The sequence below is a fragment of the Streptomyces sp. SD31 genome (assembly GCF_052068475.1).
Classification (GTDB): Bacteria; Actinomycetota; Actinomycetes; order Streptomycetales; family Streptomycetaceae; genus Streptomyces.
The window spans coordinates 342,915-456,765 of record NZ_JBQHCX010000003.1 but is presented as its reverse complement, the minus strand read 5'-3'; the positions used below and the strand labels follow the sequence as shown (position 1 = coordinate 456,765).

Here is a 113,851-nt window from a genome sequence, read left to right as displayed (position 1 = left end):
ACGCCCGCCGTGGTGCCCGAGCCGCTGTTGTTCAGCACCCGGACCGCCACGATCTTCGCGTTCTTGGCGACGCCGTAGGTCGAACCCGCGATCGTGGTGGCCACGTGGGTGCCGTGCCCGTTGCCGTCCTGGGCGACGTTGTCACCGTCGACGGCGTCGTAGCCGTTGGTGGCCCGGCCGGCGATCTGCTGGTGCGTGATGCGGACGCCGGTGTCGATGACGTACACGGTCACGCCGCTGCCCGCGGTGTCCGGGTAGGTGTAGGTGCCGGAGAGCGGAAGCGAGGTCTGGTCGATGCGGTCCAGGCCCCAGGGGGCGCTGGACTGCGTGGCGTCCATCGTGACGCGCTGGTTCTGCTCGACCGCGGCCACCGCCGGGTCGGCGGCGAGTCTCTTGGCCTCGGTCGCGGAGAGGGTGGCGGCATAGCCGTTCAGCGCGGTGCCGAACGTCTTGTTCACCGAGCCGCCGTACTCCTTGATCAGGCTCTTGCCCGCGCTCGAGGCGGCCTTGAGGCCGGCGCTCTTCTTGAGCGTGACGATGTAGCTGTCCTTGATCGCCGTGGGGGAGCCGGCGGCCAGGACCTTCCCCTCGGCCGGGGCGGCCTGGGCGGGGAGGGACGTGAGTCCGCCGACGAGGGCGGCGGTCGCCAGGCTGGTTATCGCGGCGAACCGGAACTTCTTGCTACGCAGTTGTGCCATTACGAGGGAGTCCTCCTCCTGGCGGCGCGCATGGGTGGTGCGCGCACATGTGGGGGGTGCGCGCGTCCTCGCACGCACGGCCCGGAACGGCGCGTTCCTGTTCCGGGCCGAGGTAAAGGATCTGTGCTCCCGGTATGGAGGACAAGGGAGTTGACGATCTGTCAACAATCCTGTCATGAACACGAAATCAAACCCATGGGCAACTCACAGGTGGCGACCCGTGATGACCGGAAAAGTCTTGGCATGGACACTTCCCGTCAACACGCGTAGTTGGTACGACGGTTACGGCAGAGATCCTGCTATAGGGAGGTTCCATGAGACGTTCCCGATTTACCGCATACGTCGCCTCACTCCTCCTCGCCGTCAGTGCCGCCCTCACCGGGACCGCCACCGCGCAGGCCGCCGACACCGCTGCCACCGGCGGCTATGTGGCCCTCGGCGACTCCTACTCCTCCGGCCTCGGCGCGGGCAGCTACATCAGCTCCAGCGGCGACTGCAAGCGCAGCACGAAGGCGTACCCGTACCTGTGGGCCGCCGCGAACTCACCCTCGTCGTTCGACTTCACCGCCTGCTCCGGCGCTCGTACGAGTGATGTCATGGCCGGTCAGCTCGGCCCGCTCAACTCCGCCACCGCACTCGTGTCCATCACGATCGGCGGCAACGACGCGGGCTTCGCCGACATCATGACGACCTGTGTGCTCCAGTCCGACAGCGCCTGCGTCTCACGGATCAACACCGCGAAGGCGTTCGTCGACTCGACGCTGCCCGGCCGGCTCGACACCGTCTACACGGCCATTCGGACCAGGGCCCCGTCCGCCCATGTGGTCGTACTCGGCTACCCCCGCTTCTACAAGCTGGGCGCGTCGGGGTGCCTCGGTCTGTCCGAGACCAAGCGCAGGGCGCTCAACGACGCGGCCGACTACATCGACGCCGCGACCGAGAAGCGAGCCCTGGACCACGGATTCACCTTCGGTGATGTGCGGCCCGCCTTCACCGGGCATGAGATCTGCTCCGGCAGCTCGTGGATGCACGCCGTGAACTGGCTCAACATCCCGGAGTCGTACCACCCGACGGCCGCGGGCCAGTCGGGTGGTTATCTGCCGGTGCTGAACAGCGCGGCCTGAACCCCCGCACAGCCGGCTCTCCTACGAGCTCGGCGACTCGCTGGGCGTTGGCGAGACCCCGTCCGTCGGGGTCTCCGTCACGCAGGTCACCGAGAACGGCACCGAGTCGGACTTCGTCTCCACCGGGTCGCGGACCTCGACGCTGATCTCGTTCTCGAACGTCCCGCTCTCGTCGTACGTCGTCACGAACGCCCTGTCCTGCTTGGTCCGTTCGCCGCCCTCCGGGAACGACAGGGTCTTCCAGCCCGAATCCATGACCTCCCCGTCCTCGGACACCCAGCGATAGCTGACCTCGGCCGGCAGCCGCCCCACCGTGAACGTGGCCGTGAAGGACGGCGCCTCGCCGCTCGGCGGCGGACAGGACCCGGAGTACTCCGTCTCGGCCCCCGTCAGCGTCACCTTCACGGACTGCGGCGCCGGAGCGGTCGGACGGCTGCTGCTCGGGCTCGGTGTCGGGCTCTCGGCCTCGCCGGAGGTGTTCTCGTCCCCGGTCTCGGTCGGCGCGGTCGCGTCGCTCTCCTGGCTGGTGGTGTCGCCGCCCGCCTCCTCGCCGTCGCCCCCGCGGTTGAGGAGGGCGTACGTCAGCCCCGCCAGAGCCAGTGCGAGGGCGGTGAGGCCCGCGATCAGGGCGACGACGGCGCGGCGGTTGCGGTCGGGACGGTCCGAACCGTCGTGTCTCGTGGCGGAGGCAGGGGTGCCGGTGAAGGGCCGGGTCGGCGTGGGTGGGGGGACCGGGGCCGTCGGGGCGGTCCGTCCCGGTGCGGGGAAGGCCGCGACGGTCGGCGCGTAGGGGCCTGACCCCGCGGTGTCCGCGCGAGGTGTGCCGCCCGCCCCGATGATCCGCAGGTCCTGTTCGGCGAGGTCGGCCGGCAGCCGTTCGGCCGGGTCCTTGCGCAGCAGTCCCTCGATGACGGGGGTGAGCGGGCCGGCCCGGCGGGGCGGCGGCAGCTCCTCGTCGACGATCGCGCGCAGGGTGCTCAGCGGGGTGTCCTGGCGGAACGGGGAGTTGCCCTCCACGGCCGCGTAGAGGAGTACGCCGAGCGACCACAGGTCGGACTCCGGTCCGGGGGTGCGGCCCAGCGCCCGCTCCGGGGCCAGGAACTCGGGGGAGCCGATGACCTCGCCGGTCATCGTCAGTGCGGAGCTGCCCTCGACCATGGCGATGCCGAAGTCCGTCAGGACGACCCGGCCGTCGTTCGACAGCAGCACGTTGGCCGGCTTCACGTCCCGGTGCAGCACCCCCGCCTCGTGCGCGGCCCGCAGCGCGGCCAGCACCTCGGCGCCGATGTGCGCGGCGCGCTGCGGGCTCAGCGGGCCCTCGGCGTCCAGCAGCTCGGCCAGCGAGATACCGCGGACCAGTTCCATCACGATCCAGGGTCTGCCGTCCTGGGTGGCCACGTCGTACACCGTGACGACATTGCGGTTGGCGACCCGCGCCGCCGCCCACGCCTCGCGCTCCAGCCGGGCGTACATCCGCTCGACCTCCGGCAGCGGCAGCCCGTGCGGGGCGCGCACCTCCTTGACGGCGACCTCGCGGTGCAGCAGCTCGTCGCGGGCCCGCCACACGGTGCCCATGCCGCCCTCGCCGAGCGGGGACAGGAGGCGGTAGCGGCCCGCGATCAGACGTTCACTGCCCGATTCTTCGGACACGGGCGTCCCCCATTCGCATCCGTGCGCATTCTCCACAAAAGTAGCTCAGTTGAGTGCGGATGCCGCCCCCTGGAGAACCAATCCGGCTCCGATCAGTACGACGAGCACCGCGGATCCCAGAGGTGCGGTCCTGCGGACGAAGACCGTCAGGGGGTGGCCCATCCAACGGGGCCGGCTGTCCAGCACCCGCGTCACTCCCGTACCCAGCCTCACGACGGCGAACCCGGCCGCGGTGAGGGTGAGCGCGAGTCCGACGCCGTACGCGACGACGAGCAGCAGCCCGAACCACGCCTTCCCGAGCGCCGCCGCACCCACGAGCACGACGACCGCGGAGGGACTGGGCACGAGCCCGCCGGCGAAGCCGAGGAGGATCGTGCCGCGGAGGGTGGGGGCGGTGGAGTGGGTGTGGGTGAAGCCGTTGTGGGTGTGGGTGAGGAGGCCGCGGGAGCCGGTGGGGGTGTGGTCGTGCTCGTGGTGGCTGTGGTGGTGTGCGGGAGCGTGCTCCGGCGTGGGTGCGGGGGCCTCCGCTGAGGAGGGGGCGTGCGCGGCCACCAGGACCGGTTGGCGCTCGTGGGCGTGGTCGTGGCGGTGGGCATGGTCGTGATCGTGATCGTGAGTGTGCCCGTGCGGGTGCCCGTGCCCGTGCCCGTGTTTCCGGACGTGCCAAGCCCGCCGTACGAGGGTCGCGCCCGCCGCGATCACCAGGGCGCCGCTCGCGATGCCCAGCCAGGTGATCACCGAGGGGGCCGCCGCCGAGCCGGCCGTGACCAGGACGCCCAGGGCGACCACGCCCAGGGTGTGCGTGACCGTCACCGAGGCGGCCAGGGGCAGCACGTCCTTCATACGGGCCCGGCCGCCACGGGCCGCCGCCACCGCGGCCATCAGGGTCTTGCCGTGGCCCGGGGCGAGCGCGTGCATCGCGCCGAGGAAGACCGCGATGACCAGGGCGAGGGCGGCGAAGCCGACGGTGAGGTCCTGGCGGGAGACCAGGCCGTCCAGGGCGCGCGTCCAGCGGTCGGCGCCGCGCGGCAGGACGGAGGAGGCGGGGGTGTCCTGCTCCGCCTCGGCCAGGGCCGGTCCGCCGGGAAGTACGCGTACGGACGCGGTGTCGGTGTCGGCCGGGGAGGACAGCAACTCCTCGGGGTACGCGGTCAGTTCGCGGGAGACCGACTCCTTCGGCACGTCCGAGGCGGCGAGTGTCATCCGGTCGCCGCGCGCCGTGATCTCCCGCCAGCCGGGGCCGGCTTCCGCGCCCGCGCCGCGGAAGCCGAGGGCGACCGAGGCGTCCTCGGGAAGCGGTGCCGTCAGACGGCACTCCACGCGGAGGGTGTCAAGGCCCGCCTGGCCGGGCCGCACACGCGCGTGGCTGCTGTTCAGCTTCAGAGCGACCGTACGGCCGTCCACGGTGACCTCGCTGCCCTGCGCGGCCTTCGCGCACCGCTGCCGGGCCCACGCCGTCATGCCGCCCGCCTTCTCGATGTCCGGCTTCGCCTGCGTCGCCGGGATCTCGGCGAGGTCCTCGACGTGGTGGACACGCAGTTCGCCGGGGGCGGCGACGAGGCCGTCGTAGCGGTTGACGGTGAAGTTGCCGAGGGGGTGCGCGCTCGCGGGGGCGGAGGGGAGCAGGGCGAGCGCGCAGGCCGTCGTGAGGACGGCGGTGGAGGATGCGAACAGACGACGAGGGGTCACTTGGCCGCCTCCAGGCCCTTGAGTGCCGTACGGGCTTCTCGGGCGCCCAGCGGTGAGAAGCCGGGGTTCAGCTTCAGCGCGGCCCGGAGGTGCTCGCGGGCGTCCTCGGTGTGTCCCGTGGCGCGCTCGATGATCCCGCGGTGGTGGAGGAACGCGGCGTTGCGGTAGCCGGTGGCCGTGGCCCTGCGGGCGTACGGGAGGGCTTCCTCGTCCTTGCCGTTGACGTGCAGTGCCCAGGCGAGGGCATCCGCCGTGTGCACGGTCTGGCGGCGCTTCCACTCGGCGCGGGCGGCGCGCAGGGCCGAGGCCTTGTCGCCGTGGTCGGCGGCCGCGAGGGCGGTGTCGAGGTCGGCGTTGACGCCGTTGGCACGGGCGAGGGCCGTCCAGGCGTCGACCAGGGCGTACTGGTCGTCGGCCTTGACCTTGTCACCGGTCGCCTCGTACAGCTCGCCGAGTTCGACGAGCGGTCCGGGGAGGGGGTGGCGGGAGACGACGTCCTTCAGGCCCTTGAGCGCGCCGGTCCTGTCGCCGCTCGCCGCCTGTGCGCGGGCGCGGCCTTCGAGGGCGGGGACATAGTTCTCGTCGGCGGCCAGGGCGCGGGCGTAGTGAGTGAGGGCCGTGTCGTAGTCGCCCTGGTTCCAGGCGAGTTGGCCGAGCTGGGTGGCGACGTACGCGATGTCGCCGGGTGTGACGGCGGAGGAGAGCGCCTGTTCGAGGACGCGCTCGGCGGTCCGTACGTCGCCGTGCAGTTCGCGTACGTAGGCGTAGCGCGTGAAGACGGGGATGCCCGGGCGGCGGTCGTCGGCGGTGTCGGCGGCCTTGGCGGCGTCGGGGTAGCGGCCGAGTTCGACCAGGGCGTCGACTCGGGTGCACAGGGCGCGTTCGCTGTACGGGTTCTCCTTCAGGGCCCGGTCGGCGTAGTTCAGGGCGTCCTCGAAGTCGTGCCGGGCCGCGGCGAGGGCGGCGCGGCCGGCGAGGGCCTGGTCGTTGTCGGGTTCGAGGGAGAGGGAGCGCTGGAAGGCCTGGTCGGCCTGGGGGTAGCGGGAGGGGTCGCCCTTGGTGCGGGCCTGTTCGACGTAGGCGAGGCCGAGGGTGGACCAGCCGGTGAAGTCCCTTGGCTGGGTGCGGAGGTGGGCCTGGAGGGTGGTGATGCCGGCGTCCAGGTCGCCGCTGGTGAGTAGGCCCGGTGATACGGCGGCGGATGTGGTTTCGACGCTTTGGGTGGGCTTGTCGCGTGCGGCGCCGAGCGCTATGGAGCCGGCGGTGAGGGCGATGGCGAGGAGGGCGGCGCAGCCGGTGAGGTGCAGGGTGCGGCTGTGGCGGGCGGCGGCGATGCGTTGGGCGTGGCTTTTCTCGCCCCCGCCGCCCCTACCCGTCCCATCCCTGGGGGCTGCCGCCCCCAGACCCCCGCTTCGGCCCTGAACGGGCCTTGTCCTCAAACGCCGGACGGGCTGGGATGCATCCGCACCGGTGGCCTTGCTGTTCTCCATGCCCTCTCCTGGGTCGTTGTCGCGTGCGGCGGCGCGGCCCGCGCCGTGGGGGATGAGTGCTGCGCGGGCCGCGCCAGTTGGGGGGCCGGTTCGGCAACGCCCCCTAAGGGGCGCGGGGAACTGCGCGACCAGCCACGATGGCGCCGCAGACGACCGACGAGACATCGCGGCACTTAAAATCGCGGCACTTCAAGCGGAGCGCCTAGTACGCCCGGTCCCGCATCCGGCGCCACCACATCAAGGCCCCGCCGATCAGCAGGATCCCCAGCGCGCCGGCGCCGGCCGAACCGGCGATCAGGGCCGTGTCGTCCAGGCCGCCGGAGGCGCCCGTCGGCTGGAGGGCGTCGCCGAGCTGGCTGCGGACGTCGGTCTCGCCGTCCGTGCCCTTGGCGAGCGGGCCGCGGGAACCCTCGGTGGGCAGGGCGACGTACGGGAAGGCCTTCTCGAAGTCCTTGTCGTTCTTGTCGACCGCGTCGCCCAAGTCGTTCTTGGCGCCGAGCAGTTCACCCTCGACGACCTGGAGCGAGGCGTCGATCACGTCGTCGGTGAGGCGTCGGCCGTTCGGGAAGCCCGCGGTGTCGCCGTCGAGGACGCCGAGCCGCTTGGGTTCGGCGGCCGGCTTGATCGAGGTGTTCAGGCGCAGCATCTCCGACGGTGTCACGTGCGGCGGCTGGTTGAGGTCCTTCACGCCCTTGAGGAAGACGTCGACCAGGTCGTTGCGCGGCTCGTCCGGTGCCGGGATCTTGTAGATCGCCTCGATGAGCTTCGGCAGCTCGGGGTTGGTGACGTTCTTCAGGAACTGGGCGTCGTCCCAGGGCGCGGACGCGTTGAACTTGTCCTTGTCCTTGAGGGGGTTCACGACCTCGTTCACCAGCGGGTTGCCGAGGCGCGAGACCTGCTCGAAGTAGCCCTTGGCGTTCTTGCGCTGGGTCGTCGACCAGATGCCGACGATCGGCTGGTCCGACGATTCCGCGATCATGTGCGTCGGGACCTGCAGGGCGATGGAGTTGACGTTGTAGCCCTTGAGCGTGTCGTTGCCGACCTCGGAGAGGTTCCCGCCGTAGAGGAGGTCGAAGACCCGCAGGTCGAGGAAGAACGGGTCGTCGGCCTGTCCGGCGAACGACGTCGCGTCCCCGGCCAGCTTGTGGACGGCCTGTTCGCGCAGCTTGGCGTAGTCCGGCATGGACGCCTTGCCGACGTTCGAGGGCGCCACCGGTACGTCGTTGGCGACCTTCGTCTTCGACACCAGGTGCTGGTCCTTGAGCTTGAGCAGCTCGATGTCGTACGTCTGCGTGATGTTGAGGTCCTTGTCGTCGAGGCTCTCGACCGGACCGGTGTTGTACAGGAACGTCTTCTTGTTCTTGATGTGCGTGTCGAAGGTGAAGCGGTAGAGCAAGTCGCCTTGCGCGTCACCGTTGTTGTCGATGTGGAGGTCGTACTGGGCGTCCTCGGCGAACGTGAAGAAGTTCGGGCCCCCGGCCGGCTCCTCGAACGGGATCCAGTTCGCGATGATCGTCGTCGTGTCCGGCTTGTCCGGGCTGACGAACGCGTAGACGTCCGTGTTGTCGTACTGCGGCGTCCCCGAGATCAGTGGGGCCTCCCGGTGGCTGGAGGCGTAGGCCGCCCCCGGCTCCAGCGCGGCGACGCCGGCGGCTGCGAGCCCCCCGGCGGCCAGCGCACCACATACGAGGGTCGCGAGACCCTTGCGTCCCGCACCGCTCCTGGAAATAGGTGTCATGCCGTCCGTCCTCAGTGCCAACTTGCCTGACGAACCCGATTCGGAGCCGTCGCCAGGGTGGATTGGTCGAATCCCAAGCGTTCTTACGGCGGAACTGGAAAGTTGTTTCATCCGCGGGCGACCCGCGTTTTCGGCGCGCTGATCCGTAACCCCATCCGGAGGTGGGTTCGTTGCGAATGCCTCGTGGGACGAGACGGCCGCGCTGCGGTCTGGCCGGAGGGGGAGACGAGTTGGAGGCGGACGAGCTGCTGGTGCTCGTGGCTGGCGGCGACCAAAAGGCGTTCGAGGAGCTGTACGGGCTGGTCTCCGGGCCGGTGTACGGGCTGGTGCGGCGTGTGGTGCGCGATCCCGCGCAGTCCGAGGAGGTGAGCCAGGAAGTGCTGCTCGAACTGTGGCGGTCCGCCGCGAAGTTCGACCCCGGCCGGGGCAGCGCCATGTCCTGGATCCTCACCCTCGCCCACCGCCGCGCGGTCGACCGGGTGCGCAGCGCCCGAGCTGCGGGTGAGCGCGAGCAGCGCGAGGCGATGCGCGCCAACCACCCCGCCTTCGACCATGTCGCCGAGGAGGTCGAGGCCGGACTCGAACGGGAGTGGGTGCGCCGCTGCCTGGACCGGCTCACCGCCTTACAGCGCCAGTCCGTCACCCTCGCCTACTACGACGGCTACACGTACCGTGAAGTGGCCGAGCGGCTCTCCCTGCCGCTGGGCACGGTCAAGACCCGAATGCGCGACGGACTCACCCAGCTGCGCAAGTGCCTGGGAGGTTTCGCGTGAGCTTCGCCGACCGACTGCTGCGGCGTGAGGACCTGCACTCCCTCGCAGCCCCCTACGCTCTCGACGCCCTGGAACCCGCCGAGCGCCTCCGCTTCGAGAAGCACCTCAAGACCTGCGAGACCTGCGCCGCCGAGGTGCGGGCCCTGTCCGAGGACGCCGTCCGCCTCGCCTGGTCGACGGCCGCCCCGCCGCCGGCCGCGCTGCGCGACCGGGTCCTGGCCGCCGTACGTACGACTCCGCAGGAGTCCGCCGGGTGGGAGTCGGCACGCGCGCGTGCGCCCCAGCTGCCGCCGCATGTGTGGGGTGCCCAGCCTCCGCCGCGCACCCGTGCGCCCAGGACGCGCCTCTTGCTGGTGCCGTTCGCCACCGCTACGGCCGCCGCGGCCCTCGTCGTCGCCTCCCTCTTCGCCGTCCAGGCGAACAAGACGCAGGACCAGCTGGACGCCCAGCGGGCTCGGGCAAGTGAGATCGCTAACGTTCTCGCGGCTCCCGACGCCCGAGCCGCCGCCGGCGAGGACGCGCGGGGGCGGACAATCGGAGTGGTCGCCTCCGCATCCAAGGGGCGTGCCGTCGTCACTCTGAGCGGATACGGCGAGCTGCCGAGCGGCCGGGTGCACCAGCTCTGGCTGATGCGCCCCGATGTACAACCCCGCTCCCTGGGGCTCTTCGACGGCGACACGCCCTTGGTCGCGGCCGGTCTCGACAAGTCTGCGACGTCACTGGCTGTAACCGTGGAACCTGACGGCGGCTCACTGCAACCCACCAGCCAGCCGGTTGTCCAACTCGCCCTGAAATCGGTTGGATTCGGAGAGTAATCAGGGATGCGTTGTCAACACCCTTACGGGGAAGGTGAATCCTGTGACCGCGATACACGCGTGCCCCACCGGGGCGATAGGGTTAACCTGCCCGGGCCGGGTGGACTCGTACGGGTGGGGAGTGACATGGATCAGATAACAGTGCGCAGCAGGGCGAGGGTCCCTGCGATCACCTGCGGGAGCAGCGCGACCAGTTCGCGCCTCGACCGCCATCTCTCGGTGCTGGCGGGTCCCGCCGTGCCGCAGACGGAGGCGGCCGAAGCGACCTCGCTGATGCGTGAACTGACCACTCGTGACAAGACGCATGAGCGCAGCGACCGGGGCGCGCGGGTCCGTCGCGTCTCGCTCTTCGCCCCGCTGCGTCGGCTGCGCCGTTCGCTGTTCGGCGGGCGCTGAGTCACACCGGCGTTCCCGGCGAACGTCTTCCAGGGCCCGCGCTCGACATGCCGCACCGTCCCGGCGCCGTACCGCGTTGCCGCCGTCCGTCATCCCCACGGCGCGCGGCGGCGCCCCGGCGGGCCGGCCGAGCGCGGGCGTAACTCCCCAACCCCCCGCTCAGTCTTCCGGCTTCATCGTCACCGCTCGCCGTGCGCGTACCTGCGCACGGCGAGCGGCGCGAACACCGCGATCAGTACGGCGCACCAGGCGAGCGACCCGGCTACGGGATGGGCGACCGGCCACGCGGCACCATCCGGTACGGGCGCGTTGCCGAAGAGGTCCCGCAGGGCCGTCGTGACCGCGCTGATCGGATTCCACTCGGCGAGCGTGCGCAGCCAGCCCGGCAGACCGTCGGTCGGAATGTAGGCGTTGGACAGCAGCGGCAGGACGAACGTCGCCCCGCCCAGCTGGCCGGCGGCCTCCTCGTTCCGAGTGAGCAGGCCGAGGAAGATCCCGATCCACGTCATCGCGAACCGGAACAGCAGCAACAGCCCCACCGCGCCCGCCGCTTCGAGCGCCGACCCCTCGATCCGCCAGCCCACCGCGACCCCGACCAGCAGGAACGGCACGGTCCCGGCAGCCGTCACCACGAGATCCGCGGCCGCCTGTCCCAGCGGCACCGCGGCCCGGCTCATGGGCAGCGTCCGGAACCGGTCCATCACGCCGCGGTGCGTGTCCTGGGCGGCCTGGAACATGCCGGTCATGAGCCCGTTGGCCGCGGTCGCCACCAGCAGACCGGGCACCAGGAAGGACCGGTACTGCTCGCCCGGCATCGCCAGCGCGCTGCCGAAGACATAGCCGAAGAACAGCAGCATGGTGATCGGCATGGTCTGGGTCAGGATGAGCAGCCCCGGGTTGTTCCGGATCCGCCGCAGCTGCCGGCTCAGCATCGCGCCGCCGTCGTACGCCAGGGTGCTCATGCCGCACGCTCCTCTTCCTGGGCTTCCTGGGCTTCCTGGGTGAGTCGCAGGAACACGTCGTCGAGAGTCGGTGGTTTGAGGCTCGCGTCGAGCAACGGCACTCCTGCCGCGTCGAGTTCGCGCACCAGACGCGGGAGCGTGAGCGTGCTGTCCCGGGTGACCGCGACGACGGCTTGCCGCTCGTGGTCGAACGACGGCTCGGCGCCGGTGAGTTGATCCAGTACGGCCGCCGCCTTCACCATGACGTCGGCGTCGGTGACGACGACCTCGACGTGCGCGCCGATCAGCGCCTTGAACTGGGCCGGTGAGTCCGTGTGCGCGACCCGGCCGCGGTCCACGAGGGCGATGTCGTCGGCGAGCCGGTCGGCCTCCTCCAGGTACTGCGTGGTGAGCAGCACGGTCGTGCCGTCGGCGGTCAGCTCGCGCACCGCGTCCCAGATCTGGTTGCGGCTGGCGGGGTCGAGCCCCGTCGTCGGCTCGTCGAGGAAGAGGACGTCCGGGCGGCGGACGAGACTCGCCGCCAGGTCCAGGCGGCGCCGCATCCCGCCCGAGTACGTGGACACCTGCCGGTCGGCCGCCTCGGCCAGCCCGAAGCGGTCCAGGAGCTCGCCGGCCCGCCCGGCCGGCCCGCGCACCCGGTGCAGCCGGGCGAACAGCTGGAGGTTCTGGCGGCCGGTGAGGTCCCCGTCGACCGAGGCGTACTGCCCGGTGACGCCGATCCGGCGCCGTACGGCCGCCGCCTCCCGCACCAGGTCGTGCCCGGCGATGCGCGCCGAGCCCGCGTCCGGGCGCAGCAGCGTCGTCAGCAGCCGTACGGCCGTCGTCTTGCCCGCGCCGTTCGGCCCGAGGACCCCGCAGATCGTCCCCTCCGCGACCGCGAGGTCCAGTCCGCGCAGGGCGTGCACCTCGCCGAACCGCCGCTCCAGACCTTCACTAAGTACAGCGTACGTAGAAGTCATGGCTCGACCATAGCGCACTACGTACGCTGTACGTAACTAGGATGGTGGCCGAGGTGATGATCGATGGCGGGCAAGGCTGCCGAACCCGGAGTGATCTGGGCCCGGCCCGAACGGACGGGGCGCGGGCCGAAACCGGCGTACACCCGTGCCGACATCGCGGCGGCGGCGGTGCGGATCGCCGACGCCGAGGGGCTGGACGCGGTGTCGATGCGGCGGGTGGCCGGCGAGCTGGGGTGCGGCACGATGTCGCTGTACAACTACGTCCCCCGCAAGGAGGACCTGCACGAGCTGATGGTCGACGCGATCAGCGCGGAGCACGAGCTGTGGGAGCCGGGCGGGGACTGGCGGGCGGAGATGCGCCGCGTCGCCCACCAGACCCGGGCGCTGATGCACCGGCACCCGTGGCTGACGCGCCTGATGTCACCGGTCTACGGCTTCAGTCCGAACGCCCTGCGCTATCTGGAGCACTGTCTGGCCTGCCTGGATCCGCTGGATGCGCCCTACGGCATGAAGATGCAGCTCGTCGGGATGCTGAACGGCTGTGTGACGGCGTACGTCGCGACGGAACTGGCCGGCGCCGAGCGCACGCGGTCGCTGCCGTGGTCGGAGGAGCAGGAGAACGCGGTCCGGATCGCCTACCTGGGGAGTCAGGTGGCCACGGGGGCCTACCCGAGGCTGGCTGCGGCGTTCACGGAGGATTCGGGCCCGATCGACCTGGAAGGTGCCTTCGAGTTGATGCTGAATCGGATGCTGGACGCCTTCGAGCCCAGGACCTGAGCCCGGGCACTAGAGCAACGCGAATTGGCCCTCCGGGCCTTCCTCGTGGTGGTCCAGGACCGATGCCGGGCGGCGTGCCGTCTCCGGCGCCGGGAGCACGCCCGCCTTCCTCAGCTCGGCTGCCGTGATCGGATCCGTCACCGTCAACTCCTCGCGCCGCGGCTCCAGTTCCGCGAGCAGCGCCAGTACCGTGATCAGCTCCAGGAGTTCCGACGTCCATGTCTGGGGCCAGGTCGTCGGCCGGATCGCCGTCAGCGTGCCCGGTTCCGGCTCGGTGGTGCGGGCGTTGAACCATTCCTGAAGGACCCGCACCCCGCTCACCTCGAAGTCCCAGGCCTCCGGCGGCACGGGGGAGATGCGGCCGTCGTCGAGGTGGAGGGCCTCCTCGTCGCGGTCGTAGTGGAGGGTGAGTGGGCGGGACGGCAGTGGGGCGCGTACGTACGGGCGGCGGCCGCCGGGGAGTTTCGGGCGATCACCGTCGCGGCGCATGAGCCACAGCAGCCGGTGGCCCAACTCGACGCCACTCGACCAGAGTTCGGGGTCCTCGGTGAGAGGGACGGTGAGGTCGGGGCGGGCGGCGGCCAGGATCCAGGCCAGGACGTCCACCGGGGTGGGGGAGTGGCCGAGTCGGGACGTCAGGTGCGTCAGCAGGCCCGGGACCAGATTGGGTTCCTCGCCGCCGGGACGGCGGTAGAGGGGGTGGACGCGGCCGGGGCGGAGCAGCGGGAGCAGCGAGGTCGCCAGCAAGGCGGAGTCGGGCGGCTGAAGGACGAAGACCTGGTGCTCGTCCGCGACCCGCCACAGCTCGGGGCGGGCCGCGTCGATCAGACGGTGGTCGGGGATCAGCCACTGCTCGTCGAAGGGGGCGTGCAGCACGCGTACCGGCTCGGCGCACGGGCCCGCCGCGCGGATCAGCTTCTCCGTGCCGGTGGATTGGCCCGGCAGCTGGCCGACCGCCGAGTGCAGGCTGCGAGAGCGCGTCGGCTCCAGCAGGGCTTCCCGGTCCGGGCCCTCGGCCTTCACGAAGGCGTCCCAGCGGGCCTTCAGGGACGCCGCGTCAGGGCCCGTCGGCCACCCCCGGCCGAGCCGCGGCGGTGCGACGGACCACGGCATGAGGTCCGCCAGCAGCGGAGCGTCGTCGTGCGTCACGCTGGGCATCGTACGACTTGGTTCCGACACGCGGGCGAGGGCCGCGCTCCGTGAGGGGCGCGGGGCTGTCTCGATATGCGGCTCCGCCGCGCGGGTGCGATCAGCCTTCCACCGGCTCGCGGATTCATGACGATGCTTCCAGCGGAGCGCTTACGTGGCTTCCAGGGTCACCGTGAAGGAGAAGCGGTCGCCGCGGTAGTGGATGACCGCCGCGTCCAGCACCTGCCCGTCCTTGTCGTACGTCACGCCCGTGTAGTGCAGGATCGGGCTGAGCAGCGGCACTTGGAGCAGCCGGGCCGTCTCCGGGTCGGCCAGGCGGGCCTCGACCGTGTCCGTGATACGGCTGATGTCCGCTCCCACGACATCCCGCAGCACCTTGGTCATCGGCCAGCGGACCAGGTCGTCGAGGCCGATGCGCGCGGCCAGTTCGGGGCGGACGTAGTTGCGGGCGTGGTTGGTCGGCTCGCCGGTCTTCTCGTCGCTGCGCAGGCGGTGGTACGTCGCCACCTCGTCGACGTCCGGGAAGTACTCGGCGAGTTCGGCCGGCACCGGTGCCTTGCCGTGTTCCAGCAGCTCGGTCGCCATCCCGGACTGCTGGGCCACGATCGCGTCCACCGAGCCGAGCAGCCGCACGGGGGTGCCCCGGCGGACGTCCGGCTCGATGAAGGTGCCGCGTCTGCGGTGGCGCGTGATCAGGCCCTCGTCCTCCAGCTCCTTCAGTGCCTGCCGCATGGTCAGCACGCTCACGCCGTAGTGCTCCGCCAACTGCTCCTCGGTGGGCAGGCGCAACGGGTCCTGAGGCCTGCGGCCCAGTATCGAGGCGCGCAGCGACTGCGACACCTGGTACCAGAGCGGCAGCTTGCGGTTCAGGACGATGGAGTCCGGGGCGAAGGAGGTCACGGGGCCATCCGTACCGGTCGGGGATCTTCAGTGCAAGGGGCGGAAATGGCGCTCCAGGCCCTGCCAGACGTCGTCGTAGCGCTGTTGCAGGTGCTCTGCCCCCGCCGCCTGCGGGGTGAGCGTCACCGGCCACCGCGTCTCGAACATGAACGCAAGTCCGTCGTCGATCTTCTGCGGCTTCAGCTCGGCCGCGCTCGCGCGGTCGAACGTCTCCCGGTCCGGGCCGTGTGCCGACATCATGTTGTGCAGCGAGCCGCCCCCGGGCACGAAGCCCTCCGCCTTCGCGTCGTAGGCGCCCTCGATGAGGCCCATGTACTCGCTCATCACGTTCCGGTGGAAGTACGGCGGCCGGAAGGTGTCCTCGCCCACCAGCCAGCGCGGCGCGAAGACCACGAAGTCGACGCCGGCCAGGCCCGGGGTGTCCGACGGGGACGTCAGCACCGTGAAGATCGACGGGTCGGGGTGGTCGTACGAGATGGTGCCGATCACATTGAAACGGCGCAGGTCATAGATGTACGGCACATGGTTGCCGTGCCAGGCGACCACATCGAGGGGTGAGTGGTCGTAGGTGGCCGTCCAGAGGTTGCCGCAGAACTTGTTCACCACCTCCACCGGGCCCTCGGTGTCCTCGTAGGCGGCGACCGGCGCCTGGAAGTCGCGGGCGTTCGCCAGGCCGTTGGCACCGATCGGGCCGAGGTCGGGGAGGTGGAAGGACGCCCCATAGTTCTCGCACACATAACCCCGGGCGGTCGGGCTCTGCCCGCCGTCGGACGCGGTGTCCAGTAGCTCCACACGGAAGCGCACCCCACGTGGAACCAGCGCCACATGTCCCGGCTCCACATGCAGCAGCCCGAACTCCGTGCGCAGCAGCAGTCCGCCGCGCTCCGGCACGATCAGCAGCTCGCCGTCGGCGTCGCTGAAGACGCGGTCCATCGAGGAGTTGGCGTGATACAGGTGTACGGCCATGCCGGTGCGCTGGGTCACGTCGCCGTTGCCGCCCAGGGTCCACAGTCCGGCCAGGAAGTCGGTCCCCGGCTCGGGCTCGGGCAGGGGGTTCCAGCGCAGCCGGTTCGGGTCCGGCACGGACTGCGTGAAGGGGGCCGTACGGATCGCGCCGTTGTCCGCGCGGGTGAACGCTGGGTGCGCGGCCGACGGACGGATGCGGTACAGCCACGAGCGGCGGTTGTGCGCCCTCGGCTCGGTGAACGCCGAACCGCTCAGCTGCTCGGCGTACAGGCCCAGCGGGGCTCGCTGGGGTGAGTTGCGGCCCTCGGGAAGGGCGCCGGGCACCGCCTCCGAGCTGTGCTCATTGCCAAAACCGGAGAGGTAGGTCAGCCCTTCCGCCGTCTTCCGCGCGTCCCCGCTCATGATCGCTCCCTTGAGATCTGATTCCTATGCTTCACCGTAGGATTGCGGTTTCACGAGCGCAAGGGATCCGCTGATCCTCCTCAGGAGGTACGACCAGAACCGGACGCCGACCAGACCTCAGGGGGATCCGGCTGTCGGACCGGTGTTCTAGTCTCCCGGCATGTCGTGGACACGGACCCCGCTCGCCGTGCTCGCGGTCTGTGTCCTGCTGCTGACCGGATCCGCGGGCTGCGGCACCAGCGATGCCCGGGAGCCGGGGGAGAGCGGCGCGTCGCCCTCCCCGGTGGGTCAGGTTCTCGGCGACACCGACGGTGACGGGCGGCACTACCGGGAGGTGGACGAGGACGACGCGCCGGAGGTCGGCATCGAGGTGCAGCCGGACCCGGACAGCGGCGACGGCGGTTGGGACGTACGGCTGACCGTCCGTGGCTTCCGCTTCTCGCCCGCCGGTGCGAAGGCGCAGGCGGTGGCCGGCCGTGGGCTCGCGTACCTCTTCGTGGACGGCCGTCTCGTCACCAGGCTCCGCACCCCGGAGTACCGCCTGTCGGCCGCCCTCGTCCCGCGCGGCACGCACAAGGTCACCGCCCGCCTGTACGCCGACGACGGCACGGTGTGGGCGGTGGACGGCGCCCCCGTGGAGAGCGCGGCCGACATCACCGCATCGCAGACGGAGCGACCGTGACGCCGACGTCGGCTCCGTCCACCGCGGCACTGAGTGCATCGGGCACCCGTCTCCGTACAGGGGGTCGAGGTTCACCGGACCGAGGCGGAAAGGCATCATGAAGACCGTGCCCCACCCAGAGATGCTTCGCCGGGCGCCCGTGCAGCGGCGCAGTGCCGAACGGCTCACCAGGATCCTCGACGCCTGCGCCGACCTCCTCGACGAGGTCGGCTACGACGACCTGAGCACGCGGGCCGTCGCCCAGCGCGCGGGCGTTCCCATCGGCTCGGTCTACCGCTTCTTCGGCAACAAACGCCAGATGGCCGATGCCCTCGCCCAGCGCAACCTCGAGCGCTACACCGCCCGTGTCGCCGAGCGCCTGAAGGGCGCCGGGGACGGAGGCTGGCGCGCCGCCATGGATGCCGTGCTCGACGAGTACCTCGCCATGAAGCGGACCGCGCCCGGCTTCTCCCTCGTCGACTTCGGCAACCAGATCCCCGTCGGCACCCGCGGCGAGCCCAACCACCGCGTCGCCGACCGCCTCACCGACCTGCTCTCCGGCTTCCTCGACCGCGAACCGGACGAAGACCTGCGCCGCGTCTTCCTCATCGCCGTCGAGACCGCCGACACCCTGGTCCACCTGGCCTTCCGGGTGGCGCCGGAGGGTGACGAGCGGATCATCGAGGAGGCACGGGAGATGCTGCGGGCTTATCTGGCGCGGGTGCTGGACGCTCCGCCGGGAGGGCCGCGATAGGCCGTCGTTTGTGGCGGGTGACGGCTCGCGAATCTTCGACCTCACCGCCGCGAGGTCTCCCCACCGTCCGTACCGGTCGGTATGCTCGGCGTCGAATCGTGCGTCACCGTCGCCGCCACCTCGGGAGGACCCGTGTCCCGCACCGCACTGCGCATCTGCCCCCTGTGCGAGGCCACCTGCGGCCTGACGCTCACCATCGAGGGGACGAAGGTCACCGGTGCCCGCGGTGACCGCGACGACGTGTTCAGCCAGGGGTTCATCTGCCCCAAGGGCGCCTCCTTCGGCGCCGTCGACGGCGACCCCGACCGGCTGCGCACCCCGCTGGTGCGCAAGGACGGCGAGCTGTGCGAGGCCACCTGGGACGAGGCCTTCGACGCGGTCGCCGCCGGTATCCGCCCGGTCATCGAGCGGTACGGCCCGAACGCGGTGGGCGTCGTGCTCGGCAACCCCAACGTGCACACCATGGCCGGCGCCCTCTACCCGCCGGTGCTGCTCGCCGGTCTGCGCACCCGCAGCCTCTTCACCGCGTCCACGGTCGACCAGATGCCCAAGCACGTCTCCAGCGGTCTGCTCTACGGCGACGCCCACGCGATCCCCGTACCGGACCTGGACCACACCGACCATCTGCTCCTCATCGGCGCCAACCCCCTGGAGTCCAACGGCAGCCTGTGCACCGCCCCCGACTTCCCCGGCAAGCTGAAGGCGCTCAAGGCCCGCGGCGGCACCCTCGCCGTCATCGACCCGCGCCGCACCCGCACCGCCAAACTCGCCGACCGGCACATCGCGATCCGGCCCGGCACGGACGCGCTGCTGCTCGCCGCGATGGCGTACGCGCTCTTCGAAGAAGGCCTCGCCGATCCGCGGGAGTTGACCCCGCACCTCCAGGGCCTCGACGAACTCCGGGACGCCGTACGGGGCTTCACCCCCGAAGCCGTCGCCGACGCCTGCGACGTGGACGCCGGCACGATCCGCACCCTCGCCCGCGAACTCGCCGCCGCACCCACCGCCGCCGTCTACGGCCGTATCGGCAGCTGCACCGTCCCGCACGGCACGCTGGCCAGCTGGCTGGTCGACGTACTGAACATCCTCACCGGCAACCTCGACCGCCCCGGCGGCGCCCTCTTCCCGCAGGCGGCCACCGACAAGACGCCCCGCCCCGCAGGTCCCGGCCGCGGCTTCGCGCTCGGGCGCTGGCGCTCCCGGGTCGGTCAACACCCCGAGGCGAAGGGGGAGTTGCCGCTCTCCGTGCTCGCCGAGGAGATCGACACCGCCACCGCGGAGGGGGAGCCGATCCGGGCGCTCATCGCCGTCGCCGCCAACCCCGTCCTGTCCGCCCCCGACGGCGACCGCCTCGACAAGGCCCTCGGCTCGCTCGACTTCATGGTCAGCGTCGACCCGTACCTCAACGAGACCTCGCGCCACGCCCACGTCGTGCTGCCCCCGCCCCCGCCGTCGCAGAGCCCGCACCACGACTTCGCCTTCAATACCCTCGCCGTCCGCAACCAGGTCCGCTACACCCGCCCCGCCGTGCCGCTGGAGCCCGGCCGCATGGCCGAAAGCGAGATCCTCGCCCGGCTCGTCCTGGCCGCGACCGGCATGCACGGCGCCGATCCGTCCGCGGTCGACGACCTGGTCATCGGCCAGACCCTCGGCAAGGCCGTCGAGGAAGCGCACTCGCCCGTCCACGGGCGTGACCCCCAGGCACTCGCCGCCCAGCTCACCGGAGTCAACGGTCCCGAGCGGCGCCTCGACATGATGCTGCGCCTCGGCCCGTACGGCGACGGCTTCGGCGCCCGCCCCGACGGCCTGACCCTGCAGAAGCTGCTGGACCACCCGCACGGCATCGACCTCGGTCCGCTCCGGCCCCGCCTGCCGCAGCCGCTGAAGACCGTCAGCGGCAAGGTCGAGCTGCTGCCCGGGCCCATCGCCGACGACCTGCCCCGGCTGCGTGAGGCGCTGCGGGACCGCCCCGACGGGCTCGTCCTCGTCGGCCGCCGTCATCTGCGCTCCAACAACAGCTGGATGCACAACGTGCCCGCCCTGACCGGCGGCACCAACCGCTGCACCCTGCACATCCACCCCGAGGACGCCGAGCGGCTCGGTGTACGCGACGGGGCGGCCGTACGTCTCAAGGGCGCCGGGGGAGAGGTGACCGCCCCCGCCGAGGTCACCGACGGCGTGCGTCCCGGCGTGGTGAGCCTGCCGCACGGCTGGGGGCACGACCGCCCCGGCACCCGCCTCAGCCACGCCGCCGCGGACCCCGGCGTCAACGTCAACCAGCTCCTCGACGGCAGCCTGCTCGACCCGCTGTCGGGCAACGCGGTGCTCAACGGGGTGCCGGTCGAAGTGGTCCCGGTGGCCGAAAAGATCACGCCTCTGACCTGAGCAAAGCTCTGACCTGGAGTTTTGCGCTTATTGCTCGCATGTCAACGTCTTGTTAACGCTGTTTGAAGGGACCTAACGTCGTCCCACCGCCGGCCCTGGTGGGTCGTTCAAGGGCGAACGTTAGGTATCCACTCATGCTGACCATCCTTGGCTTCGCCATGATCGCGACCTTCCTGGTCCTGATCATGATGAAGAAGATGTCGCCGATCGCGGCGCTCGTGCTGATTCCGGCACTGTTCTGCGTCTTCGTCGGGAAGGGCGCCAAGCTCGGTGACTACGTCATCGAAGGCGTCACCAGCCTCGCCCCGACCGCGGCGATGCTCATGTTCGCGATTGTCTACTTCGGTGTGATGATCGATGTCGGGCTCTTCGACCCGATCGTTCGGGGGATCCTGAAGTTCGCCAAGGCCGACCCGATGCGGATCGTCGTCGGTACGGCGATCCTCGCCGCGATCGTCTCGCTCGACGGCGACGGCTCGACCACCTTCATGATCACGGTCTCGGCGATGTACCCGCTGTACAAGCGCCTGAAGATGAGCCTGGTCGTGATGACCGGTGTCGCCGCCATGGCCAACGGCGTGATGAACACCCTGCCGTGGGGCGGCCCGACCGCCCGCGCCGCCACCGCGCTCAAGCTCGACGCCAGCGACATCTTCGTCCCGATGATCCCGGCCCTGCTCGTCGGCCTGCTGGGCGTGTTCGTCCTCTCGTACTTCCTGGGTCTGCGCGAGCGCAAGCGGCTCGGCGTGCTCACGCTGGACGAGGTCCTGGTCGAGGAGAAGGCCGAGGAGAAGGAGACCGAGACGGTTCTCGTGGGTGGCGGCTCCGGTTCCGGTGACGCCAGGACTCCCGTGACCTCCGGCGGCTCCGGCTCCGGCACCGACGCCGAGGACGAGGACGACGACGAGGAGCGCTTCACGGTCCTCGACCCCAACCGCGCCACCCTGCGCCCCAAGCTCTACTGGTTCAACGCGCTGGTCACGGTCACCCTGCTCACCGCCATGATCATGGAGTGGCTGCCGATCCCGGTGCTGTTCCTGCTCGGCGCCGCGCTCGTGCTCACCGTGAACTTCCCGCACATCCCCGACCAGAAGGCCCGCCTCGCCGCCCACGCCGACAACGTCCTGAACGTGTCCGGCATGGTCTTCGCCGCCGCCGTCTTCACCGGCGTCCTCCAGGGCACCGGCATGGTCGACCACATGGCCCGCTGGATGGTGGACGTCATCCCCGAGGGCATGGGCCCGCACATGGCCCTGGTCACCGGCCTGCTGAGCCTTCCGCTCACGTACTTCATGTCGAACGACGGCTTCTACTTCGGCGTCCTCCCGGTCCTCGCCGAGGCCGGCGCGGCCCACGGCGTCTCCCCGCTGGAGATGGCCCGCGCCTCCCTGGTCGGCCAGCCGCTGCACATGTCGAGCCCGCTCGTCCCGGCCGTGTACGTCCTGGTCGGCATGGCCAAGGTGGAGTTCGGCGACCACACGAAGTTCGTCGTGAAGTGGGCGGCGCTCACCTGCCTGATCATCCTCGCGGCGGGAATGCTCTTCGGCATCATCTGAACCGTCCGATCCGCAAGTACCTCTCCAGGAGGACCTGTTCATGGCGCCCGGTGGGAACCGCGGCTGGCTGCTCCGCCTCGTCATCGCCTTCAGCTTCGCGCAGGGGGCGGTGTCGATGGCGCGGCCCGCCGTCTCCTACCGGGCGCTGGCGTTGGGCGCGGACGAGCGGGCGATCGGTGTGATCGCGGGTGTGTACGCCCTGCTCCCGCTGTTCGCCGCCGTTCCCCTGGGCCGCCGCACCGATCACGGCCGCTGCGCGCCGCTGCTGCCCGTCGGCGTCGTGCTCATCTCGGGCGGTTGCGCGATGAGCGGCCTCGCGAACTCCCTCTGGGCGATGGCGGTCTGGAGCGGGGTGATGGGCCTCGGCCACCTCTGCTTCGTGATCGGCGCCCAGTCGCTCGTCGCCCGCCAGTCCGCGCCGCACGAACAGGACCGCAACTTCGGGCACTTCACCATCGGCGCCTCCCTCGGCCAGCTGGTCGGCCCGATCGCCGCGGGTGCGCTGATCGGCGGCCGGGACATGGCGGGCACCAGCGCCCTCGCCCTGCTGGTGGCGGGCGCGGGCGGCGCGGTCGCGCTCACCTCGCTGTGGCGCATAGAGAGCCGTACGACGGCCAAGTCCCGCAAGGAACAAGGCGAACGCGTCCCCGTGCAGCGCATCCTGCGCGCCCGGGGTGTGCCCGCCGGCATCTTCATCAGCCTCGCCGTGCTGTCCGCGACCGACATCCTCACCGCCTACCTCCCGGTGGTCGGCGAGCACCGGGGCATCGCGCCGTCGGCGATCGGTCTGCTGCTGAGCCTGCGCGCGGCGGCCACCATCGCGTGCCGTCTGGTCCTGACGCCCCTGCTGCGGCTGCTCGGCCGCACCGTGCTGCTGACCGTGACCTGTCTGCTGGCGGCCCTGCTGTGCGCCGGGATCGCGCTGCCGGTGCCGGTGTGGGCGCTGGCCCTGATGCTGGCGGTGCTGGGCTTCTGCCTCGGTGTCGGCCAGCCGCTGTCCATGACGACGGTCGTCCAGGCGGCCCCCGACGGGGCCCGCTCCACCGCCCTCGCCCTGCGGCTGACCGGCAACCGCCTCGGCCAGGTGGCCGCACCGGCGTCGGCCGGCCTGGTCGCCGGTCTAGCGGGGGTGGCGGCGCCGTTCGTGATGCTGGGGGCGCTGTTGCTGCTGTCGGCGGGGGTCGCACTGCGCGCGCCGGGACGGCCGGAGGGGCCCGGAGCGGCCGTGCGGAAGCGGCCGAAGCGCTCGCGATTGGGCCGGACGAGCGATATTTGACGACGCGCCGGGCGTCGTGCGGCGAGTCGCCGTGCACGTGAAGGAGAGTCAGGCGAAAGAGCGATTTGTATGAAAATCGTCTGAATCTGAGGAGCGTGTATGCCCACCCTGACACCCTCACGAAGCTTCCGCGCCCGTGCGGGCGCCACTGTCGTCCTCACCGCCCTTGCCGCGGCGGGCGCGTCGTGGGTGGCGGCGCCGACGGCGTCGGCCCAGGCGAACGGCGACATCAGGATCCACAGCGAGGGCATGCCCATTGGGACCCCGGATGACGAGGCGGTGGTCTGCAGGTTCTACCTCGACGCCGTCAACTTCGACACTCTCCCCTCGATCGAGTACACCATCACGCCGCAGCCTCCGCTGCCCAGCGCCGCCACCGTCACCGGCACCATCCAGCTCGCAGGGGGCGCCGGTCACACCGACACGCTGGGGCTGGCGGACGGGCAGTACATGATCACCTGGACCGTGGACGTCACCAACACCAAGAGAAAGCTCTTCCGCGTCAACTGCGACGACAAGCGGGAGGGAAGGGGCGGTCCGCACGGGCGCATCGAGGACCGCCACGACAACAACGAGGGATGGGGGCGCGGCGACCACGGCCCGAAGGGCGGTGTGCACGCGGGCGGCGGCGGCCTCGTCGACACCGCGGCCGCGTACGCACCGGTGACGGCCGCGGCAGTCGTGGGCCTGGTCGCCGTCGGCGGCACCGCGTACGTCCGCAGGACCCGCCGGCGGCCCGATGGTGCCGCGTAGGCGCAGACGCAGGCCCTGGCACCGGACCCGCGCCTACCGCCTTGCCAGGACGGCCATGCTCACGGTCGTCCTGGTGCTGGTGGTGGTGCGCTGCGACGGACATGGCACGCCGACCGCGCCGGACGGCGCCCACGGCTCCGGCACCCTGGCGGCCGCAGGCCCGGCCCACGCCGCCGCATCCGCCGAGCCGACGCCCCCGCCCCGCCCCTTGCCGCGGTCGAGGCCGACGTCCCTGCGCATCCCGGCCCTGGGCATCAACGCCCCGATCATGGGCCTCGGGCTCGACGCGAACCGGGAGTTGGAGACCCCGCCCATCGACCATCCGAACATCGTCGGCTGGTACAAGGGCGGCCCCACACCGGGCGAGCCCGGCACCGCCATCGCCGTCGGCCACCGCGACACCACGACCGGTTCCGCCGTGTTCGCCGGGCTCGCCTCGGTGAAGCGCGGCAAGCAGATCGAGGCGCGGCGCGCGGACGGCCGTACCGCCGTCTACACCGTGGACCGCGTGAAGGTGTACGACAAGGCGGGCTTCCCCGACAAGGAGGTCTACGGCCCGACCCGGCGCCCGGAACTCCGCGTGATCACCTGTGGTGGCCTCTTCAGCCGACGGACGGGTTACACGAGCAACGTGGTGGTCTTCGCCCACCTGACCGCCACGAAGTGACGGGGCCCTTCCCCGACCGGGCACATTCCGTTAACTTCCGTGACTCACGGGCCCGTACGACCCGCACGAGGCCTTCGGACACACGGAGCAGCGGCGCTCCGGACAGCCCCCGGGGGCGGCAACGTCATGACACGCGCCATCTCTCTGCACGACGTGAGCAAGACCTACACGCGAGGCGTCCGCGTGGTGGACCGGCTCTCGCTGGACATCGAGCCCGGCGAGTTCCTCGTCCTCCTCGGGCCCTCCGGCTGCGGCAAGTCCACCGTGCTCAGGATGATCGCCGGTCTGGAGGAGATCGACGAGGGCGAGTTGCTGCTGGACGGCGAGTACGCCAACGACCTGCTGCCCGCCGCCCGGCAGATGGCCATGGTCTTCCAGAACTTCGCCCTCTACCCGAGCATGACCAGCCGCGACAACATCGGCTTCCCGCTGCGCATCGAGGCACCCGGCGCGGACCCGCGCCCCCGCGTGGACGCCACCGCCCGCATGCTGGGCATCGAGGACCTCCTCGACCGCTTCCCCGCCCAGCTCTCCGGCGGCGAACGCCAGCGCGTCGCCATGGGCCGGGCCATCGCCCGCCACCCCACCGCGTTCCTGATGGACGAGCCGCTGTCCAACCTCGACGCCAAGCTCCGGGGCCACCTGCGCGCCGAAATCTCGGGCCTCACCCGGAAGCTGGGCGTCACCACGGTGTACGTCACCCACGACCAGGCCGAGGCGATGTCGCTCGGCGACCGGGTCGCCGTCCTGCGCGGCGGCGTCCTCCAGCAGGTCGACACCCCGCGCTCGGTGTACGCCCTGCCCCGCAACGTCTTCGTCGCCGCCTTCATCGGCACCCCGCGCATCAACCTGCTGCGTGGCGTCGTACGCGCCCCGCTGGACGGCGCGATGACCATCAGCCTCGGCAAGCAGTACCTCCGCCTGCCCGAACCCCTGTCCCCGGACCACCAGTTGCTCCGGGTCCAGCAGGGCCGCGAGGTCATCGTGGGCCTGCGCTCGGAGGCGGTCCGCATCGCCGAGCGCGCCGCCGCCCGCCCCGGTGAGGTGCACATCACCGGACTGGTCGAGCATGTGGAGTTCCAGGGGCACGAGGTCCTCGTCCACTTCAACACCGGCTCCCACCCCGCGCTCGTACCCGACCTGGAGGCTCCACGCCCCGTCCCCCCGGTCCGGCGCCGCCGCCGTGACACCGGCACCGTGCTGAACCGGCTCCGCGGCCGGGCGGGCGCGCTGCGCGCGGGGCCGGTGGTGACGCTGGAGCATCCGGCCGACACCCCGCCCGACTCCACGCCGCCCGACGGCCGTCTTCCCGGCGACCTCATCGTGCGGACCACCCCCGACCTCGAACTACGGCCCGGCATGCAGGTCCCGCTCCTCGTCGACCTCGCCCACTTGTTCGTCTTCGACCAGCACGGCGAACGCATCTGCCCGGCTCCGGCGCGGCTGCCTGACCTGGACGACGACGCTCCGCTGGGAGGGCTGTGATGGGGTAGTGCCGGGGTAGGTCGTTTTTCGGGTGCGGCGCCGTTGGGGCTGGTCGCGCGGTTCCCCGCGCCCCTATGGGGCGCTGCCCGGCCGCACGTGCTTTTGATCTCATGGTGGCGTCTGGCGCACAAAAACTATCGCCGCTAGTTTGTGAGCCGGACCAGCATGACCGGACGACGAGGCGGCCCGCCGGGAGGCAGCACCATGAAGGCACACGACGGCATGTACATCGACGGCGATTGGCGCGCGGCCGCCGACCGGGACGTGATCGAGGTGGTGAACCCGGCCGACGAGCAGGTCATCGGTCGGGTCCCGGCCGGTACCGCCCTCGACATCGACGCCGCCGTACGGGCCGCCCGTACCGCCCTCCCGGCCTGGGCCGCGACCGCACCGGCCGAGCGGGCCGCGCGCCTGGCCGCCCTGCGGGACGTCCTGGAGGCCCGCAAGGACGAGATCGCCGAGACGGTCACCGCCGAGCTCGGCTCGCCCCTGAAGTTCTCCGAAGCGGTCCACGCGGGCGTGCCGATCGCGGTCGCCGGCTCGTACGCCGAACTCGCGGCGACGTACGCCTTCGAGGAGAAGGTCGGCAACTCGACCGTCCACCACGAGCCCATCGGCGTGGTCGGCGCCATCACGCCCTGGAACTATCCGCTCCACCAGATCGTCGCCAAGGTCGCCCCGGCGCTGGCGGCGGGCTGCACGGTGGTGCTCAAGCCCGCCGAGGACACCCCGCTCGTCGCCCAGCTCTTCGCCGAGGCGGTGCACGAGGCCGGTGTCCCCGCGGGCGTCTTCAACCTGGTCACCGGCCTCGGCCCGGTCGCGGGCCAGGCGCTCGCCGAGCACCCGGGCGTCGACCTGGTCTCCTTCACCGGTTCCACCGCCGTCGGCCGGCAGATCGCCGCGGTGGCCGGCGCGGCGATCAAGAAGGTCGCCCTGGAGCTGGGCGGCAAGTCCGCCAACGTCATCCTGCCGAGCGCCGACCTGGCCAAGGCGGTCAACGTCGGCGTCGCCAACGTCATGTCCAACTCCGGGCAGACGTGCAGCGCCTGGACGCGGATGCTGGTGCACCGGGACCAGTACGAGGAGGCGGTGGAGCTGGCCGCGGCCGCTGCCGCAAAGTACGGCGAGCGCATCGGCCCGGTGGTGAGCGCCAAGCAGCAGGAGCGGGTGCTCGGCTACATCGAGAAGGGCGTCGCCGAAGGGGCGCGGCTGGTCGCGGGCGGTACCGAAGCACCGGGCGAGCAGGGCTACTTCGTCAGCCCGACCGTCTTCGCCGATGTGACGCCCGAGATGACCATCGCGCAGGAGGAGATCTTCGGCCCGGTCCTGTCGATCCTGCGCTACGAGGACGAGGCGGACGCGCTGCGGATCGCCAACGGCACGGTCTACGGCCTCGCGGGCGCCGTCTGGGCGGGTGAGGAGGCGGAGGCGGTGGCCTTCGCACGCCGTATGGACACCGGGCAGGTCGACATCAACGGCGGCCGCTTCAACCCGCTCGCTCCCTTCGGCGGCTACAAGCAGTCGGGTGTGGGCCGGGAACTCGGCGCGCACGGCCTGGCCGAGTACCTCCAGACCAAGTCCCTCCAGTTCTGAGGCCCGTGCCCAGTTTCCAAGGTTCAAGATCCCAAGGTTCCCAGGGAGTCGCTCCTCATGGCCGTCCGTGCCGCCGTCCTGCCCGCCATCGGTGCCCCGCTCGAAGTCACCGAGATCGATCTGCCCGACCCCGGCCCCGGCCAGGTCCGCGTCCGTCTCGCCGCCGCCGGCGTCTGTCACTCCGACCTGTCCCTGTCCAACGGCACCATGCGCGTCCCGGTCCCCGCGGTCCTCGGGCACGAGGGCGCCGGCACGGTCGTGGCCGTGGGCGAGGGCGTCACCCACGTCGCGCCGGGTGACGGAGTGGTCCTCAACTGGGCGCCGTCCTGCGGCGGTTGCCACGCCTGCTCGCTCGGCGAGGTCTGGCTGTGCGCCAACGCGCTGAACGGCGCCGCCGACGTCTACGCCCGTACCGCGGCGGGCACCGACCTCCACCCCGGCCTGAACGTCGCCGCCTTCGCCGAGGAGACGGTCGTCTCGGCGGGCTGCCTCCTGCCCCTCCCGGACGGCGTCCCGCTCACCGACGCCGCCCTGCTGGGCTGCGCCGTCCTCACCGGCTACGGCGCCGTGCACCACTCGGCCCGGGTCCAGCCGGGGGAGACGGTCGCGGTGTACGGCGTCGGGGGAGTGGGCCTCGCCGCCCTGCAGGCCGCCCGGATCGCGGGCGCGGCGAAGATCGTCGCGGTCGACGTCTCCCCGGAGAAGGAGGAGCTGGCCCGGGCGGCGGGCGCCACGGACTACGTCGTCGCCTCCGAGGACACGGCTCGCGAGATCCGCGCCCTCACCGGCAAGCAGGGCGTCGATGTGGCCGTCGAATGCGTGGGCCGCGCGACGACGATCCGCACGGCCTGGGACTCCACCCGCCGCGGCGGCCGCACCACGGTCGTCGGCATCGGCGGCAAGGACCAGCAGGTCACCTTCAACGCCCTGGAGATCTTCCACTGGGGCCGAACCCTCTCCGGCTGCGTCTACGGCAACTCCGACCCGGCCCGTGACCTGCCGGTCCTGGCCGAGCACGTCCGCGCGGGCCGCCTGGACCTGGGCGCGCTGGTGACGGAACGAATCGCCCTGGAGGGCATCCCGGCGGCGTTCGAGAACATGCTTGCGGGCAAGGGCGGCCGGGCGCTGGTGGTCTTCTAGCGCCCCCGCTCGGCGCACCCCGGCCTCCGCGCGAGGCCGGGGCCCGAGGCATGTCCGGACTCCGCTCTGTATGCCACCTACAGGTAAAAGTCCTGGTGTTCGACCCGTTGACGCCCATACCGTCCGGTCAGTACGTTCCCCGGAACCCGAACCACCCCCCGCTCCGTCCCCGCACCCACCCGGAGTGTGCAGCATGGACACGGCCCCTTCCGCCGAGCCGCTCACCACCACCGCTCCCGCCGCAGGCAATCGTCGCCGCGTAGCCACCGCGGCCGCCCTCGCCTCAGCCGTCGAGTGGTACGACTACTTCGTCTTCGGTATCGCCGCCGCTCTCGTCCTCGGCGATCTGTACTTCCCGTCCGGCAGCCCCACCGCGGGAGTACTCGCCTCCTTCGCCACCTTCGCCGTCGGCTTCCTGGCCCGCCCCCTGGGCGGCATCGTCGCCGGCCACCTAGGCGACAAGCGCGGCCGCAAGCCGATGCTGGTCCTCGCGCTCACCCTCATGGGCCTCGCCACCACCGGCATCGGCCTGCTCCCGACCTACGACACGATCGGCGTCGCCGCCCCGATCCTGCTGGTTCTCTTCCGCGTGCTGCAGGGCATCGCCGTCGGCGCCCAGTGGGGCGGCGCGATGCTGATGGCCACCGAGTACGCCCCCGAGGGCAAGCGCGGCATCTACGGCAGCTTCGTCCAACTCGGTGTCCCCATCGGCGTGGTGACCGCCAACACCGTGTTCCTGCTGGCCGGAGCGTTCACGACCGACGCGGAGTTCGCGGCCTGGGCTTGGCGTGTGCCGTTCCTCGTCGGCCTGTTCGTCCTCGTGCTCGCCTGGTACATCCACACGCGGGTCGAGGAGACCCCGGAATTCCGGGAGGCGGAGAAGAAGCTGGCCGAGCAGGAGAAGGCCGAGCAGTCCTCCCCGCTGCGCACGATCCTGCGCGGCCACCTCGGCACGGTGCTGCTCGCCGGCGGCTCCTTCGCCGTGAACACCGCGACCTTCTACATCATCATCACCGGCGTGCTCGACTACACCACCCGCGAGCTCGGCATGAAGAAGAGCGCCGTCCTCACCGTGTCGCTGTGCATCAGCCTCACCCAGCTGGTGCTGATCCCGGCCGCCGCCGCGCTCTCCGACAAGATCGGCCGTATCCGCATCTACGCGATCGGCGCGGCCGGCATCGGCCTGTGGGCCGTACCGCTGTTCCTGCTGATCGACACCGGCTCGCTGCTGTGGCTGGCGGTCGGCACGTTCGTCGCCAGCTGCTTCCTCAGCATCATGTACGGCCCTCAGGCGGCCCTGTTCGCCGAGCTGTTCACGCCCGAGATGCGCTACACGGGTGCCTCCCTCGGCTACCAGATCGCGGCCGTGCTCGGCGGCGGCCTCGCCCCGTTCGTCATGGTGCTGCTGCTGGAGGCCACCGGCACCTCGATGGCGGTGTCCGGCTACATCATCGGCCTCTCGGTGATCGCCCTGCTGTCCATCAAGGTCCTTGCGGACAGGGCGCGTTCCGCTGATTCACGCTGATTCGCGGCTCTGCTCGGGTTGCGGCGCGACCGCCACGACCCGAGCGGACCGCGTCCGGGACCGTGACACGGCGACCCCCGCCAGACACAGCGCCCCACCCGCCAGGGTGAGCAGCCCCGGCACCTCGCCCAGCGCCAGCCAGGACATCAGCACGACAAGGGCGGGCACCGCGTACGTGGTCGCGCCCATGCGGCTGGCGGTCGTACGCGCCAGGGCGTACGCCCAGGTCGTGAACGCGAGCGCCAGTGAGAAGACGCCCAGATAGACCAGGTTGAGGGTCGCGGACACGGAGGCGTCGGCCGCGTCGCCGATGAGCTGCCCGCTGAACGGCAGGCAGAGGACCGCGCCGACCAGACAACCGAACGTCGTCACCTGGAGCGGGCTCGCATGACCCAGGGCCGGCTTCTGTGCCACCACCCCGCCCGCGTATCCGACCGCGGCGAGCAGACACAGCACCACCCCGAGCACCGAGGATCCGCCCCCGCCCGACATCGACAGACCCACGGTCACCGCACCGGCGAACGCCACCGCCATCCCCGCCAGCAGCCGCGGCGGCATCGGGTCGCCGAGCAGCCGGGCGCCCAGCAGCGCGATGAGGATGGGCCCGATGTTCACTACGAGAGCCGCCGTACCGGCGTCCACCTGCTGTTCGCCCCAGTTCAGTACGACGCTGTAGAACCCGAACCACAGCAGCCCCGATATCGCGATCCCGGGCCAGGCCGCCCGGGGCGGCAACCCCTCCCGCCGGACGAGACAGATGACCCCCAGCACCAGAGCACCGACGAGCAGCCGCCCCAGCGCGAGCGCGCCCGGTGAGTACTCCTCACCCGCGCTGCGGATGGAGACGAAGGCGGAGGCCCAGAGGACGACGGTGACGGTGGCCGCACCGGCTGCGAGAAGCTCGGTGCGGCGGGCGGGGGAGACGTTCATCATGCTCCAGAGGCTAGGAGGGGAGAGGGACCGAGGGCTTGCGGATTTCGGGCGGGGCGGTGGGCCGTGCGGCTCTGAGAGGCGCGGCACCGGTCAAAGCGGCGTCTGCTGCCGCCAACCAGGGGCGCGGGGAACTGCGCGACCAGCTCCCACACAGCCGCACCCGGCACACCACAAGGCCCCCACCCCCTTAGCCGCCCAGCTCACCGCAATGCCACCGCTTCGATGCCAAGCAGCTCCCGAAGTGCCCGCTCCCCCGACGGAGTCACCTTCACTGCTCGCTCGGAACCGATCCGCACGCACCACCCCGCGTCCAGCACATGGCGGCACAGGGCGGCACCTGCGACCCCCGCCAGATGCGGTCGGCGTTCGGTCCAGTCCAGGCAGGCGCGGGCCAGCGGGCGGCGACTCGAAGAGTCGAGGCGGATACCCGCGGAGTCGAACCAGCCGAGCCCCGCGTCCGTCAGCGCGAACCCGGTGTCCTGCCTGAGCAGCCCGCGCGCGGTCAGCGCGTCCGTGACCGCGATGCCGAGCCGCCCGGCGAGATGGTCGTAGCAGGTGCGGCCCCGCGCCATCGCGGACCCGGCGCTGGACTCCCGCAGATTCCGCGGACGCGCCCCGGCATCCGGCGATACCTGCGCGGCCAGGTCCTCCACCAGCTGCGCCACCCGCGCGTCGGCCAGGCGGACGTACCGATGCCGCCCCTGCCGCTCCTCGGCGAGCAGCCCGCCCGCGACGAGCTTGCTCAGATGCTCGCTCAGCGTCGACGCGGCGACCCCGGCGTGCCGCGCCAGCTCACCGGCGGTCCACGCCCGCCCGTCGAGCAGCGCCAGCAGACAGGCGGCGCGCGTCTCGTCGGCGATGAGCGCGGCGAGCCGGGCCAGCTGGGGCGCCTGGGGATCCCTGGTGGTCATGGACCCCAGGATGCGGCACAGACACTTCGGCTGCCGCCGAAGTGTGGCTAGCCGACGCGCCCGACCTGCTCGTACTGCCGCGCCAACCCGTCCAGCAGCGCCGCGAGGCCCGTCTCGAAGGCCCGCTCGTCGATCTTCTCCTGCTGCTCGGCGAGGAGGTGGGCCTGTCCGAGGTGGGGATAGTCGGCGGGGTCGTACGCGCTCGCGTCGTCCACGAAGCCGCCGGCGAACGAGCCGAGCGCCGAGCCCATGATGAAGTACCGCATCAGCGCGCCGATGGAGGTGGCCTGGGCCGGCGGCCAGCCCGCGGCGACCATCGCGCCGTAGACGGCGTCGGCGAGGCGCAGCCCGGCGGGGCGGCGGCCGGGGCCCTGGGCGAGGACCGGGACGATGTTCGGATGGTCGCGCAGGGCGGCCCGGTAGGAGACGGCCCAGTCGTGCAGTGCGGTCCGCCAGTCCCGGCCGTCCTCGAACATCGACAGATCGACCTGGGCGCTGACCGAGTCGGCGACCGCCTCCAGGATCTCGTCCTTCGTGCGGAAGTGGTTGTAGAGGGACGGCCCGCTCACCCCCAGCTCGGCGGCGAGGCGGCGCGTGGAGACGGCCGACAGGCCCTCCGCGTCCACGAGTTCGCGAGCCGTCTCGACGATCCGGTCGTAGCTGAGGAGGGGCTTGCGCGGTCGGGCCATGGCGCACATAGTAGGGCTGCCGAATGGAAACTAGCAGTGCTAATTTAAATGTACGGCTTTCAATGTACGGCTTCCCGCGGCCACCGCCCGCCGGGATGGCCACCGTCTGTGGGGTGACTCGGCATGAACCTGGAGCTCAGCGAGGAGCAGACCGCCGTCCGGCAACTCGCGAGGGACTTCGTGGACCGCGAGATCGCCCCGCACGTGGTCGAGTGGGACCGCGCCGAGGAGGTGGACCGTTCGATCGTCAAGAAGCTCGGCGAGGTCGGCTTCCTGGGCCTGACGATCGACGAGGAGTACGGCGGCTCCGGCGGCGACCACCTCGCGTACTGCCTGGTCACGGAGGAGCTGGGCCGGGGTGACTCCTCCGTGCGCGGCATCGTGTCGGTCTCCCTCGGCCTGGTCGCCAAGACCATCGCCGCCTGGGGGAGCGAGGAGCACAGGCGCCGCTGGCTGCCGGGGCTCACGTCAGGCGAGTTTGTCGGCTGCTTCGGCCTCACCGAGCCGGGCACCGGCTCCGACGCGGGCAACCTCGCCACGCGGGCGGTGCGGGACGGCGACGACTACGTGATCAACGGCACCAAGATGTTCATCACGAACGGCACCTGGGCCGACGTCGTCCTGCTCTTCGCCCGCTCCACCGACGCGCCGGGCCACAAGGGCGTCTCGGCCTTCCTGGTCCCCACCGACACCCCCGGCCTGACCCGCCGCACCATCCACGGCAAGCTCGGCCTGCGCGGCCAGGCCACCGCGGAACTGGTGCTTCAGGACGTACGGGTGCCTGCCGCCGCCCTGCTGGGGGAGGAGGGCAAGGGCTTCTCGGTCGCGATGTCGGCCCTGGCCAAGGGGCGGATGTCGGTCGCGGCGGGGTGCGTCGGCATAGCCCAGGCCGCGCTCGACGCGGCCGTCCGGTACGCCGGCGAGCGCGAACAGTTCGGCAAGTCCATCGCCCGTCACCAGCTGGTCCAGGAGCTGATCAGTGACATCGCCGTGGACGTGGACGCGGCCCGGCTGCTCACCTGGCGGGTCGCCGATCTCATCGACCGCGGGCAGCCCTTCGCCGTCGAGTCCTCCAAGGCCAAGCTCTTCGCCTCCGAGGCCGCCGTACGCGCCGCCAACAACGCCCTTCAGGTCTTCGGCGGTTACGGGTACATCGACGAGTACCCGGCGGGCAAACTCCTGCGCGACGCCCGCGTGATGACCCTCTACGAGGGCACGAGCCAGATCCAGAAGCTGGTCATCGGGCGGGCGCTGACCGGGGTTTCGGCCTTCTGAGCGGGCGGGCTGAGTACGCGGCTGAGTACTTCAGCGGATGTGCCCGGCGCCACGACCGCCGACCCTGTTCCCCATGAGTGACACACCGGTCAAGCAGCAGAGTACGGCCGCCTTCTACGGCCAGTCCGTCGCGTCCTTCGCGATCGCCATGGCCGCCACCGGCATCGGCATCTACCAGCTCAGCGCCGACGCCTGGGTGCGGGGCTTTCTCGCGATCGCGGTCCTCTACCTGGTGACCTCGGCGTTCACGCTGGCCAAGGTGATCCGGGACCGTCAGGAGGCCGGGCAGATCGTCAGCCGGGTCGACCAGGCACGGCTGGAGAAACTGCTCGCCGAGCACGACCCCTTCGAGAAGATCTGAGCCCGCGACACGCCCAGGCCGGAAGTTGGGGCCGGCCCCTCCGGGCCGGACGCCCTAAGCGCCCGCTCAGTATCGGCGGTATGGTGGTTCCTCTGTCAGCGAGAGGGGCGAGTGAGCGATGAGTACGGCGGAGGAGACGGCCGGCGGCGACCCGTCGGCGTGGGGTGAGGTCACGCCCGACGCGGCACGGCGGCTGCTGATCGCTGCCGTGGAGGCCTTCGCCGAGCGCGGCTATCACGCCACCACGACCCGTGACATCGCGGGCCGCGCCGGCATGAGCCCGGCCGCGCTCTACATCCACTACAAGACCAAGGAAGAGCTGCTCCACCGCATCAGCAGGATCGGCCACGAAAAGGCACTGGAGATCCTGCGGACGGCGGCCCGCCGCGAGGGCACGGCGGCCGAGCGGCTCGCCGACGCGGTGAGCTCCTTCGTCCGCTGGCACGCCGGCGGGCGCACGACCGCCCGGGTCGTGCAGTACGAGCTGGACTCGCTCGGCCCGGACGCCCGCGCCGAGATCCTCGCGCTGCGCCGGCAGTGTGACGCCGAGGTGCGCGCGATCATCCAGGACGGTGTGGCGGCCGGCGAGTTCGACGTGCTGGACGTGAAGGGCACGACCCTCGCCGTGCTCTCCCTGTGCATCGACGTGGCCCGCTGGTTCAACGTCGACGGCCCCTGGACGCCCGACGAGGTCGGCGCGCTCTACGCCGACCTCGTGCTGCGGATGGTGGGAGCGAAGTAGGGCTACAGGTAGTACCGCGCGACGGACTCGGCGACGCACACGGGCTTGTCCCCGCCCTCGCGCTCCACGCTGAACGCGACGGTGACCTGGACGCCGCCCGCCACATCGTCCACGCCGGTGATGGTGGCGGTGGCACGCAGCCGCGAGCCGACCGGCACCGGGGCGGGGAAACGCACCTTGTTCGTCCCGTAGTTGACGCCCATCTTCATGCCTTCGACCTTGATGAGCTGGGGTCCGAAGAGCGGCAGCAGCGACAGCGTGAGATAGCCGTGGGCGATGGTGGTCCCGAAGGGCCCGGCGGCGGCCTTCTCCGGATCGATGTGGATCCACTGGTGGTCACCGGTGGCCTCCGCGAACAGATCGATCCGCTTCTGGTCGACCTCCAGCCAGTCCGTGTATCCCAGCTGCTCGCCCACCGCCGCCTTCAGGTCGTCGGCGGAGGTGAAGATCCTCGGCTCTGCCATGTCCAGGCCTCTCGCGTCGCGTATTTCGGATGCCAATACCTAAGCAACTGCTTAGCATGCTAGGCCGTGAAGCCCCTGTCAACGGAATCGGGCGATGACGCGATAGGTAGGTTTGAGAGGTGCCCCAGATCCCCGAGAAGATCCACGAGCTCACGGTCGGCCAACTCGCCTCCCGTAGCGGCGCCGCCGTCTCCGCCTTGCACTTCTACGAGTCCAAGGGTCTGATCAGCAGCCGCCGCACCTCCGGCAACCAGCGCCGCTACACCCGTGACACCCTCCGCCGGGTCGCCTTCGTCCGGGCCGCGCAACGCGTCGGCATTCCGCTGGCCACGATCCGCGAGGCCCTCGCCCAACTCCCAGAGGAGCGGACGCCCACCAACGAGGACTGGGCGCGACTGTCGGAGGCCTGGCGCTCGGAACTGGACGAACGCATCAAGCAACTGAACCGGCTGCGCGACCACTTGACCGACTGCATCGGCTGCGGCTGCCTCTCCCTCGACACATGCGTCCTGTCCAACCCGGACGACGTCTTCGGCGAACGACTGACGGGGTCGCGCCTGCTGGCGGAGCCGGGGGGTCGACAGAAGGGGGGACCGGGCAGGGCCGAGAGGCGGGAGCAGGGGGCCGGGGACCGCTGCTGACGCGCTGCGCCGGCGGGCCGGGTTGGTTCGCCCATGAGCTCGGGGCTTTGGCTCGTGGGGCGGCTGCGGGTTGTGGTTGGCTGGTCGCGCAGTTCCCCGCGCCCCTTGGTCGGCTGCGGGCCGTTGGCTGCTTCTGCTGAGCCCCGCAGCCGACCTGGCCTGCGGGCAGTCGTGCCGCTGGGGCGGCGCCTGTCCCAAAGACGGCGGCACCCGGTCGCTCCCGGAGGGATGGGTTCCCGGCCCGGTCGCCGACGCGCATCTCGCCCACCGCGCCGACATCTGGCTGTACGACCTGCTGTCCGACGACTCCCCCTTCTCCTGGTGGTACCACGACACCGTGGACGCCGGAGTCACGGATCTGAGCGCCTGGCTCTCCGGCCCGGGCGCCGCACGCCTGCACGCGGCGGGCGAGTGCGACCTCGCGACCCGCGCGGAACTCCTCGGCCTCCCTCACGGCGAGCGCTGGGACCACCACCCGTAGTGGACCAGCCCCGCCGCCACCAACTGCCCGTTCGACTCGGCCCGTTCCCCGTCCGGCAGGACCAGTGTGTCCTCAAGGCCGATGCGCGTCGCCAGCCCCAGCCGCCCCGCCAGTCGCAGCACCGGCCACGCCCCCGCGTCCTCCCCGTGCAGCAGCACCGGACGGCCGAACGCCGAGCCCAGGTCGGTCAGCAGCGCTCGGGCGGTCTCCTCGGCCGACTCCGCGGACCTGTCCGTCACCTCCGCCAGCACCCGCAGCACTCTCGGCCCCAGTGGTGAGGCGGCGAACCGTGCCGCCCCGTCGGTGCCGGACCAGATGCCGGCCTCGACCCCCACGCCTCGCTCGATCAGGGCGGCGGCCACCTCCTCGGCGCCGTCTTCATGCCAGTTCACCGAGGCGTGGTCCGGCAGCACCGTCCAGCTCCGGATGCGCTCCAGCCGTGCTTCGGGATCCGGTTCCGCCCATGCGCCCGTCGTCACGCCGACCGGCACCGGAACCCGGGCCCGTATCGCCTCCAGCGTGGGCGCGAGCACCCGCGGCGACAGACTGTCCTGCCCGCAGGGGGTCTTGGGGTGGACATGGATGTCCGTGGCCCCGGCCGCGACGGCCTCGGCCGCGGAGTCGGCCAGCGCCTCCGGCGAGAGAGGCACCACCGCCCCGTCAACCGCCCCTCGGGGCCCGTTCAGACACACCTGGATCATGTCTCGATCGTGCCAGTCACCACTGACAGCGGCAGACGGGAAGAAGGGGGAGACGTCGAACCGTCCGCCGACAAGAGGGGGTGCGGCATCCCCAGCGCACCCCCGTCGTACTAGGCGGACACCAGCAGCCGCCGTTCGCGCCGCGACGCCGCCAGCGCTTCCGGCGTGAGGACCGGACGCGGCACCACGATTCCGCAGTCCGTGCAGACCGGGCCCGACGACGGTTCATGGGCCAGGTCGTACTTCCAGATCAGCCGCTCCCCACCGCACACCGGGCACTCCGAGCCCGGTTCCCGCTCCAGTGCGGAGATCAGCCGGCGCAGCACCACGGCCAGCGGTTCCTGCGGGTGGACCTCTGGGTCGTCGCACCAGGCGACCCCGAAACCGCCCCAGGTCAGCCGGTGCCAGTCGTCCACGGTGCCCGGCCTGCGCAGCCCGTCGTGCTTCTCCTTCTTGCGCCGCTCGGCGAACTCGACCTCATAGGCGAGCCAGACCGAACGCGCTTCCTCCAGTTCGTCCAACGCGGCCACGAGCCGCGCCGGATCGGGGGACCGGTCCTCCGGACCGAACCCTGCCCGGGAGCACAAGTGGTCCCAGGTCGCCCTGTGCCCGTAAGGGGCGAACCGCTCAAGGCACTTACGCAGCGAGTAGCGCCGCAGCGCCAGATCGCACCGCGGGTCTCGCACCTGTCTCGCCAGACTCCGGAAACCGGCCATCGCCCTGCACCTCCGTCACACCTGCACCTGTACTTCGGTCACTTCGGCGTCGCCGCACGGACTTCGCGCGACGTTGACGAATAGACGTATCGACAAGCGATTCGGCTCCATTCGTTTTCCGATGACCTCCATAGCGAGCCCTGGTGACTCCAAAAAGTGACGCATGTTCATCTTCAATCCCGGGGATACCGCCGGTAACATCCGGCCCACCCTCGTCGGTAGGAGCTGCCATGCCACGGCGTACCCCACGCAACGCCCCAGACAGAGTGAGAACTCCCGACCGATTCTCCGGGTTCCTGAAGACGGCATCCATATGCGCCCTGATTGCCGGTCTTTTATCGCCACTTTCCCAAGCCGCCACCGCGCCCGAGGCGTCGGCGGCCGAGGCCACGGCCGTCGATCACTGCGGGAACCAGTGCTCCGACATCCTGCCGCCGGGCCAGAACGGCAACGCCACCCTCGCCCAGATCCTCGTCAACCAGGCCTTCGGCACCCTGCCCGAACACGCCTCGGACCAGCTGGGCCCCTACGCCAACCTGGCCAAGGGCTACTCCGGCCTCACCAACGCGACGATCAACAACTTCTTCAACGACGCCTCGTTCGGCGTCCCGTCCGATCAAGTCGCCTCCACCGTCAATCCCGCCGGGCGCGGCGACGTGACGATCGTCCGTGACAAGAAGACGGGCGTACCGCACATCACCGGTACCACCAGATACGGCACGGAGTTCGGCGCCGGCTATGCGGCCGCCCAGGACCGGCTGTGGCTGATGGACGTCTTCCGGCACGTCGGGCGCGGTCAGTTGACCTCGTTCGCCGGCGGCGCGCCGTCCAACCAGGGCCTTGAGCAGGAGTTCTACCGTCACGCGCCGTACACCGAGGCTGATCTGCAGGCCCAGATCGACAACGCCGTCGCCGCGGCCGGCGACCGGGGCGAGCAGGCCCTCGCCGACGTGAACGCCTACATCGACGGCATCAACGCCTACATCGACGCCTCCGACAGCGGCCGTTACTTCCCCGGCGAGTACGTCCTGACCGGTCACAAGGACTCAGTCACCAACGCCGGCACTATCGAGCACTTCAAACCCACCGACCTGGTCGCGCTGGCGTCCGTGATCGGCGCCCTGTTCGGCTCCGGAGGTGGCGGCGAGGTCAACAACGCCCTCTCCCTGCTGGCCGCCCAGGAGAAGTACGGCGTGGCCGAGGGCACCAAGCTCTGGGAGTCGTTCCGCGAACGCAACGACCCCGAGGCCGTCGTCACCGTCCACGACAAGAGCTTCCCGTACGCCACCAAGCCCGACGACCCGCAGGGCGAGGCCCTGCCCGACGCCGGCTCGGTGACCGAGGAGCAGCTCGTCCACGACCGTACGGGCAGCGCGTCCGGCTCCGCCGCGAGCACCGCCTCCACCACGGCGGCCCGGACCGCCATGACCTCGGCCAAGCGGGGCATGTCCAACGCCCTCGTGGTGAGCGGCGAGCACACCGCGAGCGGCCACCCGGTCGCCGTCTTCGGCCCGCAGACCGGCTACTTCGCCCCCCAGCTGCTGCTGCTCCAGGAGATCCAGGGCCCGGGCATCAGTGCCCGTGGCGCCTCCTTCGCCGGGCTGAGCATGTACGTCGAACTCGGCCGCGGCCAGGACTACTCGTGGAGCGCGACGACCTCCGGCCAGGACATCATCGACACCTACGCCGTCGAGCTGTGCCAGGACGACTACCACTACCTGTACCGCGGCACCTGCACGGCGATGGAGAAGATCGAGCAGAAGAACGCCTGGAAGCCGACGACCGCCGACGGGACCGCCGCGGGGTCGTACACGATGCGGGTCTGGCGCACGAAGTACGGACCCGTCACACACCGCGCGACCGTCGGCGGCAAGAAGGTCGCCTACACCACCCTGCGCTCGTCCTTCATGCACGAGGCCGACTCGATCATCGGCTTCCAGATGCTGAACGACCCCGACTACGTCAAGGGCCCGGAGGACTTCCAGAAGGCGGTGCAGCACATCAACTACACCTTCAACTGGTTCTACGTCGACTCCGAGCACACCGCCTACTACAACAGCGGCGACAACCCGGTCCGGGCGACCGGCGTCGACGCGGAGTTCCCGGTGTGGGCGCGGTCGGCCTACGAGTGGCGGGGCTGGGACCCGGCGACGAACACGGCCCAGTACACCCCGCCGTCGGCCCACCCCCACTCCATCGACCAGGACTACTACATCTCCTGGAACAACAAGCAGGCCAAGGACTACACGACCGCTCCCTGGGGCGACGGCTCGGTGCACCGCGGGAACCTCCTGGAGAACCGGGTGAAGAAGCTGGTCGACGCGGGCGGCGTGACCCGGGCCTCGCTGGTGAAGGCCATGGCGGATGCGGGTCTTGCCGACCTGCGGGCGGAGGACGTGTTGCCGGACCTGCTCAAGGTCGTGGGCAGCTCCCCGGTGACCGACTCCACGGCCGCGGCGGCGGTCAGCAAGCTCCAGGCCTGGGTCTCCGCGGGCGCCAAGCGCACCGAGACGTCGGCCGGCTCGAAGACGTACGCCAACGCCGACGCGATCCGCATCCTGGACGCATGGTGGCCGCTGCTGGTGAAGGCCCAGTTCGAACCCGGCCTCGGGAGCGAGCTGTACGCCGCCATGACCGACAACCTGCCCATCGACGAGTCCCCGTCCGCCGCGCACGGCCCGACCGGCTCGCACGCCGGAAGCTCCTTCCAGTACGGCTGGTGGAGCTATGTCGACAAGGACATCCGGTCCGTGCTCGGTGAGTCGGTGCAGGGCCCGCTCGACCGGAAGTACTGCGGCGGCGGCAGCCTCAGCGCCTGCCGGGACATCCTGATCAGCACCCTGAAGGAGGCGGCCGGCAAGACCGCGGCCCAGGTCTACCCCGGCGACGACCAGTGCTCGGCGGGCGACCAGTGGTGCGCCGACTCGATCGTCCAGCGCACCCTGGGCGGCATCAAGCACTCCAAGATCAGCTGGCAGAACCGGCCGACGTATCAGCAGGTCGTGGAGTTCACGTCACACAGGTGACGATCAGTGGTCGGCGGCGGGCCGGTCGATGCGGCCCGCCGCCACCACCACCTGCGCAAGCTCCCGGTGCACGATGTCGCTGTGCGCTCCCGCCGGCGGTCCACCACGTCTGACGACGGACGCCGCGTCGATGTTCACGCATCCCGAAGTGGGCAGCTCCGCCTTCAGCGCGTCGGCCAGCTTCAACGACCGCGTCCCCGGCACCGCCTGCACCCCGTCGTGTCCCATCGCCCCCCACTTGTCCCCCAGCATCCGACCGATGTCCAACGCCGCGATCCCTCGCGCGTCCCCCGCCACGCGGGAGGCCAGCGGATACATCGTGGACAGGGCCGAGTCGTGCCGCGAGTAGCAGCACACCAGCGGTCCGTCGATACGGTTGTGCTGGCCCTGCAACACCCCACCCGCCCGCGTGTCATGCGGCAGCCGGGACGCGAACGCGTAGTGCGAGAAGGCGCCTTGGAGCAGCGTCACGGACTTCACCGACCGCACGCCCTTCGGCAGCCCGCGCAGCGCGAACGACACCAGCCGCGCGCCGAAGCTGTGCCCGACGAGATGCACGCGCACCTCGGGCGAGCGCGCCGCCAACTGCCCGATCACCCGGCCGAGCCCGCGCTCACCGACCGTCCCCGCCCGCCGTTTCATGGCGTAGTACGTCGCCTGCCGCAGCAACTCGTGGGCTCCCTCCCACGGGTTCGGCAACGAGAAGGCGGCCGCACCCTCCGGCGCTCCGCCCGACGCCTCCAGATGCGCCAGCGCCTGCGCGAACTCCTCGCACACGGCGGCGGTGGACGCCGCGAACATGTCCGGCGAGCCCTGTGGCACCCCCTCCGCCAGCGTGTCCGCGGAGAACAGCACCTGCGGCCCCGGCGGCACGATGTCCACCAGCATCCGCACCAGCCGCCCGAACTCCTCCAACTCGGCTTCCTCACGCGGCTGTTGCTCCAGCAGCCGCGCGATCTGGTCGATCACGGTCGCTCGACCCGGGAACGTCTCCAGCAGCGCGTGCCGCGTGTCCTTGTCGAGCACCGGGCGGCGAGGCATCTCCGCCGCCACGGCCCGCGGAAAGTCCGGAATCGGCTCGTCCGAGAACCGCATCGACGGCCAGACCACACCCACGTACCCGATCCTCGCCGCCGGCGCGAGCCGCGGGATCGGCGCGAAGAAGCGGTCGTAGAGCCGGGTCGCCCCCGAGCGGTCGCTGTTCCAGCCGTGCGCGAAGACGATCAGATCCCGGACGTGGTGCTGCGCCACCCCGGCCAGCAGCCGGTCCCGCTTGCCCGCCTCCGGATCCCCGTCCGCGTCGAAGGCCAGCTCCCAGTAGGGATGCACGCTCATTGCCGGATTCGCCATCACAGGCCCCCTCGTCCCCCGTAGTGGTGCGACACGGGCGCATCGTCCTGCTGCCGGGCGCGAATGGCCATACGTCGTCACTCATCCGGGGCACATAAGGGGGGCGCTCATTTGTACAGCAGGTACTCCCGGCGCACCCGCCGGAACGCCGCCAGCTCCTGCTGCCAGCCCGCCACCACCTCATCGGTGCCCGCGCCCGCGTCGATCATCGTGCGCACCCGTGGGGAACCGGTGAGCTTGTCGATCCAGTTGTCGGGGCGCCAACCGAAGCCGCTCCAGGCCTTCTTCACGGTCACGAGCAGGGCGATCCCGGTGCGGACGGGGTCGTACGCGGCCCGGTCGTGCACATGGATCTGTACGCCGCCGATGGTCTTGCCCTGGAACTTGGAGAACGTGGGGGCGAAGTACGCCTCCCTGAAGTGCACGCCGGGCAGGTCGAGTTCGCTCACGGCGGCCGCCCAGCGTCCGTCGATGCCCTCCGCGCCGAGCAGTTCGAACGGCCGTGTCGTCCCGCGGCCCTCCGACAGGTTCGTGCCCTCGAAGAGGCAGGTCCCCGAGTACACCAGCGCGGTGTCCGGGGTGGGCATGTTCGGGCTCGGCGGCACCCAGGGCAGGCCCCAGGCGTCGTAGAACTCGGACCGCCGCCAGCCCGTCATCCGTACGGTCTCCAGCGGCACCGGCGTGGTCAGGAACTCCCCGTTGAACAGCAGCGCCAGCTCCGCGACCGTCATGCCGTGTGCCTGGGAGATGGGTTGGCGGCCCACGAAGGTGGCGAATTCCTTGTGCAGCACCGGGCCTTGGGCCGCCCGTCCGGTCACCGGGTTCGGGCGGTCGAGTACGACGAAGCGTTTGCCGGCGAGCTGGGCCGCCTCCATGCAGTCGTAGAGCGTCCAGATGTACGTGTAGAAGCGGGCGCCCACGTCCTGGATGTCGAAGACGATCGTGTCCACGCCGGACGCGGTGAAGATGTCGGCGAGGGGGCGGCCGCTCTTGAGGTACGTGTCGTAGACCGGGAGGCCGGTCGCGGGGTCGTCGTAGCGGCCCTCGGAGCCGCCTGCCTGGGCGGTGCCGCGGAAGCCGTGTTCGGGGCCGAAGACGGCCCCCAGGTTCACCCTTTCGTCGGCGTGCATGACGTCTACGATGTGGCGGGCGTCGCGGGTCACGCCGGTGGGGTTGGTGACGATGCCGATGCGCCGGCCGCTGAGCTGGGCGTAGGCGTTGGCTTTGAGGTTCTCGAAGCCTGTGCGTACGTGCCTGCGGCGCTCGGCCCCGGAGGCCTCGGAGGCCGTCGTGAGTGAAGCTGCTGCCGTTGTCGCTGCGAGTAGGGCTCGTCTGGATAGGCGCATGGGGGGCACGGTATTGCTCCCGCAGGTTGGGGGGAAGGTGCCGGTAAGTCGTGGCTTGTCGCGCCCACGCGGTGGAGCCGCATATCGATACAGCCCCGCGCCCCTGAGGGCGTGACGACCCCCTTCCTTGAAACATACCGACCGGTTAGTCTGGCCATGCTTGAGAGCCGCAGTCGAAGGAGACCGATGGTGGAAGCCGTTCAGGGTGCCGGAGTCGTCGTTACCGGGGCTGGGGGTGGCATCGGGGCCGCGCTGGCCCGGCGCTTCGCCGCCGAAGGGGCCCGGGTCGTGGTCAATGACCTGGATGCCGGGAAGGCGGAAGCGGTCGCCGACGAGATCGGGGGCATCGCAGTCCCCGGTGACGCCTCCGCCATCGTCACCGACGCACGGGACGCACTCGGCGGCACGGTCGACGTCTACTGCGCCAACGCCGGCGTCGCCTTCGAGGGCGGGAAGGCCGGATCGCTCGACGAGAAGGCCTGGTCGCTGTCCTGGGACGTCAACGTCATGGCCCACGTCCGCGCCGCCGACGAACTCCTCCCGGACTGGCTGGAGCGGGGCAGCGGCCGCTTCGTCTCCACCGTCTCCGCCGCCGGGCTGCTCACCATGATCGGCGCCGCGCCCTACGCCGTCACCAAGCACGGGGCGTACGCCTTCGCCGAGTACCTGTCGCTGACGTACCGGCACCGTGGGGTCAAGGTCCACGCCATCTGTCCGCAGGGTGTGCGTACCGACATGCTGGACGCCACCGGCAGTGCGGGGGACCTGGTGCTCAAGCCCACCGCCATCGCGCCGGAGGATGTGGCGGACGCCCTGTTCAAGGGCATGGCGGAGGACCGGTTCCTGATCCTGCCGCACCCCGAGGTCGCCGGGTACTACGAGGCGCGGGCCGCCGCGCCCGACCGCTGGCTGGCGAACATGAACCACATCCAGCAGAAGTGGGAGGAGGCCAGGTGACCGAGTCCCGTTACGCCGCCAAGCCCTGGCTGGCCCTGCTCAGCGACGCCCAGCGCGCCCCGATCGACCCGGCCGACACCCTCGTGCACGCCCTGCGCCGGGTGGTCGCCGAGACCCCGGAGCGCACCTTCCTCGCCTACTTCGACGGCCGGCTGACCTACCGCGAGGTCGACGAGCTCAGCGACTCCGTCGCCGGGTATCTCGCCGCCCGCGGCCTGGAGCGCGGCGACCGGGTGGCGATCCTGCTGCAGAACTCCCCGCACTTCGTGCTCGCGCTGCTCGGCGCCTGGAAGGCGGGGGCGGTCGTGGTGCCCGTCAACCCGATGTACAAGTCGGGCGAGGTCGGCCACGTCCTGCGGGACGGCGACGTGGCCGCGCTGATCTGTTCCGACCGGGCCTGGGAGTCGTATCTGCGCGAGACGGCCGCCGGGTCGCCGGTACGGATCGCACTCACCGGCTGCGAGTTGGATTTCCAAACCCGCGACGACGCGCGCGTGCTGTCCTTCGAACGGCTGCCGCAGGCCGACGACGCCGAGGACCTCGCGACCGTCGCACGCGCCGGGCACAAGGCGCCGGAGGGCCGTGACCTCGGGCCGTCCGACATCGCGCTGATCAGCTACACCTCGGGCACCAGCGGCACCCCCAAGGGCGCCACCAACACGCACGGCAACATCATGTACAACGCCGAGCGGCAGCGGACCGGACTGGAACTGCCCGAGGCGCCCGTCTACTTCGCGCTGGCGCCCCTCTTCCACATCACCGGGATGGTCTGCCAGCTCGGCGCCTGTCTCGACAGCGCGGGGACGCTCGTGCTGGCGTACCGCTTCGAGGCCGGGGTCGTGCTCGACGCGTTCGCCGAGCACGGGCCGCACTACACCGTCGGTCCGTCGACCGCGTTCATGGCGCTGGCCGCCCACCCGGCGGTCACCCGGGACCACTTCGCCTCCTTCCGGATGATCTCCTCCGGCGGCGCCCCGCTGCCGCCCGCGCTGGTGGAGAAGTTCCGGGCGGGCCTCGGGCCGTACATCCGCAACGGCTACGGCCTCACCGAGTGCACCGCCCCCTGCGCCTCCGTCCCGCCCGGCCGGGAGGCCCCCGTGGACCCGGTCTCCGGCACGCTCGCCGTGGGCCTGCCGGGGCCCGAGACGGTCGTACGGATCGTCGACGACGCCAGCCAGGAGGTTCCCTTCGGCGAACAGGGCGAGATCCTCGTACGCGGCCCGCAGGTCGTGCCCGGCTACTGGCGGCGCCCCGACGCCACCGCCGAGACCTTCCCGGACGGCGAGCTGCGCACCGGCGACATCGGCTTCATGGACGCCGACGGCTGGCTGTACGTCGTCGACCGCAAGAAGGACATGATCAACGCGTCCGGCTTCAAGGTGTGGCCGCGCGAGGTCGAGGACGTGCTCTACACCCACCCGGCGGTGCGCGAGGCGGCCGTCGTCGGGGTGCCCGACGGATACCGCGGGGAGACCGTCAAGGCCTACATCAGCCTCCGTCCGGGTGCGGAAACGGACCCCGACGCACTCGCGGCGTACTGCAGGGAGAGACTGGCCGCCTACAAATATCCGCGGCAGGTGGAGATCCTGCCCGACTTGCCCAAGACGGCAAGTGGGAAGATCCTCCGTCGGGAACTCCGTTCCCGCGCGAACGACGGCTAGACGGCAAGACTGCTGTAGAGCAGGCAGACATCTCGGAAAGGCAGGTGGCGGCACAGTGGCCAGGACGACGGACGGTGACGGTACGCCCGTCCCGCAGCGGCTGCTCGCCGCCGCCACCCGGCTCTTCGCCGAGCAGGGTTACGACCGCACCTCGGTGCAGGAGATCGTCGAGGCGGCCGGCGTCACCAAGGGGGCGCTGTACCACTACTTCGGCTCCAAGGACGACCTCCTGCACGAGGTGTACGCGCGCGTGCTGCGCGTTCAGCAGGAGCGGCTGGACGCGTTCGCGGGCGCCGATGAGCCCATCGAGAAGCGGCTCAGAGGGGCGGCCGCCGACGTCGTCGTCACGACGATCGAGCACCTCGACGACGCCATGATCTTCTGGCGCTCCATGCACCACCTGAGCCCGGAGAAGAACAAGCAGGTGCGCGCCGAGCGCCGGCGCTACCACGAACGCTTCCGCGCGCTCGTCGAGGAGGGCCAGGAGGCGGGCGTCTTCTCGAAGGCGACCCCCGCCGACCTGGTCGTGGACTACCACTTCGGGTCCGTCCACCATCTGTCGACCTGGTACCGACCCGACGGCCCGATGAGCCCCCAGGAGGTCGCCGACCACTTGGCGGACCTGCTGCTGCGGGCGCTGCGACCGTAGACGACGCAGAGCTTCTTCCGCCCCCGCCGCCCCCAGACCCCAGCTTTCGGCCCTGAACGGGCCTCGACGGGTAGGGGCGGCGGGGGCGAAAACCTCCCGCCACCGCGCCGCGTCACAGGTACTTCTTCAACTCCCGCCGCGCCAGCGACCGCTGGTGCACCTCGTCCGGCCCGTCCGCGATCATCAGCGTCCGCGCCCCGGCGTACAGCTCGGCCAACGGGAAGTCCTGGCTGACACCACCCGCGCCGTGCAACTGGATCGCCCGGTCGATGATGTCGACGACCGCCCGCGGCGTGGCGATCTTGATGGCCTGGATCTCCGTGTGGGCACCTCGGTTGCCGACGGTGTCCATCAGCCAGGCCGTCTTCAGCACCAGCAGCCGCAACTGCTCGACCGTCACACGCGCGTCGGCGATCCAGTTGTGCACCACGCCCTGCTGGGCCAGCGCCTTGCCGAACGCCGTACGGGACACGGCCCGGCGGCACATCAGCTCGATCGCCCGCTCCGCCATGCCGATCAGCCGCATGCAGTGGTGGATACGGCCCGGCCCGAGCCGCGCCTGGGCGATGGCGAAGCCGCCGCCCTCCTCGCCGATCAGGTTGGACACCGGCACGCGCGCGTGGTCGAAGATCACCTCGGCGTGGCCGCCGTGGTAGTGGTCCTCGTAGCCGAAGACCTGCATCGCGCGCTTGACGGTGACACCAGGGGTGTCGCGCGGGACCAGGACCATGGACTGCTGACGGCGGATGTCCTCGCCGTCCGGATCCGTCTTGCCCATCACGATGAAGATCTTGCAGTCCGGGTTCATCGCCCCGGAGATGTACCACTTGCGGCCGGTGATGACGTACTCGTCGCCGTCCCGCTCGATGTACGTGGTGATGTTGGTGGCGTCGGACGAGGCCACCTCCGGCTCGGTCATCGCGAACGCCGAGCGGATCTCACCGGCCAGCAGCGGCTCCAGCCACTGCTTCTTCTGCTGCTCGTCGCCGAACTGCGACAGCACCTCCATGTTCCCGGTGTCCGGCGCCGCGCAGTTCAGCGCGGTGGGCGCGAGCTGCGGGGAGCGGCCGGTGATCTCGGCGAGCGGGGCGTACTGGAGGTTGGTCAGCCCGGCACCGTACTCGGCGTCGGGGAGGAAGAGGTTCCACAGGCCCTGGCGGCGTGCCTCGGCCTTCAGCTCCTCGACCACGGCAGGGGTGTCCCAGGGGGAGGCCAGCGCGGCCCGCTGCTCCTCCGCCACGGCCTCGGCCGGATAGACGTGCTCGTCCATGAAGGCCAGCAGCTTGCCGCGCAGTTCCTCGGTGCGTGCGTCGAACGCGAATTCCATGCGCGTCAGCCTTCCTGAAGAGTGGTCAGACCGTGCTCGATGAAGACGGGAACTAGGTCGCCGATGCGGTCGAAGCCGCGGCCGACCGTCTGGCCCAGCGTGTAGCGGTAGTGGATGCCCTCAAGGATCACGGCGAGCTTGAACCAGGCGAACGCCGTGTACCAGGAGACCGCGGAGACATCGCGCCCCGAGCGCGCGGCGTACCGCTCGATCAGCTCACCGGGCGTGGGATGTCCGGGTGCCTCGGCGGTCGTGGAGACCGGGGAGTCCGCCATGCCCAGCGGCATGCTGTACATCACCAGCAGGCCCAGGTCGGTCAGCGGATCGCCGAGCGTGGACATCTCCCAGTCCAGGATCGCCTTGATCCGGTCGTCGTCACCGATGAGCACGTTGTCGAGCCGGTAGTCGCCGTGCACGACGGCCGGGGCGGGGGAGACGGGCAGCCGCCGGCCGAGGGTCGCGTGCAGCTCGTCGATGCCGGCCAGGTCGCGGTTGCGGGAGGCGTCCAACTGCTTGCCCCAGCGGCGCAGTTGCCGGTCCAGGAAACCCTCGGGGCGGCCGAAGTCCGCGAGCCCGGCCTCCGCCGGATCCACCGCGTGCAGCTCGACGAGCGTGTCCACCAGGGACAGCACCGCGCCCCGGGTGCGCTCAGGGCCGAGCGGGGCCAGCTGGTCGGCGGTGCGGTACGGGGTGCCCTCGACGAACTCCATGACGTAGAACGGCGCCCCGACCACCTCCTCGTCCTCGCACAGCAGCACCGGCCGCGGCACCGGCACGTTCGTCGGGTACAGCCCGCTGATGACCCGGTGCTCGCGCTTCATGTCGTGCGCGGTGGCGAGGACATGGCCGAGCGGGGGGCGTCGTACGACCCACTTCGAGGTGCCATCGGTGACCGCGTAGGTGAGGTTCGACCGTCCGCCTTCGATCAGCCGGCCGGTCAGCGGGCCCTGCGCCAGGCCGGGCCGCTCGCGCTCGAGCAGGCCGCGCAGCCGGTCGAGATCGAGACCGGGCGGATGGTCGGGGCTCATACATCGCTCCTGAAGGCAGGTGAACGGGACTGGACTCATGATGCCGACCAGTCGGTATGTAGTCCAGTACGGAAGCCGAACGTGATCGGGGCCACGATAGGCCGACAGCTCCCCGCGCGGTGCGCCGGGGAGCTGTCGGTGGTGTTTTCTCGGCCAGTACGGCTTTCGTGGGCCTTCGGGTGGGCTCAGTGGTCGTCCCAGTGGCCCTCGTGGGCGGCGTGCCGGTGGCCGTCGTGGAGATAGTCGACGTGGTCACCGTGCAGGATGCTGTCGTGTCCGCAGTCGGCGCCGTGCTGGTGGGTGTGGCCCTCGTGTGCGACGTGCCCGTCCTTCTCGCACTCGTCCCAGTGGCCGCCGTGCTCGCGATGGAGGTGGCCGTCGTGCGCGTAGTCGGTGTGGTCGCCGTGCGGCACCGCGGTGTGTCCGCAGTCGGGGCCGTGGGCGTGCGTGTGGGCGGGGTGTTCCACATGAAGGGTGGTCATGGTGCTCGCCTTCGGAGGTGCGGGTTGTGACGACGGACAGGCTGCCACGCGAACGGCGCATATCAGGTCATTCGGGCTTGCGTGGCGTCCTGTGACCACAGAGGGTCGAACCCATGAAGGGCATCAGCTACACACGCTACGGCGGCCCCGAGGTGCTCGCATACGGAGAGGTGCGCGACCCGAAGGTCGGCCCCGACTCGGTGCTGGTCAAGGTGCGGGCGGCGGCGGTCAATCCGGTCGACTGGAAGTGCCGCGAGGGCCATATGGACCGGATGCTCGAGCCGGCCTTCCCGGTGGTCCCGGGGTGGGACGTGTCGGGTGTCGTGGTCCAACCGGGCGTGTCCGTCGCGGAGTTCGGCGTCGGCGACGAGGTCATCGGCTACGTACGTGAGGACCTGCTCTCCCGCGGCACCTTCGCCGAGTACGTCGCGGCCCCGCTCCGCACCCTCGCGCGCAAGCCCCGCAACCTCACCTGGGAGGAGGCCGCCGGTCTGCCCCTGGTGGGGCTGACGGCGTATCAGGTGCTGAGCAAGGTGCTCCGGGTCAGGCGCGGCGAGACCGTCCTCGTGCATGCCGCGGCCGGCGGGGTGGGCTCCATCGCCGTCCAGCTCGCCCGCCGCCTGGGCGCCCGGGTCATCGGCACGGCGAGCGGGCACAACCACGATTTCGTACGCGGCCTCGGCGGCGAGCCGGTCGAGTACGGCGACGGCCTCACCGAACGAGTGCGAGGGCTCGCGCCCGAAGGCGTGGACGCGGCCTTCGACACGGTCGGCGGCGAGGCACTGAAGGCCTCGGCCAACCTCCTGGCCCCGGAAGGCCGCCTGGTGTCGATCGCCGACCCGGACGTCTTCGACTACGGCGGCCGCTACTACTTCGTCCGCCCCGACGCGGAGGACCTGCTGCGGCTGTCCGAGCTGGCGGAGGAGGGGGTGGTGTCCGTGCATGTCTCGCAGACGTTCCCGCTGGAGCAGGCGGCGGACGCACACCGGCTCAGCCAGGAGGGCCGTACGCGCGGCAAGATCGTGGTGACGGTGAACTGGGAGACGGAGGAGGCGGTGGCGCCGGAGGGGCTGTGGCAGGCGGCGGACTAGGTGTGCCGTCCGGGGCGTCCGGAGGGAGCCGGCTCAGAGGACGAGGGCGGCGCCGCACACGGCCAGGGCCACGGTGAACAGGACCGTGGCCGCGGCATGCCGGGGGGCGAGTGCCGCCGGTTCGGCCGACGAGGCCAGGACGCGGATGCGGCGGTGGGCGAGAGCCAGGAAGCCCAGCCACAGCCCGAAACACAGGGCGCAGACGACTACGCCGACCACCGAGAGCCGACCGTGCAGCGCGGTCTTCGCGGCGAGTACGGCCGCCACGGTGCCGGACAGCGTCGTACGGCGCCACGCCAGGCGCGTCCGCTCGGGCTGCAGCCCGGGATCGCGCACCGGCTCCGCTTCCGCCACGGTGCTCACCCTTCCCACCCCACGAGCACCACGACGACCATCGCGACGGCCACGACCGCGACGACGATGCTCAGCACCGCCGGGAACCGGGACACCGGCAGGTCCTCGCCCCGGCGCATCGCCCGCTCGCAGCGCACCCAGTGATTGACCGCGCGCAACGAACACAGCACGCCCGCCGCGAGCAGCGCCAGCGCCAGCCCGACGCGCCAGCCCCAGCGCAGGTCCGGCAGGAACTGGTCCACGGCGAAGCCGCCGCCGATGAGCGCGAGCGCGGTACGCAACCAGGCCAGGAAGGTGCGCTCGTTCGCCAGCGAGAACCGGTAGTCGGGGGTGCCGCCCTCCTGCCGGATCTGCTGCGGCGCGAACCACAGCCGGACGTTTCGTACGAACTCGATCACATGCACGACCCTATCCGGGCAGCCGCCAAGGGGCGTTGTCGATCAGCCGGTCGCCGCGGCCACCGGTCAGCCGACCGCTTTGCCGTTCGCCCGGTAGGTCCTGAGCCGCTCGTAGGCGGCCAGCCCGTCCGGCACCCACGCCCACTCCGTCAGTCGCCGCTCCACCTCGGCCTCGGGCAGGAAGTCGTGCCAGGCGACCTCCTCCACCTGCGGGCTCACGGGCAGCTCGCAGCGCACCTCGTACACCGCCGACCACCAGGTCTGTCCGGCGCCGTCGTCGTACAGGAACTTGAACAGGAACGCCGGTCGGGCCAGGCCGCTGACGCCGAGCTCCTCCTCGGCCTCGCGCAGGGCGGCTTCGTCGTAGGACTCACCCGCGCCGACGACTCCGCCGACGAACATGTCGTACCGCGAGGGGAAGACCAGCTTGGTGGGTGTACGGCGGTGCACGAAGAGGCGGCCCTGCGCGTCCCGGGCCTCGATGAAGACGGCGCGATGGCGCAGCCCCTTGGCGTAGGCCTCGCCGCGTGGGGACTGGCCGATGACCTGGTCGTGTTCGTCGACGATGTCGAGAATCTCGTCAGCAGCACTCATGGGCCCATCCAAGCAGGGGCCACGAGTCCAAGCAGGGGGCAACTGCAGTCGGCCCGCCGGCACCGACCCACAGCTGCGTCGCCGCGGCGCCCCGTCAGCTCGCCGTCTGCAGGACCGCCGCCCGCTCCGGGTGCTTCACCCCGCACGGCATCGCCGAGTGCGTTCCCAGCAGGATGATGCCGACCACGATCCCGGCGAGCCCGGCCGCCTCCCACGCCAGCGCCCCGGCGTCGGTGCGGAGCCGGTCACCGAGGAAGCCGACGCCGCAGGCGATGCCGGCCAGGGGCTGGGCCGCGGTCAGGGCGGGCAGGGACATGCGCAGGGACGCCGTCTCGAACGCGCTCTGGACCAGGATCAGCCCGGTGAGGCCGAGCGCCACCACGGCGTACGGCTGCCAGCCGGTCAGGACCTCCGCCATGCCGCCCTCGGCGAAACGCTGGCCGGTCACGCGGGTCAGGGCGTCCTGGACGCCGTACAGCAGACCGGCGGCGGTCGCCAGCAGTGCCGGACCCGAGCTGAGCCGCGAGCGCTTGGCGTAGGCCGTGAGCAGCAGGGCGACTCCGATCATGACGCCGATGATCAGCCAGTGCCGGAGCGGGTCGCTGGTCGCCGTTCCGCCGTGTGGCTGTCCGGCGACGATGAACGCCGTCACTCCGCCCGCGAGCAGGGCGAGGCCCGCCCAGCCCTGGCGGCCCAGTGGCTGCTTGGTCTGGCGGCGCGAGAGCATGAGCGCGAACAGCAGGTTCGTCGCCAGCAGGGGCTCCACCAGGGAGATCTCGCCCTGGCCCAGCGCCATCGCGCCCAGCGCCATGCCGACCACCATGAGCCCGATGCCGCCGAGCCAGCGCGGCACCTTCATCAGGTCGAGCAGGATCCGGGGGGAGAGGAAGTCGCTCAGTGGCGCCTTCTGTGCCGCGTTCTGCTGCAGTACAAAGCCGAAGCCCAGGCAGCACGCAGCGCTCACGGCGAGGATCAGAATCTGAAGCGACACGCTGCGTACCTCGAATCCTGCCGGGCGGACGGGGCGCGTAAGGGCCGACTGTCGCGGCCCAGAGCCCGGCATGCGCGTCCCGCAATCCTCCGATGCCGATGGGCAGCCACGCCATGACGTACGCCACACAGTCCGAACAAATCGGTCATTAGGGATGGCGTTCGAGTCACAACTGCCTCATCGGTCACGGGAGTTGACGCGTGTAACGCGGCAGCGGCCCTTGACGCGAAGCGTTGGGTGCGGATTTGCTGTGTGTGATCGGTTGATGACTGTCCACACTCTCCCCCCAACAGAACTCAAAACGGTGCCCCCACCCCCGCCACCCCTCGGCCGCGGTCGAAAGCGCGCAGCCCACGCCTTCGACGCGGCCCTCGACGACGCCGAGCTCGCCGCGGCCCGCACCGCACTGGCCCAGGGCAGGTGGCAGACGGCCCGCTCGCTGCTCGCCCGGACCGGCGACGACTGGGATCACAGAGGCCACCGCGTCACCGTCCTCGCTCAGGAGCCGTACTGTGCCCCCTGGACCCGCGACTGGCTCCTCGCCGAACCCGACTCCGCCGACGCCGCCGTCCTGCTCGCCCTCGCCCAGGTGCAGCGCGCCCTGCGCGGCAAGGAGAAACCGGTCCGCGCCCGCGAGTCCTGCCACGCCGCCGCCGCGCTCGCACCCGCCGACCCCACTCCCTGGCTGGGGTTGCTCATGCTGGAGTGCGCCCTCGGCGCCGAGGAGGAGGTGCGCCACCACTTCGCCGAGGTCCGCGCCCGGTACGCCGACCACCACCACGCCCACCACCTGATGGTCGCCCGTCTCGCCGAGCGCCGCCCCGGTGTCGGCCCCGACCCGCTCCACGAGGTCTACGACTTCGCCAACGCCGCCGCCGAGCAGGCCCCCGCCGACTCCCCGCTCGCCATCCTCCCGGTCATCGCTCACACCGAGCGCTACCGCGTCATCGCCGCGGCGGGGCACGAGCCCCGTGACACGGCCGCCTCCGGGCACTGGACCGGCCGTCGGGCCCGGCAGGTGATGCGGGCCGCCTTCGACTGGTGGCTGGAGTGGGAGCAGGAAGGCCACCCGCGTCGCCTCATCGACCTGAACTTCCTCGCCCACGCCAAGGTCTGCGAGGGCCGCAGCGCCGAGGCGGCCGCCCTGTTCCACCGCATTGGTGAGCACGTCACGCCGTCGCCCTGGTCGTACCCGGACCGCGATCCGTATCCCACCTTCCGTGCCGCACGGGCCACCGCGCTCGGTATGACGTAACGGCACCGATCCGACGTGACGGGAGGATCTGACGTGACGGCATCGCCCGGACGCGACGGCATCGAATCAACGTGACAGGAGCGACGTGACGGTATCGACTCGACGCGACGGTACCGACTCGACGTGACGGTACCGACCCGACGCGACCGCACCGTCGCAACGCAACAGCACCGACCCGCACCCCCAACCCGCACCCGCACCCGCACCCCCAATTCCCCCCCCACCCGACCCGACCCGACGAAGGACGGTCTCTCCATGACGACGGGCACTTCCAGCACGAGCAGCGCCACCGCGGACGGCGGCGGCATCAGTACGTTCAAGGGGCAGGACCGCGCCCTGCGCGCCGACCGGCTGGGCACGACGGGGCTGCTGCTGTCCGTGCTCGCCGCAACGGCACCCCTCATGGTGGTCGCAGGTGTCATGCCCACGACCTTCGGAGTGATGGGCGTGCTCGGCCAGCCCCTGCTCTTCGTGATCCTCGGCCTCGTCCTCGCCCTCTTCAGCGTCGGGTACGCCGAGATGAGCCGGCACGTGCACAATGCCGGCGCCTTCTACGCGTACATCTCCCGAGGTCTCGGCGGCACGGCCGGCGCCGGCGCCGCGATGGTCGCGCTCGTCTCCTACAACGCCCTCCAGGTCGGCATCTACGGCATCTTCGGCTTCGAGGTCTCCGGGCTGTTCGCCACCTACCTCGACACCGAGGTCGCCTGGTGGATACCGGCGCTCCTGGCCGTACTCCTCGTCGGCGCGCTCGGCTGGCTGAAGATCGACCTCAACGCGCGCGTGCTCGGCGTACTGCTGGTCATCGAGGTCGCCCTGGTCGTCATCTTCGACGTCGCCGCGCTCGCCGACCCCGGCAAGGAGGGGCTGTCGCTGCACGCCTTCGACCCGGACACGCTCACCGGCGCCGGCATCGGCACCGCCCTGTGCTTCTGCGTCGCCGCCTTCCTCGGCTTCGAGCAGGCGCCCGTCTACGCCGAGGAGACCAGGCGCCCGCACGTCCTCGTGCCCCGCGTGATGTTCCTGGCCATCGGCGGCATCGCCGTCTTCTACACGATCAGCTGCTGGGCGTACACCGTCGCCGCCGGTCCCTCGGCGATCGTCGGCACTGCGCAGGAACAGAGCGCCGGCCTGCTGTTCTTCCTCACCGAGGACCTGCTCGGGCCCGCCTTCACCGACGTCCTGCACGTGCTGTTCGTGACCGGCATGTTCGCGGCGATGCTCAGCTTCCACAACGTCGTCGCGCGCTACGCCTTCGCCATGGGGCGTGAGGGCCTGCTGCCCGCGGTCTTCGGCCGCACCAGCGGCGCGAGCGGCGCCCCCGGCACGGGTTCGCTGCTGCAGACCGTGATCTCGCTGGTGGTCGTCGCCGTGTTCGCGTTCACCGACGACAAGCCGGTCGGCGACCCGACCGCGCCGGTCCTGCACCTGTTCACCTGGATGGGCAGCCTCGGCGCGCTGGGCGTCGCCGCGCTGATGGCCGCCGCCTCGGCCTCGGTGATCGTCTTCTTCCTGCGACGGGGCGCCGGCGCCGCCCAGTTCTGGCGGCTGGCCGCATCCGGGCTGGCGGTTCTCGCACTGCTCTTCATCGTCGTCTGGACCGTCAAGGACTTCGACGTCCTGATCGGGGCCGGCCCGGGTTCGTCCCTGAGCTGGGCCCTTCCCGCCGTCATCGCCCTCGCCCTGGCCCTCGGCCTGGCACAGGGCCTGCTCCTGCGCTCCCGCGCCCCCGAACAGCACGCCCGCATCGGGCTCGGCAACGAGGCGTTCCAGCTGGAGAAGGCCGCCCGCGGCGACTGATGAGAGTCGGGTGAGAGGTGGTTACGGAAATCTGACGGGTACCCGCGATCCCTGGTCCAGCGGGGAACGCGGGTGTTCGATGAGTACGTGAACTCCGAACAACCCGAAGAGCAGCGGGGCAAACCCATCGGCCGCCGCGTCCTCCTCGGCACCCTGGGCCTGGGCGCCCTCGGCGTGGTCACCGCGCCGACCCTGCAACGCGGCCTGGAGTCATTCCTGGCGGGCGCCTCCGACAAGGACCCCACCGGCCTGACCGACCTGCTCCCCAACGGCGGCGGCTTCCGCTACTACTCGGTCGCCTCCTCCGTACCCCGCAAGAACGCCACGACCTACCGCCTCACGGTCGACGGCCTGGTCGACCACCCCCGGACCTACACACTCGCCGACCTGCGCGCCCTGCCGCAGACCCGGATGGTGCGCGACGTCCAGTGCGTCACCGGCTGGCGGGTACCCGAGACACCGTTCGAAGGCGTGCGCCTGTCCCGGCTGCTCGACGCCGCGGGAGTGCGCGAGGGGGCTGGGGCGGTGCGCTTCACCTGCTTCGACGGCACCTACACCGAGAGCCTCACCCTCGACCAGGCCCGCCGCGCGGACGTCCTGGTCGCCCTGCGCATGCAGGACAAGGACCTGGGCCACAGCCACGGCGGCCCGGTCCGCCTCTATGTGGCCCCCATGTACTTCTACAAGTCCGCCAAGTGGCTCTCCGGCATCACCGTCACCAAGGACGTGCGGCCCGGCTACTGGGAGGAACGGGGCTACGACGTAGACGCCTGGGTCGGCCGCTCGAACGGACGCGACGATGAGCCTACGACTTGACGCGCCCCGCCGGACCACCGATGTCCGGCGCTTCAGCCGGGCCGAACGCTGGGTGCACCGAACGACGGCCGCGCTGATGGGCGTGTGCGTGGTGACGGCGGCCTGCCTGTACGTCCCGCAGCTCGCCGAACTGGTCGGGCGCCGCGAGCTGGTGGTCCGCATCCACGAGTGGGCCGGCCTCGCCCTGCCCGTGCCGGTCCTGGCCGGCCTCGCCTCCCGCGCCTTCCGCACCGACCTGGGTCTCCTCAACCGCTTCGGCTCGCACGACCGCGTGTGGCTGCGCGCCGCGTTCCGCCGTGACAAGCGGGCGGCGTCCCGCCCTGCGGGCAAGTTCAACGCCGGGCAGAAGATCTACGCGGCCTGGATCGCCGGCGCGACGCTGGTGATGCTCGGCACGGGGCTGTTGATGTGGTTCACCCACCTCACCCCCCTGGTATGGCGCACCAGCGCGACGTTCGTCCACGACTGGCTGGCCCTGACCATCGGCATCGTCCTCGCCGGGCACATCGGCATGGCGCTAGGGGATCCGGAGGCCCGCCGGGGCATGCGGACCGGCAGGGTGGGCCGGGAGTGGGCCGAGCGGGAGCATTCCCTGTGGCGGCCTTGAGGCGGTGAGGGCTGGGGGCGATCCGGTCAGGAACTCCGCCGGATCGCCGGTGGACAGCACCCCCGCACCGAGCGGCGACACCGGACCGCCGGGTGCCTCGGGCCCCATGTCCGGCTCCGTGACCACCTCGGCAGCGGCCACCCTGAAGGCCGCTGGCCGGCGCACCTCGGTTCCGGCATACCGGACCGTCACCTCGACGGAGCCCGGCTCCAGCACAGGTACGACGACGGACAGCACCAGCCGATCGCCCGACTCGGACCTCAGCACGGGAACCCCGGGCACCTGCTGCCCTGCGACGCTCACGCCCACGTTCGGCAGTAGTTCGGCATGGTCCACGTACGTGTCCGCCAGCTCGATCCCGATCGCCTCGCCGGGCCGCGCCTCGCCGTCACCTCCCGTGTCCACCCCGGCGATCCGATAACCGCAGGCTGCGGGTGTACCGCTCGCCGACGGCTGCAACCGCACGACGGCGCCGGGATGCCGACGGTGGAAGTCGAGCAGAGAGCCCAGAACGGTGTACGCGGCACGGCCCTTGCAGGTGTCGGCCTGGTCCGCCAGGGCGGCATGGTCCCGGGCCGCCTGCTCCCAGTCGCCGCCCTGGCCCTGCACGGCCAGACAGGCGGTGGCCAGGCCGCGCAGCAGCGTCCACTCCACCTCGGTCCGCGTCCGGGGAATCACCTGCAGCGCGGCCCGGCACTCGGCGGGGGAGCGCAGCAGGTCGTACACGCTCGCCGGGTCCGGCGTGCCGTCGACGTCCGGTGAGTCGGGGCCGGGCGGGAGCCAGGCGGGGACTTCGAGGAGCTTTTTGCTCATGGAGGGGCTGGGGGAGGAGGGGCTCGGACGCTCGCTCACCGTTCCGCCCCGGGACGCGCCGGGCGTGCTCGTGACCGCGGGTACGCCGAAGTGGCCGTCCGGCGACTGCCGTGCCGGAGGAGGGGAGCTGCTCGGCGGACCGGTCGGCAGCTTCCGCGTGCCGTCGGAGGGCCCCGCGGTGACGATCGTGCCCCCACCGCCCCTGCCGTCCGCAGTGAAACCCCCCTCACTCGTGAAGGCCGCGGCGGCAACCGCCACCGCTCCTACGACGAGCAGCCCCGAGATACGCATCCCGAGGGAAACCGCCATGACGCCCCCCGAAGTTCCCGCCCCCGAACGCTGTGGCAGCCACCAGGGGTCACCTCATCATCGGGCCGAAAGTGCCCCTGCGGAAGCCGCTTCATGTGATCGTCGGCGTGAGTTCAGGTACAGAGCCGCGCGGAAGTTCATTCCCCGAAGTCCAGCAGCACCTTGCACGACCGACTCCGGTCCGCCGCGAGCGCGAACGCCGACTCGGCCTCCCGCACCGGCACCACCGAGCTGACCAGCCCGTCGAACGAGGCCTCCGCGGCGAGCAGTTCCAGCGCCTCGTCGAACTCCCCGTCGAAGCGGAACGCCCCCCGCAGCTCGATCTCCCGGCTCACGACGAGGTTCCCCGCGAACCGACTCAGCCCCGGCGGCAGCATCCCGAGCTGCACCACGGCACCCCCGCGCCGCACCAGCCGCAGACACGTGTCCAGCCCCGCGGCGACCCCCGACGCCTCGATCGCCACGTCCACCTCGGAAGGCCACCCTGCATCGTCCGGATCATCGGCCCGTACGAGGCTGTCGGCGCCGGCGACCCGCGCGTACTCCAAAGCCGTCGGCAGCAGGTCCGTCACCGTCACGTGCGCCGCCCCGGCCGCCTTGGCCGCCGCGACCACCAGACAGCCGATGGGCCCGGCACCGGTGACGAGGACATGCCTCCCGGCCACCTCTCCGGCCCGCCGCACCGCGTGCAGTGCGACCGACAGCGGCTCGGCGAGCGCCGCCCGCCGCAGGTCGAGCCCGGCCGGGAGCGGCCTCAACTGATGTGCGGGGACGACCACTTGGGCGGCGAATCCGCCCTGCACATGCGGAAAGCGGGCCGCGCTGCCGAGGTAGCGGGTGTCCCGGCAGACGTTGCGCCGCCCGTCCGCGCACTCGGGGCAGGCCGCGCAGGGAGTGGCCGGGTGGACCGCGACGGCCGTACCGGCGAGCGGACCTGATGCCCCGTCGCCGTACGACACGACCGTCCCGACCACCTCGTGCCCGAGCACCATCGGCTCCTTGAGCCGGAAGTCGCCGACCCCGCCGTGCCGCCAGTAGTGCAGGTCGGAACCACAGACCCCGCCGTACCGCACGGCCACCAGCGCCTGTCCGGGCCCGGGGACCGGCACCGGCAGCTCCTCGACCCGCAGGTCACCCTCACCATGGATCACACAACCGAGCATCCCCGCAGCCTCCTTCACAGCACGCTCGTCATGCCGCCGTCGACATACAGCACCTGCCCGCTGACGAAGTCCGCCGCAGCAGAGGCGAGGAACAGCACCCCGCCCACCAGGTCCTCCGTACGCCCCCAGCGCCCGGCCGGGGTGCGTCGCCGCACCCACGCGCTGAACTCCTCGTCCTCGACGAGGGGCTGGGTGAGCTCGGTCTCGATGTAGCCGGGACCGAGGCCGTTGACCTGGACGCCGTGCGGGCCCCAGTCCGCGCACATGCCCTTGGTGAGCATCTTCAGCGCGCCCTTGGTGGCGGCGTAGGGGGCGATGCCGGGACGGACGACCTCGCTCTGCAGCGAGCAGATGTTGATGATCTTTCCGTGGCCGCGCTCCGTCATCCGCCGGGCGGCCTCCCGCCCGACCAGGAACGCGCTGGTGAGGTTGGTGTTCAGGATCCGGTGCCAGTCGGAGTCCGTGAACTCCAGCAAGGGCGCGCGCAGTTGCATGCCCGCGTTGTTGACCAGGATGTCGAGCGGGGCCACCCGCTCCTCGACATCCGCGATCCCGGCGGCCACCGACGGACCGTCGGTCACGTCGAACACGGCCGTGTGGACGTCGCCGGGCAGTTCCCCGGCGGCCTTGGCGAGGCGTTCGCCGTCCCGCCCGTTGAGGACCACCGTGCAGCCGGCCTCCGCCAGGCCGCGGGCGAGCGCGAGGCCGATGCCCCGGCTGGAGCCGGTGACCAGGGCCGTGCGGCCGCCGATGTCGAAGAGGGGGTGAGCCGTCATCGTCGTACCCCTAAATGATCAGCGAGAGCAGCAGGACCACACCACCGGCGACCACCGAGATGATCGTCTCCATGACGGACCAGGTCTTGATGGTCTGCCCGACGTTCAGGCCGAAGTACTCCTTCACCAGCCAGAATCCGGCGTCGTTCACATGGCTGAAGAAGAGCGAGCCGGCACCGATGGCCAGGACCAGCAGGGCCGCGTGCGTGGTCGACATGTCGGCGGCCAGCGGGGCGACAAGCCCGGCCGCCGAGACCGTCGCCACCGTCGCCGAACCCGTCGCGAGACGGATGGCCACCGCGATCAGCCAGGCCAGCAGCAGCGCCGGGATCGACCAGTCCTCGGAGATGTCCAGGACCATCTGGCCCACACCGGTGTCGATCAGCGTCTGCTTGAAGCCGCCGCCCGCGCCGACGATGAGCAGGATGCCCGCGATGGGTGCGAGGCCCTTCTCGACCAGCGGCGAGAGGCGCTCCTTGCCGAACCCGGCGGGCGCGAGCAGCGTGAAGATGCCCAGGAGTACGGCGGCGAGCAGCGCGATCATCGGGGAGCCGATGACGTCGAAGACACGCTGGACGGTGTTGGCCGGGTCGTCGATCACGATGTCCACCAGTGCCTTGGAGAGCATCAGGACGACCGGGAGGAGGATCGTGACCAGCGTGGGCCCGAAGCCGGGGAGCTTGCGCTTGCCCACTTCCCCGGATTCACCGGATTCCTCGGAGACACGCTGCGGGAGCATCCGGTCCGGGGCCGGGACATCCACCCAGCGGGCCGCGTACCGCGAGAACAGCGGACCGGCGATGATCACGGTCGGTATGGCGACGAGGACGCCGAGCGCCAGCGTGACACCCAGGTCGGCGCCGACCGCGTCGATCGCGACCAGCGGGCCGGGGTGCGGCGGGACCAGGCCGTGCATCACGGACAGACCGGCCAGGGCGGGGATGCCGATGCGCATCAGCGAGTAGTTGCCGCGCTTGGCGACCATCAGCACGACCGGGATCAGCAGCACGACGCCGACCTCGAAGAACAGCGGCAGACCGATCACGGAGGCGATCAGCACCATGGCCCACGGCATCGAACGGCCGCCCGCCCTGGTGAGGATCGTGTCGACGATCTGGTCGGCGCCGCCGGAGTCGGCGAGCATCTTGCCGAGGATCGCGCCGAGCGCGATCAGCACGCCCACGCCGGCCACCGTGGTGCCGAGGCCGGTGGTGAAGCTGGCGATGGCCTTGTCGAGAGGTGCCCCGGCGATCGCGCCGAGCACGAGCGTTCCGAGGGTCAGTGACAGGAACGCGTGGAGCTTGAACTTGGTGATGAGCAGGACGATGACGGCGATGCCCGCCAGGACGGCGATGCCCAGCTGAGCGTGGCCGGCCGAGGTGATGGGCTCGACGGTGTCCGCTGCCAGCATCTCGACGCTGAGTCTGGTCACGGGGGTTCCCTTGCAGGTACGGGGATGGGGGACGCGTGGGGGGTGCTACCGGCGCTTGCCGGTGGTGCTACGGCGTTCACCGGTGGGTGCTACCGGTGTTCGCCGGTGTCAGTCGGGAAGTTCGCTCAGCGCGTTCGAGGCACGCTCGGCGATCTCCTCCGGGCTCCCGGCGACGTCCACGGCGACTCCGGCCTCGTCGGCCTGGAGCGGCTGGAGCGTGGCGAACTGGGAGTCGAGCAGCGCGGTCGGCATGAAGTGCCCCTGCCGATGCGCCATCCGGTCCTCGATGACCTCCCGGTCGCCCGTGAGGTGCACGAACACCACCCCGGGTGCGGCGGCCCTGAGCCGGTCACGGTACGACCGCTTCAGCGCCGAGCAGCTGACCACCCCGCCGAGCCCGGCCCGCCCGTGCGCCCAGGCGCCGATGGCGTCCAGCCACGGCCACCTGTCCGCGTCGTCGAGCGGGGTACCGGCCGACATCTTGGCGATGTTGGCCTGCGGGTGGAAGTCGTCGCCCTCGGCATACGGGACGCCGAGCCGGGCGGCGAGCAGAGGACCGATCGTGGTCTTGCCCGTGCCGGCGACGCCCATCACCACGACGACGTGGGGGGTACGCATCACTGCCTCGCTGTCTTCCTCGACATCCGACATCGACATCCGATGTCGGCCACACTGAAACCCATTAGGTACGACGAATTCAAGACTCTGGGACAAATAAGTCTGACTTTTTGAGGCCGTGATCTGCCCCGTACGCTGAGTGCATGAGCACACCGGGCCGGGGGCTGCACGGCCATGTACTGGAAACCCTCGGCCCCGCGATCGCCGCGGGCGAGTACCCGCCGGGCAGTGTCCTGCGCACGGACGAGCTGGCCCAGCGCTTCGACGTGTCGCGCTCGGTGATGCGGGAGGCGGTCCGCGTCCTGGAGTCCATGCACCTGGTGGAGTCCCGCCGCCGCGTCGGCGTCACGGTCCGTCCCAAGGCCGAGTGGAACGTCTACGACCCGCAGGTCATCCGCTGGCGCCTGGCCGGCGCCGACCGCCCCCAGCAGCTGCGCTCACTCACCGTCCTGCGCTCGGCGATCGAACCGGTCGCGGCGGGCCTGGCGGCCAAGTACGCCACCGCCGACCAGTGCGCCGAACTCACCGAGTGCGCCCTCGGCATGGTCGCCCACTCCCGGGGCCACCAGCTGGAGGGCTACCTCATCCACGACGTCGCCTTCCACCGCGTCATCCTCAACGCCTCCGGCAACGAGATGTTCGCCCGCCTCGGGGACGTCGTCGCCGAGGTCCTCGCGGGCCGCACCCACCACGAGGTCATGTTCGAGGACCCCGACCCGGCGGCGGTCACCCTGCACGTCCAGGTCGCGGAGGCGGTCCGCGCGGGCGACGCGGCCAGGGCGGAACACCTCACCCGCGAGATCACGGTCGGCGCCCTCCAGGAGCTCGACATCCTGGCGCCGTAGAAGCGCTAGCTCAGGAACTCCCCGTCCACATACACCCACGCCCCGTCGACCCGCTCGAACCGGCTCCGCTCATGCAGCGACCCACCCCGGAACGAGGCGCGGAAGGTCACCGTCCCCGTGGAGTGGAACGCCGAACCCTCCGTCGTCTCCAGGATCTCCAGCCCCGTCCACCGCATCGCGGGGTCGAGGTCCAGCCGCGCCGGCCGCGTCCGCGGATGCCAGGTCCGCAGCAGGTACGCCACATCGCCCTTGACGAACGCGCAGTACCGCGACCGCATGAGCGCCTCGGCGGCCGGCGCGGCAGCGGCACCGGAGTGATACCGGCCGCAGCAGTCGTCGTACGCCTTGGGCTGCCCGCACGGGCAGGAACGCGTCGTCATGGCCGCCATTGTGCTAGCCCGCCGCCCGCGACTCGGCCCCGGGCAACGGCGGCAGCGCCGCCCCGTACACCCACGCCTCGAACAGCTCCTCCACCGGCTCGGTCGCGAAGCGGGCCACGTGCGAGGCGAAGGCGGCCGTCGTCACCGTTCCGCCCCGGTGCAGCTGTCCCCAGGCGCGCAGCATGCGGAAGAAGGCGATGTCGCCCAGCGCGCAGCGCACCGCGTGCAGGACGAGGCCTCCGCGCTCGTACAACCGGTCGTCGAACATCGACTTACGACCCGGATCCGCCAGCCGCAGATCCTGCGGCATCGACGCCAGCAACCGGTATGCGGCGGCGGCGAGTTGCTGCGCCGTACGCCCACCCGACCGCTCCGACCACAGCCACTCGGCGTACTTCGCGAAGCCTTCGTTCAGCCAGATGTGCCGCCAGTCCGCGATGGACACACTGTTGCCGAACCACTGATGCGCCAGCTCGTGCGCGACGAGCCGCTCCGAACCCCGAGCCCCGTCCACGTGGTTGGCGCCGAACAGCGACAACCCCTGTGCCTCGACCGGGACATCGAGCTCCTCCTCCGTCACGACGACCGCGTACTCGTCGAAGGGGTACGGCCCGAACAGCTCCTGGAACAGCTCCATCATCTGCGGCTGGCGCGCGAAGTCCCGGGAGAACTCCGGCAGCAGTTGCGCCGGGATGTGCCCGTGCTGCGGTACCCCGCCCAGACCCGGGTCGCCCAGCAGCACCGTCTGGTACTTGCCGATCGACAGGCCGACCAGATAGCTGGACGTCGGCGCCGACTGCTCGTACACCCAGGTGGTCGTGGACGCCTTCGTCGTACGGGTCAGCAGGCGCCCGCCCGCCACCACCGCGTACGCCGACGGCGTGGTGATCGAGATCTGGTACGACGCCTTGTCGGCGGGCCGGTCGTTGCACGGGTACCACGACGGCGCCCCGATCGGCTGGCTGGCCACCAGAGCCCCGTCCTCCAGCTCCTCCCAACCGAGCCCGCCCCACGGGCTGTTCACCGGCTTGGGGTTGCCCGACCAGTGCACCTCGACCGTGAAGGCCGCCCCGGCGCGGACCGGCTTGGCGGGGCGCACGCGCAGCCGTCCGCCGCGGTGCGTGTAGTGCGGCTGCCGTCCGTCGACCCGGACCCGGCCGATCCTGAAGTCGGCCAGGTTCAGCACGAACTCGGTGAGCGGCGCCCGTCCCGCTATGGCGTTGATCCGGGCCGTCCCCGACAAGCGGTTGGGGCCCGGGCGGTAGTCCAGCGCCAGCTCGTACCGGTGCACCCGGTAGCGGGGGTCGCCGTGCTCCGGGAAGTACGGGTCCACGCCCGCCGTCTGCTGAACTGCCACTGCTGTCTGTGCTCCCTGCGCCGTACCGCTGCCACTCCGTGCCGGCCCACCGATCTCCGGCTCCGAGTGAGCCGGCATCAGGGACGCCATGCCTCGATCGGATTGCCGAGCCAACGGGTGTCGTCGGGGACGGACTCCCCGGCCATGACGAGCGACGCGGGACCCAGTGTCGTACGGGCCCCGATCGCGCTGCCGGGCAGAACGATCCCGCCAGGACCCAGCGTCGCGCCCTCTCGGAGGACCACAGTATCCGTCCGCAAGATCCGGTCGTGGAAGAGGTGCGTCTGCAGCACACAACCCCGGTTCACGGTGGCCGCGTCCTCCAGCGTCACCAGATCGGTCTCCGGCAGCCAGTAGCTCTCCACCCAGACGCCCTTGCCGATCCGCGCGCCGAGCCCGCGCAGCCACGCCGTCATCACCGGCGTACCCGGCACCGAACCCGCCAGCCACGGCACGGCGAGCACCTCGACGAAGGTGTCGGCGAGCTCGTTGCGCCACACGAAGCCGCTCCACAGCGGATGCTCCCCGCTGCGGTGCCGCCCCACGAGCAGCCACTTCGCGACGATGGACACGAGCCCCGCCACGACCCCCGCCCCGAGCAGCACCAACCCCGCCAGCAGCGGCGCCCACACCCCCAGCGCACACAGCGCCGCCACCGTCAGCACCGCCAGCCACGCCGAGCAGAACACCGGCACGATCCGGCACAGCTCCACCAGGCCGCGCGCCCACAGCAGCCGGGCCGGCGGATCGTACGTCCGGCTCTGGTCGCCACCGGCGGCGGCACGCGGCAGCTTCACCGGCGGCAGCCCCAGATACGACGTGCCCTTCTTGGCCTTCTTCGGCGTCGCCGACAGCACGCCGACCAGCCCGCCGTCCGGCACGGTCCGCCCGGGCGCCGTCATCCCCGAGTTCCCGAGGAAGGCCCGCCGTCCGATCTCCGCCCGCCCGATCCGCATCCAGCCGCCACCGAGCTCGTACGGCGCGGTCAGCGTGTCGTCGGCCAGGAACGCGCCCTCACCGACCGTCGTCAGGCTCGGCAGCGCCAGCACGGTCGACACCTCGGCGCCCCGCCCGATCCGCATCCCGAGCAACCGCAGCCACACCGGCGTGACCAGCCCGGCGTACAGCGGGAACAGCGTCTCCCGTGAGCGGTCCATCAGCTGCGTGACCGTCCAGGCCTGCCACCCGATCCGGCTGTGCGTCGGGTGCGTGCCCTCGCGCAGGCCGAGGCTCAGCAGCCGTACGGCGATCAGCAGCAGCACGGCGTACGCCAGCCCGAAGGCGAGCGTCGCCGGTACCAGGGCCAGCGCGGCGCCCGTCAGCGGCGCGTCCGGCGTGAAGAGCACCCGGGCCACGAGGAACGCGGCCCCGCCCGCCAGCACCGGGAGCGCGGTGAGCGCGAAGCCGGTGAGGCCGTACATCACACGCCAGTACGTCCCGCGCCGCGGCCGATCCTTGGGCCAGTTGCGCTTGGCCTTGCCCAGCTTGACCGCCGGCGCGCCCGCCCACCGCTGGCCGGTGGGAATCTGCCCGGTGACCGCCGAACCGGGCGCCACCTCCGCCCGCTTGCCCACCCGGGCACCCGGGAAGAGGATGCTGCGCGTGCCGACGACGGCATGCGCGCCCACCTTCACCGCGCCGATCTCCAGCCGGTCCCCGTCCAGCCACCATCCGGACAGATCCACCTCGGACTCGACGGCCGCGCCCCGCCCCAGCTTGAGCAGCCCGGTGACCGGCGGCAGCGAGTGCAGGTCGACATCGGGCCCGACCTTGGCGCCCAGCGCCCGCGCGTACCGCTCCAGCCACGCCCCGGTCAGCGAGGTCGCCCCGCTGAACTCGGCCAGCCGCTCGGCGGCCCACAGCCGCAGATGCACACTGCCACCGCGCGCGTACCGCCCCGGCTTCACGCCCCGGAGCAGCAGCCGCGCACCCCCGGCGGCCAGCGCGAGCCGCCCCGGCGGACTGAACAGGACGACGGCCCCGAGCGCGAGGAGCCACCAGGGCGCCGTCGGCAGCCACGCGTAGGCGGGCAGCAGCGTGCCGAGCGCGGCCAGCGCGACCGTCCAGCGCAGGCCGAGCAGGGTGAACAGCGGAACGAGCAGCAGGAGTTGGACCACCTGCGCGCGCCGGGGCACCGGCGCGACGATCCGCTCCGCCCCGTCGTCCTGCGCGGACTGCTCCAGGTGCCGGGCCAACTTCCGCAGCACCGGCTGCTGGTAGATGTCCAGGACGGCCGCGCTCGGATAGCGCGTACGCAGCCGTGTCGTCAGCTGCGCGGCGGCCAGACTGCTGCCGCCGATCGCGAAGAAGTCGTCGCAGGCGCCGGAGACGGGGATGCCGAGCACCTCGGCCCACTGCTCGGCGAGCCAGGCCTCGGTGCCGTAGAGCTGCTCCGCCGGACCACCGGTTTCGAGCCCCTCCAGCGGCCAGGGCAGCGCGTTGCGGTCCACCTTGCCCGAAGTGCGGGTCGGCAGCTCCTCGACCGGCGCGAGCAACGGCACGAGCGCGGCGGGCAGCTCGGCCCGCAGCTTCTCCACCGCGGCCGCGTGATCCCAGCCGTCCTGGGTGACGACGTACCCGACGAGCAGCTGATTCCCGCTACGAGCGGTCCGCACGGCGGCGGCCGCGCCGGCCACCCCGGGCAACGCCTGGAGCGCGGCATCGACCTCACCGAGCTCGATCCGCCGCCCGCCCAGCTTGATCTGCTCGTCGGCCCGCCCGAGGAAGACCAGCCCCTCGGGCTCCGCCTTGACGAGGTCGCCACTGCGGTACGCCCGCTCCCAGCCCAGGGACTCCAGCGGCGCGTACTTCTCCGCGTCCTTCTCGGCGTCGAGATACCGGGCCAGCCCGACCCCGCCGATCACCAGCTGCCCGCTGCCGCCCATCGGCACGGGCTCCCCGGCCTCGTCGACGACGGCCAGCTCCCAGCCGTCCAGCGGCAACCCGATCCGGATCGGCTCCTCCCCGCTCATCAGCGAGGCACAGGCCACGACGGTCGCCTCGGTCGGCCCGTAGGTGTTCCACACCTCGCGCCCCTCGGTGACCAGCCGCTGCGCCAGCTCGGGCGGACAGGCCTCACCACCGAAGATCAGCAGACGTACGTCGTTGAGGGTCTCGGGCTCCCACAGCGCGGCCAGCGTCGGCACCGTCGACACGACGGTGATCTCCTGCTCGACCAGCCACGGCCCGAGATCGGCACCACTCCTGACCTGCGACCGCGGCACCGGCACCAGACAGGCACCGTACCGCCAGGCCAGCCACATCTCCTCGCAGGACGCGTCGAACGCGACCGACAGCCCCGCCATCACCCGATCCCCGGGCCCGATCGGCTCCTCGGTCAGGAACAGCGCGGCTTCGGCGTCCACGAACGCGGCGGCACTGCGGTGGGAGACGGCGACGCCCTTCGGCTTGCCGGTGGAGCCGGAGGTGAAGATGATCCACGCGTCGTGCTCGACGCCGGGCCGGGCGGCGGGGACCTCGGAGACGCCATGGACGACGATCTCGTGCCCCGCCCCCACGACGGCCCGCACGTCCGCCTCCTCGAACACCAACTCGGCCCGCTCGTCCGGGTCCTCGGCATCGACCGGGACATAGGCGGCACCGGCCGCGAGCACGGCGAGGATCGCGACGTAGAGGTCATTGGTACCGGACGGGACACGAACCCCGACCCGATCGCCGAGCCCGACCCCGGCGGCCGCGAGCCCGCGCCGCAGCCGGTCCACCTCGACGGCCAGCGCGCGGTAGGTGAGGCACGTCGTGCCGTCGTCCAGGGCCGGCTCGTCCGGGTACGACCGTACGGACGCCTCGAAGACGTCTACGAGGGTGCGCGCGGAGGCCGCCGGGCCCCCGGAGAAACGTGCCGTGTCGCCGAACTTCTCGCGGATCTCTTCTTCGAGCAGGCCGAGAGCACTGCTCTCGTGTATGGCTGCCATCCGGTCCTCGCGTCTCGATCCCGGAAGCCTCCGGGGCGCTGGCGGGCCCGCAGGTCTGCCTGGGGTTGTCCGGCTCCAGCCCGTAACAAGCCGGAAATTTTAGTACGACGCTAGGTTCGAGCCCTTCGATACGCCACTCGGAACAGCCGTTCGGGGCGGCGGGGCGCCGACGGAACAGGCGCTGACCTGGTGATCTTCGACCGGAGGAGACTTCCCCCACACAACGGCCGAGGGCCGTGACCTCGTGGTCACGGCCCTCGCCATTTCGTGTGTCCGAGGGGGGACTTGAACCCCCACGCCCGATAAAGGGCACTAGCACCTCAAGCTAGCGCGTCTGCCATTCCGCCACCCGGACAAGGTGTCTGTCGTGCGGGGTTTCCCCCGCGGCGACAGAGGAAACATTACCAGGCTCCGCGGGGTGCCCCGATCACCCCCCGTCCCGGCGTGAACGGCGTGTGACGGGCGGCGGCCGGTCTTGGGCGGAGCCGGAGGGAGAGGGAGGATGAGGGGGGACCACCAGCAGCAACAGTGCGGGAGGAAGCAGCGTGAGCGAGACGGACACGGCCAGGGGCGTCACCGGCGAGGACGAGGTCGTGGACCTCTGCCGCGAGCTGATCCAGATCGACACCAGCAACTACGGCGACCACTCGGGGCCCGGTGAGCGCAAGGCGGCCGAGTACGTGGCCGAGAAGCTCGCAGAGGTGGGCCTCGAGCCGAAGATCTTCGAGTCGCACCCGGGACGCGCCTCCACGGTGGCACGGATCGAGGGGGAGGACCCGTCCCGGCCCGCGCTGCTCATCCACGGCCACACCGACGTCGTACCCGCCAACGCGGACGACTGGACCCATCACCCCTTCTCCGGCGAGGTCGCGGACGGGTGCGTGTGGGGGCGCGGGGCCGTCGACATGAAGGACATGGACGCGATGACGCTGGCGGTCGTCCGCGACCGGCTGCGCAGCGGGCGCCGCCCGCCGCGGGACATCGTGCTCGCGTTCCTCGCCGACGAGGAGGCCGGCGGCAAGTTCGGCGCCAAGTTCCTCGTCGACAAGCACCCGGACCTCTTCGAGGGCGTCACCGAGGCGATCAGTGAGGTGGGCGGGTTCTCGTTCACCGTGAGCGAGCAGCGGCGGCTCTATCTGATCCAGACGGCCGAGAAGGGCATGCACTGGATGAAGCTGACCGTGGCCGGTACGGCGGGGCACGGCTCGATGATCCACCGGGACAACGCCATCACCGAGCTGTCGGAGGCCGTCGCCCGGCTGGGCCGGCACAAGTTCCCGGTACGGGTCACCAAGACGACCCGGGCGTTCCTCGACGAACTCGGCGACGCGCTCGGCACCGAGCTCGACCCGGAGAACATGGAGGGCACCCTCGCCAAGCTCGGCGGCATCGCCAAGCTCATCGGGGCGACCCTCAGCAATACGGCCAACCCCACGCAGCTCGGCGCGGGCTACAAGGTCAACGTCATCCCGGGCGAGGCCACCGCGCACGTCGACGGCCGTTTCCTGCCCGGGTTCGAGGAGGAGTTCCTCGCCGACCTCGACAAGATCCTCGGGCCCAAGGTCAAGCGCGAGGACGTGCACGCCGACAAGGCCGTCGAGACGAGCTTCGACGGGGCGCTCGTGGACGCCATGCAGTCCGCGCTGGTCGCCGAGGACCCGGCCGCGAAGGCCGTCCCCTACATGCTCTCCGGCGGAACGGACGCCAAGTCCTTCGACGACCTGGGTATCCGGGGCTTCGGCTTCGCGCCGCTGAAGCTGCCGCCGGAGCTGGACTTCGCGGGGATGTTCCACGGTGTCGACGAGCGGGTACCGGTGGACGGGCTGAAGTTCGGGGTGCGGGTCCTCGACCGGTTCATCGATGCGTCCTGAATTCGCCCACTGAAACGACACTTCAGTATTCGGCCAGGCGTACGGGATATGGCTGGGGGGAGTGAACGCACTCATCAGGTCGTAGCCCTATTAGTTCCTCCTCGTTACAGGTGATGCGATCAGCTACTTGTGATCGCATTGCCAACAAGGAGGAATAATGATCAAGAAGGTCGTCGCTGCTGCGGCTGCCACTGGTGGGCTGGTTCTCGCGGGCGCGGGCCTGGCCGTTGCCGACTCGGGTGCTCAGGGTGCCGCGGTGCACTCCCCGGGCATCCTGTCGGGCAACGTCGTTCAGGCGCCGGTTCACGTCCCCGTGAACGTCTGCGGCAACACGGTCTCCGTGGTCGGTCTGCTGAACCCCGCCTTCGGCAACACCTGCATCAACAAGTGACGTTGCGCCTCGCCCCGTGAACGGGGCTGAGCCCGTCGGCCCCGGAGTGCACGCCATGCGCTCCGGGGCCGACCGGCCTTTCGGAACGTCGGTCGAATTTCCGACGTCGTCCTTTCGGAACAAGGTCGAAGGCAGGTAAACAGCAAATGCGACAGGTCACCCGCAAGGGCCTGATGACCGTGGCGGCCGCGACCGGCGTCATCGCCGCCGCGGGCGGCGCCGCCCACGCAACCGGCTCGGGTGCGGACGGCTCCACCTCGAACTCGCCCGGCGTGCTGTCGGGCAACACGGTGCAGGCGCCGCTGCACGTGCCGGTCAACGTGTGCGGCAACACGGTCAACGTCGTCGGGGTGCTCAATCCCGCGAGCGGCAACAGCTGCGCCAACCAGGGCGGCGGCGCGTCCGCCGGTCACGGGGACTCCGACGGCGGCTCAGGCGCGTCGTCCGGCGGGCACACCAGTGACTCGCCCGGTATCGGCTCCGGCAACCACGTCGAGGCGCCGGTCCATGTGCCGGTCAACGTGTGCGGCAACAGCGTCGACGTCATCGGCGTCGGCAACTCCGTCGAGGGCAACGACTGCACCAACGGCGGCGGCACCGGCCACACCCCGCCCGGCGGCGGCCAGGAGAACCCGCCCGGGTCGCCGGAGCAGCCGGGCAACCCCGGAAACCCCGGCAACCCCGAGCAGCCGGGCAACCCGGAGACCCCCGGAAACCCCGGGAACCCGCAGAACCCGGACGAGCCCACCCACCCCGGCACCCCGAGCACGCCGCCCAGCACGGGCGGCGAGACGCCGGGCGGTGGCTCCTCGGACGGGAACGACCCGGGTGCCCAGTCCGTCACCCAGCCCCAGGGTGACGCCGAGCTCGCCCAGACCGGCAGTGACCTGCCGCTGGGCCTCGTCCTGCCGGTCGGCGCGGGCGCGCTGCTGGCGGGCTCGGTGCTGTACCGCAAGGCACGGACCTCGGCGTAGGCCTTGGCTCCGCTACCGGTAGGCCGACGTCGTTCGGCCTGAACGGAGCGGGCCCCGCCGCGGCGGGGCCCGCTCCGTTGTTCCTTTGTCGCCTCAGCTCACCACGTGGCCCGCACCTGGCGGATGATCCGGCGGCGCAGCCGCACCCTGCGGCTGCCGTCGCGCAGCAGGCTCAGGCGGTCCAACTCCCAGTGTCCGTACTCGGCATGGTCCGTCAGCAGGCGTGTGGCGTCCTTGCGGGAGACCCCGCGCGGTACGTACACGTCGACAAATTCGTATTCCGGCATCGCATCTATTGTGCGGGCTGGGGCCCGGTACGGATAGCGTCTGCACTATGTCTGATGCTGTGCAGCCCACCGCTGCCGAGGTACGCGCCGCCGCCGAGGCGGTCAAGACCGCGCTGGACCGCCACCTGGCCGCGGTCGAACGCCGGTCGGGTGAGGATGACCCGGCCGTCTACGAGGCGTTCAACCAGCTGGCCGCGGCCGCCGAGATCTACGACGAGCTGCTCTACGACCGCTACGACGAGGTCACGCCCTTCGAGATCCCCGGTACGGACGACGCGCTGCCGCCGTACACGGGCCCCGAGGAACCGAACGCGGTGAGCGTGCTGATCCGCCGCGACTACTCCGTGGTGGAGCCGCAGCGGCTGCTGGCGCAGGCCCAGCGGGTCGAGGCGGCGGACTACGACGCCGGCCCGGACGACGAGGATGCCTCCGGCACGGTGCACGGGGCGCTGGGCATCCTGTTCGGTGAGTTCGAGCCGGACGAGATCGCCTCCCGGCACAAGGAGTTCGGCCTGGAGGAGGGCGACTCCACGCTCTGGGTCACCGCCTCGGACGAGCAGGCCGATCCCGGTGAATGGCTGGAGGCGCCCTTCGAGGCGGTCGACCCGCAGCGGGTGGTCTGCCGGTTCGACGTCAGCGCGGTGTTCGACGACGAGCTGGACGACGTCGACGAGCCGGACGAGGACGACGAGGACGCCGACGACATCGAGGACGACCTCGACACTGAGCTGGACGAGGACGAGGACCTGGAGCCACTGGACTCGGACCGCTGAGCGGAGGCGACGGCTGTCGTCGGCGGCGGTCATGGGAGCGAGGGCTTCCATGACCCCCGCCGTCGCTCCGGCGGGAGGTCAGTCGGCCGTAGCCAGCTGTGGTGCCAGCAGCGCCGGCAGACGGGTCGTGCGGGGCTTGGCCGGGATTTCGGCGACCGCTCGCGGAAGAGCCTGTTCCACGCCGTGGACCACGGAGAGGTGGCGGTCGGCGCGGCTGAAGGCCGTGTAGACCCAGGGACGGCTCAGGGCCTGGGCCGCGTCGCCCGGGAGGACCACGACCACCGCCGGCCAGCGGGTGCCGGCCGCCTGGTGCGCGGTCAGGGCCCAGCCGTGCCGCACGGACTGCTCCACCCGCTCCTTCGGTACGACGACGGACTCGCCCGCGCAGGTCAGGTGCAGCCCCTCGGCGTCGGCCGTCACCACCTGGCCCGGCACCGTACGGCCCGGCGCGGGGGAGTAAGCGATGCGGTCACCGGGGTCGAAGCCGCCGAAGCGGCCGGGGCCCGGGTTGAGCCGCTCCTTGAGCGCGGCGTTGAGCGCGCGCGTGCCGGCCGCCCCGCCGTGGCCCGGCGTGATCACCTGGGTCTGCTCGGTCGGGACGCCGATCGCGCGCGGCACCGAGTCCGCGACGAGCTGCACGGTCCGGTGCACGGCCTCGCCCGCGTCCCGCACCGGCACGATCACGACCTCCTTGCCGGGCGCCTCGACCTGGTTCAGCTCGCCGATGCCGATACCGGACACCAGCTCGCCCAGCGGGCCGGGATCCGGTCGCCGCGAGGCGATCTGCGGGCAGACCCGCGCCGCCAGCAGGTCGGCGAACACCCGCCCGGGCCCCGCCGACCACAGCACCGCCGGATCACCGGCCAGCACCAGCCGGGCCCCGTCCGGCAACGACTCCGTGAGCAGAGCCGCCGTCTCGACGTCCAACTGCGGCGCGTCGAGCACGACGAGCAGATCGAGGTCGAACGCCCCGTCCGCGTCCCGACCGGGCCCTTCGGCACCGGAGAGCAGACCGGCCACGGTGGCGACGCCGGGCGCGGCTTCCGCCTGGGTGGGGCCGTCCGGCCGAGCGGGCCCGCTCAGCAGCGCCGAGAAGCGGCCCCGGCCGACCGGGCCGTGGGTGGCCGCCCAGGCCCGCAATCCGAGAGCGTGCGCGGCGTGCAGCAGCGCCGCCGGTTCGGCCAGGGAGGCATCCCCGCCGGTGTGGAGGACCAGGCCGTGCGCGGCGACCGCGCGGATCAGGTCGGCGGCGGAGCCGGCTGCGGCCGCGGCGCGCTGCCACTCCTCGGCCGAACCGTCCTGCTTCGGCACCGAGTTGATCAGGCGGGCCAGTCCGTCGGCGAGGCTCTCCTCCGCGAGGGCGTACCGCTCCAGGCCGACGAGGACACGGACGGGCCGTTCCTCGTCCTCCTCCGCCTCGTCGTCCCGCCGGGCGGCCGGGGCACCGGGCTCGTCCAGGGCGTCCTGGAAGACCAGGGCCTCGCCCTCGGCGAGGGTGCTGTGCACGGCCGTATCGGCGTCCGGCACGCCCCGTTGGGCCAGCGCGGCGGTGAGCGTCGGCATCTCCAGGGCCGTGTGCCCGGCCAGGGCCGCCTGCTCCAGGAGCCAGACGGTGACCGCCCGGCCACGCCGCTCGTCGTCCGGTGCGCACTCCGCGCCGAGCAGTGCCCGCGCGAACCCGTCGGCCTGCTCCGGCCGTACGCCGCCGACGCGCAGCAACTGCCAGGGGTCCGCGCGCAGTTGGTCGCCCCCGCCCTCGCCGAGGACGGCGGCGACCTGCGGGGCGAGAGTCTCGGGAGCGCCGCCTTCGGTCAGCACGCGGCGCACGGATTCGACGGTCTCCGCAGCGGGGCCCGCGGGCGCGGCGACCGCCACGGGCTGCGGCCGGCGTACCGGCTCCGGGGTGGGGCGGCGCGGTGGCTCGGGCTCGCTGAAGACGTGGGCCACGGGCTTCGCACCGCTCTCCACGGCCCGTACGGCGGCAAGCAGGTCGGCGGCCTTCCCGCTGAGCTTGGCCCCGCTCTCGACGGGTCCCGCCTTCTCGGCCTTGCGCCGCTCGATCCGCTCCCGCTCGACCCGCTGAGCGGCGATCTCGGCCTCGGCCTCGGACAACTGCGCCGCGGACGACTCTGTCGGGGACGACTCCGTGGGGGAGCCGCCGTCGCCCTCCTGGTCCTCCGGCGACTGTGCCCCGGCGTCACCGTCACCGTCTTCGGCCGCGGAACTCCGGGCAGTGGTGTCGCCGTTGCCGGCACCCGGCGTCCCGCCCTCGGGCTCGGCCCCCGGGGTCCCCGGCTCCGTGTCCTCCGTGGTCTCGGGCGGCTCCGTGCTCACAGCGTGCTCCAGTCGTGATCGGGATAGCGGTGCACGGGCGCCGACACGTCGTCGAGCGCCCGGCAGATCTCGTCAGGAAGACTAAGGGCCTCCACTGACAACGCCGCCGTGAGCTGCTGTGCGTTGCGCGCGCCTATGACGGGCGCGGTCACGCCGGGCCGGTCGCGGACCCAGGCGAGGGCGACCTGGAGCGGGGTCACGGCGAGCCCGTCGGCCGCTGTCTGCACGGCGTCCACGATGCGGCTCGCCGTGTCGTCGAGGTACGGCGCGACGAAGGGCGCCAGATGTTCCGAGGCACCGCGTGAGTCGGGCGGCGTCGCAGAGCGGTACTTGCCCGTCAGCACCCCGCGCCCCAGCGGCGAGGACGGCAGCAGACCGATGCCCAGATCCAGCGCGGCCGGCAGCACCTCGCGTTCCACACCACGTTGGAGCAGCGAGTACTCCAGCTGTGTGCTCGCCAGCCGGGTCCGCAGGCCCGGCGCCGCCAGCTGCCAGGTCGCCGCCTTGGCGAGCTGCCAGCCGCAGAAGTTGGAGACGCCGGCGTAGCGGGCGCGGCCGCTGCTGACCGCCAGGTCGAGGGCCTGGAGGGTCTCCTCCAGCGGGGTGTGCGGGTCGTAGGCGTGGATGTGCCAGACGTCGACGTACTCGGTGCCGAGCCGGGTCAGCGAGGCGTCCAGCGCGGAGAGCAGATGGCCGCGCGAGCCGTCGAAGCGGCGGTCGGGGTCGGGCACGCTGCCCGCCTTCGTCGAGATGACCAGGTCCCGGCGCGGGACGAGCCCTTCTATGAGCCGGCCGAGCAGATACTCGGCCTCTCCGTCGCCGTACACGTCCGCCGTGTCGACGAGGGTGCCGCCCGCCTCCCAGAACGTCTTCAGGACGTCCGCGGCGTCGTGCTCGTCGGTGTCCCTGCCCCAGGTGAGGGTGCCGAGCCCGATCCGGGACACGCGCAGGCCGGTGCGGCCGAGATGCCTCTGCTCCATGAACGCCGAGATTACTGGCCAGAACCTGGCATGTGGGGGCCTGTGGATAACCAGTTTTCAGGACGGTCACCGGGGATCCCCACGGCCGTCGGGGCGATGCCCGCCACACCGGTCTCCCCGTGCCGGGCCCCCCACGCTATGGTCGGCCCCACAAGGGACGTTACTGATCGGTAAGGGGATCGGCCATGCAGCTCGGGATCAACCTCGGCTACTGGGGTGCCGGAATGGACGCGGACAATCTCGCCGTCGCGCAGGAGGCCGACCGGCTGGGATACGCCGTGTGCTGGGCCGCCGAGGCGTACGGCTCGGACGCGGCCACGGTGCTGAGCTGGGTCGCCGCCCAGACCGAGCGCATCGACGTCGGCTCCGCCATCTTCCAGATCCCGGCCCGCCAGCCCGCGATGACCGCGATGACGGCCGCGACCCTCGACTCGCTCTCCGGCGGCCGCTTCCGGCTCGGCCTCGGCGTCTCCGGACCGCAGGTCTCCGAGGGCTGGTACGGCGTCAAGTTCGACAAGCCGCTGGCACGCACGCGTGAGTACGTCGAGATCATCCGCAAGGCCATGACCCGCGAGCGCCTGTCGTACGAGGGGCAGCACTGGACGCTGCCCCTGCCCGGCGGCCCCGGCAAGCCGATCAAGCTGACCGTGCACCCGCAGCGCGAGCACATCCCGCTGTACATCGCCGCCATCGGCCCGAAGAACCTCGAGCAGACCGGCGAGATCGCCGACGGCGCACTGCTGATCTTCCCGTCCGCCGAGCACCTCGAGGACACGACGATCAAGTACCTGCGTGCCGGGCGCGAGAAGGCCGGAAAGACCCTCGACGGGTTCGACGTCTGCCCGACCCTCCCCCTCGCCGTCGGCGACGACAAGGACGTGGCCGCGCTCGCCGACACCTTCCGTCCCTACACCGCGCTGTACGTCGGCGGCATGGGCAGCCCCAAGCAGAACTTCTACAACCAGCTCGCCCAGCGCATGGGTTACGAGAAGGAGGCCGCCGAGATCCAGACCAAGTACCTCTCCGGCGACAAGCAGGGCGCCGCGGCCGCCGTACCGCACGAGCTGATCGACAAGACCACGCTGCTCGGTTCCGTCGACCGCATCGCGGACCGGATGAAGGCCTATGCCGCGGCCGGGGTCACCACCCTGTCCCTCGCGCCCGCGGGCTTCACGCTCGACGAGCGGCTCGCCTCGCTGCGTGCCGGCACCGAGGCCCTGGAGCGTGCCGGCCTGGCGTGACGCGGGCAGGACCCGAGAGGGATTTTCTGCGGCCGTGGTGGGGGCTCGGGGGTCTTCCCCGCCACGGCCGTCACGTAGAACAACGCGTGCGTGGCCGCGCGGTTACGCCCCCGTAGTGACCCTGCTGGTCATTCTTTTGGCGGAGTTGTCCGACACAGCTGTTGCAGTGCCTCTCTCGCCGCATTTGACTCGTTCTTTGCGGAATCCTGCGGAGTCCGGCGTCCTGCGCCCTGCGGAGAGGTGTCCAACGATGCTTTCGGCCAAGAGTCTGTTCCAGGAGATCCTCGACAACGACGAGTCCTTCCGCCTGTTCTGCTCCATCGCGGCCAGCGGGGAGTCCCAGGGCGGGTGGGAGAACGCCCGTATCGCCGCGCTCGTCCCCCAGAGCGAGCGCCCCCTCGCGCCCAAGATCACCCGGCATGGCGCGGACGAGGACAAACACGGGCGGATCTTCAACGCCCTGATGAAGAAGCGCGGCCTGGAACCGGTGCCCGTCCCGCCCGAGACCGACTACACGATGCTCCTGGAGAACCACGGCATCGGTCTCGCCCACGACAAGCTCAAGAGCGACGAGCCGCTCACCGTCCAGGACATCGTCACCTACCTCTCGCACAGCAGGGTCACCGAGCAGCGCGCCTCGGAGCAGATGGAGTTGCTGCGCAAGCACTTCGCCGACCACCCCGACCTGGGCCGCGCGGTCAGGATGATCTCCGCCGACGAGGACAACCACCTCGCCTACTGCCACGAGGAGTTGCTGCGCTTCGCGGCCCAGGGACACGGCCGGGCCATCCAGCGAACGCTGCGCGAGTGCGCGCTCGCGGAGATCCGGATCTACCGGGATGTCAGCCTCGCGGTCATGGACCACATGGGGCGCATCCTCGGCTGGCCGAGGGCGAAGGCTGCCGTGCTCGCCGCGGGCATCCACGCCGTGTACGCCTGGGAACGGGTCGCGGGCTGGCGGCGCATGGTGTCCCTGAAGATGCCGGAGCGGCGCGACGCACTCGGCGGACCCGCCACCTCGGCGCCCGAGTTCGCCTGACGTACCGACCACGTACGCGCCTACAACCAGCCCCGGCTCTTGAACAGCCGGTACAGCAGCACCTCAAGGGCGGCCATGCCCGCGATCAGCAGCGGATACGACCACATCCAGTCCAGCTCCGGCATGTGGTCGAAGTTCATGCCGTAGATCCCCGCGATCATCGTGGGGACCGCGGCCATGGCCGCCCACGCGGAGATCTTGCGCATGTCGTCGTTCTGCCGGACGCTCATCTGCGCCAGATGCGCCGACAGGACGTCGGAGACGAGCCGGTCCAGGCCCTCCACGGACTCGTTCACGCGCGTGAGGTGGTCGCTCACGTCCCGGAAGAAGGGCTGCGCCTCCTCGTGCACGAAGGGCACGCGCGCGCCGAACATGCCGGTGCCCGCGAGCCGGGCCAGGGGCTGCGCCAGGGGGCCGCTGGCCCTGCGGAACTCCAGGATCTGCCGCTTGAAGGCGTAGATGCGGGACGCCGTGTGCCGAGAGCCGCCGCCGGTCGGCGAGAACACCTCCGTCTCCAGCTCCTCCAGGTCGGTGCTCAGCTCGCCCGCCACCTCCACGTAGTGGTCGACCACGGCGTCGGCGATCGTGTACAGCACGGCCGTGGGACCGTGCCGGAGCATCTCCGGCTCGTGTTCGAGACGCTGCCGTACGACGCCCAGGGGCGCCTCCTCGCCGTGCCGGACCGTCACCACGAACGAGTCGCCGATGAAGACCATGACCTCGCCGGAGGAGACGATGTCGCTCTTCGGCTCGTACCCGACCGGCTTGAGGACCATGAACAGCGAGTCGTCGTACACCTCCAGCTTCGGCCGCTGATGCGCCTTCAGGGCGTCCTCGACGGCCAGCGGATGCAGCCCGAACTCCTGCGTGACCCGGTCGAACTCCTTCTCCGTGGGCTCGTACAGCCCGATCCAGACGAACGCGTCGTCCTGCACACGGCACAGATCCAGGGCGTCGGAGAGGTCGTCCGGCCCTTCCGTCCGGCGCCCGTCACGGTAGATGGCGCAGTCGACGATCACGGAGCGTATTCTCCCGCCGTCCGCCCGCGTTCGCACCCCCTGGTGCGCCTACGCTGGGCGGCATGCCCACGCTGATCCTGGTCCGGCACGGACGCTCCACCGCCAACACCGAGGGGGTGCTCGCCGGGTGGACGCCCGGCGTCGCCCTCGACGAGCGCGGGGCCGCGCAGGCCGCCGCCCTGCCCGAACGGCTCGCCCAGCTGCCGATCTCCGAGGTCGTCACGAGCCCACTGCAGCGCTGCCAGGAGACGATCCGGCCGCTGCTCGAAGCCCGGCCCGAGCTCACCGCCCACACCGACGAGCGGATCGGGGAGTGCCACTACGGCGACTGGTCCGGCCGCAAGCTCGCCGAGCTGGCGGACGAGCCGCTGATGGAGGTCGTCCAGGCGCACCCCTCGGCGGCGGCGTTCCCCGGCGGGGAGTCGATGCGGGCGATGCAGACCCGGGCCGCCGAGGCCGTACGGGAGTGGAACGCGCGCGTGGAGCGCGATCACGGCGCCGACGCCGTGTACGTGATGTGCTCGCACGGCGACATCATCAAGTCCCTTGTCGCGGACGCACTCGGTCTTCATCTCGACCTCTTCCAGAGGATTTCCGTTGAACCGTGTTCCATCACCGCGATCCGTTACACACGCCTGAGGCCGTTCCTCGTACGCCTCGGGGACACCGGTGATTTCGCGTCCCTCGCCCCGCGCGAGGAGCCGCCGGCCGACGACGCGACGGTCGGGGGCGGCGCGGGCGCACCGTGATCGTCCGGCGCAGTAGGGTGAAGCGGTCGAAGTAGCTCCCGTACCCACGTTTTCGCCGTACTCACGTGTTCGCCGTACTCACGATTCCAATGGAGACAGGACGTGTCCCGTCAGGTGTTCCTCTACGACCCCCCGGACCGTTTCGTGGCCGGTACGGTCGGGCTTCCCGGACGCCGTACGTTCTTCCTCCAGGCCACCGCAGGCTCCCGGGTGACCAGCGTGGCCCTGGAGAAGACCCAGGTCGCCGCCCTCGCCGAGCGCATGGACGAGCTGCTCGACGAGGTCGTACGGCGTAGTGGCGGCAGCGCCGCCGTCCCCGCCGTGGCGCCCTCCGAGATCGCCGACACCGCCCCGCTGGAGGCGCCGGTCGAGGAGGAGTTCCGCGTCGGCACCATGGCCCTGGCCTGGGACGGCGAGGAACAGCGCATGATCGTCGAGGCGCAGGCCCTCGTCGAGCTCGACGCCGACACCGAGGAGGACCTCGCCGAGGCCGAGGAGCGGCTCCTCCAGGACGAGGAGAACGGGCCCCCGATGCTGCGGGTCCGGCTCACCGGCGCGCAGGCGAGAGCCTTCGCCAAGCGCGCCCTGGACGTCGTCAACGCCGGGCGGCCGCCGTGCCCGCTGTGCAGCCTCCCGCTCGACCCGGAAGGACACGTATGTCCGCGCCAGAACGGATACCGCCGCGGAGCGTGACCACGGTGGACCTGCTCGTCGAGGGCGAGCTGACCGTGCGCGGGCGCATCCGCGAGGCGTCCAACGCGGCGCTGTTCTGCACGGTCGCGTACGAGGGGCAGGAGGCGTCCTGCGTGTACAAGCCGGTCGCCGGTGAGCGGCCGCTGTGGGACTTTCCCGACGGGACGCTCGCGCAGCGCGAGGTCGCCGCGTACGAGGTCTCCGAGGCGACCGGCTGGGGGCTCGTACCGCCCACGGTGCTGCGGGACGGGCCGTACGGCGAGGGCATGGTCCAGCTGTGGATCGACGTGACGCCCGAGGCCGAGCTGCTCGCCCTGGTCGACGGTGAGGAGCCCGAGCCCGGCTGGAAGGCGATCGGCTTCGCCGAGGTCGGCGAGGGGAAGACCGCGCTGCTGGTGCACGCCGACGACGAGCGGCTGCGGCGGCTCGCCGTCCTGGACGCCGTGATCAACAACGCCGACCGCAAGGGCGGGCACCTGCTGCCCACCGAGGGCGGCCATCTGTACGGCATCGACCACGGGGTCACCTTCAACGTCGAGAACAAGCTGCGGACGCTGCTGTGGGGCTGGGCGGGGGAGCCGCTTACGGCGGAGGCGGTCGAGGTGCTCGGTGCCCTGCGGACCGGGCTGAAGGAGGGCGGTGAGCTGGCCGTACGCCTGGCCGGGCTGATCACCGCCGCCGAGCTGGCGGCCACGCGCGCGCGTGTCGAGGCGCTGGTGACGTCCGGGAAGCATCCGGAACCGAGCGGGGAGTGGCCGGCGATTCCCTGGCCGCCCGTCTAGCCCGCCCCCGTCCAGCAGCACAACGGCCGGTTTCGCGCAAGAAGGCCTTACCGGCCATCCGGCCCGGTCCGGTTCGTATCCGGAACATCCGTCCGGTTAGGCTCATGACATGTATGCCTGGCCCGCTTCTGAGGTCCCCGCCCTGCCTGGTCAGGGCCGCGACCTGAGGATCCACGACACCGCGACCGGCGGTCCGGTCTCCCTCGACCCCGGTCCCGTCGCCCGTATCTACGTCTGCGGCATCACCCCGTACGACGCGACCCACATCGGTCACGCGGCGACCTACAACGCGTTCGACCTCGTGCAGCGCGTGTGGCTCGACACCAAGCGGCAGGTTCACTACGTCCAGAACGTCACCGACGTCGACGATCCGCTGCTTGAGCGGGCCGAGCGCGACAACATCGACTGGGTCGCCCTCGCCGAGAAGGAGACCGCCCTCTTCCGCGAGGACATGACCGCCCTGCGCATGCTGCCTCCGCGGCACTACATCGGCGCGGTCGAGGCGATACCCGGCATCGTTCCGCTCGTGGAGCGGCTGCGGGACGCCGGGGCCGCGTACGAGCTCGAAGGGGACATCTACTTCTCCGTCGAGTCCGATCCCGACTTCGGCAAGGTGTCGGGCCTCGACGCCGCCGCGATGCGACTGCTGTCCGCCGAGCGTGGCGGTGACCCGGACCGTCCGGGCAAGAAGAACCCGCTCGACCCGATGCTGTGGATGGCCGCCCGTGAGGGCGAGCCCAGCTGGGACGGCGGTTCGCTCGGGCGCGGCAGGCCCGGCTGGCACATCGAGTGCGTCGCGATCGCCCTCGACCACCTCGGCATGGGCTTCGACGTCCAGGGCGGCGGCTCCGACCTCGCCTTCCCGCACCACGAGATGGGCGCCTCGCACGCCCAGGTGCTGACCGGCGAGTTCCCCATGGCCAAGGCGTACGTCCACGCCGGGATGGTCGCCCTGCACGGCGAGAAGATGTCCAAGTCCAAGGGGAATCTGGTCTTCGTGTCGCAGCTGCGGCGCGACGGCGTCGACCCCGCCGCCATCCGGCTCGCCCTTCTCGCCCACCACTACCGGGCCGACTGGGAGTGGACCGACCAGGTGCTTCAGGACGCCGTCGCCCGTCTCGACCGCTGGCGGGCCGCCGTGTCCCGGCCCGACGGGCCGGAAGCCGAGGAGCTCGTCGAGAGGATCCGCGAGGCCCTGGCGAACGACCTGGACGCCCCGGCCGCGCTCGCCGCGGTCGACCGCTGGGTCCAGCTCCAGCACCAGCGGGGCGGCACGGACATCGGCGCCCCAGGTGTCGTGTCGCGGGCCGTGGACGCGCTGCTGGGCGTGGCTCTGTAACCACGGCGGACAAGACACGAGAGGGGCGCTTCCTCCCGCCGGAGGAAGCGCCCCGAGTGCGTCGCGGTGTGCGTCAGCCCGTCAGATCCGCTGGATGCGGACGCTGCGCAGCACGCTCGGCGACTGGGTGTCCCAGATGCCGATCACCTGGTGGCCGAACGCGAAGGCCTGCTGGATCTGCTGGTGCACTTGCGGGTTCGGGTCGTTGAGGACCCGGAACTGGTTGTTGATGCGCAGGAAGATCTGGTGCGGCTGCCCCTGGAGCGGGTGCACGATGTCGACGAAGCCGTTCGCCACACCGGAGGCGAGGGCCTGGGCCTGCACCTGCTGCACGACCTGCTGCATCGCCGACAGCGCGACCTGCTGGAGCTGCTGCTGCATCTGCTGCTCGGCCTGCTGCGCCTGCTGGTCCTGCTGTTGCCCGCCGAAGGGCTGGCCCAGCTGCTGCAACAGCTGCTGGAACGGCTGCTGCTGACCGAGCTGCTGGAGCTGCTCCAGGGAGCCGCTCATGCCGTACGGCTGCTGCTGGCCGTAGCCCTGCTGCTGGCCGAACGGCTGCTGCTGCCCGTACGGCTGCTGCTGGTACGGCGACGTGCTGGGGAACTGCTGGCCTTGCTGTTGTCCCATGTGACTCATCTGCGGGGTGGTGCTCATACGGGTGTCACCTTCCCTTGATGTGATGGGCTGCGTCAGCCGGTGATGACCAGGCCGACGATCTCGTCGTCCGAGAACCAGACTCGGACATCGGGCCGTCCCCCCGCGAAGGCGGTGTGGACCGCCTGGCGGATCTCCGGGGACGGATGATTGAGGTTGCGCCACTCGCCGGCCACCAACAGCCGGAGCCTGGGCGGGAGTTCACGCGGATACGGCAGCACCTCGTCCCAGTACCGCTCGGCCTTGCCCGAGCCGACCGCCTGCGGCACCAGATGGGTGACCGCCGCCTTGATGTCGGGCCGGTTGCCGATCCGCTGGGAGGCGGGCCTGCCCGGCGCGTCCTGCTGCGGGGAGCCGGTGGCCCGCAGGACGGCGCGGGCACGTTCCGGGGACATCGGCTCCTGGCCCGCCGCCTTGAGCATGCCCTGCAGCGCGGCCAGTGCGCCGACCACGATCGGGGAGGCGGCCGACGTCCCCGAGAACGTGTCGGTGTACCAGGCGATCTCCTCGGGCCCGCCCTGCAGGTCACCGGGCCGGTCCCAGAAGCCGCCGGTGGTCGTCACCTCGCGCCCCCAGCCCTGGGCGTCCACGCGGGCGCCGTAGTTGGAGAACGCGAGGCGTGTGCGGTCCGGGCCGTGGTCGCGGCCGTGGGTGCCGGGCGGCGGGGCGCCCGCGCCGACCAGGACGGCGCCGGAGGTCGGGTTGGTTGGGTTGAACGGGTTGCGCCAGGACTCCGGGAAGCCGTCCGGGCGGCGCTCGTAGACCGCGTCGTCGAGCGACTCGGCGCCGTTTCCCGCGGCCGCCACCACGAGGACACCCTTGGCGGTGGCGTAGCGGACGGCGGCGAGGTCGTCCGGCCACCACTCCAGCGGGATGTAGCCGCGCTGGTCGTCGCGGTCGGCGTACTCGAACCGGGGCCCTGGGCGGTGCAGCTCGATCAGCACGATGTCGCCGGGGCTCAGCCGGTCCGCCGCCGCGTGGATCGCGGCCGCCGTGCCGATGCCCTGGAAGGACGCGGCCGCGGTCACCGTGTCCGGCACGATGCCGGTGACGCCGTACTCGCCCCGGTCGCCGCCGATCACCCCGATCACGGCGGTGCCGTGGTTGCGCCAGGCCGGGTCGGCCAGCGGGGTGCCTACGACGACACCGGCCAGCTTGGCGGCCAGGTCCTCGTGCCCCAGCTGCCAGGAGCCCTCCACGTCGATCACGGTCACGCCCTGACCGGTGCCGCCGGGCCGCTGCCAGGCCCAGTACGCGTCGACGCCCTCGGGCGCGGGCCGCAGATAGCCCTGCCGGCCGGTGTAGTCGGGCGTGACCGGCGCACCCTCCTTCAGGCGCCCGCTGTCCTCCCCGACCTGCCCCAGGGAGGCCGGCACCGCGCCCGGCTTCACATACGCCGAGTCGATCCCCGGCAGCGCGGCGATACGCGCCCGCAGCTCCTCGGCGCGGCTCTCCCCGCCGCGCACCCGGTAGAACAGCGCGAGGTCGGGCACGTCCTCGGTGCCGGCTTGAGAGGCGGCTTGCAGCAGCCGCTCCTCGTTGCCGAACAGCGGCTCCAGCGCGAGTTGTTCGTCAGTGAGGAACATGTCGAGAGCCGACGTGTCGGCGCCCGCCACCGACCGCACGCCCTCGGCCCGGGCGCGCAGCCCGGCCTCCGGGCGAGCTACGACGATCAGCTCCCGCTCGGCTCCTCGATAGGTGAATCCCGCTCCGTCGGGCCCCGGCCCGGACGCTCCCGGGCCCTGTGCCGGCTGTGCCTGGTCGGTCATCGTCTGCCGCTCCCTTCGGTTCCTGCGGATCCCAAGTGCGGGTGGTGCGGCGCGCCTTCGGTGGACAACCAAGCACTCCCCGCCCGGTCCGTCCAGACCGCATTCGCCAACTGGGTTTGAAATCAAGTTGAATTGGGCAACGTGAGCAATCCGTCCTGAAAGAGATGTCACGCCACAATCGGGCCAGATGCTGTCCAGACGCTGTCGAGAGGCTGTCCCGTGCTGCGGAGGCGGTCGGTGTGTGGTGGGGTGGAAGAGTCAGTTGACCGTTGGACCAGCTGTTGGCCGGTCCTGTCCGCGGAAGGACGCACCGTGGCCCCCGAACACCGCTCCTTCGCACCTCGTCCCACCCGCCGCGCACTCCTCGCGGCCGGCGCCGCCACCGCCGGCGCCGCACTCGTCGGATCCGCCGGCACCCCCGCCGCGGCGGCCGGAACAGCCGAGAAGAACCAGCCCTCCGTGATCCACCTCCCGAACGGCTTCCGTCCGGAGGGCATCACCATCGGCGGCGGACCGTACGCCTACCTCGGCTCGCTCGGCGACGGCTCGATCTACCGCGCTGATCTGCGCACCGGAGAGGGCGGCATCATCTCGACCGGCCCGGGCACGCCCTCGGTCGGCCTCAAACTCGACGACCGGGGACGTCTGTTCGTCGCCGGACGCGGCCAGGGCGCCCGCGTCGTGGACGCCCGCACCGGTGAGATCATCGCCTCGTACGTCCTCACCACGGCGACCCCGACCTTCGCCAACGACGTGTTCCTGACCCCGCGCACGGCCTGGTTCACCGACTCCTACCGGCCCGCGCTGTACGCCCTGCCGCTCGGTCGGCGCGGCGAACTGCCGGACGCGGACGACATCGTGACGCTCACCCTGAGCGGCGACTGGAGCCAGGCCCCCGGCGAGGTCGTCAACGCCAACGGCATCACCCGCACCCCCGACGGCTCGGCCCTCCTCGTCGTGCAGTCCGGGGTCGGCGGCCTGCACCGCGTGAACCCGCGCACCGGCGTCACCGAGCTCGTCGACCTCGGCGACGCGGCCCCGCTCACCAACGGCGACGGCCTGCTGCTGACCGGGCGCACGCTGTACGTCGTACAGAACCGGCAGAACGCGATCGACGTGTTCAAGCTGGCCGCCGACGGCCGCAGCGGAGTCTTCCAGCGCCGCGTCACCGACCCGCTCTTCGACGTGCCGACCACGGTGGCCGCCCACCGGGGCCGCCTCTACCTGCCCAACGCACGCTTCACGACCACCCCGACGCCGGAGACGACGTACGACGTGATCTCCGTGCCGGCGTGACGAGACCCGTCCCCGCGGAACGGACGAGGGCGGTGCGTCCGGCGCACCGCCCTCGTCCTCACTCCTCCGGCGACTCCGACGACCCGTCGTCGTCCGTGCCGCTCGGTTTCGGCGGCTTGGGCGGCTTCGTACGGCCGGTCGGATTGTCCCTCAGGAAGGGGCCGGCCTCCCCGCTCTCCGTGGCGTGACCGCCCGCAGAGGGGCCGCCGCCGTCCCGTCTGCGCAGATACCGCTCGAACTCGCGGGCGATCGCCTCGCCCGACGCCTCCGGCAGCTCCGCGGTGTCCCGGGCCTCCTCCAGCGACTGCACATACTCGGCGACCTCGCTGTCCTCGGCCGCCAGCTGGTCCACGCCGACCTGCCAGGCGCGCGCGTCCTCGGGCAGTTCGCCCAGCGGGATGCGTACGTCGATCAGGTCCTCCAGGCGGTTGAGGAGGGCCAGCGTCGCCTTCGGGTTGGGCGGCTGCGAGACGTAGTGCGGAACGGCGGCCCACAGTGACACCGCCGGTACGCCGGCGTGTGTGCAGGCTTCCTGGAGTACGCCGACGATGCCCGTGGGGCCCTCGTACTTGGTCTCCTCCAGATCCATGCGGCGGGCCAGGTCCGAGTCGGACGTGGTGCCGCTGATCGGGACCGGACGCGTGTGCGGGGTGTCGCCGAGCAGAGCGCCCAGGATGACCACCAGCTCCACACCCAGCTCGTGCGCGAAGCCAAGAAGCTCGTTGCAGAACGAGCGCCATCGCATGGACGGTTCGATACCTCGGACGAGTACGAGATCACGTGGCTTCTCGCCGCCGACGCGGACCACCGACAACCTTGTCGTCGGCCAAGTGATCTTCCTCACCCCGGCGTCCATCCACACCGTGGGGCGGTTGACCTGGAAGTCGTAGTAGTCCTCGGCGTCCAGCGCCGCGAACACCTCGCCCTTCCACTCCCTGTCCAGATGCGCGACCGCGGTGGAGGCGGCGTCGCCGGCATCGTTCCAGCCCTCGAACGCGGCCACCATGACCGGGTCGATCAGCTCGGGAACCCCCTCGAGCTCGATCACCCAGCGCCTCCTTCCGACGTGCCCTCGCTTGACCACACAACCTTACGGCGTGCGGCGGGGGCGCCCGCAGCCCCCTTGCACGGGGGAGTGAACGGATCACTGCCCCGTTCGCCACCCCGGAACACCCGCTAGAGATCCGATGTCCGACGAAAGCTCGCCGCAGCGGAACCGCCAGGTCACAGCGTCGACCGCAGCCACTGCTCCACGCTCGCGATGTGCACCGTCGCCCATGACCGCGCCGCCTCCCCGTCCCGGTCCCGCAGCGCCGCCAGGATCGCCCGGTGCTCGTGCAGGGTCCGGCTCACCGCGTCCTCCTGGGTCAGGCCCCGCCAGATACGCGCCCGCGTCGTCGGACCCGACAGACCGTCGAGGAGCGAACACAGCACCGAGTTCCCCGAGCTCTGCACGATGCCCCGATGGAACTCCAGGTCACAGGCGACGAGCTCCTCCACCGACGGAGCGTCGCCGAGCTTGTCCAACTGGTTGGCCAGCGCGTCCAGTTGCTGCTCGCTGATCCGCGACGCCGCCATCGCCGTGGCGGCCGGTTCCAGGATGCGGCGCACGGCGAGGAACTCCAGCACCGTGTCGTCACGGTGGAAGTCGACGACGAAGCTCAGCGCCTCCAGCAGCAGCTGCGGGTCCAGGCTCGTGACGTAGGTGCCGTCGCCCTGCCGTACGTCCAGGATCCGGATCAGCGACAGGGCCCGCACGGCCTCCCGCAGGGAGTTGCGGGACAGGCCGAGATCGGCGGCCAGCTCGCTCTCCTTGGGGAGCCGGTCGCCGGGGCGCAGCGCGCCGGAGACGATCATGCCCTTGATCTTCTCGATCGCCTCGTCGGTGACTGCCATGGCCGCCCTCCCGGTCGTTCAGGATGCCGTGCAAGACATCCGACGTCTCAGTTCCACATTATGCGGCCTGTTCAGAGCAGCGCCTCCAGATCGGCGATCACCGCTTCCTCGTCCAGTGTCGTCAGCACCCGGTCCCGCATCAGCACGCGCCCGTCGACGACCGTGTCCCGCACGTCCGCCGAGTGCGCCGCGTACGCCAGCGTGGACCACGGATCGTGCGGCGGACGCAGATGCGGGGCGCTCAGGTCGAGCACGATCAGGTCGGCCCGCTTGCCGGTCTCCAGCGAGCCCAGCTGTTCCCCGAGTCCCAGCGCCCGCGCGCCCTCGATCGTCGCCAGGCGTACGGCCCGCTCGGCGCCGACCGCCGTGGGGTCACCGCCCGCCTTGTGCACCAGCGCCGCCTGCCGCACCGCCCCCAGCACGTCCAGGGTGTTGGAGCTGACGGCCCCGTCCGTGCCGAGCCCGACGGTCACCCCGGCGCTCAGCAGCCGGGGCACCGGCGCGATGCCACAGCCCAGCTTCAGGTTCGACACCGGACAGTGGGCGATGGACTCCCTTGCCAGGGCGGCGATCTCGGTGAGCTGGTCGGGGGAGAGGGTGTAGGCGGAGTGGGCGAAGACGACGGGACAGCGGCCGTGGCGGGCTGGGCCCCGTGCCTCCAGGTCCCGTCGGGCCCACGCGAGCCGCTCCTCGTACACGCGGCCGTCGGGCGGTTCCGGTACGTCCATGAAGGTGGGGCCCGAGTGGAGCCGCCAGCCCGCCTCCCTGGCCGCCCGTTCGGCCGCCTCGTGGAACCAGTACATGTCGAGCGCCGAGGTCACCCCGGCCCGGACGCTCTCGGCGATCGCCGGGCGCACGGCCGCCGCCACGTTCTTCGGCGCGAGCAGCTGGGCCTCCGCAGGCAGCACCCGCTCCAGGAACCCCTGGAGGGTCACGTCATCGGCGCGGCCGCGCAGCAGGGTCATCGCCAGGTGGGTGTGTGTTCACCAGTCCGGGCAGGACGAGGCAACCAGGTCCGCCCTGGACTGTCCACCTGATGTTCGGACATGCGCTCGGCTGTCTCGAACTGTGGTTCCCCGAGGTCATGTACGGTGACGGACACCCACAGGAGCAGCAGGAGTGTCCTCTTATGTCCCAGGAAGTGCGGCCCATGTCCGAGGAATTGCGTGCCGTCCACTGGACCGGAACCAGCCTTGCGCTGATCGACCAGACCGTGCTCCCCCACCGCACCGAGACGATGGACGTCTGCGACGTGGACACCCTGGTCGACGCGATCCGGCGACTCGTCGTACGCGGCGCTCCCGCGATCGGCGCCGCCGGCGCCTACGGCGTCGCCCTCGCGCTGCTCCAGGGGGAGCGGGAGGGCTGGTCGGCCGATGAGGTGCGCGCGGCCGTGGCCCGCGTCCGGGAGGCCCGCCCCACCGCCGTCAACCTCATGGTGTGCGTGGACCGGGTCATGGCCCGCTTCGACGAGGGCCTCGACGCCGTGCTGGAGGAGGCCGCCGCCGTACAGCGCGAGGACGTCGAGGCGAACCGCGCCATGGGCGCCCACGGCGCCGACTGGCTGCTCGAACGCGTCGGCGCGGACCGGCCGTTGCGCATCCTCACCCACTGCAACACCGGCGCGCTCGCCACGGCCGGCTGGGGCACGGCACTCGGCGTCATCCGCGAACTGCACGCGCGCGGGCGGCTGGAGGTCGTGTACGCCGACGAGACGCGCCCGCTGCTCCAGGGATCCCGCCTGACCGCCTGGGAGCTGGTCCAGGAAGGCATCCCGCACTACGTCCAGGCCGACGGGGCCGCGGCCGGCACCATCCTGCGCGGCGAGGTCGACGCGGCGATCGTCGGCGCCGACCGGATCGCCGCCAACGGCGACACCGCGAACAAGGTCGGCACCGTGGGCGTCGCCCTGGCCTGCGCGGACGCTGGGATCCCGTTCCTGGTGGCGGCGCCCACGACCACCGTCGACCTGGCCACGAAGACCGGCGACGACATCCACATCGAACTCCGGGGCGAGGACGAGGTCCTGGAGTGGGCCGGCGTGCGGACGGCTCCGGCCGGGTCGCGCGGCCACAACCCGGCGTTCGACGTCACGCCGGGGCGGCTGGTGACGGGACTGGTGACAGAGCGCGGCGTGCTGGAAGTGGCTTCCGGCCAACTGCCCGGCGAGTACCTGAAGTAGACGAAGAGACGCAGACGAAGAGACGCAGACGAAGAGAAGCAGACCGAGGGAGGGGCTCCCGGACGCGGGGGTCCCTCCCTTCCCTGGTGTCAGCGCTGCGACAGTTCCAACTCCAGCAGCCACTCCACCACTTCGGTGTGGTGCCGGGCCTGGCGCGGGTTGTCGCCCCACACGTACAGCCCGTGTCCGGCCACGACCACCGCGGGCATACGGGGGTCGCGGGCGGCCTCCAGGCGGTCGCCGAGGACCTTCATGTCCTGGCTGTTGGCGATGACCGGCAGGGTCACCTCGACGTCGTGGGCGGGCTGGCCGACGCCCTTGAGCATCTCCAGGTCCTTGAAGACGATGCCACCGGGCTCGCGACGGCCCATCGCCACGGACGCGACCGTGTGGACGTGGACCACGGCCCCGGCACCGGTCAGCGCGGCCACGCGCGCGTGCAGTTCGGCCTCGGCGGACGGCTTGCCGCCCTGCACCGCGGCGCCCTGCCCGTCGACCAGCACCACGTCCGCGGGCGTCAGTTCGCCCTTGTCGTGCCCGCTGGCCGTGACCGCGAGCCGCAGAGGGTCGCGGGACAGCACCACGGACAGGTTGCCGGAGGTGCCCCGCATCCAGCCGAAGGACGCGAACCGGGCGGACTCGGCGGCCAGGACCGCGCCCGCCTCCGCCAGGTCGAGTTGGCTGATCTCGGTGGTCACGTGCTGCTCCCGGAAGTATTGATGGTGATCTCGTCGAACGTCCCCGCCTGCGCGTGGTCGCCGACACCCTGCTCGTAGTACGGCTCCCCGGGCCGCCGGACGCCGACCGCCCACCAGCCCGCCGCGCGGGCCGCGTCCAGCTCGCCGGGGCGGTCGGAGAGGAAGAGGAGACGGTCGGGCGCGACGTCGGCCGACTCCGCGATCCGGCGGTACGACTCCGGCTCCTGCTTGGGGCCCGCGTTCTCGGTGTCGTACAGACCGGAGACGAGCGACGTCAGGTCGCCCTCCGGGCTGTTGGTGAACCACGCCCGCTGGGCGGCCACCGACCCCGACGAGTAGACGTACAGCCGTACGCCCGCCGCGTGCCAGGCGCGCAGCCGCGGGACGACGTCGTCGTAGAAGTGCGAGACGAGGTCACCGCGGGCGAAGCCCTCGGACCAGATGATGCCCTGGAGGGTCTTCAGCGGCGTGGCCTTGCGGTCCTCGTCCAGCCAGGTGTTGAGGGTCTTCTCGATGCGTACGGCGTCGGCGTCCGCCTCGCCCGTCAGCTCCCGCACCTGCGCTAGAGCCCGCGCCACCTCCGGGTCGTCGCCGCGCTCGGCGAGCAGCGCGCCGAACCGCGAGCGCGAGTACGGGTACAGCACGTCGACGACGAACCCGGTGGCGCTCGTGGTGCCCTCGATGTCGAGCACCACGGCGTCCACGTCGAACCGCAGGTCCCGCACGCTCACGCGGCGGCCCTGTCGGCCTCGTAGCCGGCCGCGATCGTGTCGTAGTCCGGGAAGCGGGCGGCGATGGTGGAACCGGTGAAGTTGCCGATCCAGCCGTCCTCCTCGTGGAAGAAGCGGATCGCGGTGAAGGACGGCTTCGTGCCCATGTCGAACCAGTGCGTGGTGCCGCGTGGCACGCCCAACAGGTCGCCCTTCTCGCAGAAGACGGCGTGCACCTCGCCGCTCACGTGGAGGTAGAAGATGCCGGAACCGGAGACGAAGAAGCGGACCTCGTCATCGTCGTCGTGCGTGTGCTCCTGGAGGAACTTCTCGCGAGCTGCCTTCGCCTTCGCCGGGAACTCCGGGTCGTCGCTGGGGTGCAGGCCCAGGACGTCGACGGTGGTGAAGCCCTCCTCGGCGTTGAGCCGGTCGATCTCCGGGCCGTACGCCGCGAACACCGTGTCGCTGTCCGCGTCGAACGGCACGTCCTCACGGATCGGCCACTGCTCGTAGCGCACGCCCAGCGGCTTCAGGGCCGCGGCGATCTCGGCGGGGTCCGAGGTGCGGCGGATCAGGGTCTGCGGTCCGGACTCGGGCCAGGTCGTCAGCAGGGTCATGGGGGCAACTCCTGGAACTGGAAGGGAATTCCGGGTACCGAGACAAGCACCCGGAGGGGGAGGTGAGAAAGGGCGCAGCGGGCGGGAAAGCCGGTCGGTGCCGGTCAGCCGCGACACATCGCGCCAGGACAGCACCGCATGCAGGGCATGCGCATCGCTGTCGCGCGAAGAGTCGTCATCGGGGCCTCACTGTGCCGGTTCGGGGTGCCGGTCCGGTGATCGTAACTCCGTCAAGTCTCCGTCGAGGCGTCGACCGCGTGTGACGAAGTCGTTGTCTCACGTGATGAGAAACCGCTTCCATCGCTTTGACGGGTGGCTGAAATCGTTCCCATGATCTCCGTATGAAGACGCTGCTGCTCGTGCGGCGGCTGTACGTGGACTTGCTCCGGTCGACCACAGCCAGCTGTCGCTGACCTCATCCGGAGCTCCCGCACGCCCGCTTTCCGCGGGCTGCCGCACCAGCCGTGCAACGGTCGGTGGCCGCGCAACGGCCCAGTGGTAGTCGCGCAAACGGCCGGTGGTGCCGCGCAACGGCCGGTGGCGCGTTCGTGTCCCCAGCTCCGGGTCGAGCAACTCCCCACCCCTTCCCCGCACCTGGAGCCCCGTCATGTCCCGCGTCCGCCTTCCCCTCGCCGCCGTCTCCGCCCTGCTCCTCGCGGGCTGCTCGCAGTCCACGGACGCCTCCAAGACCTCCGGCAACACCGCCGCCTCGGCCGCGGCCGCGACCGGCGCCAAGCCCGCCCCCTTCAGCAAGGGCACCGTCAAGGTGGCCCTGGTCCGGCAGAGCGGCGCCGGCGACTACTTCGAGCAGTGGGGCAACGGCGCCAAGGCGCAGGCCAAGGCCCTCGGCATCGACCTGACCGTGTACGACGCCCAGGCCGACAACGCCAAGCAGGCCACCGACCTGTCCTCGGCCATCAACTCCGGCGCGCAGGCCATCATCGTCGACCACGGCTTTCCGGCCACCATCCAGCCGGAGATCGACAAGGCCGTGAAGAAGGGCATCAAGGTCGTCGTCTACGACGTCGAGACCGCCACCAAGGGCGTCGTCAGCACCAAACAGAACGACGCGAGCATGGCGCAGGCCGTCCTCGACGTGATGGCCAAGGAACTCGGCAAGAACGCCAAGGTCGGCTACGTCAACGTCGCCGGATACGCCGCCCTCGACAAGCGCGACAGCGTCTGGAAGTCGACGGTCGACGCCCAGGGCTGGAAGCAGCAGTTCAAGGTCGGCAAGGTCACCGACTCCACGGCCACCGACAACGTGCCGCTGGTGTCCGCCGCCCTCACCCAGCACTCCGACGTCACCGGCATCTTCGCCCCGTACGACGAACTCGCCAAGGGCACCGTCCTCGCCGTCCAGAACAAGAAGCTCCAGGACAGGGTGAAGGTCTTCGGCGCGGACGTGTCCAACGCCGACATCCAGAACATGACCGCCGACGGCAGCCCCTGGGCCGCCACCGCGGGCACCGACCCGTCGGCCGTCGGCGCCGCCGTCGTCCGTACGACCGCCCTGGAGCTGGCCGGTCAACTGGGCAAGTCCTCCGTCGAGTTCCCGGCCGTCGCCATCACCCAGGACTTCCTGCGCGAGAAGAAGATCGAGAACATGGACCAGCTGCGGGAGGCGCTGCCCGCGCTGAACCTCGCCAAGGTCAGCACCGCGGACTGGATCCCCAATGTCGCCCACTGAGCCTTCCGGACTCCCTGACGTGACCCCCGCGGTCAGCCTCCGGGACGTCGGCAAGTCCTTCGGCGGCAAGACGGTCCTCGCCTCCGTCTCCCTCGACATCGCACCGGGCAGCGTCGTCGCGCTGCTCGGCGCGAACGGCGCCGGCAAGTCCACGCTGATCAAGATCCTGTCGGGCGTGCACACGGACCACGGCGGGGAGGTCCGCGTCGCCGGGGAGCCCGCAGCTCTCCAGTCGCCTCTCGCCGCACGGCAGTTGGGCATCCAGACGGTGCACCAGCGCATCGGCGAGGGCATCGTGCCCGGCCTCACGGTCGCCGAGAACCTCGTCTTCGAGGAACTGGCGCAGAGCCGCGGCAACCCCTTCCTCAACGGGAACAGGCTGCTGGCCCGCGCCCGCGAGATCCAGGCGGGCCTGGGCCTGGACTGGAGCGACTCCCTGTTGCGCCGCGATGTCACCGAACTCGGCATCTCCGACCGTCAGTTGCTCATCCTCGCGCGCGCCCTGGCCACCCGGCCCCGTCTGCTCATCCTCGACGAGCCGACATCGGCCCTGTCCGCCGCCGAGGCGGAGCGCCTCTTCGCGCTCGTCGAGAAGATGCGGGACGACGGCATCGCGGTGCTCTACGTCTCCCACCGCCTCGGCGAGATCGACGCACTGGCCGACCGCTTGGTCGTCCTGCGAGACGGGCGTCTCACCGAGGACCAGGCCAAGCCGTTCGACTGGGACGCCGCCCTGCGCGCGATGCTGGCCCAGGCGCAGGAAGCGACGACCGCCCGCCCGGTCCGGGAAGGGGCCATGGGCGAGGTGGTGCTTTCGTTGCGCGGCGTCCGCCTCTTCGAGGGCAGCGCCCCCATGGACCTCGACCTCCGCACCGGCGAAGTCACCGGCGTCGTAGGCCTGTTGGGCGCGGGCAAGACCGAGCTGGCCCGCGGCCTGTTCGGTGCCGAGCCCTTCGCGGTGGGCGCGGTCGAACTCGACGGCAAACGGTACGAGCCCCGCCGTCCCGCCGACGCGATCCGCAACGGCGTCCACCTGGTCCCCGAGGACAGGCACGCAGACGCCCTGGTCCCCGGCTGGTCGCTGGCCCAGAACATCTCGCTGCCGTTCCTGAAGTCGCTGTCGCGAGTGGGACTCGTCCAGCGTTCGAAGGAGGACGCCCTCGGCCGCGACACCATCGCCGCCCTCGGCGTCGTCGCCCGCGACGAGCACAGCACCGTCGAGGAACTGTCCGGCGGCAACCAGCAGAAGGTCGTCGTCGGCCGCTGGCTCGCCGAGACGCCCCGGGTCCTCATCCTGGACGAACCGTTCCGAGGCGTGGACATCGGCGCTCGCCGGGACATCGGCCGCCGCGCCCGCGCGCTGGCCGCCGAGGGGGCCGCGGTTCTCGTCCTCTCCGCCGACGTCGACGAAATCCTTGAGATCGCCGACCGGGTCGTGGTGCTCGCCGCCGGGGAGATCCACCTCGACGCGTACGGCGAGGACGCGGAACGCGACCGCGTGATCCAGACCATCTCCGCGTCCGTCTGATGCCGTCGGCCGGCCGTACGCCCGAAGGAAGCAGCACCCCATGACCACCCAGCAGAGCACCGAGGTCCCCACGAAGGCGGCGATCCCGCCCGCGGCCTCCACCGCCGCACGCGTCCAGAACGCCGTCATCAAGTACGGCTTCATCTTCGTCACGGTCGCGCTGTTCCTGTACTTCGCGCTGAGCGAGGGCTCCTTCCGTGAGTCGGCGACCCTCCTCGACACCCTCCGGTACGTCTCGGTGGCCGCGATCCTCGGCCTCGGGGTCACCCTCACCATGGCCGTCGGCGGAATGGACATGTCCGTCGGCGCGGTGGCGGGCCTCGGCGTCTCGGTCGCCGCTCAGGCGATGGTCGTCTTCAACCAGATCGGCACGGTCGCGATCATCGCGGTCCTGGCGGCAGGCGCGCTCGCGGGCCTGCTCAACGCGCTCCTGATCGTCGTACTGAAGATCCCCGACATGCTCGCCACCCTCGGCACCATGTTCGTGATCCAGGGCAGCAAACTCATCCTGGTCGACGGCCAGTCCATCACCCCGGGCATGACGCTGGACGACGGCACCACGGCCCCCGGCAAGTTCACCGACGGCTTCCTGCGCATCGACCGCGGCACGGTCCTCGGCATACCCATCTCCGTGCTGATCTTCGGCGGCCTGACGATCGCCGCCTGGGTCTTCCTCGCCCGCACCCGCTGGGGCCGCGTCCTGTACGCCATCGGCGCCAACCCCGAGGCCTCCCGCCTGGCCGGCATCCGCGTCGGTGCGTACCGGGCCCTCGCCTACGTCCTCTCCGGCGTCCTCGCCTCGATCGGCGGCCTGATCCTGGCGTCCCGCATCGGCCAGGGCGATGTGTCGGCCGGCACCTCCCAGCTGCTGGAGGCGGTCGCGGTGGCCCTCGTCGGCACCTCCGTCCTGGGCCGCGGCCGCCCCAACGTCTGGGGCACGGCCCTCGGCGCCGTCCTCATCGGCATCATCACCACCGGCCTGACCATCAAGGGCCTGCCGTACTACACCCAGGACGTCGTCGAGGGCGCGGTCCTCATCCTCGCCCTGGTTTTCAGCTTCACCCTGTCCAAGCGCCGTACCGCATAAGGAAGTCAGAGGAGTTCGTACGATGGGCTACCGCATCCTGGAGACCGACGACATCCCCGGCTACCTGCGCGAGCGCGGCCACTGGGACGACGCGACCGACATCCGCGTCCGCGAGGTGTCGGACGGCAACATGAACCGCGTGTTCCTCGCGTCCTCCGCCGACGGCACCCGCAGCCTCGCCGTCAAGCAGGCCCTGCCCTGGGTCCGCGTCGCCGGTCCCTCCTGGCCGATGAACCCCGACCGCGCCGACGCCGAGGCCCGCGCGTACGACCAGGTGGCGAGGGTCGCCCCCGACAAGATCCCGGCGATCCACGGCTACGACCCCGAGAACTACGCCCTCGTCATGGAGGACATGTCGGACCTGGAGGTCCTGCGCACCCGCCTGAACGAGGGCGAGCCGTACGGCCCCCACACCTCCGCCCGCATCGGCGAGTTCGTGGCCCAGCTCTCCTTCGCGACCAGCGACTTCGGCCTGGAGTCGGCCGACCGCAAGGCGCTCATCGCGGCCTCGGTCAGCCCGGAGCTCTGCAAGATCACCGAGGACGTGGTCCTGTCCGAGCCGTACATCGAGCACGAGCACAACCACTGGCACGAGGGGCTGGACGACCTGGCGGCCGAGTTCCGCGCCGACGCCCGGCTGCGCACCGAGGTCGCCGACCTCCGCCACACCTTCATGACCAGCGCCCAGGCCCTCCTCCACGGCGACCTGCACACCGGCAGCGTCATGGTCGGTGAGCGCGAAGGCGCCCACGTGGTACGGGTCTTCGACCCCGAGTTCTCCTTCGTGGGCCCCGTCGGCTACGACCTGGGTCTGTACTGGGCGAACGTCCTGGTGTCCGAGGAGCGGGCACGGGCGCTCGGCACGCTGTCCGACCACGCCGACCAACTCCGCCTGTCCTGGGAGGCGTTCGAGACGGAGTTCCGCCGCCTGTGGCCGACCCGCATCGACACCTTCTTCGACGACGCGTACTTGGACCGCTTCCTGCGCCGCGCCTGGACCGAGTCCCTCGGCTACGCCGGCACAGAAATCGTCCGCCGCATCATCGGCTTCGCCCACCTGACGGACCTGACGACCCTGCCGGACCCGGTACCGGCGTCCCGGCGGGCCCTGCTGCTGGGGCGTGAACTGATCGTGCGACGCCATGAGTTGAAGAACCCGAACGCTGTAAGGGAGCTGGCGCAGACGTCCTAGGGCACACCGCAATTCCGCATGCGAAAGGGGCGGCTCCGTCGGCGTGGAGCCGCCCCTTCCGATGGTGGCCGGCCCCGGTGCGGAAGAAACGGGGCCGCCCTCGTGCGGTCCGGCCCGGTCAGGGGAGTGGCCGGACCCGGCGCAGAGGGAGGCTCATCCGGCGAAAACCTCCCTCGGCGCCTGCGAGGCTCACTTCTTGTCGAGCAGGTCCTGGACCTTTGCCCGGACGTCGTCCGTGGCCAGGCCCCGGATCGTCAGCGTCGTACGGCGGCGCAGCACGTCGTCCTGCGTCTCGGCCCACTCGTTGTCGCGGGCGTAGACGACCTGGGCCCAGATCTCCGGGGCGTCCGGGTGGACGCGCTCGCCCAGCTCCGGGTTCTCGTTCGCGATGCGGGCGATGTCGAAGGCCAGCGAACCGTAGTGCGTCGCCAGGTGCTTCGCCGTGTCGGCCGCCATGCGCGGGCCGGGCGCCGGACGGTCGGTCAGCAGACGGTGGGCGACCGCGCGCGGGTTGGCGATGCCCGGCAGCGGGAGCTTCTTCGGCAGCGAGGCGATCGGCTCGAAGTCGTCGCCCAGCGGGTGGCCCGGCAGCGCCTGAAGCTTCTGCATGACCGTACGGCCGATGTGCCGGAAGGTGGTCCACTTGCCGCCCGCGACGGACAGCATGCCGCCCCTGCCCTCGGTCACCACGGTCTCGCGCTTGGCCTTCGCCGTGTCACCGGGGCCGCCCGGCAGCACACGCAGACCCGCGAAGGAGTACGTGATGAGGTCGCGGTCGAGCTGCTGGTCCCGGATGGAGAACGCGGCCTCGTCCAGGATCTGGGCTATGTCCTTGTCGTTGACCGCGACGTCCGCCGGGTCGCCCTCGAACTCCTCGTCCGTGGTGCCCAGCAGGAGCATGTCCTCCCAGGGCAGGGCGAAGGTGATGCGGTACTTGTCGATCGGGGTCGCGAGCGCCGCCTTCCAGGGCGAGGTCCGCTTCAGGACCAGATGCGCGCCCTTCGACAGACGGATCGACGGCGCGGCATTCGGGTCCTCCATCTTGCGCAGGTGGTCGACCCACGGGCCGGTCGCGTTGAGCACCAGGCGGGCGTTCACACCGAACTCGTCGCCGGAGAGGCGGTCGCGCAGCTCCGCGCCCGTCACCCGGCCCTTGGTGAAGCGCAGGCCGCTGACCTCGGCGTGGTTGAGCACGACGGCGCCCGCGTCGACGGCCGCGCGGACCGTCATCAGCGCCATGCGCGCGTCGTTCATCTGGTCGTCGCCGTACACGGCCACGGCCTTGAGGTTCTCGGTGCGCAGCTCGGGCACGTCCTGCGCGGCCTTGGCCGGCGACAGCAGGTGTCCGACGCCGTCACCGAACGCGGAGAGCGCGGAGTAGGCGAAGACGCCCGCCCCGAGCTTCGCGGCGCCGTGCGGCCCGCCCTTGTACACGGGGAGGTAGAACGTGAGCGGGTTCGCCAGGTGAGGTGCCACCTGGCGGGAGACCGCACGGCGCTCGAAGTGGTTTTCCGCCACCAGCTTCACCGCGCCGGTCTGCAGGTAGCGCAGACCGCCGTGGAGCAGCTTGGAGGAGGCGGACGAGGTGGCGCCGGCGAAGTCGCCGGCGTCGACCAGAGCCACCCGCAGGCCGGACTGCGCGGCGTGCCAGGCGGTGGAGATGCCCAGGATGCCGCCGCCGATCACGAGAAGGTCGTACGACGCCTTGGCGAGCTGCTCCCGGGTCTCGGCGCGGCTCGGGTTGGAGCCGGAGGCCGGGCGCGTACCGAGGGCAGGCACGGACTGCAGGGTGGACTGACTGGTCATTTCGGGTTCTTACTCCTCATCAGAGCTCGCGTCGGAGCCTTCGTCGGCTCTCGTCAGCTCTCGTCGTCCTCGAGCCAGCCCATGGTCCGCTCGACGGCCTTGAGCCAGTTCTTGTACTCACGGTCGCGGGTCTCCGCGTCCATGCGGGGGGTCCACTCGGCGGCCCGGCGCCAGTTGGCGCGCAGGTCGTCGGTGCTGTTCCAGAAGCCGACGGCGAGACCGGCGGCGTAGGCGGCGCCGAGGCAGGTCGTCTCGGCGACCATCGGGCGCACCACGGGGGCGTCCAGGACGTCGGAGAGCGTCTGCATCAGCAGGTTGTTGGCGGTCATGCCGCCGTCGACCTTGAGCGCCACCAGCTCGTCGCCGGAGTCCTTGACCATGGCGTCGGCGATCTCCCGCGTCTGCCAGGCGGTGGCCTCCAGAACGGCACGCGCGAGGTGCGCCTTGGTGACGTACCGGGTCAGGCCGGCGATCACACCGCGGGCGTCGGAGCGCCAGTGCGGGGCGAACAGGCCGGAGAAGGCCGGCACGAAGTAGGCGCCGCCGTTGTCCTCGACGGAGAGCGCGAGCGTCTCGATCTCGGCGGCGGTGGAGATCAGGCCCATCTGGTCGCGCATCCACTGCACCAGCGAGCCGGTGACGGCGATCGAGCCCTCCAGGGCGTAGACCGTCGGCTGGTCGCCGATCTTGTAGCCGACCGTGGTCAGCAGACCCGCGTACGAGTTGATGATCTTCTCACCGGTGTTCATCACCATGAAGGTGCCGGTGCCGTACGTCGACTTGACCTCGCCCTCGGCGAAGCAGGTCTGGCCGAACAGGGCCGCCTGCTGGTCGCCGAGCGCGGAGGCGACCGGGATGCCGCCGAGCAGGTCGCCCAGCTTGCCGCCGGTGATCTCGCCGTAGACCTCGGCGGAGGAGCGGATCTCGGGCAGGATCTGCAGCGGTACACCGATCGACTCGGCGATCTTGTCGTCCCACTCCATGGTGTGGAGGTTCATCAGCATGGTGCGGGAGGCGTTGGTGACGTCGGTGACGTGCTTGCCGCCGTCGACACCGCCGGTCAGGTTCCAGATGACCCAGGTGTCCATGGTGCCGAAGAGGATGTCGCCGGCCTCGGCGCGCTCCTTGAGGCCCTCGACGTTGTCCAGCAGCCAGCGGGCCTTGGGACCGGCGAAGTAGGAGGCGAGGGGAAGACCGGTCTCACGGCGGAAGCGGTCCTGGCCGACATTGCGGCCGAGCTCCTTGCAGAGCGCGTCGGTGCGGGTGTCCTGCCAGACGATGGCGTTGTGGACGGGCTCACCGGTGTTCTTGTCCCACAGCACGGTGGTCTCGCGCTGGTTGGTGATGCCGATGGCCTTGATGTCGTCGCGGGTGATGCCGGCCTTCGCGATGGCTCCGGCGACGACCTCCTGGACGTTGGTCCAGATCTCCGTGGCGTTGTGCTCGACCCAGCCCGGCTTCGGGAAGATCTGCTCGTGCTCCTTCTGGTCGACGGAGACGATACGGCCGTCGCGGTCGAAGACGATGCAGCGGGACGAGGTGGTGCCCTGGTCGATGGCGGCGATGAAGGGGCCGGCGGTGTGGGCGTCGGTCACTGTGTGCTCCTGGAAGTTCCGTGGTTATGGGGCTTTACGTACGGCGCGCGCTGAGAGTTTCGATGCTGCCCACCCGAACGGGTGAACTTGCTGCTCCTAGGCGAACGCGACGTTGTAGATGCCTGCCGCGATGGCGCCGCCGATGAGCGGGCCGACCACCGGGATCCAGGCGTAGCCCCAGTCGGAACCGCCCTTGTTGGGCAGGGGGAGAAGGGCGTGGACAATGCGCGGACCGAGGTCACGGGCCGGGTTGATCGCGTAGCCGGTCGGACCGCCGAGGGACAGACCGATCGAGACGACCACGAGCGCGGTGATGAGGGCGCCCAGGGTGCCCAGGCCCTTGCCGCTGTCGTTCAGGCCCTGGGTCAGGACCGCGAGCACCAGCACGACGGTGCCGATGATCTCCGTGAGGAGGTTCTGCACCGCGTTCCGGATCTCGGGACCGGTGGAGAAGATGCCCAGGACCGGGCCGGCGCCCTTCTCCTGGGCCTCGACGGCCTTGGCCGCCGTGGCCTGCGCGCCCGGACCTCCGACGATCTCCTTGTCGGTGAGGTGGGCGTGGAACTGGCCGTAGTAGGCGACCCAGACCAGGGCCGCACCGATCATGGCGCCGAGCAGCTGTCCGGCGAAGTACGCCGGAACGTTGCTCCAGTCGTTGTCCTTGATCGCGAGTGCGACGGTCACGGCCGGGTTCAGGTGGGCGCCGGACAGCGGCGCCGAGGTGTAGACCGCCGTGAGCACCGCGAAGCCCCACCCGAAGGTGATGGCGAGCCAGCCGGCGTTACGAGCCTTGGAGGCCTTCAGCGTGACAGCGGCGCAGACGCCGCCGCCGAGCAGGATGAGTATGGCGGTACCGATGGTCTCGCCGATGAAGATGTCGGAGCTGGACACCCGCGACTCCTTTGTCCTTCGTCCAGGGGAAGCCGAACCCCGGGTCCCTCCGGTGGTTCGCGTTGCCCTCAGGGGTGAGAGCGATGCCGGCCCTTGGCGTTGTCACACTCTAGCGCGTATTGCCGGTAGGTGTTCGACAATGCCGACCGATGGACGGGAGTCTTGCCCCGGCTTCGTATGTGCGTCAAGAGCTGTGTCGTTGAATGCGCGATCGTTGTCGGTTGTGTTGATTTATCGACATGGAGATGGCTGGGCCGGGGCACGACGAAGGCCGGAACGCCCTACGACGTCCCGGCAGCCACACTCACCCCGTGCGGGCTCTCAGAACCGCCCGGCGCCCAGGTCCCGCGACACCGCGCGGGCGCAGTCCCGTACCGCCGCGATCAGCTCGGGCCGCAGCTCGCCGTCCCGGCACAGCCGCTCCACGGCGCCCGTGATGCCCACCGACCCGACCGGCATACGGCGCCGGTCGTGGATGGCTGCGGCGACGGAGGCGACGCCCTCCCAGGTCTCCTCGACGTCGGCCGCGTACCCACGCGCGCGTGTCATGTCGAGGATGTGCTCGAAGCCGTCCAGCTCGCACACGGTCCGGTCCGTGAAGGCCTTGCGGTCGGCCTCGATCGCCTCGCTGTGCGCGACCGGGTCGTACGCCGACAGGACCTTGCCCAGGGCCGTGGAGTGCAGCGGCTGCATGGCCCCGATCTCCAGCACTTGCCTGCTGTCGTCGGGCCGGAAGACGTGGTGCACGATCAGCACGCCCTGCTGGTGCAGAACGCCCAGGTAGACGCTCTCCCCGCTGGAGCGGGCCAGGTCGTCCGTCCACACCAGGGCGCGCGCCCGCAGCTCGTGCACATCCAGATAGGTGGTGCCCAGGCGCAGCAGCTCGGCGCCCAGCTGGTACCGCCCGGAGGCGTCGTCCTGCTCGACGAAGCCCTCCTGCTGGAGCGTGCGCAGGATCCCATGGGCGGTGCCCTTGGCGAGGCCCAGCGACGAGGCGATGTCCGACAGGCCGAGCCGCCGCTCACCGCCCGCGAGGAGCCGCAGCATCGCGGCCGCCCGTTCGAGCGACTGGATGTTCCGTGCCATCGCCGTACTGCCTCCGTCCCCTTCGAGCGTCGACCACGCGACGTCGCTGCCGCTGTTCGGCAATGTCGAACACTACTAGTCGATGCCGACCTCCCGCTAATGGTCGGTCGGCATCCGGCCGCTTCCTTTGCGCCACCCGTATCCGGGAATCGGCCCGCCCGCCACCCTCGTCCCGCCCCGTGGACGCCCTGACCATTCGGCGGCGGTCCCGGCTACCCTTGCGGCGTGCGCCCCCTGCGGACGGACCCGTAGAGGGCGCAAAGCCGACAGCCGTCGCACTCCAGGGAGCCCCTTAATGGCCTCGTTGCCACCGACCCCTTCCGCCGACAGCCGGACCCGTGTGTCCGCTCTCCGTGAGGCGCTCGCCACCCGTGTGGTGGTCGCCGACGGAGCGATGGGCACCATGTTGCAGGCCCAGGAGCCCACGCTCGAGGACTTCGAGAACCTCGAGGGCTGCAACGAGGTCCTGAACGTCACCCGGCCCGACATCGTCCGCTCCGTCCATGAGGCGTACTTCGAAGCGGGCGTGGACTGCGTCGAGACCAACACCTTCGGCGCCAACCACTCGGCCATGGCCGAGTACGACATCGCCGACCGGGTCCACGAGCTGTCCGAGGCGGGCGCCCGTATCGCTCGCGAGACGGCCGACGCGTTCGGCGCCCGCGACGGCCGCCAGCGGTGGGTCCTGGGCTCGATCGGACCCGGTACGAAGCTGCCGACCCTCGGCCACATCGGCTACGGCACCCTGCGCGACGGCTTCCAGGCGAACGCCGAGGGCCTGCTCGCCGGCGGCGCGGACGCCCTGATCGTGGAGACCACGCAGGACCTCCTGCAGACGAAGTCGTCGATCCTGGGCGCCCGGCGCGCCATGGAGGCGACCGGCACCGAGGTCCCGCTGCTGGTCTCGATGGCCTTCGAGACGACCGGCACCATGCTGCTCGGCTCCGAGATCGGCGCCGCGCTGACCGCGCTGGAGCCCCTCGGCATCGACATGATCGGCCTGAACTGCTCGACCGGTCCGGCCGAGATGAGCGAGCACCTGCGCTACCTGGCCCGGCACTCCCGCACCCCGCTGCTGTGCATGCCGAACGCCGGTCTGCCGATCCTCACCAAGGACGGCGCCCACTTCCCGCTCGACCCCGAGGGCCTGGCCGACGCCCAGGAGACCTTCGTACGGGACTACGGGCTGAACCTCATCGGCGGCTGCTGCGGCACGACCCCCGAGCACCTCAGGCAGCTCGTGGAACGCGTCCGGGAAGCCACACCCGGGGAGCGCCGGCCGCAGCCCGAACCCGGCGCAGCCTCCCTCTACCAGACGGTCCCCTTCCGCCAGGACACCTCCTACCTGGCCATCGGCGAGCGCACCAACGCCAACGGCTCGAAGAAGTTCCGCGAGGCCATGCTGGCCGCCCGCTGGGACGACTGCGTCGAGATGGCCCGCGAGCAGATCCGCGAGGGCGCGCACATGCTCGACCTGTGCGTGGACTACGTCGGCCGCGACGGCGTCGCCGACATGGAAGAGCTGGCCGGCCGCTTCGCCACCGCCTCCACCCTGCCGATCGTGCTGGACTCCACCGAGGTCGACGTCATCCGGGCCGGACTGGAGAAGCTCGGCGGACGCGCGGTCATCAACTCCGTCAACTACGAGGACGGCGACGGCCCCGAGTCCCGCTTCGCCCAGGTCACCAAGCTCGCCCAGGAGCACGGCGCCGCGCTGATCGCGCTGACCATCGACGAGGAGGGCCAGGCCCGCACCCCCGAGAAGAAGGTCGAGATCGCCGAGCGGCTCATCGAGGACCTGACGACGAACTGGGGCATCCTCGAGTCGGACATCCTCATCGACACCCTGACCTTCACCATCTGTACCGGCCAGGAGGAGTCCCGAGGGGACGGCATCGCCACCATCGAGGCGATCCGCGAACTCAAGCGCCGCCACCCGGACGTACAGACCACTCTCGGCCTGTCCAACATCTCCTTCGGCCTCAACCCGGCCGCCCGCATCCTGCTCAACTCCGTCTTCCTCGACGAGTGCGTCAAGGCGGGCCTGGACTCGGCCATCGTCCACGCGTCGAAGATCCTGCCGATCGCCCGCTTCAGCGAGGAAGAGGTGCAGACCGCCCTCGACCTGATCTACGACCGCCGCGCAGAGGGCTACGACCCGCTGCAGAAGCTGATGGCCCTGTTCGAGGGCGCCACCACGAAGTCGCTGAAGGCCGGCAGGGCCGAGGAACTCGCCGCCCTCCCGCTGGAGGAGCGCCTCAAGCGCCGCATCATCGACGGCGAGCGCAACGGCCTGGAGGCCGACCTCGACGACGCCCTTCAGGAGCGCCCCGCCCTCGACATCGTCAACGAGATCCTCCTGGACGGCATGAAGGTCGTCGGCGAGCTGTTCGGCTCCGGCCAGATGCAGCTGCCGTTCGTCCTCCAGTCCGCCGAGGTGATGAAGGCCGCCGTCGCCCACCTCGAACCGCACATGGAGAAGTCCGACGCCGAGGGCAAGGGCACCATCGTGCTGGCCACCGTGCGCGGCGACGTGCACGACATCGGCAAGAACCTCGTGGACATCATCCTGTCCAACAACGGCTACAACGTGGTCAACCTGGGCATCAAGCAGCCCGTCTCGGCGATCCTGGAGGCCGCCGAGGAACACCGGGCCGACGTCATCGGCATGTCCGGCCTGCTGGTGAAGTCCACGGTGATCATGAAGGAGAACCTGGAGGAGCTCAACCAGCGCGGCCTGGCGGCGAATTACCCCGTCATCCTCGGCGGCGCCGCCCTCACGCGCGCGTACGTCGAGCAGGACCTGCACGAGCTCTACGAGGGCGAAGTCCGCTACGCCCGCGACGCGTTCGAGGGCCTGCGCCTGATGGACGCCCTGATCGGCGTCAAGCGCGGCGTGCCCGGCGCGAAGCTCCCCGAACTCAAGCAGCGCCGGGTCAGGAGCACCGCCGCCACGGCCGTACTGGAAGAGCGCCCGGAGGAAGGCCACGTCCGCTCCGACGTCGCCACCGACAACCCGGTCCCCGAGCCGCCGTTCTGGGGCACCCGCGTCATCAAGGGCATCCAGCTCAAGGAGTACGCGTCCTGGCTCGACGAGGGCGCACTCTTCAAGGGCCAGTGGGGTCTGAAGGAGGCGCGTACCGGAGACGGCCCGTCGTACCAGGAACTCGTCGAGACCGAGGGCCGCCCCCGCCTGCGCGGCCTGCTCGACCGGCTCCAGACGGACAACCTCCTCGAAGCGGCCGTGGTCTACGGCTACTTCCCGTGCGTCTCCAAGGACGACGACCTGATCCTCCTGGACGAGCACGGCAACGAAAGCACCCGGTTCACCTTCCCGCGCCAGCGCCGCGGCCGCCGCCTGTGCCTCGCCGACTTCTTCCGCCCGCAGGAGTCGGGCGAGACGGACGTCGTGGGCCTCCAGGTGGTCACCGTCGGCTCGCGGATCGGCGAGGAGACCGCGCGGATGTTCGAGGCGAACGCCTACCGTGACTACCTCGAACTGCACGGCCTGTCCGTGCAGCTGGCCGAGGCGCTCGCCGAGTACTGGCACGCGCGCGTGCGCTCCGAGCTGGGCTTCGCCGGTGAGGACCCGGCCGACATCGAGGACATGTTCGCGCTGAAGTACCGGGGCGCCCGCTTCTCGCTGGGCTACGGCGCCTGCCCGAACCTGGAGGACCGGTCCAAGATCGCCGACCTGCTCCAGCCGGAGCGCATCGGCGTCCACCTCTCCGAGGAGTTCCAGCTGCACCCCGAGCAGTCCACGGACGCGATCGTCATCCATCACCCGGAGGCGAAGTACTTCAACGCACGCTGAGACGTGCTCGCGGATCAATCCAGGCGCTTCGGCCGCGAGAGTCGTACACTGGTCGGTCCACCGCAGGCCGGTTCCCCTCGTGGGAACCGGCCTGATCGCCCCTTCAAGGAGGTACGTGGATGACCAGCACGGTCCCCGCACCAGGAACTCTTACGGCCGAGGGCTCAGCCCTGCAGGCCGTGCTGCTCGACATGGACGGAACCCTGGTGGACACCGAGGGCTTCTGGTGGGACGTCGAGGTCGAGATCTTCGCCGGCCTCGGTCACACGCTCGACGACACCTGGCGCCATGTCGTGGTCGGCGGCCCCATGAGCCGCAGCGCAGGATTCCTGATCGAGGCCACCGGCGCCGACATCACCCTCGCCGAGCTCACCGTGCTGCTGAACCAGGGCTTCGAGGACCGCATCGACCGCGCCCTGCCGCTGATGCCGGGTGCCGCCCGGCTGCTGGCCGAGCTGGCCGCGTACGAGATCCCCACGGCCCTGGTCTCCGCCTCGCACCGGCGCATCATCGACCGGGTGCTCACCTCGCTCGGCCCCCAGCACTTCGCGCTGACCGTCGCCGGCGACGAGGTGCCGCGCACCAAGCCGCACCCGGACCCGTACCTGTTCGCGGCGGCCGGGCTCGGCGTCGACCCGGCCCGCTGCGCGGTCGTCGAGGACACGGCGACCGGCGTCGCCGCGGCCGAGGCCGCGGGCTGCCATGTGGTGGCCGTGCCGTCCGTGGCGCCGATCACCCCGGCCGCCCGGCGCACCGTGGTGACCTCCCTCGAAGAGGTCGATCTGGCATTTCTGCGCGGTCTGATGGCGGCCTGACAACAGAAAAAGATCCGGTGTTCACCCAGCGTGCAACATCGATAGCGCGGGAATTCCGTGAAGTAATTCGAATGCAGCCCGATGGCTGAATTCCAGGGGGCACCAAGACTGTTCAGTTTGTGACGTTCACCACTCATGAACGGGTCGACGGGCACCCTGCCGTGTGCCGCACGCCCTCTGTCGAGGGCTTCCAGCGCACCCTTGTGTCCTGATTGATGGATCAGTGCACGAATCCTTCCGGTGAAAGGTTCTCGGTGCGTCCGCGACCGGTTCCACAGCGTGATGGAGTCCCAACTCCGGTGGCGGCGAACCCTCCTTCGGGCGCGGACTAACCTCGTCGCGAGAACATCGCACTTCCCCCGTGATCCGCCGCACCACCCCTGCATGCCGGGTACACGGAGTCGACAGCTGGAGAAACCCGAGCATGAACCGCAAAACTTTGGTGCTGCCGGCCGTCATCGGCCTGCTCGCGCCGGTTCTCGCCGCCTGTGGCGGAACCGACAGCGGCAGTGACGGAGGCGACGCGATCGTCGTCGGCACCACGGACGCGTTCACTGCCTCGAAGCAGGCTCCCGCCCCGCTCGACCCCGCCTTCGCCTACGACGTCGGCACCTGGAACATCCTGCGCCAGACCGTGCAGACCCTGATGATCCAGCCGCGCGGCGAGGGCGACCCGGTGCCCGAGGCCGCCGAGAGCTGCGCCTTCACCGACAGCGGCAACGAGCGCTACGCCTGCAAGCTGCGCGAGGGTCTGAAGTTCGCCAACGGCGACGCCGTCACCGCGGAAGACGTGAAGTACTCCATCGACCGCGCCCGTTCCCTCAAGGCCGACAGCGGCGTCTTCGCGCTGCTGTCCACCATCGACACCGTCGAGACCCAGGGCGACCGCGAGGTGATCTTCCACCTCAAGACCGCCGACGCCACCTTCCCCTTCAAGCTGTCCACCCCGGTCGCCGGCATCGTCGACCCGGACAGCTATGCCAAGGACAAGCTGCGCGACGGCTTCGAGGTCGACGGCTCCGGTCCGTACACCCTCAAGGCCGAGGTCAACAACGACGAGCTGGTCTCCGCCGTGTTCACCAAGAACCCCGACTACAAGGGGAGTCTGAAGGTGAACAACGACAAGGTCGAACTGCGCAACTTCGCGGACGCCGACGAGATGGGCACCGCCCTCGCCAACGGCGACATCGACCTGATGACCCGCACCATGTCGCCCGAGCAGATCCAGAAGCTGTCGTCCGACTCCGACGACAGCGTCGACCTCGTCGACATGTCCGGTCTGGAAATCCGCTACCTGGCCTTCAACACCAACGACCCGACCGTACGCAGCAAGGCCGTCCGCCAGGCGATGGCCCAGATCATCGACCGCGGCGAACTCGTCTCCAAGGTCTACGGCTCCCAGGCCGAACCGCTGTACTCGCTGGTCCCCGCCAGCATCACCGGCCACTCCAACGCGTTCTTCAACAAGTACGGCGACCCGAGCGTGAGCAAGGCCAAGGCGCTGCTGGAGAAGGCGGGCGTCACCACCCCGGTGAAGCTGACCCTGCACTACACCACCGACCACTACGGCCCGGCCACCAAGAAGGAGTTCGAGCTGCTGCAGAAGCAGCTCAACGACAGCGGCCTGTTCGACGCCGACATCCAGGGCACCCCCTGGGCGACGTTCCGCCCCGCCGAGCAGAAGGGCGAGTACGAGGTCTACGGCATGGGCTGGTTCCCGGACTTCCCGGACGCCGACAACTACCTCGCGCCGTTCCTCGACAAGGACAACTTCCTCGGCTCGCCGTACGCCAACAGCACGATCCGCAACACCCTCATCCCGGAGTCCCGCCGCGCGGCCGACCGGCTGTCCGCCGCCGGCAGCCTGACGGACATTCAGGACATCGTCGCCCATGACGTGCCCGTCCTCCCGCTGTGGCAGGGCAAGCAGTACGTCGCCGCGGGCGACGACGTCACCGGCACGGCGTATGCGCTCAACTCCTCCTCGACCCTCCAGCTGTGGGAGCTCGGCCGTGGCGTGAGCGGCTGACGTCTCCCCGTGCCCGGCGCCCAGGACCAGGGCGCCGGGTCGGGCCCGGGACCAGGATGCGGCCCGGGCTTCTCACAACCGACGACAAGGCACTCGTACGTGAACATGCGTAACCAGTGGCCGGTCCTGCCCGTCGTGGCAGGGCTGGCCTCCGGCCTGCTGACCGGCTGCGGAACCGAAACGGGGGACACCGGGGGGACCGGAACCTCGGTGGTCATGGGGATGTCGGACGACGTCCTGGCCACCGACCCCGCCTCCGGCTACGACCCCGGCTCCTGGCTGTTGTTCAACAACGTCTTCCAGTCACTGCTCAGCTTCCCCAAGGGCGCCACCGAACCGCAGCCCGAGGCCGCCGAGCAGTGCTCCTTCTCCGACACCGAGGCCAAGGTCTACAAGTGCACGCTGCGGGACGGACTGAAGTTCAGCAACGGTGACGCCCTCACCTCCGAGGACGTCAAGTTCTCCTTCGACCGCATGCTGAAGATCAACGACCCCGACGGCCCCGCCGTCATGTTCCCCACCCTCGACAAGGTCGAGACACCGGACGACGAGACCGTCGTCTTCCGGCTCAACACACCCGACGCCACCTTCCCCAGCAAGATCGCCTCCGGTGCCGGCTCCATCGTCGACGAGGAGCAGTACGACGCGGACGGCCTGCGCAAGGACGGCGACGCGGTCGGCTCCGGCCCGTACAAGCTGGACACGTTCGACGACGACGAAGCCGTCTTCTCCGTCAACGAGAACTACAAGGGCACCGCCGAGGTCCAGAACGACGGCGTCACGCTGAAGTTCTTCCACGGCGACCAGGACGCCCTGAAGAAGGCCCTCCTCGCAGACGAGGTCGACATCGCCTACCGAGGCCTCACCGCGGGCGGCATCGCCGACATCGAGAAGTCCGGCGGCGACTCCGGAGTCGAGGTCGTCGAGGGCAGCAGCGCCGAGGTCCAGCACCTGGTCTTCAACATGGACGACCCGGTCGCCGGAAAGCTCGGCGTCCGCAAGGCCATCGCCTACCTCATCGACCGCGACGCCCTCATCAAGGACGTCTACCAGGGCACGGCGAGCCCGCTGTACTCGATCATCCCGGCCGGTATCGGCGGCCACAACACGGCCTTCTTCGACACCTACGGCGCCCGCCCCTCCAAGACCAAGGCCGCCGCCGCGCTGCAGAGCGACGGCATCACCGGCAAGGTCAAGCTGACCCTGTGGTCCACCCCCTCGCGCTACGGCCCCGCCACCGACCAGGAGTTGAAGGCGATCGCCCAACAGCTCAACGACAGCGGCCTGTTCGACGCCGACGTACAGTCCGTCGCCTTCGACCAGTACGAGAAGGACATAGCCGCCGGCAAGTACGGCGTCTACGTGAAGGGCTGGATCCCGGACTACCCGGACGCCGACAACTTCACGGCCCCCTTCTTCGGCAAGGGCAACGTGCTGAGCAACAACTACAACAACCGCTCGATCACCGGCACGCTCATCCCGCGCACCGCCGCCGAGAGCGACCGCTCCGCGACCGACGACGAGTTCGACCAGCTCCAGGACATCGTGGCCAAGGAACTCCCCGTCCTCCCGATCTGGCAGGCCAAGCAGTACGCGGTCGTCCACGACGACGTCTACGGCCTGGAGTACTGCCTCGACGCCTCCACCGTCTTCCGCTTCTGGGAGCTCAGCAAGGCCTGACGGACGGCCGTGACCGCCGTACACGCACAGAGGGCGCCCCTTCTCGAGAAAGGTCTCGAGAAGGGGCGCCCTCTTCGCCGTAACGCGAGCTCCTACTGGGCGCCGGGGCGCACCAGCCCGCTCTCGTACGCGTACACCGCGGCCTGCACCCGGTCACGCAGACCCAGCTTGGTGAGCACATGGCCGACGTGTGTCTTCACGGTGGTCTCGCTGACGAACAGATCGGCGGCGATCTCCGCGTTGGACAGGCCCCGCGCCACCAGCTTCAGCACCTCCACCTCGCGGTCGGTGAGCGTGTGCAGGGTGTCCGGAACCGGCTCGTCGCCCGACGGGAGATGCGTGGCGTACTTGTCCAGCAGCCGGCGCGTGATGCTCGGCGCAAGCATCGCCTCACCGGCGGCGACCACACGGATCGCCTGCACCAGCTCATTGGCCGGGGCATCCTTCAGCAGAAAGCCGCTGGCACCCGCCTTCAGCGCCTCCACCACGTACTCGTCGAGATCGAAGGTCGTCAGCACCAGCACCTTCGCCGGGCCGTCCCGCCCGGGCCCGGTGATCTGCCGGGTCGCCTCGACACCGTCCATGCGAGGCATGCGGATGTCCATCAGCACCACGTCGGGCTGCAGGGCCCGCACCTGGTCGAGAGCTTGGAGGCCGTCACCGGCCTCGCCCACGACCGCGAGGTCCTGCTCCGCTTCCAGGATCATCCGGAAGCCGGTACGCAGCAGCGGCTGGTCGTCGACCAGTAGGACGCGGATGGCCACGTAAGTCTCCTTCGCTAGTCCGGCCC

General features: G+C 70.9%; 101 protein-coding genes, 1 tRNA gene and 1 pseudogene (2 of these 103 only partly in view). 51 read left to right on the top strand and 52 right to left on the bottom strand.

From position 1 onward, the window contains the following. Positions 1-698 carry the 5' portion of a S8 family peptidase gene (locus tag ACTMVF_RS09470; RefSeq protein WP_441270488.1) on the bottom strand. Its footprint begins 508 nt before the window's first position, so only the first 698 of its 1,206 coding nucleotides appear in the window; it begins with the start codon at positions 696-698; the stop codon falls past the left edge of the window. 314 nt (positions 699-1,012) lie between these two features. Here ACTMVF_RS09470 and ACTMVF_RS09465 point away from each other — a divergent pair, with 314 nt between their 5' ends. Further along, complete coding sequence (locus tag ACTMVF_RS09465) at positions 1,013-1,822, top strand: SGNH/GDSL hydrolase family protein (protein ID WP_441270487.1); 810 nt, start codon at positions 1,013-1,015, stop codon at positions 1,820-1,822. Positions 1,823-1,843: 21 nt separating this feature from the next. Here ACTMVF_RS09465 and ACTMVF_RS09460 read toward each other — a convergent pair whose 3' ends face one another. From ACTMVF_RS09460 to ACTMVF_RS09445, 4 genes are all read right to left on the bottom strand, one after another. Further along, positions 1,844-3,472, bottom strand: coding sequence for a serine/threonine-protein kinase (locus ACTMVF_RS09460; RefSeq protein WP_441270486.1), 1,629 nt, complete (start codon positions 3,470-3,472; stop codon positions 1,844-1,846). Positions 3,473-3,517: 45 nt separating this feature from the next. After that, positions 3,518-5,161, bottom strand: a complete 1,644-nt coding sequence (locus tag ACTMVF_RS09455) for a HoxN/HupN/NixA family nickel/cobalt transporter (protein ID WP_441270485.1) — start codon at positions 5,159-5,161, stop codon at positions 3,518-3,520. Beyond that, positions 5,158-6,651: a tetratricopeptide repeat protein gene (locus ACTMVF_RS09450; protein ID WP_441270484.1), complete on the bottom strand. Its 1,494-nt coding sequence runs from the start codon at positions 6,649-6,651 to the stop codon at positions 5,158-5,160. The genes ACTMVF_RS09455 and ACTMVF_RS09450 overlap by 4 nt, the downstream gene beginning before the upstream one ends. A gap of 202 nt (positions 6,652-6,853) precedes the next feature. Continuing rightward, positions 6,854-8,389, bottom strand: a complete 1,536-nt coding sequence (locus ACTMVF_RS09445) for a DUF4331 domain-containing protein (RefSeq protein WP_441270483.1) — start codon at positions 8,387-8,389, stop codon at positions 6,854-6,856. 230 nt (positions 8,390-8,619) lie between these two features. Between ACTMVF_RS09445 and ACTMVF_RS09440 the strand changes: the two genes are divergently transcribed. The 3 genes from ACTMVF_RS09440 (at position 8,620) to ACTMVF_RS09430 (ending at position 10,373) form a co-directional block, all read left to right on the top strand. Next, positions 8,620-9,162 (top strand): sigma-70 family RNA polymerase sigma factor, encoded by a 543-nt coding sequence (locus ACTMVF_RS09440; protein WP_441270482.1) that lies wholly within the window; start codon positions 8,620-8,622, stop codon positions 9,160-9,162. Further along, on the top strand, positions 9,159-9,977 hold the full coding sequence (locus ACTMVF_RS09435) for an anti-sigma factor (RefSeq protein WP_441270481.1): 819 nt from the start codon (positions 9,159-9,161) through the stop codon (positions 9,975-9,977). Before ACTMVF_RS09440 ends, ACTMVF_RS09435 begins: the two co-directional genes overlap by 4 nt. 126 nt (positions 9,978-10,103) lie before the next feature. Then, entirely contained in the window at positions 10,104-10,373 is a 270-nt protein-coding gene (locus ACTMVF_RS09430; RefSeq protein ID WP_062701605.1) for a hypothetical protein, read from the top strand. A 179-nt stretch (positions 10,374-10,552) separates the two neighbouring features. On the opposite strand, the gene ACTMVF_RS09425 is transcribed toward ACTMVF_RS09430, so the two are convergent. Beyond that, positions 10,553-11,335 carry an ABC transporter permease gene (locus tag ACTMVF_RS09425; RefSeq protein ID WP_441270480.1) on the bottom strand — a complete coding sequence of 261 codons (783 nt, stop codon included), beginning with the start codon at positions 11,333-11,335 and terminating at the stop codon, positions 10,553-10,555. Then, positions 11,332-12,294 (bottom strand): ATP-binding cassette domain-containing protein, encoded by a 963-nt coding sequence (locus ACTMVF_RS09420; protein ID WP_441270479.1) that lies wholly within the window; start codon positions 12,292-12,294, stop codon positions 11,332-11,334. Before ACTMVF_RS09420 ends, ACTMVF_RS09425 begins: the two co-directional genes overlap by 4 nt. A gap of 63 nt (positions 12,295-12,357) precedes the next feature. On the opposite strand from ACTMVF_RS09420, the gene ACTMVF_RS09415 reads away from it, so the two are divergent. Next, positions 12,358-13,071 (top strand): TetR/AcrR family transcriptional regulator C-terminal domain-containing protein, encoded by a 714-nt coding sequence (locus tag ACTMVF_RS09415; RefSeq protein ID WP_441270478.1) that lies wholly within the window; start codon positions 12,358-12,360, stop codon positions 13,069-13,071. A 9-nt stretch (positions 13,072-13,080) separates the two neighbouring features. On the opposite strand, the gene ACTMVF_RS09410 is transcribed toward ACTMVF_RS09415, so the two are convergent. The 3 genes from ACTMVF_RS09410 to hmgA all read right to left on the bottom strand — a co-directional run bounded on the left by ACTMVF_RS09410 (position 13,081) and on the right by hmgA (position 16,488). Continuing rightward, positions 13,081-14,229 (bottom strand): type ISP restriction/modification enzyme, encoded by a 1,149-nt coding sequence (locus ACTMVF_RS09410; RefSeq protein ID WP_441270477.1) that lies wholly within the window; start codon positions 14,227-14,229, stop codon positions 13,081-13,083. A 141-nt stretch (positions 14,230-14,370) separates the two neighbouring features. Further along, on the bottom strand, positions 14,371-15,120 hold the full coding sequence (locus ACTMVF_RS09405; RefSeq protein ID WP_441270476.1) for a GntR family transcriptional regulator: 750 nt from the start codon (positions 15,118-15,120) through the stop codon (positions 14,371-14,373). A 27-nt stretch (positions 15,121-15,147) separates the two neighbouring features. Next, positions 15,148-16,488: a homogentisate 1,2-dioxygenase gene (hmgA, locus tag ACTMVF_RS09400; protein ID WP_441270475.1), complete on the bottom strand. Its 1,341-nt coding sequence runs from the start codon at positions 16,486-16,488 to the stop codon at positions 15,148-15,150. Between the two features lie 160 nt (positions 16,489-16,648). On the opposite strand from hmgA, the gene ACTMVF_RS09395 reads away from it, so the two are divergent. From ACTMVF_RS09395 to ACTMVF_RS09345, 11 genes are all read left to right on the top strand, one after another. Then, entirely contained in the window at positions 16,649-17,170 is a 522-nt protein-coding gene (locus ACTMVF_RS09395; protein WP_441270474.1) for a hypothetical protein, read from the top strand. Positions 17,171-17,267: 97 nt separating this feature from the next. Continuing rightward, positions 17,268-17,903, top strand: coding sequence for a TetR family transcriptional regulator (locus tag ACTMVF_RS09390; protein ID WP_441270473.1), 636 nt, complete (start codon positions 17,268-17,270; stop codon positions 17,901-17,903). Positions 17,904-18,035: 132 nt separating this feature from the next. Further along, positions 18,036-20,288 (top strand): molybdopterin oxidoreductase family protein, encoded by a 2,253-nt coding sequence (locus ACTMVF_RS09385; protein ID WP_441270472.1) that lies wholly within the window; start codon positions 18,036-18,038, stop codon positions 20,286-20,288. 134 nt (positions 20,289-20,422) lie between these two features. Further along, positions 20,423-21,844 (top strand): CitMHS family transporter, encoded by a 1,422-nt coding sequence (locus ACTMVF_RS09380; protein WP_441270471.1) that lies wholly within the window; start codon positions 20,423-20,425, stop codon positions 21,842-21,844. Between the two features lie 40 nt (positions 21,845-21,884). Further along, the gene (locus ACTMVF_RS09375; protein WP_441270470.1) at positions 21,885-23,120 is read left to right on the top strand and encodes an MFS transporter; all 1,236 of its coding nucleotides are present in this window, start codon (positions 21,885-21,887) and stop codon (positions 23,118-23,120) included. A 99-nt stretch (positions 23,121-23,219) separates the two neighbouring features. Beyond that, positions 23,220-23,873 (top strand): hypothetical protein, encoded by a 654-nt coding sequence (locus ACTMVF_RS09370; protein ID WP_441270469.1) that lies wholly within the window; start codon positions 23,220-23,222, stop codon positions 23,871-23,873. Beyond that, a complete protein-coding gene (locus tag ACTMVF_RS09365) occupies positions 23,860-24,540 on the top strand; it encodes a class F sortase (RefSeq protein ID WP_441270468.1) in 681 nt (226 codons plus the stop codon). The genes ACTMVF_RS09370 and ACTMVF_RS09365 overlap by 14 nt, the downstream gene beginning before the upstream one ends. A gap of 126 nt (positions 24,541-24,666) precedes the next feature. After that, positions 24,667-26,025, top strand: a complete 1,359-nt coding sequence (locus ACTMVF_RS09360) for an ABC transporter ATP-binding protein (RefSeq protein ID WP_441270467.1) — start codon at positions 24,667-24,669, stop codon at positions 26,023-26,025. Positions 26,026-26,229: 204 nt separating this feature from the next. Then, positions 26,230-27,618: an aldehyde dehydrogenase family protein gene (locus ACTMVF_RS09355; protein ID WP_441270466.1), complete on the top strand. Its 1,389-nt coding sequence runs from the start codon at positions 26,230-26,232 to the stop codon at positions 27,616-27,618. Positions 27,619-27,675: 57 nt separating this feature from the next. After that, positions 27,676-28,758: a Zn-dependent alcohol dehydrogenase gene (locus tag ACTMVF_RS09350; protein ID WP_441270465.1), complete on the top strand. Its 1,083-nt coding sequence runs from the start codon at positions 27,676-27,678 to the stop codon at positions 28,756-28,758. Between the two features lie 193 nt (positions 28,759-28,951). Next, positions 28,952-30,283 (top strand): MFS transporter, encoded by a 1,332-nt coding sequence (locus tag ACTMVF_RS09345; protein WP_441270464.1) that lies wholly within the window; start codon positions 28,952-28,954, stop codon positions 30,281-30,283. Here ACTMVF_RS09345 and ACTMVF_RS09340 read toward each other — a convergent pair. The 3 genes from ACTMVF_RS09340 to ACTMVF_RS09330 all read right to left on the bottom strand — a co-directional run bounded on the left by ACTMVF_RS09340 (position 30,275) and on the right by ACTMVF_RS09330 (position 32,816). Continuing rightward, positions 30,275-31,216 carry a DMT family transporter gene (locus ACTMVF_RS09340; protein ID WP_441270463.1) on the bottom strand — a complete coding sequence of 314 codons (942 nt, stop codon included), beginning with the start codon at positions 31,214-31,216 and terminating at the stop codon, positions 30,275-30,277. The genes ACTMVF_RS09345 and ACTMVF_RS09340 overlap by 9 nt on opposite strands. A 200-nt stretch (positions 31,217-31,416) precedes the next feature. Beyond that, positions 31,417-32,127 (bottom strand): ArsR/SmtB family transcription factor, encoded by a 711-nt coding sequence (locus ACTMVF_RS09335; RefSeq protein WP_441270462.1) that lies wholly within the window; start codon positions 32,125-32,127, stop codon positions 31,417-31,419. A 47-nt stretch (positions 32,128-32,174) separates the two neighbouring features. After that, positions 32,175-32,816, bottom strand: a complete 642-nt coding sequence (locus ACTMVF_RS09330) for a TetR/AcrR family transcriptional regulator (RefSeq protein WP_441270461.1) — start codon at positions 32,814-32,816, stop codon at positions 32,175-32,177. Positions 32,817-32,939: 123 nt separating this feature from the next. Here ACTMVF_RS09330 and ACTMVF_RS09325 point away from each other — a divergent pair, with 123 nt between their 5' ends. The 3 genes from ACTMVF_RS09325 to ACTMVF_RS09315 all read left to right on the top strand — a co-directional run bounded on the left by ACTMVF_RS09325 (position 32,940) and on the right by ACTMVF_RS09315 (position 35,194). After that, positions 32,940-34,091: an acyl-CoA dehydrogenase family protein gene (locus ACTMVF_RS09325; RefSeq protein WP_441270460.1), complete on the top strand. Its 1,152-nt coding sequence runs from the start codon at positions 32,940-32,942 to the stop codon at positions 34,089-34,091. Positions 34,092-34,164: 73 nt separating this feature from the next. After that, positions 34,165-34,452: a YiaA/YiaB family inner membrane protein gene (locus tag ACTMVF_RS09320; protein WP_302001851.1), complete on the top strand. Its 288-nt coding sequence runs from the start codon at positions 34,165-34,167 to the stop codon at positions 34,450-34,452. Between the two features lie 118 nt (positions 34,453-34,570). Further along, a complete protein-coding gene (locus tag ACTMVF_RS09315) occupies positions 34,571-35,194 on the top strand; it encodes a TetR/AcrR family transcriptional regulator (protein WP_441270459.1) in 624 nt (207 codons plus the stop codon). Positions 35,195-35,196: 2 nt separating this feature from the next. Here the strand turns inward: ACTMVF_RS09315 and ACTMVF_RS09310 are convergent, their stop codons facing one another. After that, entirely contained in the window at positions 35,197-35,658 is a 462-nt protein-coding gene (locus tag ACTMVF_RS09310) for a MaoC family dehydratase (protein ID WP_441270458.1), read from the bottom strand. Positions 35,659-35,777: 119 nt separating this feature from the next. Here ACTMVF_RS09310 and soxR point away from each other — a divergent pair, with 119 nt between their 5' ends. Beyond that, positions 35,778-36,299 carry a redox-sensitive transcriptional activator SoxR gene (gene soxR, locus ACTMVF_RS09305; protein WP_441270457.1) on the top strand — a complete coding sequence of 174 codons (522 nt, stop codon included), beginning with the start codon at positions 35,778-35,780 and terminating at the stop codon, positions 36,297-36,299. Positions 36,300-36,375: 76 nt separating this feature from the next. After that, on the top strand, positions 36,376-36,780 hold the full coding sequence (locus ACTMVF_RS09300) for a hypothetical protein (RefSeq protein ID WP_441270456.1): 405 nt from the start codon (positions 36,376-36,378) through the stop codon (positions 36,778-36,780). Here the strand turns inward: ACTMVF_RS09300 and ACTMVF_RS09295 are convergent. Together ACTMVF_RS09295 and ACTMVF_RS09290 are read right to left on the bottom strand one after the other, a co-directional pair. Continuing rightward, entirely contained in the window at positions 36,750-37,481 is a 732-nt protein-coding gene (locus tag ACTMVF_RS09295) for a 3-keto-5-aminohexanoate cleavage protein (protein ID WP_441270455.1), read from the bottom strand. The two genes, ACTMVF_RS09300 and ACTMVF_RS09295, sit on opposite strands and share 31 nt — an antisense overlap. Before the next feature lie 110 nt (positions 37,482-37,591). After that, positions 37,592-38,197, bottom strand: coding sequence for a hypothetical protein (locus ACTMVF_RS09290; protein WP_441270454.1), 606 nt, complete (start codon positions 38,195-38,197; stop codon positions 37,592-37,594). Between the two features lie 230 nt (positions 38,198-38,427). On the opposite strand from ACTMVF_RS09290, the gene ACTMVF_RS09285 reads away from it, so the two are divergent. Beyond that, entirely contained in the window at positions 38,428-41,223 is a 2,796-nt protein-coding gene (locus tag ACTMVF_RS09285; RefSeq protein ID WP_441270453.1) for a penicillin acylase family protein, read from the top strand. A 3-nt stretch (positions 41,224-41,226) separates the two neighbouring features. Here the strand turns inward: ACTMVF_RS09285 and ACTMVF_RS09280 are convergent, their stop codons facing one another. Then, entirely contained in the window at positions 41,227-42,573 is a 1,347-nt protein-coding gene (locus tag ACTMVF_RS09280; RefSeq protein WP_441270452.1) for a serine-threonine protein kinase, read from the bottom strand. A 107-nt stretch (positions 42,574-42,680) separates the two neighbouring features. Next, a complete protein-coding gene (locus ACTMVF_RS09275) occupies positions 42,681-43,919 on the bottom strand; it encodes an exo-beta-N-acetylmuramidase NamZ family protein (RefSeq protein WP_441270451.1) in 1,239 nt (412 codons plus the stop codon). 186 nt (positions 43,920-44,105) lie between these two features. Here ACTMVF_RS09275 and ACTMVF_RS09270 point away from each other — a divergent pair, with 186 nt between their 5' ends. Genes ACTMVF_RS09270 through ACTMVF_RS09260 form a run of 3 tightly spaced genes read left to right on the top strand, consistent with a single transcriptional unit; the run spans position 44,106 to position 47,186 of the window. Then, entirely contained in the window at positions 44,106-44,876 is a 771-nt protein-coding gene (locus ACTMVF_RS09270; protein WP_441270450.1) for an SDR family oxidoreductase, read from the top strand. Then, entirely contained in the window at positions 44,873-46,537 is a 1,665-nt protein-coding gene (locus ACTMVF_RS09265) for a class I adenylate-forming enzyme family protein (RefSeq protein WP_441270449.1), read from the top strand. The genes ACTMVF_RS09270 and ACTMVF_RS09265 overlap by 4 nt, the downstream gene beginning before the upstream one ends. Positions 46,538-46,592: 55 nt before the next feature. Beyond that, positions 46,593-47,186 (top strand): TetR/AcrR family transcriptional regulator, encoded by a 594-nt coding sequence (locus tag ACTMVF_RS09260; protein ID WP_441270448.1) that lies wholly within the window; start codon positions 46,593-46,595, stop codon positions 47,184-47,186. 112 nt (positions 47,187-47,298) lie between these two features. On the opposite strand, the gene ACTMVF_RS09255 is transcribed toward ACTMVF_RS09260, so the two are convergent. The 3 genes from ACTMVF_RS09255 to ACTMVF_RS09245 all read right to left on the bottom strand — a co-directional run bounded on the left by ACTMVF_RS09255 (position 47,299) and on the right by ACTMVF_RS09245 (position 50,023). Beyond that, positions 47,299-48,513, bottom strand: a complete 1,215-nt coding sequence (locus tag ACTMVF_RS09255) for an acyl-CoA dehydrogenase (RefSeq protein ID WP_441270447.1) — start codon at positions 48,511-48,513, stop codon at positions 47,299-47,301. A gap of 5 nt (positions 48,514-48,518) precedes the next feature. Next, on the bottom strand, positions 48,519-49,541 hold the full coding sequence (locus ACTMVF_RS09250) for a phosphotransferase family protein (RefSeq protein ID WP_441270446.1): 1,023 nt from the start codon (positions 49,539-49,541) through the stop codon (positions 48,519-48,521). A gap of 185 nt (positions 49,542-49,726) precedes the next feature. Further along, positions 49,727-50,023 (bottom strand): hypothetical protein, encoded by a 297-nt coding sequence (locus ACTMVF_RS09245; protein WP_441270445.1) that lies wholly within the window; start codon positions 50,021-50,023, stop codon positions 49,727-49,729. A 113-nt stretch (positions 50,024-50,136) separates the two neighbouring features. Here ACTMVF_RS09245 and ACTMVF_RS09240 point away from each other — a divergent pair, with 113 nt between their 5' ends. Beyond that, positions 50,137-51,114, top strand: a complete 978-nt coding sequence (locus ACTMVF_RS09240; protein WP_441270444.1) for an NADP-dependent oxidoreductase — start codon at positions 50,137-50,139, stop codon at positions 51,112-51,114. A gap of 33 nt (positions 51,115-51,147) precedes the next feature. On the opposite strand, the gene ACTMVF_RS09235 is transcribed toward ACTMVF_RS09240, so the two are convergent. The 4 genes from ACTMVF_RS09235 to ACTMVF_RS09220 all read right to left on the bottom strand — a co-directional run bounded on the left by ACTMVF_RS09235 (position 51,148) and on the right by ACTMVF_RS09220 (position 53,451). Continuing rightward, on the bottom strand, positions 51,148-51,477 hold the full coding sequence (locus ACTMVF_RS09235) for a DUF202 domain-containing protein (RefSeq protein WP_441270443.1): 330 nt from the start codon (positions 51,475-51,477) through the stop codon (positions 51,148-51,150). Then, entirely contained in the window at positions 51,474-51,866 is a 393-nt protein-coding gene (locus ACTMVF_RS09230; protein WP_403333449.1) for a YidH family protein, read from the bottom strand. The genes ACTMVF_RS09235 and ACTMVF_RS09230 overlap by 4 nt, the downstream gene beginning before the upstream one ends. Before the next feature lie 66 nt (positions 51,867-51,932). After that, positions 51,933-52,460: an NUDIX domain-containing protein gene (locus tag ACTMVF_RS09225; RefSeq protein ID WP_441270442.1), complete on the bottom strand. Its 528-nt coding sequence runs from the start codon at positions 52,458-52,460 to the stop codon at positions 51,933-51,935. 94 nt (positions 52,461-52,554) lie between these two features. Then, positions 52,555-53,451 carry a DMT family transporter gene (locus ACTMVF_RS09220; protein ID WP_441270441.1) on the bottom strand — a complete coding sequence of 299 codons (897 nt, stop codon included), beginning with the start codon at positions 53,449-53,451 and terminating at the stop codon, positions 52,555-52,557. A gap of 304 nt (positions 53,452-53,755) precedes the next feature. On the opposite strand from ACTMVF_RS09220, the gene ACTMVF_RS09215 reads away from it, so the two are divergent. The 4 genes from ACTMVF_RS09215 to ACTMVF_RS09200 all read left to right on the top strand — a co-directional run bounded on the left by ACTMVF_RS09215 (position 53,756) and on the right by ACTMVF_RS09200 (position 57,929). Further along, complete coding sequence (locus tag ACTMVF_RS09215; RefSeq protein ID WP_441270566.1) at positions 53,756-54,706, top strand: hypothetical protein; 951 nt, start codon at positions 53,756-53,758, stop codon at positions 54,704-54,706. Between the two features lie 255 nt (positions 54,707-54,961). Further along, entirely contained in the window at positions 54,962-56,506 is a 1,545-nt protein-coding gene (locus ACTMVF_RS09210; RefSeq protein ID WP_441270440.1) for an APC family permease, read from the top strand. Between the two features lie 87 nt (positions 56,507-56,593). Continuing rightward, on the top strand, positions 56,594-57,322 hold the full coding sequence (locus ACTMVF_RS09205; RefSeq protein ID WP_441270439.1) for a molybdopterin-dependent oxidoreductase: 729 nt from the start codon (positions 56,594-56,596) through the stop codon (positions 57,320-57,322). Next, entirely contained in the window at positions 57,306-57,929 is a 624-nt protein-coding gene (locus ACTMVF_RS09200) for a cytochrome b/b6 domain-containing protein (RefSeq protein ID WP_441270438.1), read from the top strand. Before ACTMVF_RS09205 ends, ACTMVF_RS09200 begins: the two co-directional genes overlap by 17 nt. On the opposite strand, the gene ACTMVF_RS09195 is transcribed toward ACTMVF_RS09200, so the two are convergent. The 5 genes from ACTMVF_RS09195 to ACTMVF_RS09175 all read right to left on the bottom strand — a co-directional run bounded on the left by ACTMVF_RS09195 (position 57,840) and on the right by ACTMVF_RS09175 (position 63,040). Further along, a complete protein-coding gene (locus tag ACTMVF_RS09195) occupies positions 57,840-59,051 on the bottom strand; it encodes a hypothetical protein (protein ID WP_441270437.1) in 1,212 nt (403 codons plus the stop codon). The two genes, ACTMVF_RS09200 and ACTMVF_RS09195, sit on opposite strands and share 90 nt — an antisense overlap. A gap of 137 nt (positions 59,052-59,188) precedes the next feature. After that, complete coding sequence (locus ACTMVF_RS09190) at positions 59,189-60,214, bottom strand: L-idonate 5-dehydrogenase (RefSeq protein WP_441270436.1); 1,026 nt, start codon at positions 60,212-60,214, stop codon at positions 59,189-59,191. A gap of 14 nt (positions 60,215-60,228) precedes the next feature. After that, complete coding sequence (locus ACTMVF_RS09185; protein ID WP_441270435.1) at positions 60,229-60,990, bottom strand: SDR family oxidoreductase; 762 nt, start codon at positions 60,988-60,990, stop codon at positions 60,229-60,231. Positions 60,991-61,000: 10 nt separating this feature from the next. Continuing rightward, positions 61,001-62,422, bottom strand: a complete 1,422-nt coding sequence (locus ACTMVF_RS09180; RefSeq protein ID WP_441270434.1) for a GntP family permease — start codon at positions 62,420-62,422, stop codon at positions 61,001-61,003. Positions 62,423-62,530: 108 nt separating this feature from the next. Beyond that, on the bottom strand, positions 62,531-63,040 hold the full coding sequence (locus ACTMVF_RS09175; RefSeq protein WP_441270433.1) for a gluconokinase: 510 nt from the start codon (positions 63,038-63,040) through the stop codon (positions 62,531-62,533). 143 nt (positions 63,041-63,183) lie between these two features. On the opposite strand from ACTMVF_RS09175, the gene ACTMVF_RS09170 reads away from it, so the two are divergent. Then, the gene (locus ACTMVF_RS09170) at positions 63,184-63,885 is read left to right on the top strand and encodes a FadR/GntR family transcriptional regulator (protein WP_302001887.1); all 702 of its coding nucleotides are present in this window, start codon (positions 63,184-63,186) and stop codon (positions 63,883-63,885) included. Between the two features lie 5 nt (positions 63,886-63,890). On the opposite strand, the gene ACTMVF_RS09165 is transcribed toward ACTMVF_RS09170, so the two are convergent. The 4 genes from ACTMVF_RS09165 to ACTMVF_RS09150 all read right to left on the bottom strand — a co-directional run bounded on the left by ACTMVF_RS09165 (position 63,891) and on the right by ACTMVF_RS09150 (position 69,909). Beyond that, positions 63,891-64,265 carry a YchJ family protein gene (locus ACTMVF_RS09165; RefSeq protein WP_441270432.1) on the bottom strand — a complete coding sequence of 125 codons (375 nt, stop codon included), beginning with the start codon at positions 64,263-64,265 and terminating at the stop codon, positions 63,891-63,893. A gap of 13 nt (positions 64,266-64,278) precedes the next feature. After that, on the bottom strand, positions 64,279-65,622 hold the full coding sequence (locus ACTMVF_RS09160; RefSeq protein ID WP_441270431.1) for a M1 family metallopeptidase: 1,344 nt from the start codon (positions 65,620-65,622) through the stop codon (positions 64,279-64,281). Between the two features lie 77 nt (positions 65,623-65,699). Continuing rightward, positions 65,700-69,554 carry a Pls/PosA family non-ribosomal peptide synthetase gene (locus ACTMVF_RS09155; protein WP_441270430.1) on the bottom strand — a complete coding sequence of 1,285 codons (3,855 nt, stop codon included), beginning with the start codon at positions 69,552-69,554 and terminating at the stop codon, positions 65,700-65,702. A gap of 270 nt (positions 69,555-69,824) precedes the next feature. Continuing rightward, positions 69,825-69,909, bottom strand: a tRNA-Leu gene (locus ACTMVF_RS09150). A 190-nt stretch (positions 69,910-70,099) separates the two neighbouring features. On the opposite strand from ACTMVF_RS09150, the gene ACTMVF_RS09145 reads away from it, so the two are divergent. From ACTMVF_RS09145 to ACTMVF_RS09135, 3 genes are all read left to right on the top strand, one after another. Further along, positions 70,100-71,425, top strand: coding sequence for a M20/M25/M40 family metallo-hydrolase (locus tag ACTMVF_RS09145; RefSeq protein WP_441270429.1), 1,326 nt, complete (start codon positions 70,100-70,102; stop codon positions 71,423-71,425). Between the two features lie 157 nt (positions 71,426-71,582). Then, positions 71,583-71,816, top strand: a complete 234-nt coding sequence (chpH, locus tag ACTMVF_RS09140) for a chaplin ChpH (RefSeq protein WP_302001893.1) — start codon at positions 71,583-71,585, stop codon at positions 71,814-71,816. Positions 71,817-71,962: 146 nt separating this feature from the next. Next, positions 71,963-72,790 carry a chaplin family protein gene (locus ACTMVF_RS09135; RefSeq protein WP_441270428.1) on the top strand — a complete coding sequence of 276 codons (828 nt, stop codon included), beginning with the start codon at positions 71,963-71,965 and terminating at the stop codon, positions 72,788-72,790. A 98-nt stretch (positions 72,791-72,888) separates the two neighbouring features. Here ACTMVF_RS09135 and ACTMVF_RS09130 read toward each other — a convergent pair whose 3' ends face one another. After that, entirely contained in the window at positions 72,889-73,077 is a 189-nt protein-coding gene (locus ACTMVF_RS09130) for a DUF5703 family protein (protein ID WP_005485166.1), read from the bottom strand. A 47-nt stretch (positions 73,078-73,124) separates the two neighbouring features. Here ACTMVF_RS09130 and ACTMVF_RS09125 point away from each other — a divergent pair, with 47 nt between their 5' ends. Further along, positions 73,125-73,850 (top strand): hypothetical protein, encoded by a 726-nt coding sequence (locus tag ACTMVF_RS09125; protein ID WP_441270427.1) that lies wholly within the window; start codon positions 73,125-73,127, stop codon positions 73,848-73,850. Positions 73,851-73,928: 78 nt separating this feature from the next. Here the strand turns inward: ACTMVF_RS09125 and ACTMVF_RS09120 are convergent, their stop codons facing one another. Then, positions 73,929-76,184, bottom strand: a complete 2,256-nt coding sequence (locus ACTMVF_RS09120; protein ID WP_441270426.1) for a helix-hairpin-helix domain-containing protein — start codon at positions 76,182-76,184, stop codon at positions 73,929-73,931. Further along, the gene (locus ACTMVF_RS09115) at positions 76,181-77,164 is read right to left on the bottom strand and encodes an aldo/keto reductase (RefSeq protein ID WP_441270425.1); all 984 of its coding nucleotides are present in this window, start codon (positions 77,162-77,164) and stop codon (positions 76,181-76,183) included. Before ACTMVF_RS09115 ends, ACTMVF_RS09120 begins: the two co-directional genes overlap by 4 nt. Before the next feature lie 185 nt (positions 77,165-77,349). Here ACTMVF_RS09115 and ACTMVF_RS09110 point away from each other — a divergent pair, with 185 nt between their 5' ends. Then, a complete protein-coding gene (locus tag ACTMVF_RS09110; RefSeq protein ID WP_441270424.1) occupies positions 77,350-78,405 on the top strand; it encodes an LLM class F420-dependent oxidoreductase in 1,056 nt (351 codons plus the stop codon). A 250-nt stretch (positions 78,406-78,655) separates the two neighbouring features. Continuing rightward, complete coding sequence (locus ACTMVF_RS09105) at positions 78,656-79,444, top strand: ferritin-like domain-containing protein (protein WP_441270423.1); 789 nt, start codon at positions 78,656-78,658, stop codon at positions 79,442-79,444. A gap of 20 nt (positions 79,445-79,464) precedes the next feature. Here the strand turns inward: ACTMVF_RS09105 and corA are convergent, their stop codons facing one another. Continuing rightward, on the bottom strand, positions 79,465-80,463 hold the full coding sequence (corA, locus tag ACTMVF_RS09100; protein ID WP_441270422.1) for a magnesium/cobalt transporter CorA: 999 nt from the start codon (positions 80,461-80,463) through the stop codon (positions 79,465-79,467). Positions 80,464-80,525: 62 nt separating this feature from the next. Between corA and ACTMVF_RS09095 the strand changes: the two genes are divergently transcribed. The 4 genes from ACTMVF_RS09095 to mshC all read left to right on the top strand — a co-directional run bounded on the left by ACTMVF_RS09095 (position 80,526) and on the right by mshC (position 84,026). Further along, on the top strand, positions 80,526-81,212 hold the full coding sequence (locus ACTMVF_RS09095; protein WP_441270421.1) for a histidine phosphatase family protein: 687 nt from the start codon (positions 80,526-80,528) through the stop codon (positions 81,210-81,212). A 102-nt stretch (positions 81,213-81,314) separates the two neighbouring features. Further along, positions 81,315-81,905, top strand: coding sequence for a DUF3090 domain-containing protein (locus tag ACTMVF_RS09090; protein WP_441270420.1), 591 nt, complete (start codon positions 81,315-81,317; stop codon positions 81,903-81,905). Next, on the top strand, positions 81,869-82,687 hold the full coding sequence (locus tag ACTMVF_RS09085) for an SCO1664 family protein (RefSeq protein ID WP_441270419.1): 819 nt from the start codon (positions 81,869-81,871) through the stop codon (positions 82,685-82,687). The genes ACTMVF_RS09090 and ACTMVF_RS09085 overlap by 37 nt, the downstream gene beginning before the upstream one ends. A 109-nt stretch (positions 82,688-82,796) precedes the next feature. Further along, positions 82,797-84,026, top strand: coding sequence for a cysteine--1-D-myo-inosityl 2-amino-2-deoxy-alpha-D-glucopyranoside ligase (gene mshC, locus ACTMVF_RS09080; protein ID WP_441270418.1), 1,230 nt, complete (start codon positions 82,797-82,799; stop codon positions 84,024-84,026). 81 nt (positions 84,027-84,107) lie between these two features. On the opposite strand, the gene ACTMVF_RS09075 is transcribed toward mshC, so the two are convergent. Together ACTMVF_RS09075 and ACTMVF_RS09070 are read right to left on the bottom strand one after the other, a co-directional pair. After that, the gene (locus ACTMVF_RS09075; protein WP_441270417.1) at positions 84,108-84,680 is read right to left on the bottom strand and encodes a hypothetical protein; all 573 of its coding nucleotides are present in this window, start codon (positions 84,678-84,680) and stop codon (positions 84,108-84,110) included. A 35-nt stretch (positions 84,681-84,715) separates the two neighbouring features. After that, on the bottom strand, positions 84,716-86,449 hold the full coding sequence (locus ACTMVF_RS09070; RefSeq protein WP_441270416.1) for a S8 family peptidase: 1,734 nt from the start codon (positions 86,447-86,449) through the stop codon (positions 84,716-84,718). 312 nt (positions 86,450-86,761) lie between these two features. Between ACTMVF_RS09070 and ACTMVF_RS09065 the strand changes: the two genes are divergently transcribed. Next, complete coding sequence (locus ACTMVF_RS09065) at positions 86,762-87,745, top strand: SMP-30/gluconolactonase/LRE family protein (RefSeq protein WP_441270415.1); 984 nt, start codon at positions 86,762-86,764, stop codon at positions 87,743-87,745. Between the two features lie 58 nt (positions 87,746-87,803). Here ACTMVF_RS09065 and ACTMVF_RS09060 read toward each other — a convergent pair whose 3' ends face one another. The 3 genes and pseudogenes from ACTMVF_RS09060 to ACTMVF_RS09050 form a co-directional block, all read right to left on the bottom strand. Next, positions 87,804-88,793, bottom strand: a complete 990-nt coding sequence (locus ACTMVF_RS09060; protein WP_441270414.1) for a PAC2 family protein — start codon at positions 88,791-88,793, stop codon at positions 87,804-87,806. A 176-nt stretch (positions 88,794-88,969) separates the two neighbouring features. Continuing rightward, positions 88,970-89,641: a FadR/GntR family transcriptional regulator gene (locus ACTMVF_RS09055; RefSeq protein WP_441270413.1), complete on the bottom strand. Its 672-nt coding sequence runs from the start codon at positions 89,639-89,641 to the stop codon at positions 88,970-88,972. A gap of 71 nt (positions 89,642-89,712) precedes the next feature. Then, positions 89,713-90,652: pseudogene (locus ACTMVF_RS09050) on the bottom strand (amidohydrolase family protein); the annotation flags it as partial. A 139-nt stretch (positions 90,653-90,791) separates the two neighbouring features. On the opposite strand from ACTMVF_RS09050, the gene mtnA reads away from it, so the two are divergent. Continuing rightward, positions 90,792-91,823, top strand: a complete 1,032-nt coding sequence (gene mtnA / locus ACTMVF_RS09045) for an S-methyl-5-thioribose-1-phosphate isomerase (RefSeq protein ID WP_441270412.1) — start codon at positions 90,792-90,794, stop codon at positions 91,821-91,823. A gap of 89 nt (positions 91,824-91,912) precedes the next feature. Here mtnA and mtnB read toward each other — a convergent pair whose 3' ends face one another. The 3 genes from mtnB to ACTMVF_RS09030 are packed head-to-tail and all read right to left on the bottom strand — an operon-like array spanning position 91,913 to position 93,848. Continuing rightward, positions 91,913-92,521 carry a methylthioribulose 1-phosphate dehydratase gene (gene mtnB, locus ACTMVF_RS09040; protein WP_441270411.1) on the bottom strand — a complete coding sequence of 203 codons (609 nt, stop codon included), beginning with the start codon at positions 92,519-92,521 and terminating at the stop codon, positions 91,913-91,915. Next, a complete protein-coding gene (gene mtnC, locus ACTMVF_RS09035; protein WP_441270410.1) occupies positions 92,518-93,252 on the bottom strand; it encodes an acireductone synthase in 735 nt (244 codons plus the stop codon). The genes mtnB and mtnC overlap by 4 nt, the downstream gene beginning before the upstream one ends. Further along, a complete protein-coding gene (locus ACTMVF_RS09030; protein ID WP_441270409.1) occupies positions 93,249-93,848 on the bottom strand; it encodes a 1,2-dihydroxy-3-keto-5-methylthiopentene dioxygenase in 600 nt (199 codons plus the stop codon). Before ACTMVF_RS09030 ends, mtnC begins: the two co-directional genes overlap by 4 nt. Before the next feature lie 607 nt (positions 93,849-94,455). Here ACTMVF_RS09030 and ACTMVF_RS09025 point away from each other — a divergent pair. Genes ACTMVF_RS09025 through mtnK form a run of 4 tightly spaced genes read left to right on the top strand, consistent with a single transcriptional unit; the run spans position 94,456 to position 99,345 of the window. Continuing rightward, a complete protein-coding gene (locus ACTMVF_RS09025; protein ID WP_441270408.1) occupies positions 94,456-95,538 on the top strand; it encodes a substrate-binding domain-containing protein in 1,083 nt (360 codons plus the stop codon). Then, a complete protein-coding gene (locus ACTMVF_RS09020; protein ID WP_441270407.1) occupies positions 95,525-97,066 on the top strand; it encodes a sugar ABC transporter ATP-binding protein in 1,542 nt (513 codons plus the stop codon). Before ACTMVF_RS09025 ends, ACTMVF_RS09020 begins: the two co-directional genes overlap by 14 nt. 40 nt (positions 97,067-97,106) lie before the next feature. Continuing rightward, positions 97,107-98,153, top strand: a complete 1,047-nt coding sequence (locus ACTMVF_RS09015; protein WP_441270406.1) for an ABC transporter permease — start codon at positions 97,107-97,109, stop codon at positions 98,151-98,153. A 22-nt stretch (positions 98,154-98,175) separates the two neighbouring features. Beyond that, positions 98,176-99,345, top strand: coding sequence for an S-methyl-5-thioribose kinase (gene mtnK, locus ACTMVF_RS09010; protein ID WP_441270405.1), 1,170 nt, complete (start codon positions 98,176-98,178; stop codon positions 99,343-99,345). A 189-nt stretch (positions 99,346-99,534) separates the two neighbouring features. On the opposite strand, the gene ACTMVF_RS09005 is transcribed toward mtnK, so the two are convergent. From ACTMVF_RS09005 to ACTMVF_RS08990, 4 genes are all read right to left on the bottom strand, one after another. Continuing rightward, positions 99,535-101,151, bottom strand: a complete 1,617-nt coding sequence (locus tag ACTMVF_RS09005) for an FAD-dependent oxidoreductase (protein WP_441270404.1) — start codon at positions 101,149-101,151, stop codon at positions 99,535-99,537. A gap of 53 nt (positions 101,152-101,204) precedes the next feature. After that, positions 101,205-102,746, bottom strand: coding sequence for a glycerol kinase GlpK (glpK, locus tag ACTMVF_RS09000; protein ID WP_441270403.1), 1,542 nt, complete (start codon positions 102,744-102,746; stop codon positions 101,205-101,207). Between the two features lie 96 nt (positions 102,747-102,842). Next, entirely contained in the window at positions 102,843-103,637 is a 795-nt protein-coding gene (locus tag ACTMVF_RS08995) for an MIP/aquaporin family protein (protein WP_441270402.1), read from the bottom strand. 321 nt (positions 103,638-103,958) lie between these two features. Next, a complete protein-coding gene (locus ACTMVF_RS08990; RefSeq protein ID WP_441270401.1) occupies positions 103,959-104,723 on the bottom strand; it encodes an IclR family transcriptional regulator in 765 nt (254 codons plus the stop codon). A gap of 295 nt (positions 104,724-105,018) precedes the next feature. Here ACTMVF_RS08990 and metH point away from each other — a divergent pair, with 295 nt between their 5' ends. The 4 genes from metH (at position 105,019) to ACTMVF_RS08970 (ending at position 113,061) form a co-directional block, all read left to right on the top strand. Next, positions 105,019-108,537 (top strand): methionine synthase, encoded by a 3,519-nt coding sequence (gene metH, locus ACTMVF_RS08985; protein WP_441270400.1) that lies wholly within the window; start codon positions 105,019-105,021, stop codon positions 108,535-108,537. Between the two features lie 119 nt (positions 108,538-108,656). Continuing rightward, positions 108,657-109,352, top strand: a complete 696-nt coding sequence (locus ACTMVF_RS08980) for an HAD family hydrolase (protein WP_403333350.1) — start codon at positions 108,657-108,659, stop codon at positions 109,350-109,352. 424 nt (positions 109,353-109,776) lie between these two features. Beyond that, positions 109,777-111,381 (top strand): ABC transporter substrate-binding protein, encoded by a 1,605-nt coding sequence (locus ACTMVF_RS08975; RefSeq protein ID WP_441270399.1) that lies wholly within the window; start codon positions 109,777-109,779, stop codon positions 111,379-111,381. Positions 111,382-111,480: 99 nt separating this feature from the next. Beyond that, positions 111,481-113,061 (top strand): ABC transporter substrate-binding protein, encoded by a 1,581-nt coding sequence (locus ACTMVF_RS08970; RefSeq protein WP_441270398.1) that lies wholly within the window; start codon positions 111,481-111,483, stop codon positions 113,059-113,061. Between the two features lie 92 nt (positions 113,062-113,153). Here ACTMVF_RS08970 and ACTMVF_RS08965 read toward each other — a convergent pair whose 3' ends face one another. Then, positions 113,154-113,825 (bottom strand): response regulator, encoded by a 672-nt coding sequence (locus ACTMVF_RS08965; protein ID WP_128427961.1) that lies wholly within the window; start codon positions 113,823-113,825, stop codon positions 113,154-113,156. A gap of 14 nt (positions 113,826-113,839) precedes the next feature. Next, on the bottom strand, positions 113,840-113,851 hold the 3' portion of the coding sequence (locus tag ACTMVF_RS08960; protein WP_441270397.1) for a RecB family exonuclease. The gene runs 1,092 nt beyond the window's last position; 12 of the gene's 1,104 nt are visible here — the last part of the coding sequence; the start codon falls outside the window, past its right edge; it ends in the stop codon at positions 113,840-113,842.

Bases quoted from the DNA above. Each gene is read 5' to 3' on its own strand.
- ACTMVF_RS08975 (WP_441270399.1), top strand. From the start codon at position 109,777: ATGAACCGCAAAACTTTGGTGCTGCCGGCCGTCATCGGCCTGCTCGCG.
- ACTMVF_RS09345 (WP_441270464.1), top strand. From the start codon at position 28,952: ATGGACACGGCCCCTTCCGCCGAGCCGCTCACCACCACCGCTCCCGCC.
- ACTMVF_RS09390 (WP_441270473.1), top strand. From the start codon at position 17,268: ATGAAGACCGTGCCCCACCCAGAGATGCTTCGCCGGGCGCCCGTGCAG.
- ACTMVF_RS09095 (WP_441270421.1), top strand. From the start codon at position 80,526: ATGCCCACGCTGATCCTGGTCCGGCACGGACGCTCCACCGCCAACACC.
- ACTMVF_RS09015 (WP_441270406.1), top strand. From the start codon at position 97,107: ATGACCACCCAGCAGAGCACCGAGGTCCCCACGAAGGCGGCGATCCCG.
- ACTMVF_RS09365 (WP_441270468.1), top strand. From the start codon at position 23,860: ATGGTGCCGCGTAGGCGCAGACGCAGGCCCTGGCACCGGACCCGCGCC.
- ACTMVF_RS09075 (WP_441270417.1), bottom strand. From the start codon at position 84,680: ATGAGCACCACCCCGCAGATGAGTCACATGGGACAACAGCAAGGCCAG.
- ACTMVF_RS09240 (WP_441270444.1), top strand. From the start codon at position 50,137: ATGAAGGGCATCAGCTACACACGCTACGGCGGCCCCGAGGTGCTCGCA.
- ACTMVF_RS09245 (WP_441270445.1), bottom strand. From the start codon at position 50,023: ATGACCACCCTTCATGTGGAACACCCCGCCCACACGCACGCCCACGGC.
- mshC (WP_441270418.1), top strand. From the start codon at position 82,797: ATGTATGCCTGGCCCGCTTCTGAGGTCCCCGCCCTGCCTGGTCAGGGC.
- ACTMVF_RS09375 (WP_441270470.1), top strand. From the start codon at position 21,885: ATGGCGCCCGGTGGGAACCGCGGCTGGCTGCTCCGCCTCGTCATCGCC.
- ACTMVF_RS09175 (WP_441270433.1), bottom strand. From the start codon at position 63,040: ATGCGTACCCCCCACGTCGTCGTGGTGATGGGCGTCGCCGGCACGGGC.
- ACTMVF_RS09340 (WP_441270463.1), bottom strand. From the start codon at position 31,216: ATGATGAACGTCTCCCCCGCCCGCCGCACCGAGCTTCTCGCAGCCGGT.
- chpH (WP_302001893.1), top strand. From the start codon at position 71,583: ATGATCAAGAAGGTCGTCGCTGCTGCGGCTGCCACTGGTGGGCTGGTT.
- ACTMVF_RS09190 (WP_441270436.1), bottom strand. From the start codon at position 60,214: ATGCTCGGTTGTGTGATCCATGGTGAGGGTGACCTGCGGGTCGAGGAG.
- ACTMVF_RS09280 (WP_441270452.1), bottom strand. From the start codon at position 42,573: ATGGCGAATCCGGCAATGAGCGTGCATCCCTACTGGGAGCTGGCCTTC.
- metH (WP_441270400.1), top strand. From the start codon at position 105,019: ATGGCCTCGTTGCCACCGACCCCTTCCGCCGACAGCCGGACCCGTGTG.
- ACTMVF_RS09370 (WP_441270469.1), top strand. From the start codon at position 23,220: ATGCCCACCCTGACACCCTCACGAAGCTTCCGCGCCCGTGCGGGCGCC.
- ACTMVF_RS09295 (WP_441270455.1), bottom strand. From the start codon at position 37,481: ATGATCCAGGTGTGTCTGAACGGGCCCCGAGGGGCGGTTGACGGGGCG.
- ACTMVF_RS09165 (WP_441270432.1), bottom strand. From the start codon at position 64,265: ATGACGACGCGTTCCTGCCCGTGCGGGCAGCCCAAGGCGTACGACGAC.
- ACTMVF_RS09155 (WP_441270430.1), bottom strand. From the start codon at position 69,554: ATGGCAGCCATACACGAGAGCAGTGCTCTCGGCCTGCTCGAAGAAGAG.
- ACTMVF_RS09170 (WP_302001887.1), top strand. From the start codon at position 63,184: ATGAGCACACCGGGCCGGGGGCTGCACGGCCATGTACTGGAAACCCTC.
- ACTMVF_RS09210 (WP_441270440.1), top strand. From the start codon at position 54,962: ATGACGACGGGCACTTCCAGCACGAGCAGCGCCACCGCGGACGGCGGC.
- ACTMVF_RS09350 (WP_441270465.1), top strand. From the start codon at position 27,676: ATGGCCGTCCGTGCCGCCGTCCTGCCCGCCATCGGTGCCCCGCTCGAA.
- ACTMVF_RS09330 (WP_441270461.1), bottom strand. From the start codon at position 32,816: ATGGCCCGACCGCGCAAGCCCCTCCTCAGCTACGACCGGATCGTCGAG.
- ACTMVF_RS09070 (WP_441270416.1), bottom strand. From the start codon at position 86,449: ATGACCGACCAGGCACAGCCGGCACAGGGCCCGGGAGCGTCCGGGCCG.
- ACTMVF_RS09335 (WP_441270462.1), bottom strand. From the start codon at position 32,127: ATGACCACCAGGGATCCCCAGGCGCCCCAGCTGGCCCGGCTCGCCGCG.
- ACTMVF_RS09005 (WP_441270404.1), bottom strand. From the start codon at position 101,151: ATGACCAGTCAGTCCACCCTGCAGTCCGTGCCTGCCCTCGGTACGCGC.
- ACTMVF_RS09425 (WP_441270480.1), bottom strand. From the start codon at position 11,335: ATGAGCACCCTGGCGTACGACGGCGGCGCGATGCTGAGCCGGCAGCTG.
- ACTMVF_RS09315 (WP_441270459.1), top strand. From the start codon at position 34,571: ATGAGTACGGCGGAGGAGACGGCCGGCGGCGACCCGTCGGCGTGGGGT.
- mtnA (WP_441270412.1), top strand. From the start codon at position 90,792: ATGTCCGAGGAATTGCGTGCCGTCCACTGGACCGGAACCAGCCTTGCG.
- ACTMVF_RS09020 (WP_441270407.1), top strand. From the start codon at position 95,525: ATGTCGCCCACTGAGCCTTCCGGACTCCCTGACGTGACCCCCGCGGTC.
- ACTMVF_RS09030 (WP_441270409.1), bottom strand. From the start codon at position 93,848: ATGACCCTGCTGACGACCTGGCCCGAGTCCGGACCGCAGACCCTGATC.
- ACTMVF_RS09285 (WP_441270453.1), top strand. From the start codon at position 38,428: ATGCCACGGCGTACCCCACGCAACGCCCCAGACAGAGTGAGAACTCCC.
- ACTMVF_RS08990 (WP_441270401.1), bottom strand. From the start codon at position 104,723: ATGGCACGGAACATCCAGTCGCTCGAACGGGCGGCCGCGATGCTGCGG.
- ACTMVF_RS09380 (WP_441270471.1), top strand. From the start codon at position 20,423: ATGCTGACCATCCTTGGCTTCGCCATGATCGCGACCTTCCTGGTCCTG.
- ACTMVF_RS09420 (WP_441270479.1), bottom strand. From the start codon at position 12,294: ATGACTTCTACGTACGCTGTACTTAGTGAAGGTCTGGAGCGGCGGTTC.
- ACTMVF_RS09290 (WP_441270454.1), bottom strand. From the start codon at position 38,197: ATGGCCGGTTTCCGGAGTCTGGCGAGACAGGTGCGAGACCCGCGGTGC.
- ACTMVF_RS09135 (WP_441270428.1), top strand. From the start codon at position 71,963: ATGCGACAGGTCACCCGCAAGGGCCTGATGACCGTGGCGGCCGCGACC.
- ACTMVF_RS09355 (WP_441270466.1), top strand. From the start codon at position 26,230: ATGAAGGCACACGACGGCATGTACATCGACGGCGATTGGCGCGCGGCC.
- ACTMVF_RS09115 (WP_441270425.1), bottom strand. From the start codon at position 77,164: ATGGAGCAGAGGCATCTCGGCCGCACCGGCCTGCGCGTGTCCCGGATC.
- ACTMVF_RS09105 (WP_441270423.1), top strand. From the start codon at position 78,656: ATGCTTTCGGCCAAGAGTCTGTTCCAGGAGATCCTCGACAACGACGAG.
- ACTMVF_RS09195 (WP_441270437.1), bottom strand. From the start codon at position 59,051: ATGGCGGTTTCCCTCGGGATGCGTATCTCGGGGCTGCTCGTCGTAGGA.
- ACTMVF_RS09465 (WP_441270487.1), top strand. From the start codon at position 1,013: ATGAGACGTTCCCGATTTACCGCATACGTCGCCTCACTCCTCCTCGCC.
- ACTMVF_RS09325 (WP_441270460.1), top strand. From the start codon at position 32,940: ATGAACCTGGAGCTCAGCGAGGAGCAGACCGCCGTCCGGCAACTCGCG.
- ACTMVF_RS09130 (WP_005485166.1), bottom strand. From the start codon at position 73,077: ATGCCGGAATACGAATTTGTCGACGTGTACGTACCGCGCGGGGTCTCC.
- ACTMVF_RS09055 (WP_441270413.1), bottom strand. From the start codon at position 89,641: ATGGCAGTCACCGACGAGGCGATCGAGAAGATCAAGGGCATGATCGTC.
- ACTMVF_RS09445 (WP_441270483.1), bottom strand. From the start codon at position 8,389: ATGACACCTATTTCCAGGAGCGGTGCGGGACGCAAGGGTCTCGCGACC.
- ACTMVF_RS09410 (WP_441270477.1), bottom strand. From the start codon at position 14,229: ATGCCCAGCGTGACGCACGACGACGCTCCGCTGCTGGCGGACCTCATG.
- ACTMVF_RS09415 (WP_441270478.1), top strand. From the start codon at position 12,358: ATGGCGGGCAAGGCTGCCGAACCCGGAGTGATCTGGGCCCGGCCCGAA.
- ACTMVF_RS09270 (WP_441270450.1), top strand. From the start codon at position 44,106: ATGGTGGAAGCCGTTCAGGGTGCCGGAGTCGTCGTTACCGGGGCTGGG.
- ACTMVF_RS09025 (WP_441270408.1), top strand. From the start codon at position 94,456: ATGTCCCGCGTCCGCCTTCCCCTCGCCGCCGTCTCCGCCCTGCTCCTC.
- ACTMVF_RS09360 (WP_441270467.1), top strand. From the start codon at position 24,667: ATGACACGCGCCATCTCTCTGCACGACGTGAGCAAGACCTACACGCGA.
- ACTMVF_RS09110 (WP_441270424.1), top strand. From the start codon at position 77,350: ATGCAGCTCGGGATCAACCTCGGCTACTGGGGTGCCGGAATGGACGCG.
- ACTMVF_RS09200 (WP_441270438.1), top strand. From the start codon at position 57,306: ATGAGCCTACGACTTGACGCGCCCCGCCGGACCACCGATGTCCGGCGC.
- ACTMVF_RS09250 (WP_441270446.1), bottom strand. From the start codon at position 49,541: ATGAGCCCCGACCATCCGCCCGGTCTCGATCTCGACCGGCTGCGCGGC.
- ACTMVF_RS09255 (WP_441270447.1), bottom strand. From the start codon at position 48,513: ATGGAATTCGCGTTCGACGCACGCACCGAGGAACTGCGCGGCAAGCTG.
- ACTMVF_RS09125 (WP_441270427.1), top strand. From the start codon at position 73,125: ATGTCTGATGCTGTGCAGCCCACCGCTGCCGAGGTACGCGCCGCCGCC.
- hmgA (WP_441270475.1), bottom strand. From the start codon at position 16,488: ATGAGCGGGGACGCGCGGAAGACGGCGGAAGGGCTGACCTACCTCTCC.
- ACTMVF_RS09185 (WP_441270435.1), bottom strand. From the start codon at position 60,990: ATGACGGCTCACCCCCTCTTCGACATCGGCGGCCGCACGGCCCTGGTC.
- ACTMVF_RS09320 (WP_302001851.1), top strand. From the start codon at position 34,165: ATGAGTGACACACCGGTCAAGCAGCAGAGTACGGCCGCCTTCTACGGC.
- ACTMVF_RS09275 (WP_441270451.1), bottom strand. From the start codon at position 43,919: ATGCGCCTATCCAGACGAGCCCTACTCGCAGCGACAACGGCAGCAGCT.
- ACTMVF_RS08980 (WP_403333350.1), top strand. From the start codon at position 108,657: ATGACCAGCACGGTCCCCGCACCAGGAACTCTTACGGCCGAGGGCTCA.
- mtnK (WP_441270405.1), top strand. From the start codon at position 98,176: ATGGGCTACCGCATCCTGGAGACCGACGACATCCCCGGCTACCTGCGC.
- ACTMVF_RS09225 (WP_441270442.1), bottom strand. From the start codon at position 52,460: ATGAGTGCTGCTGACGAGATTCTCGACATCGTCGACGAACACGACCAG.
- ACTMVF_RS09430 (WP_062701605.1), top strand. From the start codon at position 10,104: ATGGATCAGATAACAGTGCGCAGCAGGGCGAGGGTCCCTGCGATCACC.
- ACTMVF_RS09450 (WP_441270484.1), bottom strand. From the start codon at position 6,651: ATGGAGAACAGCAAGGCCACCGGTGCGGATGCATCCCAGCCCGTCCGG.
- ACTMVF_RS09395 (WP_441270474.1), top strand. From the start codon at position 16,649: ATGTCGTGGACACGGACCCCGCTCGCCGTGCTCGCGGTCTGTGTCCTG.
- ACTMVF_RS09085 (WP_441270419.1), top strand. From the start codon at position 81,869: ATGTCCGCGCCAGAACGGATACCGCCGCGGAGCGTGACCACGGTGGAC.
- ACTMVF_RS09310 (WP_441270458.1), bottom strand. From the start codon at position 35,658: ATGGCAGAGCCGAGGATCTTCACCTCCGCCGACGACCTGAAGGCGGCG.